This is a genomic window from Paraburkholderia sp. RL17-373-BIF-A, from assembly GCF_046030175.1.
Classification (GTDB): Bacteria; Pseudomonadota; Gammaproteobacteria; order Burkholderiales; family Burkholderiaceae; genus Paraburkholderia.
Window position 1 is genome coordinate 343,041 of the sequence record NZ_JARESO010000002.1, and the last position, 111,131, is coordinate 454,171.

Genomic DNA, 111,131 nt, shown 5'->3' on the forward strand with positions numbered 1-111,131 from the left:
CTCGGGCAGCACGTCGTACGGCCAGCGCAGCGACGTCCCGCAAGGTTTCTTGCCGGATGCAAAGCTATGCCCAAAAATCACCTGTCCATCGCTCGCACGGTTGCCGAGATCCATCACGTATGCGGCGGTCCTGCCGAGGATCGGCGCTAGCTTTGCTCGAGCAGCTGCGCTGTCGACACACACGACGGCGATGCCCGCGCCCACATTCACGAGTTCGGTCGGGCCCGCGTGAATCGGCCGGGCGTGCCAGTCGAGGCCGAAAAATGCGTTGAGCCGGTGAACCAGCACGACGCTCTTGTACATGCCAACGTCGGCGGGGCTGAACATCTGGCGACCGATGTTCGCCTCGCTGACCGTATCGCCGTCAAACGCGGTGACGTGCAAGCCCGGGTGCCCGAGCGCGGTCAGCGCATGGTTGAGTCGCGCGAGGCCCGTCAGCATCTGCGAGCCGTTGCCGCCGCAGCCGATCAGCGCGATATTCACGCGCCGATCGAGAAAATGTGCGGGCGTGATATGGGTCATGCTGGCTCCGGAACCTTGAACACAGCGGATGCCGGCACTTTCAACGGAATGGTCATGCCGAGCACGCAGAGACGGAACGCAACGCTCGGCGTTCCGCCATCACCGAGTCCACCGAGCACCGCCGAGATCTTCACTTCGCCGGCGTCGTCAGCATCATCCTGCGCGCTGAAGAATGCCGGCGCGGCGCCGTGGCTGTGCAGGTCGATCGCGAGCGATTCGTGCGGCTGCAGCTCCGGCCGCGCGAACGTGATCGCGCCGGGCGTGGCGGTCGAGACGTGCAGCGCCTTGTAGGCCAATTCCTTTTTGTCTTGGTCCCACACGATCCAAGCGGCGTGCTCGTTCGGCAGGGCGCTTTGCGCTTCTTCCGCGAACGCCTGCACAAACGGCAGGGCGACGCCGAGTCGGCCGAACGCGAGTTCGATCTTCGGCATGACCAGGCCATACGGCGGCTTCGGGCCCGCGTCGTTGTGCCTCGCCAGTTGCTGGATTACATGGAGCCACGGCCGGCGCACCTCGACAAAGACGCCTTCCGCAGTCATCAGAAAGCGGTGGCCCACCTCGAGCAGAGGGGCGAACTGTGCGTGCTTCGGTACCGCAACCGTCGGCGCACTATCGAACAGCGCGACGTCGAGCGGGAGCGCTTCGTCATCTTCGGCTGCCGCGATCGCGCGCGGCTTTGCGCGAGCAATCTCGTCGGCAACACCTTGCGAAAACTGGTCGAGTGCGGTTGCGATGTCGCGCAGGCCTGCCTGCGTAGCGTCTTGAAACAGGGCGAGTAGTTTTTCCATGGCGTCAGTCCAGAGTGGTGATGTTGCTGATCACGTCCGCGAGCGTTCGCTTCGTGTCGACCAGGCGGTCAAGGGGAAATTCGGCGCCGTCGAGCAGGTCGATCCACAGACGTTCAGCGCCGCCGCGTCTGTGGATAAGTCGTTCGTTATTGGTGTGGGTGAAGCGACTGCGAAAAAACGCATCCTCAAAAGGCTTGATGCTGTCCGTACCGATGCTGTCCGGCGTTTTGACGTTGCCTTCGCAGATCTCGCCGCTCTCCCAGACGTTGTAGTAAGGCGCGGTGTACAGCTTCGTCGCCGGGCCCGGCCGGTCGTTTTCGCGCAGGGCGAACACCGACCAGCTGTCGCGGTTGACGATGAACACCAGCGGCGGATGGTTGGCGTCGCCGGCACGCTCGCCGATCTTGTCGGCCGACTTGAACCAGACGCGGCGCGTACAGGCGGGAACCCACCATGCGAGCATGTTCGGAGCGAAATAGACGACTCGCTCATGCACGAAACCGCGATAGCTGGTTTTGCGGGCGGCGATCTCAGCGATCTCGGCCAGCTGGTCAAGCGTGATAGGCACGCCGGGCAGCAATGCCGGACGGCCGTCGACGACCCGCGCAGGGTGCTGCGTTGCGTAGACGTGTTGCGTGCCTTCCGAGCGATAGAACAGCAGCGCGCTATCGAGCTGCAGCTCAACGTCGTTGTCCTGGGCGATCGTGACAGTTTTCATGCGAACACCCGCACCAGTGTTTTGGCCTGGTATTCCTCGCGGCCAAGGATGGTGAGAAGGTGCTCGACAGCTTTTGCCAGAAGCGCTGTCGCTTCCATCTGCTTTAGCCATACCGCAATGTCGCCGCCTACAACGGAGAGTTGCGTGGCGGAAGCCGCACCAAGGAACTCGCCGTCGGCAATGTACTGCAGGAAGTCGTCGACTACCCGGCAGACAGCATCGTCTTCAGTCCAGCGCACAACCAGTGCGAGGTCAATGGCGTCGAGCCCGGCCCCGCCGGTACCGACATCCGCGAACGGCCCGTAGAAGCGTGCAATGTTCCAGATGGTGTCCATCGCCGCGATCACTTCAGTAGCGAACTCGTCACGAGCAGCGGCGCGTTTGATTTGGGCGCGCGAAAGAACGCGTTTCGGGGACGCGGCCCAAACCGGCATGTCGCGAAAGAATTTGTCTCGCGTAAAGAAATCGAACGTCTCAATCAGTTCTTCGCGAGACTGGCAGTCGTGCAGGCTCATCGCTTCCTCGATCGCGAAAGACTCGTCGGACTCGCCATACCAGTAGGTATATTCTGCGAGACCAAGGGCGTATGCGGGCGTGCAGATGGTCGGCAGCATGTTGCATGCGTCATAGAACGCAGCGAGCACTGTCTGGCCGAGTCCCTCGCGCACCTGTTCCAGCGCGTTGATCGCACCGCCGATGGAGACCTGCTGACATGAGACCGGGCCATGCGTGGTTCGCACCATTGCCCACACCTGATCTGTCCGCTTGAGCGAGTCGCACGAATAGCCGTCGAGCGACTGTTCGAGCCGCAGGTTCCAATCGAACAGGCGCATGCCGCCGGTGATGCGATTCCAGCGGCGGGTTAGCGCGGCCGTTGCGAGCGCGAGTTCCGAGCGCGGCCGCCGCGTGACATCTTCGGCCTCGATCACGCCGGCATCGAGCAGCGACCTCACCAGCGGATACGTGAACGATTCGCCGGAACTGATCGTATACACACCCGGAAGATCGGCTACCGACGGCAGGGCAATTGGCGCGAAACTCATGGCAACACCGGCACGCTGGAAACAGGCAGTTGCAGACGCGCGCCGGCGGCACGCCGCGACGCGAGCGAATGAAGGCGGCGTGCGAACTGCGCATCGGCGGCCTGCGCATCGATCCGGTGCTGTCCGGACGGAATGAGCGGCCCGCGGTCCAGCTCGGCACGGAGTTCGGCGAGCGTCACGATGCCGTCTCCATTACGCGGGCCTGGACAACATAGCGCGCGTAGAGCGCGTCGATGAACTGAATCTCTTCGTCGAGCAGCGGGCAAACATGCGCGCCCGCAAAACGTTCAACCTCGACGAGATAGGCGACGATCGACGGCGGCAGGCGGCGGCAGTTCTGCAAAACCCGGCCGATCTTCTGACGCACACTGATCAGTTCGGCTGTCGAACCCTTGGTGCCGACGGCGCGACGGAACGTGAAAACGTTCTTGTTTCCGATGACTTCCGGGCCTTCGATCTCGGCGTTGACGATCTCCGGATAGGTGTTGCCGTAGAAATCGCGGACCTGCTGAAGCGAGAATGTCGGCGACGGATCCGTGAGCTTGGCGCCGTTGTAGCGGAATTCGCGAGCGAGCGTTTCGGTTTTCATCGCGCGCCCCTTAAAGCAGGTCGACGCCGTCTTCCTCGACGGCGGGCTGTGCGTTGGTGGAATCCTGCTCGGCGACTACAGCAGGCGTTTCGGCGGTGGCGGGCTCGGCGTCGGGATCGATGCCGGGAATTTGCGTCTGACGTGGGTCGGTCGGCGGCGCATCGCCTGCATCATTGCCCGCGTTGTCGTTCGCGTCCGTCGGCGCCGGCAGTTCTGCGGCGCGCTTGCGACCGCCCTTGCCCTTCGTCGTGGGGGCGGGCAGTGCCGCTTTGGTTCCTGCGTCGACCGTGCCATTCGCGGCGCTCGCGGCGCGAGCCTGGTCGAGCACCGACAGCGTGCTTGGCTCGTAGATCGAGACCGCCTCGGCGAAGTCGCGGTCGAGTTCATCGGGCGTGGCGAGAATCGACAACGGGTAGAGCGGCTTTTCGCCCGTCGCGTCGTCGTTGGCGCGCGGCGTGACGTTCACGCGCAGCTGGTCACCTTCGGCGGTGATGAGCAGCGTGAGGGTCGTGCGTTGCGCAAGTGGGTGCAGCGATGCAAAGAGGGACATCTGCTTCTCCAGTAAGGGGGAGGTTAGTGCTGCTTTGCGCGCCACTCGGCGAACGGGCGGCGCAAGAAGTTGTGAAAGCGCTCCGCAGCTGCTTTGTCGGTTGCGAGCCGGCGGCGGCTGTCGATCTCGCACACGTGGCGGATAACTTCCGCGGCTTCGTCGGCGGTCAGCTGGTCGACCTGAGTCGCGGACGACAACCATTCGCGAAACTTCGGGTCACGGGGTAACATGCCGGCGAGTTGGGAAATGGTCGGCATCGCGCGTTCAGGCCGCGAGCCCGTCGTAGTTGCGATCGGCGAAATCCGCATCGCCGGGATAACGGCCGGTTCCGTCGGCGCGGTTCCAGCAAAAAAGCGAGCCGCGACGATGCGGGAACCAGTAGCCGGCGCAGTCGCATCGCGTTTTGCCGGTGTCGCGCCGGTTCATCCAGCGGTCGACGCGATAATTGCGCCGACCACAGACTGTGCAAGCCGGCAGGCGGGCGTAATGGCGCGGGTTGCGTCGCAGACAGCGGCGCGTCGCGCAGTGGCGGCATCGGACGTGACAGCGGGCCATGGTTAGTCGAGAAAGAAAGGATGTGTCGTAGTCGATTCGCTGTCGTCGAGTCGATGCTCGATCATCCCGATCGCGGCCCAAAAGGCTCCAGCGATGAATCCGCCAGCAAAACCGGCACTCGCCACCAGAAGGACTACTAAGAATGAGAACAGCAGATTCATCGGTGAGCCTTTACGGGATCAGGTGCAGCGAATTACGCTGCAGCGTTCGGTACGCGCCTCGTGGCCTTCAATCGCCGTTGTTATGGCGCAGTAGACGACGAGGACGAGAAGGGCGGTTGCCCATGCTTTCGCGTACTTGATCATTTCCAGAGCGCTCCGGACGGGATCGCCACGCAAAGGAACCAGCCGCAACCGATGCCGACGAACGTCAGGACGGCAATGAGCGCGGTTCTAGCGTGAACGCGGTCGCAAGCGGCGAGCAGATCGTTATCGCAAGCGGCTCGGTTCATCACATGCCCCGCGTGAAGTAGTCCACCTCGTCACGCGTACGCGACTTGGCGGTGTGCTGCTGTTGGTTATCCATCTCAAGGTCTCCCGGTAGGTCGGTGAGTGCGTGAGACGAATTAAACACTATGTTTATATTTCAGTCAAACAAAATGTTTAGTCTTGCGTGGAGGCAGTGGAATGCTAGGGAGGTGGGGCGGCCCGAAGTCTTTAATGCGATCGTTGTCGCGACGCAAAAAAGCCCTGCGTTGGCAGGGCTTTCGGAGGTCAGTGGAGTTCACTTTGACGTGGGACAGAGGGTTCGATTTTTTCAGCTCGCATCAGCCTTGGGCGCCCTGATTTGTCTGTTTCGTACACGCCGGTCACTTTGACCGTCTTACCAAGCCACAATCTGCCGTCATCCTGGCTGAAATCAGCGGCGCAACGAAGTGAACCGACGTGGTCAATGTTGCGAAGTTGAAACCGCCCCGCATCTAGATCGATCTCGCGCACTTCACCGACAAACGATCCGTCCAGTTTCTTGCCAAACAAGGGGGACCTTAGTGAGTCTTTAAGTATGATTCTTTCACGCTGCCCAAGGATGCCGTATTCGCCAGTCGAAGAAGTAACTTCCACTGTAACCAGGCCGGACGCATCTGTCGGAGAAAGGCGCATCGCGGCAAACATAGCCGCATCGCGAATCGCCGGATCTGTTAATGCTTCCGTCAGACCTTGATCAACGTAACCCTGGTCCATAAACTGAGGAACGATAGGTACGGATTGAGCAGCCCTCACAATCGAATCCAAGGCTGCCTGATCAGACTCCTCAAACCCGGCCCGAGAAGGCGGTCGATCTACCGCGAACCCCATGAAAATGCTGCCAGGAGCCACGCCGGTCACATTCCATTGCACCTTTTTTGCAATCGCATGCGCGTCACCGTTAGCTGGCAGTGCGGCTTCCGCAAGGAGAATAAGTTGTTGCTTTACTTTCGCGCTTAGCCAGTTCACTGCTCTCAGCTGCATGGTAGACCCAATGGCAGCTGGGCCTTCTGCATGGATGACGATGTCTGAGGCATCCTTCACTTGAGCGATTGGCAAATCCTCTGAATAGAGTTTGCTCAGCACGTCGTAAAACGGACGAAGAGCCGCGCGCATCTGTTCGGGCGTAATTCCGCTATTCTGCGAGGCTTGCATGGCCGCCATCCAAGCCGAGATCTGCCCGTGCACGATGCTGGCTCTGGCGTGAAGCTGGTCTACCCATGTGTCCATTGCGTAACCTCGATGATGCCGCGTTTGTCCTTCTCAGCAAGATGTTTCATTGTTGCTGTCTTTTCGCCAACATACTGAAAAAAAGCGGAAAAGTCTGGCGCTCCAGGCATGCCGAACGAGACATAGAAGTCTACCTCGTACTGTGCCTTGATGCTGTCATGTCTTACCTGCAGCCCCAAAGCATTGACTAGGCCGTTTTGCTGTTGCAGCTCGGGCAATGAGACGGTTATACATGCCTCGATGTCGCCGGGGTAAGGTTTATCGCTGAACGTACTACCTGCTAAATATAGCGGACATGTTGGGAACAACGGAGCCAATTCAGCAAGAGCGAACGCGCGAGCGTTAGCGATCAGGCCCATGCGTCTCAAGTCCCCGTCAAAATAGATAGCGGCGTCCGCCCACGTCGTTTGATGGATGCCGGGTGGCAGTAGGCCGCGGTCGTCGAAAGGTGGAATCACTTTCGGCGAACCGTTATTGAAGTGCCGACATGTCGTCGTACGCCTTAAGGGCGCGCCTCATTCTGGCCAAGCTTTTAGCGTCCAGATCTACATCGTCTCTTTTGTCGTCTCCCGAGAGCCTGACCGTCACGGACTTTGCCGCAGCAATCTTTCGGATGGCCGCTATGTCCTCGTCTGTTCCAGCGTAGTCGATGTTTTCGTAAACGCCGGCAGAGTTATTGTCGTGCTTCATGTTGAATGACGCAAAGTCCTTGTCATAAACGATCGCAGAATCCGCCATTACTTTCACGTGCTTGAAGAAAATCCAAGATTCACCATGGTAGTGGGGGCTAATCCGGAAAATCGGTTTGGATGAGTCAGGCACCGAAATATAGACGGTGATTCCAGTGTCAATCCATGGCTCGTCTGTCACGCTGTAGAAGGCGATCGACTCCATTTTGTCTCGTTCAACCGACATTCCCTGCGTCGCGGTGCTTACTATGCTCGCCCGCTGATCAGAGGTGAGAGTAGGTTTCGGTGGCGCGACGGCCGCTGAGTTGTCTGTCGTACTGGAATTTTGGCCGCACGCGGCCAAGAGCACGACGCAAAGCGCTGAAGCAACAACATATGCCCTCAATTTGGCCCCTCAGTAATCTAGATTTTTATCTTTATCGCGACGCCGGATTACGGCTGCCGGCGCGTTAGCCTGGTCGCCATGCTGATGGTTTTGCGATCCATCCCACGTAATGCATTTTCTCGATGTTGTCTTTGTCGATCGCAATGGGTGCATGAGTCTCATTGACCGATATGAGGTGCACCCGTCCAGCGCGCTCGTAAAGAAACTCTTTCACCATGACCCGACCGTCTTTCGATTTGACCAAGACTTCGTCGCCGGGCTCGACTACATGATTCGGCTCTACAACCACGAACTCCCTGTCCTTGATTCGCGGGCGCATTGAGTCACCGACGCATCGAAGCGCATATGCGTCTTTGTCCTCGGTCGGTGCGGCAACGAATCCCTCGCCGTAACCGACGGGGTAATCGATGTCAACAAAATGTCCGTTATCGCCCAATTGAGCAAACCCCACCACTGGCACGCCTCGCCATTTAAGATCCGTGATCGGGTTAAACGCATCCGCGTACTGTACGGCCACACCGGGCTCTCCCTTGCCCTTGAGTAGCCAAACCGAATTCACGCCATAGGTATTCTGTATCGCAACGGCCTGGACCATCGAAATATCGGGGCCAATACCGCCCAGCCACAACGCGGCAGTTTCCACACCGACGCCAGCGACGCTAGCCAGTTCAGTCGGCGAGACATTTTTGTCGCCTAAAGCTCGCCGCACCCGGTGCACGGATGTTTCCCCGGCAGGCAGTGTACTGCGGTCGGATTCGGTTGGCGTTTTGATTACTGCTTTCTTTCGGTCGCTCTTCGGCGAATCAGAGGCACCGCCGCCGTGGTTGGCCATCATTGGCGGCACGCCGGTTTCAAGCCAAGTAGCGCTGCATCCGATGTACTTTTGGGCGTCGAGCATTCCCCCCTTCGAGATACCGCGGCGCTGCCAGTTATTAACCAACTGCTCAGAGATATTCAAAAATTTGGCGAGCTGAGCCGGCCCCTCGATTTTGTGGAGGAGGCGGGCGGCTTCGTACAACCGTTCCATTGTCGCGTGCATGCGCGCAATGTTCGCTGAAGTAAACGTTTTGTTGTTCAACGGCGTGTTTAAATTGCTTGCAGCAAAACTAAACGTAGTGTTTAATGACGCCTCATGAACCCCGCCACCTTCACTGTCGATGCCGACCGCCGGCTGATTGAGAGCCTCGGCGGTCCCGCCAGCGTCGCCAAGCTGCTCGGATTTGACCCGGACGGCGGCACTCAACGCGTCCAAAACTGGAAGGCGCGGGGCATTCCCGCTGGTGTTCGGCTTGCTCGGCCCGACATCTTCCTGACCGACACGGTCGTCGCGAGGGCTGCTTAGCATGGCGCTCACAGCAACCGAACAGAAACAGATCCGCGATGCACTGTGCGATCGCAATGCGAGGCGCTCGCCATCCGGGCGAGTACGACGTTGCGCGGATGGAACTGGTAAAGCAGTTTGAGGCGCTGAAAGTGGCTGCAGCGCAACCGGCAGTAGCAGCGAAGTAACTGCCGCGCGTCCATCGGGCGCGGCGGCAGCGAAAGATTCCCGTAGCGTTTTCATTTTTTCTCTCCCTGTGTCACGTTCGGCGACTTAGTTGTCCTTATCGCACGTTGACACTGTAGCCACTAACGAGTGACAGATCATGCGAGACAGTTCGTACAAGTCCCGAATCCAAATCATCCGCGACCATGTCGCCGCTTGGCGCAAGGCGCGAGGCTGGAGCCGCGAGACGGCGGCGGCCGAGATCGTCGCGGCCCACGAGCGAATTGGCGGCCACCTGTCGGGTGTGATCGTGTTCGACAAGCACGGCGACGTCTACACCACGCAGAAGAACCACGCAGACCGCATCTGGCGCTGGCTCGACGACGAGTCGAAAGACAACAACCTGATGCCGGCGAACTTCGAAAATTCGATTCTCGCCGCGCTGCCAGTCGAGCGCCGCGTGGATCTGCTGAACGAGGTTCTTGCGGAAATCGACTGTGCGGCCCGCGCGCGCCATCACGACGTCGACGCACAGATCAACGCGCATGAGCTCGTTCAGACGATCATGCGCGCCAACCATCGCACCGAGGCCGACGCCGCCGACCTGCTCGACGGAGTCGACCCGGGCGAATTGCCGCGGCTTCACTGCAGCCTGGTCGACGACATCCGCGTCAAGCAACGCACCTTGCGCGTGGTCGAATCGGCGCTGTCCACGACCGGCGAAACCGTCCAACACGATCTCCGAAAGGTGTCCTGATGCGCGCTACGCACACGCAACTCGCCGGCTATGACTCAGTCACCGGTACGAAACGCTGCACGCAAAAGCAGATGATTACCAATCTGTTCTACAGCGAAAGCTTGACGCTGACACGACAGGAGATCGCGGACCGCACAAATCTGCGTTTGTCGAGCGTCTGCGGCCGTGTGCGCGAGCTGCTCGACGACGAAACGCTGCAGGTTCGCGGTGAGCAGAAATGCGCGGCGACCGGTGTGCTGAACGAAACCCTCGGCTTGCCTGAATCCAACTAGATATGAGAAAGCAATTCCCGTATTTGATGCAGAATCGGGCTTTCACAACGGGGAAAGCGAATGTTAACTCGAGAACAAATCGTCGAAGCAGTCAAGCTTTTGGAGCGCGTGGGGTGTTCGATCTCGTTCAACTGTCCGCATCCATGCGGGCAGGTGACTCTGCCGGTTTCGGCCGAGGACGCGGCGGCGTATGCAAAGGGGGAAATCAATCTTCCTGCGAAAATCAACGGCTTGACGCCAGAAGAATTCGCGGAATGGGTGGAGACGGGCGGGTACATGCAGTGTGCCGCCAAGACTCAGTCCGGTCGGCGCTGCAAGAACGTCATTCGCGGGCACCAAATCACAAACCCACAAGAATGGAGGCGGCTCAACGAGGAGCGGCCCTACTGCGCTGTGCACGGCGGCTAGCCATTGATGTACGGACGCCATTCGTATGCGAGGGCGTCCGATGAGCGGCTATGCACATCAATGGGCCAAGCGTCAGCGAGTCGGCGATTCTTCGGCCAAGACGCTGCTGAAAACATACGCGAACTGGGCCAGCGAGGACTATTCGACGTGGGTCACCAACGAAGAACTTGAACTCGACACTGAGCTGAACATCCAGACGATCCGTCGCGCGCGCAACAAGCTTATAGAACTCGGCTATCTGCTCGAAACCGATAGGCGCTTGGGCCGGACGCAGAGCATCGTCATCTATCAAATGCTGGCTCCTGCCGGCGCGACGATCGTCCAAAGCGTTGATCAGCGCACGGGCGAAACGATTTCACTGAGCCCGCCGACGCTCGAGGAGTTCCAGTCAAAGAGGGGTGGAAAACCAAGCCCCTCGAAATCTCGACCCTCTAAGGGGGGTGAAAATTCAAGCCCCTCCAAATCTCAAGCGGCTTCAAATTCCACTTCAAGCCCCTCCAAATCCCACGTTGAAGGGGGTGAAATTTCACCTGAAGCCCCTCCAAATTTCGACACCAAGATTGCCTTAGTAGAGCAGGAGAAAGCAATAGATCAGCAACCCGCGCGGCGTGCGCCGCGAATTGGGTTGCATGCCGAACTTCTGAACATCGATTTGCCAGACTGGTTGCCGTTTGAGTCGTGGGACATGTGGTGCGACCACCGCGAGGCGAAAGAGAAGAAGGCGGACGTTCCTTGGACGCGGTCCGCGTGCACCGTCACGCTCAAGAAGTTGGCCAAGCTGCACGAGCGCAGTCTCGACGTTGTCGCGGCAATCGAGGAATCGGTGCTGCGCGGCTGGACCGGCATCTGGGAGGCGGAGATCGCGGCAGCCGGCGCTGCTGCGCCAGTTGGTGCAGCAGAGGGCTGGTGGCTTGAAGAGAAGGGATGGCGCGAGCAGGGCAAGCGCCTTGGCATCGATCCGGCTCGCTTCCAGTTCTTCGAGCAATTTAAGGCGAAGGTCTGCCGGACGCTTGGCCCGGGCGCGTGGATGGAGCACCTGCTGGCCGCCGTCACCCGCGAGAGCGAAGAGCGGGGCGAGGCGCTGTACGCCTATTTCAACGACATTCCGCGCGAGAAGGTTGCGCAAGCGGAGGCGGCGTGACGAAGCGAGCACCTTGGCCAATGGTTGTGCCGACGGGAACGACAGTCGTCGGCACTGCGCGCGTGCGTGACGACTCGCGGCCGGTCATGACGGCTGCACAGCGCCGCATCTACGAACTGACGGGAAACCCGCCGCAGTCGAGCGCGCTCGACGATGTCGATGATCCATTCGCAGTGCCCGCGCTTTCGATGGCATCGCCGAAGAAGCTGCCGAAGTACCGCAACACCAAGTGCGAGCACAACGGCATCAAGTTCGACAGCGAGAAAGAGCGGTCGCGCTGGTTTCACCTGATCCAGTTGCAAGCCGCCGGTGTGATCCGCGATTTGCGGTTGCAGGTTTCATTCGTGTTGACGGAGCGCAGGCAGCGCGACGACGGTACGTGCGAGCGCGCTTCGAAATACGTTGCCGATTTCGTCTACGTGGTCGTCGCCACCGGGTTGCAGGTGGTCGAAGACGTCAAATCGACGGCAACCCGGAAGAATCGCACCTACATCCAGAAGCGCAAGCAGATGCTCGAAAAGCACGGCATCACGGTGAAGGAGATCTAGCACATGGCCAACCGGATCATGAGTGCCCAGCGGCGCGAGGTTTGTGAGTTCCTGATGCTGTATCCGGGCTCGACTATCGCGGACATCGTCGAGGGCACTAGCGCGCCTTACGACAGCATCAAGAAAAGGCTTCGCGCGCTGAAGGAGAGCGGGCATGTCAAGGCAAGCGATTCGAGTTACCGATCGTCTTACCAGCTCACGGGCAAGCCGTTTCCCCGCGTCGCCGATTACCGGCCAAACACACGCTATGCGGCGCGCAAGGCTCGGCGCGAGTCGCGCGGTGAGATTGTCGGCGGCCTCTACGCTGACATGCACGCGATGGTGACAGTCGGAAGGGCGGCTGCGTGAAGCGCTCGGCACCGATGCAGCGAAAGACTTCGCTTGCGCGCACCGGCTTTAAGCGTCCGGATCCGTCTTCGGCATTCAAGACATCGTTTCACACGAAAACGGTATTGCGCGCGAAAGCGCTCAAGACGCGCCGGAAGCGCGTGACGGTCGCCGAAGGCGCGAAGTATCTGGCAGCGTGCCGCGGCGAACCCTGCTACCTGCGAGTGCCGATGGTTTGTCCGCTAAACCCGAACGACGAAACGGTTGTCCCGTGCCACGAGAACAGTCTGGCGGCCGGCAAAGGAATGGGCATCAAGGCGGCTCACGACAGGACTGTGCCGGGATGCTTTTGGTGTCATCGGTGGCTTGACCAAGGGAACGCGTCGCGCGAATTGAAGGAGTGGACGTTTTTCAATGCGGCGTTTTACTGGTATCCGGTGCGAAACGCAAAAATGGGATTGGAAATGCAGGAGGCGGTTTGAGATTGTGGATTGAGATCCCCGACGGCGTTGGCTGGTTGAGGCATGGCCGTCGCGTGGGGCGGGCGCAGTTCGCGACCTACGGAAAGACCAGGCGTATCGAGACGACGGTCCACCGGCTCGAGCGCGTGATGTACGAGCATCGCGGCCCGCGCTTTGTCTATGTCGAGGCGTGGATACCGGAACACTATCGAAGCGGCTTTCTGCCGGGTGATCTGGATTGGGTCGGCGACGGCATTTATCGCACGAGAGCGCCGGTCGAATATAACCGCACCACATTGGAGGCGTTTCTCGCCAGTGGTGATCTGGAGTGGGACGTAAGGGAGATGACATGAGCAAGATCGAAATTCACACTGGTCGAACCAACACGCAAACGCACCGCGCCGTGCTTCGTGCGGACGAAATCAAGCTGATTCTCGCCAGGCAGGTGTGCGCGGCGGCAGACGTTTCTTTCGATGCGGACAGCACCAGCGTGAATGTCCAGCTGAACAGCCGCATGGGCAACTACGGCTCAGAGTACGAGGCGCTCATCACCGTGACCGTTGACTACGAAAAGATGCCGTCGGTGGGTGATGCATGAGCGCATACGCCTACATCCAATACGCCGACGTGCCCGATGAACTGATCTCGTCGAGCCGCCAGTGTGTCGATGGCGTCACCAAGGCACAGATGATTCAGTTCGACGGCTGCCCGTTAGTTGGACAACTTGACCCGGTTGATAACCGGTTGCAGGTCGAATACCCGTTTCCGCGCGACGCCGACCTGCGCAATCGACTCGTGCAATGGTTTATGCATTGGGGCATTCATTTTCAGGTGGTTATGTGATGACGATCGACGAAAGCAACCAGGTTGAGGAACTGCTGACTGGTTGGTATGGCTGGCAACGCGGTTATTCCGTGAATCTTGGCGCGGGCCGCGTTGACCCTTCATGCCGCGGATTCGACGAGAGCGACCGGTTCGCAACAATCGAAGAGCGAACCGACGCAGCCGAGCGTAAAGCACAGAGAAAGCAGGCAGAGCAGGTCGATCTGTGTGTTGACTCGCTCACGTGGCAGCAGCGCGCCGCGATCCAGACGCATATGAGGCAAAAGGATAGCGGGCAGATTATGGACGCACGAATTGCTGCGTTGAATGATGGTTGCGGCGTGGCAGCATGGTGCAATCCACGCAAGTTCGATCTCAGCTTTGCTCATGAGTTGTATCAAGAGGCAAAGTTCGCGTTGCTACCTGCATTGCGCCGACGCGGACTGATTAAAGGTGAGGTTGCGGCATAATCGCGCAATCACGCTGGGGCGTGCCATGGCTAGTCGGATTGAAGTCACTCGAGCCTAGCGGTCATTGAATCCATCGGAGTTTTGGAGAATGCACGGAGAGAAAAAACATCCGCTTGAGATTGCTCACTTCGTCGTAACGTGTCTGGCTCTTTTAGCCGCGGGCGCTGCGGCTTGGTTTACTCACGACCAAGTGAAGATCGCGCAGGATACTGAGCAAAGGCAACTTCGAGCCTATGTGGGAATCGAATCGGTCGCCTTTGATACCTCTGGAGGATTGGATGTAGTTAATGTTGTGCCGCAGCCTGACGGACGAAGTCCCTTGCCGGTCACCCGCAGTTTTTTTGTGGTTAAGCTAAAGAATTACGGGCTGACGCCGGCTCGAGACATTGCGGTTAACTTCGAGCCGGCACTGTTTCATGGTAGTGGCGGGATAGATCCAAACGAACCATTTAACGATCGTGCCAATTCCTTTGAAATGGGGAATCGAAGTCGAGACACTTTGAATGCCGGACAGGACACGACCTCAAAGATCCTCATTTCGGGCCGGAATTCGAAAATTATGCTTTTCGCGTCTACGCACATTGGGGAAGGCCTCATCGTCGCTGGTTCACTTGTCTATCAGGACGTGTTCGGAAAGCGGTGGCGAAACCGTTATTGCTACTATGTATCGTCCCCACTGACGCAAGAGCAGAAGTTTACTGCGTGCGATCAACACAACGATGAAGTTGAGTACGTCCCATAATAGGACGGGTGTCGCCCGATGACCGGTCGCCAAGCATTCAATGTATTGAAACAGCAGAATTCAGTTGTAAACCCACACACACTGAGATATATTGACGACGTCGGGCGCGCGGTGCGCCCAAAGAAAACCCGCCAGGCGAAAGCCTCGCGGGTTTTTTTTAACCCTTTCGGGCCGGAAGCGAAGGCTTTCTTCTCCGATCAATGTTCCACTGAGGTGTCCGGCGGACCGGGCTCTGTGAATCACTGGCTCGACCAGCGACCTTCCGCTTATGCGCCTTTCGGTGCACCGGTCTGCTCTGGTCAGCGTTCCGGCTGCGCCCTAACGGGGGAAAAGCATCTCCGTCGTTTCGGGTAGCAATTCAGCGTTTGCTTCCGTTTCTTCCCTACTGGTCAAGCGCTCACTGGGACCAGCCAGTGTCGGCGATAGGGAATGTCAAAAATTGGGACATAAGAACCCCCTTTTTTGATTGCTCTGGAATCGAGCAAAGCGATTCTCAGTCAAATTGAAAATTCTTTCAACCACCTACTGAGCCGTCAGTCGTTCGCATGGGATCGTAGAATGAGCCGCAAACTGTCGACGCTCAAACCGCGCATACCAGCGGCCAACACAAACCGCGTTGCAACGCTCGAAGCAAAGGCAGGCACGACTCCACGCATACGCGGTCGCAAATGGGTTGAGACACGCCAACGCGTCGCAGTCGATCAGCAGTTCAAGTGTCAAGGTTGTGGCTGTGTGTGGCTGCCGTGGCGTGATCAGGTCGATCACCACGTGCCGCTCGAGCAGGGCGGCAGCAACGACGACAGCAACCTCAACCTGTTGTGCGCCGATTGCCATGCTGCCAAGACGGCAAGCGAGGCGCGAGGCCGATCAGTAGCAGGTGCGCTGTAGCAGGCAGGCTTGCGATGAGTTCGAAGTGCACCGGCCGCAGCGCGGCAACCCGTCACAGCCACGCCTGGCGTGCCGCAGCGGCATCGAAGGGGTGGGGGGCATCGAATCTCTGTCGTTTCGCATGCTGGGAAACCGATCGTTCTCTCACGCGCAGAATTTTTCCCTTTTTGGAGCTTTTGTTAATGGCCTTTAACAGCAAGAAACGGCTCTTTGCCGATGCTGTTTTGGCCGGAAAGTCCAATAAGGACGCGGCTATAGCGGCAGGCTACAGTGCTGCGACCGCCTCGGCCGCCGGCTCGCGCCTTGTTAAAGACAAGGACGTCGCCCTCTACTTGGCTGCCCAGCGCATCCAGCAGGAATCGAAGCCGAAAGCCGAACCGCCGGCGCCGGATGAGAAACCGGCCCCGAAATTCGATGTCGAGTCGATGACGAACTTCACCGACCCGAAGGCGTTTCTGATCGCCGCCATGAACGACGGTCGCACGGAACCGAAATTGCGCGTCGACGCGGCGAAGGCGCTCATGCCGTTCGTGCATGCCAAGGTCGGCGAGGCTGGCAAGAAAGATGCGAAAGCTGATGCAGCGAAGAAGGTCGGCGCCGGCAAGTTCGCGGCGACGGCTCCCCCGAAGCTGGTGGTGAACAACCGGAAGTGATCGATGGAATGGAAGACAAGCTGCCTCGACTGGGCCGAACGGCTCAAGCGCGGCGAGTCCATCATTCCACCGCCGATCTTCCCGGACCAGGCTGAGCAGGCGCTCGCGATTTTTAAGCAGTTGAAGATTGTCGATGCGCCGGGCAGTCCGACGTTCGGCGAATCGTGCGCACACTGGGTGTTCGATCTGGTGGCGTCGATCTTCGGCGCCTACGATCCTGACAGTGGTCGTCGGCTGATCACAGAGTGGTTCATCTGCCTGCCGAAAAAGAACTCGAAATCGACGATCGCGGCCGGGATCATGATGACCGCGGTGATCCTCAACTGGCGACAATCTGCTGAGTTCGCGATTCTCGCGCCGACGATCGAGGTTGCGCAGAACAGTTTCAGTCCCAGCCGGGACATGGTGAAGCACGACGACGAGCTCGACGAGCTGCTGCAGGTTCAGACGCACATCAAGACGATCACGCACCGGAACAGCGGCGCGACGCTGAAGGTCGTCGCGGCAGATTCAAACACGGTCGGCGGCAAGAAGAGCGTTGGCACGCTGGTAGATGAACTCTGGCTGTTCGGCAAGCAGGCGAATGCCGAGAACATGCTGCGCGAGGCGATCGGTGGCCTGGCATCGCGGCCGGAAGGCTTCGTGATCTATCTGACGACCCAGTCCGATGATCCGCCGGCGGGCGTCTTTCGCCAGAAGCTCCAGTACGCGCGGGACGTGCGCGACGGCAAGATCGAAGACAGGCGTTTCGTCCCGGTGATTTTCGAGCACCCGCCGGAAATGGTGGCGAGCAAGCAGCACCTGAGGGTCGAGAACCTCGGGATGGTCAACCCGAACCTCGGCTACTCGGTTGATCAGGAGTTCCTCGAGCGCGAGTTCAGGAAGGCGCAGACCGAGGGGGAGGAATCGTTCCGCGGCTTTCTCGCAAAGCATGCGAACGTCGAAATTGGCCTGGCGCTGCGGTCCGATCGTTGGGCCGGCGCGGAATTCTGGGAAGACGCAGGCTCGGTGCCGAAGCTGACGCTTGATGACTTGATCGAGCGCTGCGAAGTGATCGACGTCGGCATCGATGGCGGAGGCCTCGACGACTTACTCGGCCTGGCGGTCGTCGGGCGCGAGAAATCGACACGCCGCTGGTTGCTCTGGACGCACGCCTGGGCGCATCCATCCGTGTTCGAACGTCGGAAAGAGGTTGCGCCAACGCTGCGCGACTTCGAGAAAGACGGTGATCTAACGGTGGTCGATCAGATCGGTGATGACGTGCGCGACGTCGCCGACATCGTAGCCATCATTCATGCGGCCGGCCTGCTAGACAAAGTCGGCGCTGACCCAGCCGGCATCGGCGGCGTGCTCGACGCGCTGGTCGAGGCCGATGTGCCGGAAGACAAGGTGATCGGCATTTCGCAGGGCTGGAAGTTGTCCGGCGCGATCAAGACGACCGAGCGAAAGCTCGCCGAGGGCGTGCTGGTTCATGGCGGTCAGCGAATGATGGCGTGGTGCGTAGGGAATGCGCGTATTGTCCCGGTCGGCAATGCCGTGAATATCACGAAGCAGGCCAGCGGCACTGCAAAAATTGACCCGCTTATGGCGGCGTTCGATGCCATCACGTTGATGAGCCTGAACCCGCAGGGCGGCCTGATCATCGGCGATGACTATGAACTCATGACGGTATGAACGCACACATTTTCAACATTTGCCTGCTGATCGGCTGGCTTCTGTCGCTTGCCGGCGGCGTGCTGCTCAACCTGGGTGGCGGGATGATCTTCGCGGGTCTGCTGTTGCTTGCGATTGTGCTCGTCGTCACGCGAATGGTCGGCATTTACGTGCCCAAGCGCGAAGAAAAGGATGCTGACTGATGTTCATTTCGCGCATCAAGGCAGACGGTGGCGACCGGTCCCCGTATGGGAATTTCTGGTTTGAGCCCGTCACGACACGCACCGCGTCCGGTATGCGCGTCTCGCCTGATCGTGCGTTGCAGTTGCCGGTCGTGTTTGCGTGTGTGCGTGTACTTGCCGAGTCGTTTAGCGTGTTGCCGATGCGTCTTTACGACGTCGGCGGCTACAAAAAAACGCCCATCCGCAAGCATTGGCTGCTCGACCTGCTGTGCCGTCGACCGAACCAGTACCAGACGCCGTTCGAATGGCGCGAGATGATGCAGGGGCACCTCGCGATGCGAGGAAACGCCTTCAATCAGATCGTCACGGACCGGCGCGGTAATATTACGGACCTGATCCCGCTGCATCCGGACCGCATCAAGATTGAGCTGCTAGACGGCGGCAGTGATTTCGATTACCGGTACCGCTACACCGACCGGTTCGGTTCGGTCCGAGTGTTCACCCGCGGCGAACTGTGGCACATCCGCGGACTCTCAAGCGATGGCATCGTTGGCTTGAACCCGATCGAGATCGCACGCGAGGCGGTGGGCCTCGGATTGTCGGCGCAGGACTACGGGGCCCGTTTCTTTCAGAATGACGCGAAGCCGGGCGGCGGCTGGATCGAATTCCCCGGCAATTTCAAGGACAAGTCGGCTCGCGACACGTTTCGCGAGTCGTTTCAGGCAGCACAAACCGGCCTGAATCGCGGGAAAATCGCCGTGCTTGAGTACGGCATGAAATTCCACGAGCTGGGCCTGACGAACAAGGACAGCCAGTTCCTCGAGGCACGGCAGTATCAAGTGGGCGACATCGCGCGCATGTTCCGCGTCCCGCCGCACCTGGTCGGCGACCTGAGCAAAGCGACGTTCTCCAACATCGAGCAGCAATCGCTCGATTTTGTCATCTACACGATGACACCGTGGGCCGAGCGCTGGGAATCATCGATTGAGTCGAATCTCCTGCTCGAGCAGGATCGAAACATCGAAGTTGAGTTCGATTTTGCTGGCCTGCTGCGCGGCGATCAATCTGCGCGGTCGATGTTCTATCACAACGGCATCCTCGACGGCTGGATGACGCGGAACCAAGCGCGTGAAAGCGAGAATATGGAGCCGATTGATGGCCTCGACGAACCGCTGATGCCCCTGAACATGGTTCCGGTCAGCGATGCAAAAGCGCTGCAGGCGCAACAGCAAAAACAGCCGCCGGCGCAGGGAGCGCAGGAGCCGAAAGACCTATCCAGTACGGGCGAACAATGAGAAACGAAAGATTCATCACGTGGTGTCTCGCCACCCCGTGGGCACTCATGCCCGAGCGTATGGCAGCTTACGCCGCGGTGCTCGCTCGGCGCGAAAGCGGAGTTCACGCCGACATCGAGGACGAATCGGCGCAGGGCGTGTCGGCCGGGCCGCGCAGTCGTGGCAATGCGCGCGCGGGAGCCATTGCTGTCATCCCGGTGCATGGCGCCATCGTCCAGCGCGCGAGTCAGATCAATATCTGCGACGGTGGAACCAGCACGCAGCAGATCAGCGCGGCTCTAGCCGATGCTTCGGCTGACGACACGGTTTCGCAGATCCTGCTCGACATCGACAGCCCCGGCGGTTCTGTCTACGGCGTGCAAGAGCTCGCGGCAGAGATTCAGCAGGCGAAGAAACCAGTCATTGCCGTGGCGAACAGCCTTGCCGCGAGCGCGGCTTACTGGATCGGCTGCGCGGCAAACGAGTTCTACGTCACTCCGGGCGGCGAGGTCGGGTCGATCGGCGTATGGCAGGCGCACCAGGACTGGTCGAAAGCCATGGAGGAAGAGGGTGTGTCTATCACCCTCATTTCCGCCGGCAAGTTCAAGGTCGAAGGGAACCCGTATCAGCCGCTGGATGCCGAGGCGCAGTCGTTCATGCAATCGCGCGTCGACGACTATTACGCAGCCTTCACGAAGGGCGTTGCAAAGGGCCGTAAGGTCGGTATCGATCAGGTTCGCAACGGTATGGGCCAAGGTCGCGTGCTTGGCGCAGATCAGGCGATGTCCGAGCGCATGGTCGACGGCATCGCCACCTTTGATGACGTGGTGGCGAAGATGCAGCGAAACATCAAGGCGGCGAAGCCGGCCGCGAGCCGCCTCGCTGCCGCGCAGCGTGAAATCGCAATTATGGGCTGAGCGCTAAGCCCGAGCACCGCGCCAACAAGCGCGTTGTGTGCAGTCCTCCGACTGAGCGCAAACCGTAAATTCAGCCGCCGCGAGGCGGTTTTTTCGTTTCAGGAGCCCTTAAATGTCCAAGCAACTCCGCGAGCTGCAAGCCCGCAAAGCAAAGCAAGTCGCCGCAATGCGTGCGATCACCGACAAGGCCGCGTCGGAAAACCGCGATCTGACCGACGATGAAGTCGCGGCGTTCGACGCCGAGCGCGCCGGTCTGGAGCGCACCGCCGCGGCAATTTCGCGCGAAGAAGCGCTGATCGAAGCAGAGCGCTCGGCCGGTGTCATGATTCCGGAAGGTGCACACATCAGCGTGTCGGAGAACATCGAAAACGACGCTCGACGCGGCTTCCAGTCGTTCGGCGAGTTCGCGATGGCCGTGCGCGCCGGCAGCCAGCGCAACGGCAGTATCGATCAGCGCCTCGTGATCGGCGCCGCGGCGCCCGGCGCGGGCACGTATGCCAACGAGGCGGCCGGCACCGATGGTGGCTTCCTCATTCCGCCGGCTTTCTCGACCGACATTTTCACGCTCTCGCTCGAGGACGACGCGCTGTTGCCGATGACCGACAACATCGAGGTCGGCGGCAACGGAATGACGTTCCCGAAGGACGAAACCACGCCGTGGGGAACGGATGGCGTGCGCGCCTACTGGCAAGCTGAAGCATCGCAAGCGAATGCCACCAAGCCGAAGCTCGGCGTTTCGACGCTGCGCCTGCACAAGCTGATGGCACTGACGCCGGTGACAGACGAACTGCTGTCGGATGCGAACGCGCTCGAATCGTATCTGCCAGGCCTGATGGCGCGCTCGATCCGGTGGAAAACGAACGAAGCCATTCTGTTCGGCACCGGTGCTGGTCAGCCCGAGGGCGCATTCAACGGCGCGGCGGCCGTGGTGCAGGCGAAGGACGCCGGCCAGGCGACCAAGACGGTGTCGCTCGGCAACGTGTCGAACATGATTGCGCGACTCACCCCGGGGAGCTTCCCGAAGTCCACGTGGCTCATCACGCCGGATGCGTTGCCGTCGTTGTTCAGCCTGCAACTGGGTAACTACCCGATCTACCTGCCGATCTCGCAAGGTGCGCAAGGTTCGCCGTACGGCACGCTGATGGGTCGGCCGATCAGCGTCAGCCAGCATGCTCCGGCGTTCAGCGCGCAGGGCGACATCAGCCTGATCGACCTGTCGTACTACCGCACGATCACGAAGGCGGGCGGCGTTCAGACCGCAACGTCAATGCATCTGTACTTCGATGCTGACGCAACGGCGTTCCGCGCAATCTTCCGCGTGGACGGTCAGCCGAAGATCGTCAATCCGATTCAGCAGGCGAAGGGCGCAAACACGCTCTCTCCGTTCATCCAGCTCGCCGCACGCTGACCCACCTTGCCGGGGTATGTCCCCGGCTCTCGCCTGAGTTCATCGAGGAAAGACCATGATCCCGAATATCAAAGCCTCCGAACAGGTGGCAGTGTTGGGCGCAATCACGCCCTCGTCGCAGGGCGCTGGCGCGCTCACGTCGGCCTGGGTATCGGCCGCCAACTTCAACAAATTGCTGGGCTTGATCCAGACCGGCGTGCTCGGCGCGGCGGCGACTGTCGACGCGAAGTTCCAGCAGGCCACGGATCCAGCTGGCACTGGCGCAAAGGATGTGCCGGGCGCGGCCGTCGCGCAGATCGTCAAGGCGACTGGCGACAACGTGCAGGCCGAAATCAATCTCGACCCGCAGCAGCTCGACGTGGCGAACGGGTTCTCGTTCGTGCAACTGTCGGTGACCGTCGGCACGGCTGCCAGCCTGACCGCAGCTCTGCTGCTCGGCTTCACGCCACGCTTTGCGCCTGTCTCGGATGCCAACGCGGCCTCCGTAAAGCAGATCGTCGGCTGATCGCAACCTTGAAGAGGATGGGGCAGCTTCGGCTGCCTTCTTTTTATGCCCCTGCAACTCATCACGGCACCATCGGCGGAACCGCTAGCGCTCGCTGAGGCGAAGCTGCATCTGCGCGTCGACATCGACGATGACGATACGCTGATCGGCGCGCTCATCGCGGCCGCGCGCGACTACGCGCAAGGCGAGACGCATAAGCAGATGGTGTCGGCTCGATGGAAGCAGGTGCTCGACAGTTTCCCCGGCCCGTCGTTGATCGGAATCCCATACGGGCGGCCGTACACGCTGCCGGGGCATGCGATCTATCTGCAGCGCGCGCCGGTGATTCGCGTGCTGTCGATCCAGTATCTGGACATGACCGGCGTCGTGCAGACGATGCCGGATACCGACTACACGGTCGATTATTCGTCGGAGCCGGTGCGCATCACGCCGGTGTTCGGTCAGATCTGGCCGATCCCGTTGCCGCAGATCGGCGCGGTATGGGTCAATTTCGACGCCGGCTATGCTGCGCCCATCACAGCCGATGCTGGTACTGGCACGATTAGCGCACCGGGCTGGAGTCGTCTCGCCGTCGGCGATGCTGTACGGCTATCAAATGGTGGCGGCGCTCTGCCGGCGCCGCTGAGTGCTATGACCGACTATTTCGTGCAGAACATAGTCTCGGACGGCATCTACAAACTATCAGCGACGGCGGGCGGCGCACCCATCGCGCTGACGGACGCGGGTAGCGGCCAGAGTTTCGTCGGCGCAGTGCCGGAAGGGCTGAAAGCCTGGCTGAAGATCAGGCTCTCGACCCTGTATGAAAACCGCGAAGAGGTGGCGATCATGAACCGCGGCACGATTCAGGCGCTGCCGTACGTCGATCGGCTGCTCGACGCGTACAAGACGTACGAGTTCTAAATGGCCGGACAGAACAGCTACCTGGTGCGCGGTGGAACGCTGCGACATCGACTTACGTTCCAGACGAAATCGACGGAAACCGACGAACTGGGGCAGCCGCTCAACGTGTGGTCCGATGCGTTCAAGTGTTGGGGCGAGGTATCGCCGGTGTCCGGTCGCGAGCTGCTCGCCGCGCAGGCCGTGCAGGCAGAGGTCACGCACACGATCAGCGTGCGGTACCGGCCCGAGCTTCAAAACCCAAAGGATGTCGCCGCGATGCGCGTGCTGTTCGGCACGCGCGTGTTCGACATCAACGCCTCAATGAATCAGGACGAGCGTAATCGGCTCGTCATGCTGCAGGCGAAGGAAGGGCTCAACAATGGCTAATTCCGCAGAGGCGATCGTCTCCGCCGCGCTCAAGGCGCTGGTGCCGAACGGGGATGGCACGTTTCGCGTATATCCGGACGTGGCGCCGGCCGGGGCGCTGCGCCCGTACATCACATATCAGGCAGTCGGCGGACAGTCACCTAACTACCTGAACAACACGGTTGATCTGGAAAACGCCCGCATGCAGGTCAACGTGTGGGCCGATTCGCGTTCCGCGGCGCGCGCGCTCATGCGGAGCGTTATTGCAGCGTTAAGCGCTGCGCCTATCTTGGCCACCACGATCGGCGCGCCGGTCAGCAACTACGAGGCCGACACAAAGCTGTACGGGTCGCGCGAAGACTTCAGCATCTGGTTTTACCCGTAACACCGAATACCGTTTTGTCTCCACCACCGACCCGCCCTGAGCGGGTTTCTTTATTTGTGAGGTCTGAAATGACAAGCACCGCGATTTCCGCTCAGGGATCGACTCTCTCCGTATCCGGCGCGACCGGCGCCGCGAAAGCGATCACTGGTCTGGCCCTCGGCTATCCGACGATCGTCACCTCGGCCGCGCACGGTTTCTCGAATGGCGACATCGTGACCTTCGCGGCACTGGCCGGCAACACCACGTTGAACGGCGTCACGGCGGTTATCAAAAATGTGACGGTGAACACTTATGCGGTGGACGTCGATACCACTGGCGGCGCCGCATACACGAACGGCGGCACAGCGACCCCTGTTACCTGGACGCCGATCGGCAACTTGAACAACTTCAAGGGCTTCGACGGCCAGGCCAACGAAATCGACAAGACGAACCTGTCGAGCACGGCCAAGGAATTCATGCTCGGCCTGCAGGACTTCGGGCACTTCACGTTCGACGTCGACAAGGACTTCACCGACCCCGGCCAGCTCGCTTGCGATGCCGCAAAGCGCGCGGGCACGCTGAAGCAATTCAAGCTCACGCTGCCGAACGCGAAGACCGCAACCTTCAGCGGCTACGTCAAGAATAGCCCGCTCGATGGCGGCGTCGATCAGATCCTCAAGACGACGGGCGTCTCGCTCCGCATCACCGGCGACGTGGTTTACGCGTAACCCGCAACACGCCTTAAAACCCATCACAACACACTGGACATAACGTGCCCATTCTCAGCAAAGAAACCAAGGCCGCCATTCTCGGCGCCATTCACCTTAAGACCGAGGCCGTCGACGTGCCCGAGTGGGGCGACGGCGTGACGGTGATCGTGTCGGAAATGTCGGGCCTCGCGCGCGACGCTTTTTATGCAAAAAAGGAAGCGGGGAAGGTTCCCATCAGCGAATCGCAGGCCGATCTGCTGCTGGCTACCGTCGTCGACGAATCCGGCGCGCTGGTTCTCGCCGAGTCCGACATCGCCAACTTGCGCGCTCAAGGCACGGCGGTGATGGATCGCATCGTGGCAGTCGCAGTTCGCTTGAACGGCATGCAGCCGGCCGCCGTGGAGGATGCAGTAAAAAACTCCGCAGCCGCCCCGAGCGGCGATTCTGGCTCCAGCTCAGCATCGACTTCGGTATCCCAGTAAGGGAATTGCAGCAGCGGATCACCAGCGCGGAGTTCGTCGAATACATGGCTTCCTATCAGATCGACCACCGCGGGAGCCATTACGACGATCTGCGCGCCGGCACGATCACGTCGATGCTGGCGAACATCAACCGAAATGCCAAGGTTAGAGCGGAGCCGTGGGGCCCGCTGGACTTCATGACGTGGAACGAATTGCACATGGCGAAGGCGGAGGAAGAAACGGCCGTGCTTCTGGATGATCCAGATGCACAGTCGAACCTCCTTTTGTCGATGCTGTTTCCCAGTAAAGCGTAGCCATGGCAAAGAGCTTCGTCATTGAGAATCCGGAGGCATTGACCGACGCGCTTCGGGCGCTCGACAGCGTCACGAGCGAGTCGGTTTTGCGGCAGGCAGCAGTTGCTGGCGCTCGGGTCTATTTCGACGAGATGAAGGTGCGCGTGCCTGTAGGCATTCGGGCGTACGAGCGGAAGGGCACCGAGATCTATCCTGGCTTCCTCCGCGACAACATCCTGATTGCCTATGACAAAGAGCAGTCCGTCGAAGGGCGGATTGCCTCTTACATCGTAACGTGGAGCAAGCAGGCGTTCTACGGGCGCTTCGTTGAAACTGGTACGTCCAAGATGGCAGCCAATCCGTTCCTTCGGCCGTCGTACGAAGCGAAAAAAACGGCCGCCGCCGATGCGGTAGATGCGGTGTTCCAGCAAAAGGTAACGGAGTTGACAGGTGGCTGACAAAGAAACACTCATCCGGGTTTCGCTAGATGCCACCGGCGTTGAGGCCGGCGTTCAGCGCGCGAAGCGCAGCATGGATGCGTTCGTGTCGTCGCAGGAGGCGGCGGCGCAACGCACGGAAATTGCACAGGCCGCGATTGCGGAGGCGAACGCAAACGGCAGCAAGGCGAGCGAGCGCGCCATCAACGCACTCGTACAGCAAGCGGCGAAGATGGCCGACACGTACGGGATGAATTCTCGGCAACTGCTGGCCTATAAGGCATCGCTGCTCGGTGTGTCCGACGCGATCGCGCCGTACATCGAAAAGATGAATGCGATCGACGCGGCCAATGGGCAGGTTGCCGGCTCGACTGCCGCGGTGGGCGAGAGCAGCGAGGCGGCAGCCGCCCGCATTTCGGCTATGGTCGCAGCGTCGCTCGAGGTGACGGCCGCCGTAACCGGTAGCACGGAGGCAGCCGACCGCTATGCCGCGAGCGTTGACGCACTGGCCGCCGCCGCGACGGCCGCGGAAAGAGCGAATGCCGGTATTGCGGCGTCAGCCGAAGCAGCAGCAACGGCGCAAACGAGCGTGGCCGTTCAATTCGAGGCCGCTTCGACCGTGATCAGTGAGGGTGCGGCCAAGGTTACGGAGGCGCTCGGCCGCCAGCTCACCGCCCTCACAGCGTCCGCGGCGGAAATGGCCGTATATGACGCGCAGATGGCGGGCTTTACCGAAGCCGAAACCGCGCAGGTCGCCGCGATCGCCAAAGAAATCGAGTTGCGCAAGCAGCAGATCGCTCTCGGCGAAGAGATGGCGGCTATGTATACAGTGCAGGCTACCGCTGCGCATGGTGTCGCCGGCGCAACGTCTGGCGTGACAAATGAGCTTGGCGTACTTGGCCGCGAGGCAGCCAGTGGCAACTTTACCCGCCTGGCCAGTTCGTTCACTCGCTTTCTGTCGCTCGCCGGTGCGCTCGATCTTCTGCTCAACCCGCTTTCGCTCTCCATCGCGGGTATCGGCGCTGCTATGTATATGGTGGCGAGCCAGAACGAGAAGCTGAATGAGGCATTGCTGCTGACCGGCGGCTATGCGGGGGTGACGACTGATCAACTCCGCAATATGGCGACAGCGGCGACAGCGGGCGGAGCAACGTTTAACACTGCGGCCGAGGCCGTCACCGAATTGGCGAAGACCGGCCGGCTAACCGGTGAAGAGATCGCGAATCTTGGTCGGTCTGCGGCGGATGCCGCGACCTACACCAGTGTGTCGGTCAAGCAGATGGTGGACGATTTCACGAAGCTCGCCGACGAGCCAGTGAAAGCTTCGGTGAAGCTGAACGACCAGTATCACTACCTGACTGCGGCGACTTACGACCAGATCGCCGCGCTGGAGAGGCAAGGTGATGCAACTGGCGCCGCGAAGGTGGCAGTGGAAGCGTTTTCCCAAGCGATGGATGATCGCACGAAGGAGATCGCCGCCAACGAGGGGATCATTCTTGCCGGCTGGCGCGACATCAAGGCGATGATCAACGGCGCCATCGAGGCGGTTGGCTCGTTCGGCGCGGCGGCCACGCCCGGGCAGGTCGTGGCTCGCCTGCAGGACAACAAGACGGCGCGACTCCCGATTGGGCAATGGTCGTCGGAAGATGAAGCCGAGCTTCAGAAAGCGATCGCCACACGTGACGCCGCGATCAAGGCCGCCGAAGACAAGGCCAGGACGGAGCGCCAGAACCAGCAGGTTATCGACGCGAAGCACGCATACGACACGTTCAACACGCAATTCGCGACACCGGCGGAGAAGCGCGCAAAAGAGATTCAGAAATACCTTGATACGATCGCGGGTCCGCTCAATCTGAGCCCGGAGCAGCAGCTCGTCGACGAAGCGAATATCGACGCGAAGTATAAGGATCCAAAGGCACCGAAGCCGAAGGCATACCGCGACGATTCCGGTGAGCGAATGCTGCAGCAGCTGCGCGACCAGCAGGCCGCGTTGGAAGCTCAGCTATTGACGACGGGCAAGCTGTCGACGGCCGAAAGCGAACTCGCGAAGTTCAATCAGCAGATTAGCGATTGGAAGACCAAAACTCTCACGCCTCAACAGGAGAGCCTAACCAAGGATCAGGACGCGATCCGCGCGCAATTGCAGAAGAACGTCGAGCTCGAGAAAGAGGTCCAGCATCGCCAGGACGTTCAGAAGCTGCAGGAGCGGTCAGCGCAAATTGATGCGTCCATCAGGAGCTACCAGTCGGGGCAGAACGACCAGTACGGCCGCCAGCTCGACGCGTTCGGCATGGGTTCGGATGCGCTCAAAAATGTGCAGGCAGTGAAGTCGATCTTCGCCGAGTACCAGCGTCTGCAGGAGCAGCTCGACAAGGCTACGCCGAAGAACCTGCTTGGCGACGCTGATTACGTCAAGGCGTCAGCTGACATCAAGGCGGGACTCGATCAGTCGCTTGCCGATTACGACGCCTATTACACGACGCTGAAGGTGAAGCAGACCGATTGGACGAACGGCGCTACCGCTGCGATTGCTAACTATAACGACGCGGCACAGAACATGGCGGCGCAAACCGAATCGTCGGTAACGAATGCGGCCAAGGGCATGGAAGATGCCTTGGTGAGCTTTGCAACGACTGGCAAGCTCAATTTCACGAGCCTCGCCAACAGCATCATTGCCGACATTGTCCGGATGCAGGCTCGCGCGGCGATTTCGGGATTATTCAATATGGCTGTTGGAGCCATTGGCGGGGCGTTCGGAAACACTGGTGCAACCTTCGCGGCGAATATGCAAGGCGGCAATACGCTCGACAACCTGATTAGTAACACCGGCGGCTGGGGAACGGTGGCCGGTGCGCGAGCGAGCGGCGGCCCGGTAGCTGGTGGTAACACATACCTCGTCGGTGAGAAAGGTCCCGAGCTTTTCACGCCCGGCTCATCTGGATCCATCGTACCGAATCACGCTCTCGGCAGCGGTGGCGGAGGTGTGTCGGTACAAATCGTCAACAACAGCGATTCGCAGGTGCAGCAGCCGCAGGTGTCACAGGATTCGAGTGGACAGAAGTTCATCCGACTCATCATTGACCAGGCGAAGAGTGAAATGGCCGGCGAGGTCGCAAGCGGGCAGGGCACCGTGAGCAAGGCGCTGTCACAACGATATGGGCTTACTCCGAGGTTTAGATAATGGCTCTTGTTACATGGCCGGATCGCTTGCCGGCACCCATGGCGTCAGGGTACTCGTATCAGCCTCAAGCGCCATTCATCCGCACTAACATGGATTCGGGGCTCGCCCGGCAGCGGCGCCGCTTCATCAGTATCCCGACGCAGGTTTCTGTAACGTGGACGCTCGATCAGGAGCAACTCGCGCTGTTCGAAGCATTCGTGCATTACGACCTAATTGATGGCTGCTCGTGGTATTCGGCGCAGATCATCAACGGGATGGACATGCAGAGCGTCAAGGCGCGGATGATTGGCGGATTCAAGGTCGACAACATCGAGCCGGGTGTATGGAAGGTATCGGCGACGCTTGAAACGGTGAACATGCCAGTGGCGACTCCGGACCAGTACATCGCGCTGCGGGACTTCGGCGAGGACGTTATGCACTCGGTATCGTCCGACCTGCATTCACTTATCCACGTCGATCTGCCGGGGCCGCTCGCATGGTGACGCTGTACCAGCAGGCGCTTAAGGAGGCGTACGCGGCCAATCCGGCCGATGACGTGGTACTCGACACGCTTGAGATCCGGCACCCGGCATTTGTCGACGACAACGGCAACGCTACGGCAATACGTATCGTGCGAGGGTATGACGATATTGTCGCGACGCTTGAGTCCGATGCGCCGCTCAATGCCGGTCAGGCAGTTACGTTCATCGGTGCGGCATTCAATTTCGTACTGCCCGGTTTCCAGGAGGGCCAGATACCGCAGTTACAGATCACGCTTGACAACGTGAGCCGTGAGATCACGGAACACCTAGAGCAGGCAATCGGACAACTAGCTCCAATCGAGGTCACGTATCGTCCTTATCTGTATTCGGATCTCAGCGGGCCGCAGATGGACCCGCCGATCAACATGCTGCTGACGAGCGTGACGGTCGATATTTTTCAGGTGACGGGCACGGCGACGCTGAACGACGTGCACAACTGGGGCTTCCCCACCACTGTTGGTGGCTATTACACAACCTCGAGGTTCCCGGGGCTCATGCGATGACGCCATCCGACATCAACCGATACATCGGCCTTCAGTGGGTATCGGGCGCACGCGGTCCAGATGCGTTCGATTGTTGGGGTCTACTTCGCCATGTGCAGGCCCAGCACTTTGGCAAGGCCATCCCGGACGTGGCGGAGTTTGGCGCGGTCGTGAGGGGCATGTACGAGGAGCGCATGAACTCGCGCGAATGGGAAATCGTTGGCCAGAGTTTCCATGGTGCAGGGGTGCTGATGCGCAGCGGAGATGACCCGCACGTCGGCGTGTGGCTCGATCTGGAGGGCGGCGGCGTCCTGCACTCCATGGAGCGAGTCGGCGTTATCTGGTCGCCGAAACGGGCGCTTCGCATGCTTGGGTTTTCAAAGCTAAAATTCTATCGATTTCATGTTTAACGCGACCCTCGTATATTGCCGAGATCCGTTCCGGCCGCAGCTTTCGCGCGAGATAGTTCCAATTCGACGCCGCATTCGTCTCGACACGTTACTTCGTCGTCAGGGCATGGTCTCTGGTCGCGGTCGGTCACTGAAGCGGCTGCACACTTTCGTGCCCGCGATCAACGGCAAGCCGGTTCTCGAGCGCGACTGGGGTTGTTCGATCCGTGATGGCGACGTTGTGACGATCGCGAGCATACCGAAAGGCGGTGGCGGCTCGAACCCGTTGCAAATCCTGCTGATGATCGTGGTGGTTGTCGTCTCGATTGTCGCGCCGTACGCTGCGCCAGCAGCTTGGGGAGTCGGCGCCGGAACAGTCGGCGGTGCGATGATCTCAGCCGGCGTCATGATGGCTGGGACGTTCCTCGTGAATGCGCTCGTGCCGCCGTCTCGCGCACCGAGTTCGCTGTCCAGTTCGCAAGCTAGTCCGACGTATACGATTGGCGCACAGGGCAACAATGCGCGGCTTCAAAACCCGATTCCCGTTCTGTACGGCCGCTATCGTGTGTATCCGGACTTCGCGAGCCAGCCATACATCGAGAACCACGGCAACGAGCAGTACCTGTATCAGTTGTTCTGCATCAGCCAGGGTGAAATCGACGTCGAAAAGGTGATGATCGGCGACACTGACATCTCATCTTACGGCGAAGCGCAGTACGAGATTATCCTGCCGGGCGGCGCAATGGCGCTATTTCCCGATAACGTGGTGACGAGCATCGATGTGACAGGGCTTGAGTTGCTCGGCGCGAACGAAAGACCGGCCGATGCTCCGGATACGTGGACAACATGGATGGGCCCGTACGTTTCGAACCCGGCGGCGACCGCCGCGAACTACCTCGGGATTGACGTCTCTTTGCCCAGCGGCCTGTTCCATGCGGATGACAACGGCAACCCCGCCAGCGCGTCGGTCCAGTATCAGGTGCAAGCCCAACTCATAAATGATGAAGGAACAGCGATCGGTGACTGGTTTGACCTGACGAAAACCACGATCACCATGGCAACGATTCAGCCGCAGTTAATCTCGAATCGCTATCTGGTGCCGACAGGCCGGTACCAGGTACGCGCTCAGCGCGTAGGCGACAAGAACCTTGACTCGCGCACCGCCAACACGATCCAGTGGTCGGGAATGCGGGCGTACCTGCCGAGCCAGCACTATTACGGCAACGTGACATTGCTTGCGATGATCATCAAGGCAACGAACAATCTGAACAGTTCGACTGCGAAGAAGATCAACGTCATTGCAACGCGCAAGTTGCCGATCTGGAATGGCTCGTCGTGGTCCGCACCGGCTGCGACGCGTAATCCAGCATGGGCTTTTGCCGACGTGATCCGCAACACGGAGTACGGGCGGGGGCTCGCGGATAGCCGGGTCAATCTGGATTCACTACTGACGCTCTCAAGGACGTGGGACTCGCGAGGTGACACGTTTGACGGTGTATTCGATACCGCGGCGACGCTTTGGGATGCGCTGACGCAAATAGCCAACGTCGGAAACTCGATGCCGGTGTACTACGCTGGCGTCATCGATCTGGTGCGCGATGAAGCGAAAAGCATTCGAACGGCGATGTTCTCGCCGAGCAATATCGCGGCTAACTCGTTGCAAATCCAATACGCGTTTCAGAGTTACGACACGCCTGACTATGTGATCGTCCAGTACACGGATGACGTGACATTTCAGCAGGCGGAGGTTTCGTGCGTGCTGACGGGCAGCACGCAAACGAAGCCTTCAACCATTCAATTGTTCGGCTGCACGAGTCGAGATCAGGCTTGGCGCTTTGGTATGCGGCTCGCGGCAGCAAATCGTGATCGCCGCCGCAATATCACACTGACTACTGAAATGGAGGGCTACATCCCGCGCTACGGCGATCTCGTGGCTGTCTCCCATGACGTGCCGGCGTGGGGGCTGTCCGGCGCAGTAGTGAGCTATGCAGGCGGCGTCGTAACGACATCTGAGCCGCTCGACTGGTCAGCTACCGGACAAACTTATTACATGGCCTTCCGCAAGCGCGACGGAGCCGCCGATGGCCCGTACATTGTGACGCAGGGTGCAGATGACTTTACGGCCGTCGTCGCGGGTGCGCCCGGGCTCTATATTTCGGACGGAAACAGCGAAGAACCGACGCAATACCAGTTCGGACCCGCCGAGCGCCACGGCCTCGACTGTCAGGTGATCAGCGTCAACCCGAAGGGAGACGGTCAGGTCGAACTGGTGATGGTGAACTACGCATCGTCGGTGCAGGAGGCCGAAACGACCGGCTCGGCACCGCCGCCACCGCCGGCATCGTTGCTTCCCGGCATTACTGATGCGCCAGTTGTGGCGTCGGTTGCGGTGATCGGCGCACCGACGAACGGGCTATCGGTCGTGTCTTGCGCACCGGCTGTCGGTGCTTCGTCGTACGAGTTCCAAGGTTCTCAGGACGGCGGGGCAACGTGGACGCCTCTTGGTGGAAGCTTGTCGCCATCGATCAACGCTAATCTAGGCGCTGGCGCCTGGCAGCTTCGTGCTCGGGGCATCGGCGCTTTGGCTGGATCATGGGCCTATTGGAGCGGCACTATTGCCGATGTCACCTATCCACCTGCAGCGCCTGCGCTGACGTTGCAAAATCCGCCGTTCACGGGCGGCACGATGCATATCAACATCTCGAACGCGAAGGGCGATTTTCGTCACGTGAAGGTTTTCACTGGTGGAACGTTGCGTGTTGAATATGACACTACCAATTATGTGATTGATTGGGATGCAGCGACTGCGCAAGCGAATAATGCTGTCTCGCCAACTGTCACGTTCAACGTAATGGAGAACAACGTCGTTGGGGAATCGACCGTAGCATCGCTGACCGTGACGAAGTCGGCGCCCCCGGCGCCAACCGGAACTTACTACTCCAGCGGCGACGGGACCGGCCTACTCCATATCAATGCCGTAACTACTCAAGACGTTGACCAGTATTTCATTCGCCAAGAAGCATCTGATGGGACGGCCATGTACCAGAACGCGTCACCCGGATCTGTCACGGTAACCGAGGGTGAAACGTACTACCTAAGTGTTACGGACCTGTGGGGTAACACTTCAGCATCGACACCGATAACACCAGAACCGTCCCCGCCCGATCCAGGCGATGGTCATTAACTAGGGCATCGATTATCTAGCCGCCTCCCGGGCAGTTTTTTTCATTTCTAGAGGTTCCGCATGAGTACATCCAGCAGTCAGTTATTGGCTGACGTTGCGCAACTGCATACCGACGCTGGGCTAATGCACCGGGTGGTACATGGCAGTGTTGCTGACACGGTGACGACCGAAGGGGGTGTTATCCCGACTGCAGCGAACGCGGTCAATACGCTGAAGGCATATAACATCCGTGGCGCGTGGGTGAGTGGCATGACATTAGAGATGAAGGATGTCTTCACCAATAACGGGATCGCGTATGTCGCCCTTTCGCCGGCACCCTATGTATCGACAGACGTTGCCGCCGACATTGCCGCCGGCCGCATTGGTGTGCATCAGGGCGCGACGGTCGAGGATCTGGCGAATCCAGACAAGGGCGTCAGGATGGTGGCGCACGCCGTCGACGATCGGGATCTGGCAAGTGCTGACGTCGGCAGGGGCGTAGCAATGGTCGCCCATGCCGTCGATGACCGGGTGCTCGCAGGAGACGGCGGGGCATCGCTCATCGGCTTCCTTGCGGCCGGTGATGGAGCGGTGCGGCAAATGCTTGCGGAGATTCTTAACGAGTCGGTAAGCGTCGCGAGCTACGAGGCCGACCCGGCCGGCGCCGCGGATTCCACCGCAGCGTTCAAGGCCGCAATCGCACGGGTTACCGCGCTGGTCACGGCACAGGGCAGTCCTTATCCTGCGCCGGTAATAGACGTGCCGCCTGGCGTCTACAAGCTTTCGGATACTTTGAACCTGCTGCCTTGGCACCGGGTCCGATCGAAAGGTGTCGTCCTGCTGGACTTCCGCACGATCGATGCGGCCAAGGACGGCATCGTCATGCGTAACGAACAGACGGCCATTGCGATGGGCGATGCGAAGTGGGCGTCGGTGGCCCCCTTCCTGGATGGCAGTGCCGGCTCAATTGTCGTGCTGGGACCGGGCAAGGCGACGTCAACCGGTTGGGGTCTCCGGATGGGTAACACGACGGCCGAATCCAGCGATATTCGCGACACCGGCGGCCGCAACGTGATTGTGACGGGCTGGCGTGGTGCATTGCGCTACGACCCGATCAATTTGTATCTGATCACGTGGGAACGCTGCCGTTTCGAGCAGAACGGCTCGGAAAACCTGTACGTAAGCAGCGCCACGCCAGTGGTCAATAGTGGCGAACGTATGATATTCAACGACTGCGTATTCGCTGCGGCTAACAATGCCGTTTATCACAACTGCGATGGCTACAGCTACGAATTCGGCGGCTGCTCGTTCGACTACCACGCGACGCCCTTCAAAATCGATGCGCTCGGGCGCTATTCGCGCTTTCTTTTCAAGGGTGGCCACTCCGAGGCATTCGACGGTCTGTGGTTCGATGCAATGGCGAGTGGCGAGCGCGTGGAATTGACGATGCAGGGTCACGAGATCCTGCCGACGCACTATGCCGACACCTCAGTGATTGCGTCGCCGCGCAGGCTCATCGACGGTAATGCGGCAAACCGTGTCCGACTGGCTGCATTTGGTACATCGCTCAGGTATCTATGGCGTCCGTATCTACCGGATACGCCCATCGTGGGCGATAACGTGCTGGTTCACGCACTGGACGGAACGATCCAGGAGGGCTGCTACGGGGTGCTCACGCGCTCACGCTCACTCATTCGTGACTACGACTTCCTGGCGAACGCGATAGGTACAAGCGCCGATGCACTGACGAACTGGACCCGTGATCCTGGTCTGACCGACGTCGATGTGCGCGACATACAGAGCACGCCATCACTCGGGCAGTCGCTGCATTTGCACGGCACGTCTGCCAATTCGACGATCACCCTTCATTCGAACGACAGCATTCCATGCAAACCGGGTGAAACGTATTGTCCGGGCTGCGATGTGTTCGCCAACGGTACGACGGGTGACCTGAACGTGCGGGTCTTCATGCGCTGTTACGACACCAGCGGAACCCAGGTTGGTGCCGACCTCGGTGCCACCTACAAGATGGCCGACGCCTACGCCGACCCGGTGTTGCCGAACCTTGCCGCAGGTCGGAACCGCGCGATGGGCATCGATCACCGGATCCAGACGATTCCGCCCTATGCCTCGAGCTTCAGGCTGTTCGTCACCGTCTCCAGCTTTGTCGGCGACGTCTATATCAGGAACGTCCGCGCATTTCGCGCTTAACCAAGGGAGAATCCCATGTTTCGATCCATCGAGGCCGCAATCATGCGTGCCATTCCGCAGGACAAGTGCCTGCACGTTATCGCAGGTGTGCTGGTGTTTGCCGTCGCACACCTCGCGACATGGCAGATCGGTATCGCCGTCGTGATCCTGGTCGGCATCGCCAAGGAAACGCTTGACCACTTTACTGGCGGTGATGTGTCGGGGTGGGACGTGGCCGCGACGGCCACGGGCGGACTGCTTGGGCTCGCCTGTTTCGCGATATAGCACGCTAACAAAGTAATTTTTCAGGCCGCCTTCGGGCGGTTTTTTATTGGGCTTTTGCCCTTGAACGGGGACTCACCATGCCGGTAGAAGGCCTGACGCAAGACGAAGTAAAGAACGCACTCAAGGAAGGCTTGACTGAGTGGCTCGACAAGCAGTTCGCGACGCTTGGCAAGTGGACGCTCGGCGGCGTCGCGTCGCTGGGGCTCGCTGCGCTGGCGTATGCATTTCTCCAAACAAGGGGGTTCAGCAAATGACCAGCTTTGACGACGCCTTCGATGCGCTGATCGGCAACGAGGGCGGCTATTCGAACAACGCTGCCGATCCTGGCGGCGAGACGATGTGGGGCGTAACGGCACGCGTCGCGCGCGCGAGTGGTTACGCTGGGGCGATGCGCGACCTGCCGCGCGACACCGCGAAGGCGATCGCAAAGAAGCTCTATTGGGATCCGCTGCGGCTCGACGAGTTCGACCCGCGCGTTGCGTTTCAGATCTTCGACGCAAATTACAACGGCGGCCACCCTGTGATCTGGATGCAGGGCGCCGCCGGCGCGAAGGTCGACGGACTGCTCGGGCCAGCCACGATCGCCGCGGTGCAGGCCGTCGACCCGCTCCGCTTCGTGCTTCGCTGGAACGCGCTGCGCCTAACCTATTTCACGTCGCTCAAGACCTGGCAGGATTTCGGCAAAGGCTGGGCGCGTCGCATCGCCAACAATCTCACAAAAGGAGCCGCATGATGCCGCTTATCCCTATCGCAATGGCGCTCGCCCAGTTCGCGCCGATGATCGCCGGTTGGCTCGGCGGGGTCAAGGCCGAAGACGTCGCCGGCAAGGTAGTCAGCATCGCGCAGGCCGTGACGGGCCAATCGGCACCCGACGCCGCGCTCGCCGCAGTCCAAGCCGACCCGGCCTTATCGCTTCAATTCCAGAAAGCGGTGCTCGATCAGCAGGCGCAGCTCGCGCAGATCGTCGCCGATGTTACGAAGGCGGAACTGGCCGCCGATACAGCCGATACCTTGGCGGTGAATCAGACGATGCAGGTCGAGGCAAAGGCTGACCACTGGCCGACTTATAGTTGGCGTCCGTTTGTCGGTTTCTGCTTTGGCGTACTGGGCGTGCAAGCTGGCCTGACGGTCGCGGTGTCGTATATCGGCGTGATGTTCTTCAGGGCCGACCCCGGAGTGTTGAGTTACCTGCCGGGGATGCTCGGAGCCGAGGCTGCAGTCATGGGCACGATGGCACCCGTGCTTGGGATCGCGAGCTACTTTCGCGGGAAGATGCAGGCCAATCCCGCTGTCGCCACAGACAACCGCGGATAGCGGCGAAATTGGCTCGTCCGTGTTGCACCTACGGCGTCAGGATCGCCTTGAAGGCGAGCCATCCGCCCGCAAAAAACGCGGTGAAAGAACCTATTCCAAGCAGCACTGCGACGATTGAGAACGCGTGGCCGCAAGTCCTCTCTCGTGACGGGACTGGCTTGTTGACGGCCTCGGCGTAACACCACTGAGATATATATCGGAAAGCCGTTGAAGTTCCGGCTAGGCCAGTGCCAACCATGAAGATCAAGAGCGCACCACCTATATGCGAAAGGATCGGGGAGCCGGGCCGCAAGTCGGATTTTGTAACCGCATTTCCGACGAACGCGAGCATCGCAACCGCCGCGCCACCGTTAATCAAGATCGCAGATTTCAATGCAGTCTGACCAGCCTCAGTCGTCGCCTTTAGCATCTCGGCAAACATACCGACTTGGGTCTTCCATACCTCCAGCCCGTGTGCACGTTGTTCTTCGGTGCTCGTATTAAGCCCGGCCTCACGCTGCGCGGCGTCCCGCAAAAGCAAATCCAAATAGTTCTTCAGGTTGACCGTTGGGATGGAGTTCTGGCCTGTTTTCTCAACGTCTTCGATTGCCGTTTTGAACTGCTGTAGAGCTTCAGATTCCTTCATTTTTTGTTCGCGACCTTTCTATAGACGATGTCTAATAGTAACCGTCGCAACTATGCCAGAAGCGGCTTGCAGCAGCTTGTTTTTTGAGCAGGCATTAGACAGTATTTTGCGCACCGCCAACAGTCTTGCAGGTTTGCGGTGAGTGAAACCCCGCATGGGGTGCATGTGGTCGGGGGTTCAAATCCTGAAGGATAATTATCGGGTCACCTGTCAATCGACCAATCATGTCGCAGAGGCTCAGTTTCGATGATGAAGCACGCACCGAGATGCTTTGCTACCTCGTGATAGGCGAGTTCGTGGCGATGGCGAGGACAGGTGAGTGGTTGAGGACCGATCACCTCGTCGAATCCGTGCGGATTTGGATGCAGGCAAACGGCGCGACGTGTGATTGGCAAGACCGCGTGGCGCTCGCACAAACTGCGGCTGAACTTGCACCGAATGTGCTCGCGTCACTTCAGCTCGCGACTGAGCAGTCACCGGCACAACTCTTTGTGGATGGCTGGATGCTCGACTATCGATCGCCGATCGTGTGCGAAGTCCATCGGATTTGTGCTGCCCGACTGAACTGCAGATAAGCCGTTTGGCCTGTTCAAAACCTCACGTAACTCTTTGATTTTATTGGGACGCTATAGGACGTTTTTGTACCTGAAAACCGATGCAAAAACCGATGCAAAAACCGATGCTATCTCATTGAATACGTTAAGACATCTCGCTTCACCGGGGATGTACCACTTCGACACGCACCGCCAACTCGTCATGCTGCGCGGCGAGCCGGTCCAGTTGTCCGGCACGCAGTACCGGCTGGCGTCGCTGTTCTTCTCCAACATCGGACGCGTGATGTCGCGCGATCACATCTTTGCGATGGTGTGGGGCCGCGAGTTCCGCGAATTCACCCGCACGATCGACAGTCACGTTTCGCGGCTGCGCCTTCTGCTCGAAATCGAGCCGCAAAACGAATTCCGGCTGCAGCCGGTTTATAAAAGCGGCTACCGGCTGCTGCATTTGCGTCAGGGCGCAGCCGCCGATATCGATGCGGATATCGATGTCGAGAAGAAAGCGGCCTGAAGTCAACCAGCCGCGTCAGATCAAATCTGCGGCAGCGCGGGGCGTGTTTCGAGCGCCTTGCGAATCAATGCTTCGACCGCCTTGCGTTCGTCGCCGGCCAGCGGCAGACGGGGCGGGCGCACCGGCTCCGTGCCCAGTCCGACGATCGCTTCGGCGAGCTTGATGTTCTGCACCAGCTTCGCCGATACGTCGAGCGCAAGCAGCGGCGCAAACCAGCGGTAGATCGCCCGCGCTTCCTCGAGGCGTCCCGCCTTCAGCAACTTGTAGATCACCACCGTCTCACGCGGAAACGCGCACACGAGACCGGCCACCCAGCCATGCGCGCCCATCAGGATCGCCTCCATCGCGAGATTGTCGACGCCGCAGAGAATCGCGAAACGGTCGCCGACCGCGTTGATCAGGTCGGTCACGCGCCGCACGTCGCCGCATGATTCCTTGATCGCGACAATCTTTTTCTCGTCGGCGATTTCCGCGAACATGTCGGGCGTCATGTCGACGCCGTAGGCGAGCGGATTGTTGTAGATCATCAGCGGCAGCGCGCTCGCGTCGGCGACGCTGCGGAAATGGTGCAGCGTCTCGCGGCGGTCCGACAGGTAACGCAGCCCCGGCAGCACCATGTAACCGGCCGCGCCATGACGGCTGCCCGCTTCGGCCTGACGGCAGGCGTCGAGCGTGCTGTTTTCGGCGATCGTCAACAGGACCGGAACGCGGCCGCGCGAGGCTTCGACGGCGACGTCGAGCACTTGCAGCTTTTCATCCAGCGAGAGCGTCGACGCTTCGCCCAGCGATCCGCACACGATGATGCCGTCCACACCCGCGTCGATCTGCGCCTCGATATTCTTGCCGGTCCACGCACGGTCTATGCTGAAATCCGCGTTGAATTTGGTGGTGATTGCGGGCAATACGCCTTCCCAGATATGCGCCACGACTGCTCTCCTGAGTGTGATGAGTTCAAGCGCAGTGTAAGCAGGGAAAATCCCGCCGTCTTGCGTGAATCACGCGTGGCGGATGACGATTTCAGCACAGTCGCTTTGCCCGTAGTATCGCCGGAACAAGGCGGATGGCCTATTTCAGGATAAAGGGCGAGGCGCGTCTAGAGCGCGTGACCGGCACGACGGCATGTGCTCGGGGTCATGCCCGTCGTGGGTCCAGCGCAGGTACACGGGCCGCGGTCTGGGCGGCGGCGTGAGGTCGCCCGGCATCGCGAAGCTATGCCGAAATCGTCACAATCCACGCGCAAGCACACCAAGACTCGACCGGCCGCGGTTTCTACCATGAGCATCATGAAAACCTTGGACATCATCGACTCGCACACCGGCGGTGAACCGACCCGCCTCGTGGTGTCGGGCGGCCCGGATCTCGGCGGCGGCACACTGGCGCAACGGCTCGACGTGTTCCGCACTCAGTTCGACGACTGGCGCGCGGGCATCGTCACCGAACCGCGCGGCTCGGACGTAGTGGTGGGCGCGCTGCTCTGCGAGCCGGACGACCCGACGTGCGCGGCCGGCGTGATCTTTTTCAACAACGTCGGCTATCTCGGCATGTGCGGGCACGGCACGATCGGCCTCGTCGTTTCGCTGGCGCACCTGGGACGGATCGGGCCGGGGCGTCATCGGATCGAGACGCCGGTCGGCATTGTCGAAGCGACGCTCAACGACGACGGCAGTGTCGCCGTGCGCAACGTGCCGGCGTATCGCTATCGCGAATCCGTGCGGGTGGACGTGCCGGGCCACGGCGTGTTGACTGGCGATATCGGCTGGGGTGGCAACTGGTTCTTTCTCGTCGCTGACCATGCGCGCGCCCTGGAGGCGTCGCGGATCGGCGAATTGACGGCGTTCAGCGGGGCGATTCGCGACGCGCTGATCGCGCAGCGCATCACCGGCGCGGATGGCGCGTTGATCGACCACATCGAGTTATTCGGACCCGGTTCGCGCGATGGCGTCGACAGCCGCAACTTCGTGCTCTGTCCCGGCAGTGCGTACGACCGCTCGCCGTGCGGCACCGGCACGAGCGCCAAGGTGGCCTGCCTCGCGGCCGACGGCAAACTGGCTGAAGGCGCGGTATGGCGGCAGGAGAGCATTATCGGCAGCGTGTTCGAGGCGAGCTATCGCCATGCCGGCGATGGCGTTCACGTGATTCCCACCATCAGCGGTCACGCGTACGTCACGGCAGAGGCGCGCCTGTGCTTCGACGAGCGCGATCCCTTCGCCTGGGGCATCCGCACGGCATGACGGCGGACGCGCTGATCGTCGGGGCGGGGATTGTCGGCGCGGCGTGCGCGGCGGAACTGGCGGCGCTCGGCATGCGCGTCGAGGTGCTCGACGCGCAGGGCATCGGCGGCGGCGCGACGGCGGCGGGCATGGGTCACATCGTCGTGATGAATGACTCGCCGGCGGAATTCGTGCTGAGCCGCTATTCACGAGACTTGTGGCTGGATCTCGCGCCGCAGCTGCGTCTACGCGACGCGTTCGCGCGCTGCGGCACGCTCTGGGTCGCCGCCGACGATGAGGAGTGGCAGGCCGCCCGTTCAATGCATGCCGCGTTCGAGGCTCAGGGCGTTGTCGCGCAATTGCTCGACGCGCCCGCGTTGCGGGCTTGCGAGCCGGCGCTGGCGGCGTCGATGGCGGGCGGTTTGCGGATCGAGCACGACAGCATCGTGTATGCGCCCACCGTCGCTGAATGGCTGCTGACGCGGTCGCCGGGCGCCGCGAATATCCGTGTGCGACTGGGCGCGACGGTGACGTCGGTTGAAGCGAGTGGTGTGACGCTTGCTGACGGCGAGCGTGTTGGCGCGGGGCAAGTCATCGTGGCCAATGGGTTGGGTGCGCAGCAATTGGTGCCGTCGCTGCCCTTGCAGCCGAAGAAAGGCCATCTGCTGATCACGGACCGCTATCCCGGACTGATCCGGCATCAACTGCTCGAGCTCGGGTACATCAAGAGCGCGCATCACGCGGTCGGCACCTCGGTGGCGTTCAACGCGCAACCGCGGCCCACGGGACAATTGCTGATCGGCTCGTCGCGCCAGTTCGACACCACAGATCCCACCGTCGAGATGCCTGTGCTCGCGCAGATGCTCCAACGTGCCGCGCATTATCTGCCGCTGCTGCCGACGCTCAACGGCATTCGCGCGTGGACCGGGTTTCGCGCGGCCTCGCCGGACGGCCTGCCGCTGATCGGTCCGGCCGGCGAATTTGCTCCCGGCGTATGGCTTGTCACCGGTCATGAGGGTTTGGGCGTGACGACATCGCTTGCCACCGCGAAGCTGCTTGCCGCGCAGATTGTAGGGACCCTCGCGCCGATTCCTGTCGAGCCTTATTTGCCGGTTCGTTTTGTTGAGAAGGTGATTGATGAGTAGCGCGAGCGCCACGACACGCGTCAGCTTGACGATCGACGGCCACCGTATCGATGTCGAAGCCGGCACAACCGTGGCCGCGGTGCTCGTCCTGGCTGGCGTTCACGGCACGCGCCTATCGGTGAGCGGCCAGCCTCGCGCCGCGCTGTGCGGCATGGGCGTGTGTCAGGAGTGTCGCGTGACGATCGACGGCCGGGCGCATGCGCTGGCGTGTCAGACTCTGTGCCGCGAAGGCCAGAACGTTCGTACCCAGGACGGGGCGGGCACGCGATGAGACAGCACTTCGACATTGTCATCGTCGGCGCCGGTCCCGCTGGTTTGAACGCCGCGTCCGCCGCCGCGCGCGCGGGCGCCTCGGTTGCGCTGCTCGACGACAATCCACGCGCGGGCGGCCAGATCTGGCGTCAAAGTCCGGGCCACGCGCCGCAGGCGCCGTTGCATAACCTCCTCACTGCGATCAGCGGGCACAGCACCATCACGCACTGGCCGTCGACTCGCGTGATCGCGCCGCTGGGTCCACGCGGCTTGCTGTTCGAATCGGCGGAGCACGGCGACGTCTGCGTCACCTATGAGCGCCTGATTCTTGCTACCGGCGCACGTGAGCGGCTTCTGCCGTTCGCCGGCTGGACCTTGCTCGGCGTGACCGGCGCAGGCGCGCTGCAGGCGCTCATCAAAGGCGGCATGCCGGTGGGTGGCGAGCGGATCGTGATTGCCGGCAGCGGGCCTTTGCTGATCGCGGCGCTCGCCACTGCGCGCGCGGCGGGGGCAAAGGTGGTGGCCGTGGTGGAGCAAGCTTCGGCGTTCGACGTCGCGCGTTTCGGCATCTCGCTACTGGCCGCGCCGGCCAAGTTGCGGCAAGCCGTCGGCATGACGCGCGGGTTCGCGGGCCTGCATTACTGGACCGGCAGCATCGTGGAAGAGGCGCAGGGCGACGGCCGAGTCGAGCGTGTCACCATCCGGCGCGGCCGCGACAGCAAACGCGTCACGCTCGATTGCGACCGCATCGCCTGCGGTTACGGACTCGTGCCGAACAGCACGCTGGCTCAGGCGCTCGGTTGCGCGATCAGTGAAGCGGGCGAGATCGTCGTCGACCACGAGCAGCGGACGTCTGTCGAGGGCGTATTCGCGGCGGGCGAGTGCACCGGCATCGGCGGCGCTGAACTGGCCGGCGTGGAAGGTGAGGTTGCCGGCCTCCTGGCAAGCGGTGGCGCCGCCGCGGACCATGCCGCCCTCGACGCGCAGCGCGCGCGCTGGCGCCGATTCGGCCGCCGCGTCGAAACCGCCTTCGCCCTGCGGGACGCCGCGCGCACACCGCCGCCCGATGCCACGCTGCTGTGCCGCTGCGAGGACGTGAGCATCGGCGAGGTGCGCGCCTTCGCCGACTGGCGCGAAGCCAAGCTCCACACCCGCTGCGGCATGGGCGCCTGCCAGGGACGAATCTGCGGGACGGCGGCGAACCTGTACTTCGGCTGGCAATCCGGCGCGCCGCGCCCGCCCTTCAGTCCAGCGCAAATCGGCACTTTGATGGCGGCGGTCGCGGAGCCGCCCCAGCTTGAATGACCCGTTCGCCGACAAGCCAGCGGATATTGTCGGCGGCGGCGCGGCCCTATAATCGACCGCACGGACCAGGCAACTGGCACGACGCTGCAAGCCCCGAGCGTCGGTCGTCAGGCGGCGACCGTCATCCGGCAACAGAGCAACCGTAACAACCCGACGCCGAAAAAACCGAACGCTCGCCCGACCACCCCCACCAACGCACGGACCAACGGAACCCGCACGATGAACACGCTGGCTCATCCGCTCGAACCGGACGACGCAACGCTGTCCGGCATGCTGTCGCACTTCAGGCTGCTCGAGCCGGTGTTCGACGCGATGCCGGACGTCGTGTTCTTCGTCAAGGACGCCGAGGCGCGTTACGCGCTGGTCAATCGCACGCTAGCGTCGCGTTGCGGCTTCAAAGAAAAGTCCGCGCTGCTCGGCCGGACCGCCGAGGACGTGTTCCCGCGCCGCTTCGGACGCATCTACACGGCGCAGGACAAGGCGATCATCAACGTCGGCAATCAGATGATCGATCAGTTGGAACTGCATCTGTATCCCGGCCGCCAGCCGGGCTGGTGTCTGACCTGCAAGCAGCCGCTGCGCGATCCCGCCGGCAAGGTGGTCGGCCTCGCCGGCATTTCCCGCGATCTGAAAGCGGACGAAAGCAGTCACCCGGCCTACAGCCGTCTCGCCGCGGTCGTTCAGTCCATCCAGGAAAATTACGTTCAGCCGTTGAATCTGAAGCAGCTTGCGGCCATGGCGGATATGTCCGTCGCGCAACTGGAGCGCTACTTTCACAAAGTGTTTCATCTGACGCCGCGTCAGGTGCTGCTGAAAACCCGGCTGGACGCCGCCACGGCGCTGCTGGTTTCGCACGACAAGGTCACCGACGTCGCCGCGCTGTGCGGCTACACCGACCACAGCGCGTTCACACGGCAATTCAAGGCGACAGTCGGCGTGACGCCGACCGAATACCGGATGCTGCTGCACGGTACTTCGCGGAGTTGAACCGCTGCACATGGCTCGTCGCAAGCATCATTACTACGTCTACGTCGTCGCGCTGGACGACAAGGTCTGGAACGAGGCGCGTTTTCGCCGCGCGAATCCGGACTACCGGTTCGACAAGCCTTGCGTGTATGTGGGAATGACGGGACTGGACCCGGATCTGCGCTTCGACCGGCATAAGGCCGGCATTCAGGCCAATCGCTATGTGCGCGATTACGGCTTGCGGCTCGTGCCCGAACTGTACGAGGTATTCAATCCCATGCCTTACCGCGGCGCACAGGACATGGAAGTGGAATTGGCGATTGGACTACGTGAAGCGGGGTACGGCGTGTGGCAGGCGTGAGCCGTGTGATGCGGCGTGGCGTTCGTCAAAGGATCCGGCCGGCGCTCGGCTGTTAAAAAAGGGCCCGAGACCTGTACGTGCGCGCCTTCGAACGCAATTGAACAGCGCGCGTTACTTCACGCCGAGGCCGCGCAGCACGGCGTTACCTTCAGGCGTCAAACGGATATGCGAAGCGCCGGCGTCGCCGGAAATCGTTTCGATCAGGCCGGCTTCGTGAAGCTGTGGAATCTCGGGTTTCGCGGACGCGTCGATCGGCGCGTGCAGCAACAGCAGCAACGTCGCCAGCTCGTGGTGGCTCAGCAGGCGGCGCAGGATGGTAGGCCGCTTGGCCGGCGCCGGTGCGTCGTTCGTGTTGTGATCGGGCTGGTTCATGGTCGCACCTTGTGCGGAATAGTGTCGGGTGGATGATGCGGACGAAGTCTTAAACGATTCTTAAGACACCATTGTCCTGTAACACCGTGACACGATGATTGCACCGGACCATGTTACCGATTGTCACACTTACGCCCGCAAACCCTTACGGGGCGCAGGTTTTGCCCGCCGATTCGATCCACAGGTTGCTCACGTGGCGCTTGCCCGCATAGAAACGGTAAGTCGTCGCGCCGTTGTCGCTACGCACCTTGACGATATTCGAGTCGCCGAAGTCGAGCATCTGGCCTTGCGGGATCGCCGTGGATTTGAACGCGGCGTCGTGGCTGGTGGCCAATTGCGTGAGGCACGCGACCACGTCGTTGACGGAGCGCTGCGTGTTGGTGTCCGTGACGGGCTCGCCGGCATCCGGATTCTTCTGGAAGTACGCGCAAGCGCTGAGGAGCAGGGGAACTGACAGGACTACGGCAAACTTCTTCATATCTCTCCTGGCGTTACATTCGGCTGACGATACGTGCGACGCCCGCACGTGCCACAGCCGCGCGGCATCGACCGCGAATCAGGCGACATTATATCGGCGCGGCGCGGCTACCCCGCCGATGACGCACACGCCGTGCCCGCCTAGCCGGAATCGCTGGACCCGAATTCGCCTGCGTGACGCGATGGTGCCTATTTGCGCCGCTGAGCCTGCGCGGCGAGCCGCACGGCAGCATTGGCCGCGCCATAGCCGTCGTAACCGCCGCGCCGCTCGACGATCTCCATGAAGAAGCGCTGGTCGAGCTGCTCCGTGTAAGCGTGGAAAAACTCGCCGCCGCGCTCATCGCGATCGTAGAGGATGTTATTGGCGCGCAATGCGTCGAGCGTGTCGTCCGGCAGCGCGTAGCGCGCGGCCAGATCCTCGTAGTAATTGCGCGGGATGCGCAGCACCGGCAAGCCGTCGGCGACGAACTCGGGAATCGCGCTGAAAATGTCGCTGGTGCTGAAGGCGACGTGGTTCAGACCTGAGCCGTGATAGGTATGCAGCGCCTCGGCCACCGCCGTGTGATGGTCCACGGAGGCATTCAGCACGATGCGCACCGAGCCGTCGTGGCTGCGCAGCGCGCGGCTGCGCACGAGGCCGTACGGATCGGGGACCAGCACGCCGGGCTCGGCCTGGAAGCCCAAAGCGGTCCGCAGAAACAGCACCCACGTATCCAGCGAATTCGCCGGCACCGACAGGCACACATGGTCGATGCGGCTGAGCGGCCCCACTTCGGTCGGGCCGTTGATGTCGGTGAGGACGAAATCGGCCTCGAACAAGGTGGGCTGATCCGGCCTTTCGTCGACGAAATAGTTCAGGCTGCTGTCCGGCGCCTGCACGGCGGGCAGCACACGCTCGTTCGGGCCGATTTGCCCGGAAAACGGCGCGTAGCCGAAGCCGGCGGCGCGCTCGAACGCCTGATTGGCGTCGTCCACGCGAAACGCCGACGCGCACAGCGACAAGCCATGCTGCTGGAAAAACGCGTTGGCGAACGAATCCGGCTCCGCGTTCAGCACGATCGAAGCCGCGCCGTGCTGATACAGCGTGACTTCTTTCGACCGATGCCGGCCAGCCTCGCGAAAGCGCAGTTTGCCGAGCCAGTCGACGAGTTGCGCGCGCGTGGTGTGGTCCACCGCGAACTCGAGAAACTGATAGCCGACGTGCGCGGGCGCCGCCGGCGAGCGGTAGAGGTCACCGACCGGCTGCTGCGTGCTTTCGAGCAGCGCGCGAGTCTGTTCCTCGAGGAACAGCAGCGAGCGATGACCGTCCGCGGCTGTGATGGTGGTGGGGGCGGCGCGAAAGCCGTCGTTGAAAATTTCCAGCGAAAGCGGCCCGCTGTAGCCCGTTTTCACGACCTGCGCCGTGAAATTGGCCAGATCGAAATCGCCTTGGCCCGGGAAGCAGCGATAGTGGCGGCTCCATTCGAGCACGTCCATGGCGAGCTTCGGCGCATCGGCAATCTGCACGAAGGCGATGCGGTCGCCCGGAATGTCGGCGATCGCGTCCACCGTGTCGTCGAGCGACAGCGTGTGAAAGCTGTCGAGCACGAGCCCGAGATTGGGATGATTCACGGCGTTCACGAGCTTCCACGCGTGCCGGTAGGTCTTCACGTGCTTGCCCCACGCGAGCGCTTCATAGCCCGCGAGCACGCCGGCCGCCTCAGCCGCGCGGGCCAGCGCGCCGAGCTGGTCGGTCATCAGCGCATCGTCGCCGATGGTGTCGGGCGAAACGTTGCTGCACACCAGAATGCGGTCTGTGCCCAGTTCATGCATGACGTCGAACTTACGCTTCGCGCGGTCGAGATTGCGCTCGAGGCGCTCCGGGCTGACACCGTCGAAATCGCGGAATGGCTGAAACAGCATGATTTTCAGCCCGAGATCTTCGGCGATGCGCCGCACGTCGGCGGGCGAGCCGTCGAAATACAGCAAATCGTTCTCGAAGATCTCGACGCCTTCGAAGCCCGCCGCCTGGATCGCGGTCAGCTTCTCGACGAGGGTTCCGCTGATCGACACGGTGGCAATCGAACGTTGCATGGACGGCTCCTGCTAAAACAATCAAACGGCTGTTGAATAGGGCGCGCAACGGCCGGGGCGCGCGACCGCTCGCAGATCCCGCTGGCTGGCATGCTGCAATGCGGAAAATGGACCAGTTCGTTACACGCATCGGCAAGAGGCAGGCCACAATCACCCACTGTAACCGAAGTTATCGACAGTTTATACAAACTAACTAGATGGTACAAATTCGTAGAAACCCCGAATGACGGCGGCGCTCAATGCGCGCACACTTCGCTCACGTTGCAAAACCACGGCGCTTGCCGTGGCTGGCTTCTTGCCTTACTTAGCAGGAGTGGTTGTCATGAGTTTTGCGTCAGTACTGGTCCTCAACGGACCGAACCTCAATCTGCTCGGCACGCGCGAGCCGACCATCTATGGCTCGGAAACGCTCGACGACGTCGCGAAGCTTTGCCGCGATGCGGGAGAGCGCCTGAATCTCGCGATCGACTTCTGCCAGTCGAATGCCGAACATCAACTGATCGACTGGCTGCACGCGGCGCGTACCAAGGTCGACGGCATCGTGATCAATCCGGCGGCCTACACGCATACGTCGGTGGCCATCGCCGACGCGCTTTCGGCAATCGAAAAGCCGGTCATCGAAGTGCATATTTCAAACGTGCATCGCCGCGAGGCGTTCCGGCATCACTCGTACGTGTCGGCCGTCGCGGACGCGATCATCATCGGTTGCGGCACGCAGGGCTATGTGTTGGCTTTGGAGCGGATGGCGACCATTCTTAAGGATAGGGCGGCGAAATGAACTCACAAGCGAACTCACAAGCGAACGTACAAACGAACTCACAGGCAACACCTCATTCCTATCTGGTCGGCCTGATCGGCGCGGGCATCAGCGGATCGCTGACGCCCGCGATGCACGAGGAAGAGGGCAGCAAGCTCGGTCTGCACTATGTGTACCGGCGTATCGATCTGGAAGCGCTGAAACTCGACGTCGCCTCGCTGCCCGATCTGCTGATGGCCGCCGAACGCATGGGCTACAACGGTCTGAACATCACGTACCCGTGCAAGCAGGCCGTCATTCCTCTGCTCGACGAACTGTCCGACGACGCGCGCGCACTCGGCGCGGTCAACACGGTGCTGTTCAAGGACGGCAAACGCATCGGTCACAACACGGATTGGTCAGGTTTCGCGCGTGCATTCCAGCGCGGTTTGCCGGACGTGTCGCTGGAGCGCGTCGTGCAGCTTGGCGCGGGCGGCGCCGGCGCGGCAGTCGCGCACGCGGCGCTGAACATGGGCGCGAAATCGCTCACGCTATTCGATGTGGACGCCACGCGCGCCGCGTCGCTCGCCGAGGAATTGCAGAAGCGCTTTCCAGGCGCCACCGTCAGCGCCGGAAGTTCGCTTGCCGAATCGCTCGCGGCCGCCAATGGCCTGATTCACGCGACGCCGACCGGCATGGCGAAATTGCCCGGCTTGCCGTTGCCGGTCGAATTGCTGCACCGCGATCTGTGGGTCTCGGACATCGTCTACTTCCCGATCCGCACCGCGCTTTTGCAGGCGGCGGAAGCGCTCGGCTGCCGCACGCTGAGCGGCGGCGGCATGGCGGTGTATCAGGCGGTCGACGCCATGCGCATTTTCACCGGTCTCGAACCGGACGCGGAACGGGTCTACACCCATTTTCAGTCGTTGTTGCAACGCTAACCGGTAGCGAGCCAACCGGTAACAACCCGATCGAGGAGACGCACACCCCATGCAGCAACCGATTCAATCCAGTCCCATCGACACCGCCGGGCCGCAAGGCGTCACGGTGAGCACCGGGCGCCGCTCGAAAGCCCGCTTTCAGATTCTGGCGCTGCTCGCGGTCGGGACGATGATCAATTATCTCGACCGTACGGTGCTCGGCATCGCGGCGCCACAGTTGACCAAGGAGCTCGGCATCAACGCCGCGCTGATGGGGCTGCTGTTTTCCGTGTTTTCCTGGAGCTATGTGGCCGCGCAAATTCCGGGCGGCCTGTTTCTCGACCGTTTCGGCAGCAAGGTCACGTATTTCCTGTCGATGACCTTCTGGTCCCTGTGCACGCTAGCGCAGGGGCTGGTGCACGGCATCGGCGCGCTGTTCGCATTCCGCCTCGGCCTCGGCGTCTCGGAAGCGCCGTGCTTCCCGACCAATAGCCGGGTGGTGGCCACCTGGTTCCCGCAGAGCGAACGCGCGATGGCGACCGGCACGTACACGGTCGGCGAATATATCGGCCTCGCTTTTTTCAGCCCATTCCTGTTCATGCTGATGGGCGCGTTCGGCTGGCGTTCGCTGTTCTACGTGGTGGGCGGCGTGGGCCTCGTGTTCGGCGTGATCTGGTGGATGTTCTATCGTGAGCCGCGCGATCATCCGTCGGCGAATCAGGAGGAGCTCGACTATATCGAAGCGGGCGGCGGTCTCACGCATCGGAAGAAGGACGCTGAGGCGGCAGCCAGCAAGCTCGTATCGGCGAAGAGCGGCTTCGAATGGCGCACCATCGGACGCCTGCTCAAGCATCGTCAACTGACGGGCATTTGCCTCGGCCAGTTCGCCGGCAACTCGACGCTAGTGTTCTTCCTCACCTGGTTCCCGACGTATCTCGCCACCGAACGCCATATGGCCTGGCTGAAGATCGGCTTCTTCACGATCATGCCGTTCATTGCCGCGTCGATCGGCGTGATGTTCGGCGGCTTCTTCTCAGACTGGTTATTGCGCCGCGGCAAGTCGCCGAACGTGGCGCGCAAGCTGCCGATCATTGCCGGCCTGCTGCTCGCGTCGACCATCATTCTCGCCAACTATGTCGAGAGCAACGTGCTGGTGATCGCGATTCTGTCGGTGGCGTTTTTTGCGCAGGGCATGGCCGCGCTGGGCTGGACGCTGGTGTCCGACATCGCGCCGGACGGCCTGCTCGGCGTGACCGGCGGCATCTTCAACTTCGCGGCGAACCTGGCCGGCATCGTGACGCCGCTGGTGGTGGGTTTCATCGTCGCGGCAACCGGCTCGTTTGTCGGGGCGCTGGTGTTCATCGGCGCGATCGCACTGGTCGGCGCGCTGTCGTACATCTTCATCGTCGGCGATATCAAGCGGATCGTGCTGGTGGATTGAGCGGCCTCGCGCCAGACGAAAAAAACGGGACGTGGCGCAGGCCACGTCCCGTTTTTTACTTGAGGCTTACAGGCGTCAATCGTCCTTGCGCACGAACCGCAGCACGGCATCGACGATCATGGCGCGATGCCGCGCACGCAAACGCGGATGCGACGGGTCGCGCCCGAACGCCGTGCCGAAGGTATGGCGATTGCCGACGCGGTGAAAGCACAGCGAACTGATCAGCAGATGCAGATCGATCGGATCGATGTCGCTGCGGAACTGCCCGGCCGCGATGCCGCGCGCCAGCAGATCCTCGATCGTATGAATCACGGTGACGTTGCGGCCTTTGAACGTCTTGACCTGCTCGACGTACTTCGCGCCGTGAATATTTTCGATCGTCACGAGCCGCACGAAATCGCGCTGCCTATCGTGATAGTCAAACGTAAACTCGACGAGCGCGCGCATCCCCTCGATCGGATCGAGTTCGCTGACGTGCAGATCCTGTTCGAGCGCGCGAATGTCTCCATACACCTTTTCCAGCACCGCCTGGTACAACCCTTCCTTGCTGCCGAAGTAGTAGTACAGCATGCGCTTGGTGGTGTTCGTGCGCTCCGCGATCGCGTCGACGCGTGCGCCCGTCAGTCCCATCGCGGAGAACTCCTGGGTCGCGACCTCGAGGATGTTGCGCTTCGTCTGTTCGGGATCGTACTTGCGCCGGGCGTCGGTACGCGGACTGTCGGACGGGATGCCGTTGGTATCAGGCTCGGCGGCCTTGCTTCCCTTTTTCATTGTGTATTCGAGCGGCAGTGACGGCGCATTCTAGCATGGCGAAATTGGCCTCTGGAGCGGGTCTCGGGCATGAGCGGCAACGTATTGGTCGACGTCAAACGGCAGGCCGCCGGCGTGCGGCGAGCGCGTCGCGTGTCTGCATGGCGGTGTAGGTCAGCTGCGCGGCCGCAAGGCCGAGCGCGCCGTAAGCGGGTGTCAGGCCGAACGACGCAAATGCCTCGGGCACCGGACGCTCGCCGCCAATCGCCGCCGCCAGCAGTTCGCCGGACACGGTGGTCGGCGCCATGCCGTGTCCCCCGAAGCCGACCGCGTACCAGACGCCATCCGCGCTGCGGCCGATCTGCGGCATCTTGTGCCGCGCGTAGCTCATCAGGCCACCCCACGCGTACTCGATACCCACGTCGTGCAACTGCGGATAGACCTTCAGCAGATCGCGCCGCAACAGGCGCGCGATCACCTCGGGCGCACGGTCGCGCACCGAGATGCGGCCACCCCACAGAATGCGCGTGTCGGGCAGCGGCCGGTAGTAGTCGAAGGCGAAACGGGTATCGTAGACGGCGGCACGCGTATCGATTGCGTCTTGCAGACGTGAGCCGAGCGGTTCGGTCGCCATCACGTAGGTGGCGATCGGCAGCACCGCGCGTTCGACCAGCGGGTAGACGCGGCGCGCGTAGCCGCCGCCCGCCATCACGACGTGTTGCGCGTCGAGCGCGCCGTGCTGCGTGTGCACCACGAAGCCGGCGCCGTCGCGCTGCAGACGCACGACCGGCGAGTCTTCGTGGATCTGCACGCCGGCATGCGCCGCGGCGTTAGCCACGCCGAGGACGTACTTCAACGGATGAAAGTGGAACGCGTTGCGCTCGAACAGACCACCGTGATAACGGCGCGTTTTCAGTTGCGCAGTGAGTTGCTCCGCCGCCACCGGTTCCCACTCGACGCCGAACGAATCGCGCATCAGGCGCCGCTGCGACTCGAGCCGCGCCGGTTCGTCGAACCAGTTGGCGAGGATCACGCCGGCGTCGGTCGCGTCGCAGTCGATGTGATAGCGCGCGATGCGCTTTCTCATCAGATCGACGGCGTCGGTAGTCAGCGTATAGAGTTCGCGGGCGTGCACGGCGCCGAGGGTTTTGAGCAGGTCGGCGCAATCGAGGCTGTAGCCGCCGAACACGAACCCGCCATTGCGCCCGGATGCGCCGAAACCCACTTGCCGGGCTTCGAGCACGGTGACATCGGCGACGCCCCGCTCGGCGAGTCCCAACGCCGTGGACAAGCCCGCCAGGCCCCCGCCGATGACGCAGACATTGGCGTTTCGCCGGCCAGCCAACGGCGCATAGGCGGACGAACGGGTGACAGTGGCTTCGTAAAAGCTTTGCATAAGGGCTAGGTTAGCGGCAATCGCGCGCTCACGTCCAGCCGTCGCGCGATTGCCGAGTCGAAGGGCGGATGAAACAGAGACCGGCACTCGCCTCGAGCGAATGCCGACCTTCTCCGGCTGATCATGAAACGCCTACGACACCGGCAACAGCTTGCCGGTGAACACCACCGGGCCGCTCGGTGCGTTGTGATCCGGCGAGCCGCCCGGCGCTTCGATCGACACGGCCAACGCCGCATAATTCTCCGGCTTCTGCTGACCGGCCGTGACCTTGCCGTTCGCGCTGTCCGGCAGCATGCCGAGCGAGACCGGATGGCCGCTCGCCGGAATGCCCCACAGTTCCATCGCCCGGCCCGCGGGCAGCTCGACCTTGCCGAGCGGATGCACCGTCATGGTCGAATGGGCTTCGTCCCACGCGACCAGCATGACCGGATGCGCGTCCTTGTTGTTCAGCACGGCGACATGCGACACCGCCGTTTCGGATTGCTGAGCCACGGTCGGCGCGGTGACAGGCGCCGTGGTGGACGGCAACAGCGAGCGCACGGCGACCACCACGGCAACCGCGGCGAGGCCCGTGACGCCGAGTGCCCAGCCGCGCCAGAACGCCAGGTTCTCGAACACGCTGCGCGACGGCCGTGCGGGTGTTGCCACCACGGTGCGGGGACGTGCGGCCTCGCGCGTGGCCGCGAGGCCGAGACGCCGTTCGATGGCGTCCCATACGGCGGCCGGCGGCATGCGCGGCTCGGCGAGTTCGGCCAGCGGCGAGATGCGCCGCTGCCATTCGTCGACGGCACGGCGAATCGTCGTGTCGTGGTCCGCGTAGCGTTCGAAGCGGCGCCGTGCGCCGCCGCGCAGCGTGCCGAGCACATATTCGGCGGCCAGCAGGTCGACGAGCTGAGGATAGCGATGGAGATTCATCACTCGCCTCCCAGACAGGTCTTCAGCTTGGCGAGGCCGCGCCGGATCCATGACTTGATGGTGCCGAGCGGCACCGCCAGCACGTCGGCGATCTCGCTATGGCTTTGATCGCGTAGGTACGCGAGGGCCACCGCCTGGCGCTGCGCCGGTTCCAGCTGTTGCATGCAACCGGCGAGCAGACGCGCCTGCAGGCTGACCGCGGTCAGCGCTTCGGGATTCGGATCGCCGGTTGCCACGAGATCGTCCAACGCATCGCTCCATTCCGTTTCCTGGGTGTTGACCCGCCGCAGGTGATCGAGAGCACGGTTGCGGACGATCGCCGACATCCACGTCATCGGGGCGGACAGCGCGCGGCGATAGTCGCCGGCAAAGCGCCAGATATTGACGAAGCTGTCCTGCAAGACCTCTTCGGCCCACTCGTGCTTGTTCAATATACGGAGGGCGAGGCCGAACAGTTTCGGGGCGGCGAGATCGTAGAGTTCGCGCAATGCCGCGGCGTCTTCCTTGGCGACACGTTCGAGCAGCTCGGCAAGCGTGTCCGGCGTCAGTTCTCGAGGATGGGCGGTCATGGAAGGAAATAGGGTGAGCTTGCGCGCCTATGGTACTCAATTTCTCCACTGCCTTATATGCGGGTTTTTTTCTTCGACGTGCATCCGTTGATGAGATGTCAACGTATGTGGAGCAGAGTCCGGCGTTGGGTGTGCTTGCCGGATGGTCCGGGACACGGGGTGGTGTGCAGCGAGGGCGGGGCCGTTGCGCTGGTCTGCTGAAAGTGAAAGACTGGCAACGGAGCCACGCGATGCAAGGGCGGTTAACGCGTTGCGGGCGGTATGACGAAGTACGAGGGGCACGGCTCATTCCTGATGAGGTCCGGGACGGTTGTCGACCGATCGGCAACCGCCCTGGACCGGAATGGGCGTTTAACGGCCCCAGCGCAGCACCAGCGGATCGAGCCGCCGCGCAACCTTCAACAGACCTTCACGCGTGGCCGGGTGCATTTGCGGCAACGGATGGCGCACCGCGTCCGAACGGATCACACCGCCTTCCTTCATCAGCGCCTTGCACGATGCGAGACCGCCCTGGCGGTTTTCGTAATTGATCAGCGGCAGCCACTGCTGATAGTGCGCGGCGGCCGCCTCGGTGTCGCCGGACGCATAGGCGTCGATGATCAGACGGATGCCGTCGGCGTAGCCGCCGCCCGTCATCGAACCGGTTGCGCCCGCATCCAGATCGGCCATCAGCGTGATCGCCTCTTCGCCGTCCCACGGACCGACGATCGTATCGCCGCCCAATTCGATAAGCTCGCGCAGCTTGTTCGCCGCCTGCGGCACTTCGATCTTGAAGTACGACACGTTGTCGATCTCGCGCGCCATGCGGGCGAGAAACGGCGCGGACAACGGCGTGCCGCTGACCGGCGCATCCTGAATCATGATCGGAATGCCGATCGCGTCGGACACAGTGCGGTAGAACTCGTAGATGCCGCGTTCGCCGATGCGGATCGTCGCGCCGTGATATGGCGGCATGACCATGACCATTGCGGCGCCCGCGGCCTGCGCACTGCGGCTGCGCTCGGCGCACTGGTACGAACTGAAATGCGTGGTCGTGACGATCACCGGCACGCGGCCCGCGACGTGGTCGAGCACCACGTGCATCAGCGTATTGCGCTCGTCGTCGGATAGCGCGAACTGTTCGGAGAAGTTCGCCAGAATGCACAGCCCGTTCGAGCCCGCGTCGATCATGAAGTCGATGCAGCGTTTCTGGCCTTCGAGGTCGAGACGGCCGGCGTCGTCGAAGATGGTCGGCGCGACGGGGAACACGCCGCGCAATGCAGCAGGATGGGATGACTGGGTCATGATGATAGGTGTTTTCGTAGTTTGGAATGTCTCCGTGTCGACCCGAGTTGGCACTTTGGCGCTGACTCAGGTCCCATGCAACGCAGTCGACTATACGGCGCTGAACACGGCGGGTATATTGAATTGTTTCCATCTTGTGATCGCTTTTACGACTCACCCCCGCTTTAGCCCCGATACGCCGCCATGAAAGACACCCTCAACGTCCTGCTGTCGAAACTGCGCATGAAACAACTGCAATTGCTGATCGCGCTCGACGACCTGAAGTCGCTGCACAAAGCCGCTGGTGCGATGTCAATGACACAGTCGGCCGCCAGCAAGGCCTTGCAGGAACTGGAGTCGATGCTCGAAGCGCCGCTCTTCGAGCGCTCGAAGAGCGGCATGATCCCGAACCAGCTCGGCCACTGCGTGATCCGCTACGCGCGCCTCGTGGCGACGGATCTCACCGCGCTCTGCCAGGACGTCGCCGAGATACGTTCCGGGCGCGGCGGGCGTCTCGCGATCGGCGCGATCATGGGGGCGATTCCGGAGTGCGTCGTGCCGGCACTGAATCAACTGCATGCGGGCCAGCCGAATCTTTCCGTCGAAGTGGTGGAAGACACGAGCGCGCGAATGCTCCAGCAACTCGACGACGGCCGGCTCGATCTGGTGATCGGCCGCGCTGCGGTAGCGGCCGATCCGTCGAAATATCACTATCGTCCGCTAGGCGACGAGCCGCTCTCGGTGGTGGTGGGCTACGGCCATCCGCCCTTGCCAAAGAAAGAGGTGAAACTGCGCGATCTGGCCGGGCACCGCTGGGTGATGTATCCGTCGCATATGCCGCTGCACGCGCTGCTCGAGCGTGAGATGGATCTGGCCGGTCTGGAGATGCCGGATAACCCGGTTTCGACGGCCTCGACGTTCGTGACGGTCGCGCTCCTGCAAAGCAGTCACAACCTGGTTTCGTTATTACCGACGGCGATCGCCGCGCTGTTCGTCAGGCAAAAGATGCTGCGTCTCGTGCCGGTGAAGCTCAAGTCGCCCTCGCAAACTTTCGGCGTCGTGACGCGCAAGGGCGGGGTGCTGTCGCCACCGGCGGAACAGTTCATCGAATTGCTGCGCACGCAGCCGGCGGAGCAGGCGCAAGCCCGCTTGCCGGCGCATGCGGCTCGAAAGCAAAAAACCGCCTGAAGCGGCGGTTTTCATCACGCGAAAGACGTTGAATATCTCATGGCAATTGGCGCCGCGCCATGTCTTGCGAAGAGGTGTTGTAGCCGCGACACTCTCGGGTAAATCCGAACCGATCCTGGGTTCGCGTTCCGCGCTACACTGCCTTGAAGGTGCGCCGGGCCAGAAGAAACCGGCGTCCGCTCGGGGAGAGCACCATGAATCGGCCGCTGGTTCGATTACCGTTTCGCGCGACGGGCACGACGTCTGTGCGCAAGTGGTTCAAATGGGCGCTGGTGGCGGCATTCTTGCTTGCGCTGGCATTGGCGGTACGCTTTTGCCAGAACGAGATCGAAACCTCGCGATTGCAGGCGCACTATCTCTCCGAATTGACTCGCGACGTGGGCTTTTCCGTCGCCGACGGTGCCAGTCATTCCATCCGTTTTCCCCAAGCCGACAACGGCCCATACGATAGCCGACTGGGCTACGCGCTGCTGCCGTCGATCCAGCAGCGCTTGCTGCAACGCGGGTTTGAAATCACCGCCCAAGCGCGCGATTCCGACCGGATGCTGTCGCTGGCGGATAACGGCCTCTTTCTGCCGTACGAAGAAAAAGATCGGGCGGGCTTGCAACTCTTCGACGGCACCGGCGCGCCGCTCTTCGCCGCGCAGTTTCCCGGCCGCGTGTACGACGACTTCGACGCGATTCCGCCGCTGGTCGTGAATTCGCTGCTGTTTATCGAAGACCGCTATCTGCTCGATCCGAACCAGCCGAACCGCAATCCGGCAATCGACTGGGGGCGCTTCAGCCGTGCATTGGCCGACCAGGGCGTGCGCGTGTTCAATCACCATCAGTCGCAGCCCGGCGGCAGCACGCTTGCCACGCAGATCGAAAAATTCCGCCACTCCGCGGGCGGCCGCACGGCGACGCCGCCGGAGAAATTGCGGCAAATCGCATCGGCTTCGGTGCGCGCCTATCTGAACGGCCCGCAAACCATGCCGGCGCGCCGGCAGATCGTCGTCCGCTATCTCAACTCGGTGCCGCTGGCCGCGCAGCCGGGCATCGGCGAAATCAACGGGATCGGCGACGGTCTCGCCGCCTGGTATGGCCGCGATTTCAACGATGTCAACCGCATCCTGGCAGCGCCGTCGACCGAACAGAATCTGCCGGAGCAGGGCGTGGCGTTCCGGCAGGTGCTCTCGTTGATGATCGCGCAACGCGCGCCGTCGTATTTCCTGCATCACGGCTACAAGGAACTCGAACGGCTGACCGACAGTTATCTGCGGCTGCTGGCGAACGGCGGCATCGTTTCGATTCCGTTGCGCGATGCCGCGCTGTCCGCGGTGGTCGATCTGCACCGCGCGCCCGTCAAAACGGCCAGCACGGATTCCTTCGTGTCGCGCAAGGCGGTGACGTCCATGCGTTCGCATCTGCTGGCCGCGCTCGGCATTCCGAGTTTTTACGAACTCGACCGCCTCGATCTGCAGGCGAAGGGCACTCTCAACAACGCCGTTCAGCAGGCCGTGAGCGAGCGGCTTGCCGCCGCCGCCACGCGCGACGGCGCGAAAGCGGCGGGTCTGGTCGGCTTCGAAATGCTGCGCGCGTCGGACGATCCGTCGAGAATCGCCTATAGCTTCACGCTGTTCGAGCGGCGCGACGGCGCCAACCTCGTGCGGGTGCAAACCGACAGCGTCAACCAGCCGTTCGACATCAACTCCGGCGCACGCCTGAACCTCGGTTCGACGGCGAAACTGCGTACTGTGGTGACGTATTTGCAGATCGTCTCGGATCTGCACAAGCGTTATGCAGCGCTGAGCACAGCGGAGCTGAAAGCCGTCAAGTACGATCCGAACGACCAGCTCACGCGCTGGGCGCTCGACTATCTCGCGCACACTTCGGACCGTTCGCTGCAAGCCATGCTCGACGCGGCCGTGGAGCGCAAATACTCGGCTAGTCCCGGTGAAACGTTCTACACGGGCGGCGGCGCGCAAACCTTCAACAATTTCGAATCCGACGACAACGGCCGCATCCTGACCGTGCACCGCGCGTTCCAGCATTCGGTGAATCTGGTGTTCGTGCGGCTGATGCGCGACATCGTCCATTACGAAATGGTGCAGACCACCGGGCCGTCGGCGCAATGGCTGGGTGATCCAGAGATGCGCAAGATGTATCTGACGCGCTTCGCGGATCAGGAAAGCCGCGTGTACATGAACCGTTTCTACACGAAGTATCACGGCAAGACACCCGATCAGGCCTTGGCGCTGCTTCTGCTCGGCGTGCGCAAATCGCCGCCAAAGGTGGCGACGGTGTTGCGCAGCGTCGCGCCTGACGAGTCGAATGCGTGGTTCAACGCCAGGATGCGCGCCGCGCTGAAAAACACACCCGCCGCCTCCGTGCTGGACGACGAAGACCTCGCTAACCTGTATGCCAAATACGCAATCGACCGCTTCAATCTGAACGATCGCGGCTATATCTCGAGCGTGCATCCGCTGGAACTGTGGACGCTCAACTATCTGCGCGCGCATCCCGACGCCACGCTCGAACAGATCCAGAGCGCGAGCCGCGACGTGCGTCTGTCGACGTATTCGTGGCTCTTCAAGACGCGCTATCACGCGACGCAGGACCGCCGCATCAAACGGATGGTCGAACTGCGTGCCTACGATGCCATCGGCAAGTCATGGCAGGCGCTTGGTTATCCGTTCGCGACGCTCACGCCTTCGTATGCGGCGGCAATCGGCGCATCGGGCGACCGGCCGGCCGCGCTCGCGCAACTGATCGGCGTGATCGCCAACAACGGCAACAAGGTGCCGACCGAAAGCCTCACGCAACTCGACTTCGCGAAAGACACGCCTTACGAAACACATTTCCAGCGCGCGGCGGTGGCGCCGCAGCAGCAGTTGTCGCCGGAAATCGCTGGCGTCGTAAAAGTGCTGTTGCGCGATGTGGTGACGGGCGGTACGGCGCGGCGTCTGGCGCAAGGCATGACGTTCCCCGACGGCCAGACGCTCCAGGTGTACGGCAAGACCGGAACCGGCGATCAGCGTTTCAATGTGTTCGCCAAAGGCGCGCGGCTGATCGAGTCGCGCAAGGTGAACCGCAGCGCGACCTTCGTGTTCGCGATGGGCGACCGGTTCTACGGCACCTTGACCGCCTGGGTGCATGAACCGTATGCCGCACATTACGAGTTCACCAGCGCGCTGTCGGTGCAATTGCTGAAGTCGCTGGCGCCGGTTTTGCAGCCGTTGCTCGACAATCCGCCTGCGAAGACGGCTTCCATCACGAAGGTCGCCGAGCAATGAGCATGAAGTGAAGCGTGCCGGTGTCGATGGCCACATCGGCAGCGCCTAATAAGCCGTCTCCGCCGCCGGCTTCAGGAAGAGTTCATGCACCGGCGCGAAATGCGCATAGAGCGGCAGAATCGCGCCGCCCATCGCACGCGCATCGGCGCCGATCGCGCCTTCCAGCAGTTGCGGACGCACCATCCCTTCCCATTCGAAACGGTCGAGCACGCGCTCGGTGCGTCGAATGATCTCGCGCACCAGTTGCCGGTCGAGTTCGCCGTCGATCACGATCGCGTCGAGATCGAGCAGGGCCGCCGCATTGGTTAGCGCGTTGGCGATCGCGGGGCACGCGCTATCGAGCCATTGCTCGGTATGCCGCCACAATTCCGGCGACAACGCGCGATGATCGTGCGCGGCCGCAGCCGGCGCGCCGGCATCGGTCAATAGTTTTTCGAGCACGAAACCCGAGGCCGCGTGCAACAGTTGCCGCGCGGGTTTGCGCGCGCCGCCTTCGCGCAGCGGAATCGAGCCGACCGCGCCCGCGTTGTCGTGCGGGCCGCTATGCAAACGGCCGTCGATGACGAGACCGCCGCCGATAAACGTGCCGACGAACAGATAGAGAAAGTTGTGGATGCCGCGGCCCTGGCCCATGACGAGTTCGGCGGCGCAGGCGGCCGTGGTGTCTTTGGCGAACTCCACGGGCAGGCCCGTCATGGTGGCGATGCGCGAGCGCAGATCGATCTCGTGCCACGCTTCGAGCGCATCGGGCGGCGCGCCGAGAAAATCGCGCCAGCCGCCGAGCCACAAGGGCGCCGCGACGCCCACGCCGACCACCTGGCTGGCCTTCGCGCCGAGCGTCTGATTCACGCGCGCCAGCTTGCTTTCGAGCGCGGGAAACAATGTGCGCGGATCGGGGTAGGCGTAGTCGAAGACATCGCGGTGCACCACGTGGCCGGCGAAATCCATCGCGAGCACGTCGAGACTGCGACGTCCCACCTTGACGCCGATGGTGTACGCGCCTTGCGCGCGCAACGCGATCGGCACCGATGGCTGGCCGATCCTGCCGCGCACGCGAGCCTGCTTTTCGAGCAGGCCGTCCTCGATGAGACGCTCGACGATCATCGACACCGTCTGCATCGAAAGACGCGTGAGACGGCCCACGTCGGCTTTCGGCAGCGGCCCATGCAAGCGGATCGCCTGCAACACGATGCGCTCGTTGAACTGCCGCATGCCGACCTGATTCGAGCCGACCGTGCGTTTGAGGGGCGAGCGGGTGCCGGTGGTTTCCATGGTGAGAGCCCGCTCAGCAGGATGCACGCATCATGCAATCGCCTTGACGTCCGCTTCCTTTGCGCCCGTCATGATCGCCACGGCTTCCGACATATGTATGTCTTTCCTGTTCACCAGCGCCGCGCGCCGGCCGAGCCGCTGGATATGGATGCGGTCCGCGATCTCGAACACGTGCGGCATGTTGTGGCTGATCAGGATCACCGGCAAGCCGCGATCGCGCACGCGCCGGATCAACTCCAGCACCATGTTGCCTTCCTTCACACCGAGCGCGGCGGTCGGTTCGTCGAGAATCACCACGTGCCGCGCGAACGCCGCGCTGCGCGCCACGGCCACGCCCTGGCGCTGGCCGCCCGAGAGCGTTTCGACGGCCTGGCGCATCGAGCGGATGCCGATCTGCAGGTCTTTCATATGCGCGGTCGCTTCGTCCAGCATGCGGCGCTTGTCGATCATCTTGAAGATCGAGCCGCGCCAGCCGGGTTTCAGCAGTTCGCGGGCGAGGAACAGGTTTTCGGCGATGCTCATGGCCGGCGCCACCGCGAGTTCCTGATACACCGTCTCGATGCCTTGCGCGCGGGCATCCAGCGGGCTGCGGAATTTGACGGGCTTGCCGTCGAGCAGAATCTCGCCTTCGTCCGGCACCGTGGCGCCGGAAAGGGCCTTGATCAACGACGATTTTCCCGCGCCGTTATCGCCGATCACGGCCATGATTTCGCCGGGCATCACTTCGAAATCGCAACCGTCGAGCGCGGTCACGTTGCCATAGCGTTTGATGAGTCCGCGCGCCTGCAGAACAGGCATCGCGGCGGAAGCGGAAATTGGTGTCGACATGACGGGCTCCTCTGTTGGCCGGAGTTGGCGCTTCAGCGCTTACTCCGGCCCCAATGCACGAAGTGCGATTGCGTTTTTAACCGCGACGATGGGAAAGTTTGTCCGCGGCCACCGCGAGAATCACCAGCATGCCGGTGATCAACACCTGGTAGACCGAAGAGACGCCGATCAGAGTCAAACCATTGCGGAACACGCCGACGATCAACGCGCCGAGCAACGTGCCGACAATCGAGCCGCGTCCGCCGAACAGACTCGTGCCGCCGAGCACGACCGCGGTGATACTGTCGAGATTTTCGGTTTGCCCCGCCTGCGGGTCGCCCACGCCGGTCCGTGACACGGACAACAGCGCAGCGATGCCGTAGATCGCGCCGGCCAGCGAATACACGGTCAGCAGGATCTTCTGCGACGACAAGCCCATCAGGCGCGCGGCCTCGGGATTGTTGCCGAGCGCGTACAGATGCCGGCCCGGCACGGTGTCGCGCAACACGAACCATGTGGCGAGATACATCAGCAAGGTGAGCACGGTGCCGTACGTGACATCCGCGGGGCCGAGCTTGAACGTGTTGCCGAAGAACATGATTGCGTCCGGCAGGTTCGACACGCTCTCGGCGTTCGAATAGATCTGCGTAAGCGCGAACGCGATATTCAACGTACCCAACGTGACGATGAAGGCCGGCAGTTTGATACGCGTGATCAGCACGCCGTTGAGCGCGCCGAACAGCGTGCTCGCGCCAACCCCGCAGAGAATCGCGAGCGCCGGTGGAACGCCGAGCGTGACCGCGAATTTGGTCATGATGATCGAGCCGAACGCCATCACCATGCCGCACGACAGATCGATGCCGCCGGTCAGCACGATCAGCGTCTGGCCGATGGCGATGACCGCGACCACCATGGTTTGCTGCAGGATAAGCGAGAGGTTCTGGAACGACAGGAAGCGGTCGCTCTGCGAAATGAAGAAGCCGCAAGCCAGTACCAGTGCGATGAGTGGCCCGACTTCGGCAAGCGATGGCATGCGCTCGGCGAACGAACGCGAGTGGCCGGCGGGCGCGGAAGGAGTCGACATGATGGATGACCTCGATACATGAGCGTGGCGGGCTGGCCACGCGGCAAATCCGATGGCGGCCCGGCGAAGCGGGCCGCTGTTCAGTGCGCGTTACTTGTTGCCCCAGCAGTTGTCGAGGCCGAACTTGGTGTCCTTGCTGTCGATGCCGGACATCGCCTTGTCGGTGATCAGCGTCACGCCGGTGTCCTGATAGCCGGAGACCTTCTTGCCGGTCTTCGCATACTCGACACCGGCTGTCACGCCGAGCGAGGCCATCTTCAGCGGATATTGCTGCGAGGTCGCGGCGATGGCGCCGGCCTTGACGTTGCGCACGCCTTCACAGCCGCCGTCGATCGAGACGATCATCACGCTCTTATCCTTGCCCGCCGCCTTGAGCGCGCGGTAAGCGCCCGCCGCCGCCGGTTCGTTGATCGTGTAGACCACGTTGATGTCGGGCGATTTCTGCAGGCAGTTTTCCATCGCCGTCTGGCCCTTGGCCTGATCGCCGCGCGTGTCCTGGCTACAGACCACCGAGGGATCGCCTTCCTTCACGCCGAAGCCTTCCAGAAAGCCGTTATGACGCAGCACGCCCACCGAGACGCCGGGCGCGAGATCGAGCGTGGCGATCTTCGCGGGCTTGCCGTTCAGCGCGGCTTTCGCGTATTGGCCGATCAGCACGCCGGCCTTGAAGTTGTCGGTGGCGAAGAGGGCGTCGGTGGCGTCTTGGGGATCGGTCGGCGTGTCGAGCGCGACCACCATTACGCCGGCGGCGCGCGCTTTCTTGATGCTCGGCACGATCGCCTTGGTGTCGCTCGGCGTGATCAGGATTGCTTTCGCGCCGGCCGTCATCATGTTTTCGATGGCGGTGACCTGGCTCGCGTTATCGCCGTCGAACTTGCCGGCGGCGGTGATCAGCTTCGCGCCGTCTTTCGAGGCGGCCGCTTCGGCGCCCTGTTTCATCTTCACGAAGAACGGGTTGGTGTCGGTCTTGGTGATGAGGCCGACGACAGGCTGGTCAGCCGCCTGGCTCGCGCTCGCACACCATACCGCCGATGCCGCGACGCACATCGACACGATTTTCCTGGTGACAGGAAGCCTGCGGGAATTCAGATTCATGGGACGCTCCTCCGGTTTTTGGCAACGACGTTGTGGACTGCTGGCGGCTGCCTGCGCGAACGCTGCGCGCTGACAACCTGGTTTATGGCCTGATGCAGGATGAAGGTGGTTCGAAACGACCTGGACTCGGGTTGATTCGCGCCGCCTAAATCACTTTGGTTGATTTAGTACAGCAGGCGCGTCGACGCTCGTCAAGGAAATGATCGGAATGGAAGATGACGTGCAGAAACTCGTCGGAAGGCCGCGCGCCTTATGTGGTGGGGCTTGGATGAAGTTGTGCGGTGCGAGATCGAGCGTTCGGAGTTGGGGAAAGTCCTGGCTCGATTGAAAGGTAATTGAAGGCTGATTGAGGTTTTATCGGCGTCTGAGGCGCGAGTGCTTGCCCGCAAGACAGCGTGCGCGAATGAAGGATTCGCCGCGTAACGTGCGCGACGCTGCTATGGCCGCATCACCGCGGACGCGGCACGCCGGTGGATGCGCGTACGACCAGTTCGGGCGGCGAGGCGACCCGCATCGGCACGCTTGCCACGCCGCGACCCGCCTGACCATACGATGTCTCGATCAACTCGCGCAACAGGGATACCGCGAGCCCGGCGACTTCGACCGTCGGGACGGCGACCGTCGTCAACGCGGGGCGCGATTCGCGCGCGAGCTGGATGTCGGTGATGCCGATCACAGACAGGTCCGCCGGCACGTTCAGGCCGAGGTCAGCGGCGGCGTGCATCGCGCCGAGCGCGGGCAGGTCGTTGGTCGCGAAGATCGCGGTGAGCTTCGGATTGGTTTCGAGCAGTGCGCGTGCCGCTTCGTAGCCGCCCTGAATCGTATCGGCGCCATGTTTCACGCGGCCTTTCGGCGCGCCCCCGGCGCGTAGCGCGTCGACGAAACCTTCGTAACGTGCCGCATGAATTCCCGAGGCTTTACTGCCGACAATCGCGCCAATCCGTCGATGGCCGAGCTCCAGCAAATGCGCGCCGGCCAGTTCGCCGGCGCGCCGGAAATCGACAGCGACGCACGGCAGACCCGGCGGCTCGTTAGGCCGTTCCCACATGCACAGCACCACCGGTGTGCCGCGCGATTCAGTCGTATGAAGGTCGGCGAAATCGAGGTTTGCATTCGTCACGAGCACGCCTTCGGAAAGTGTGCCGGCGATCTGGTCGAGATACGCGCGGCCGGTCAGCGGATCTTCGTTCGTATTGCAGATGATCACGAAGTGGCCACTCGTGCGCGCCGCGCGTTCGACGGCGAGCGCGAACTCCGGATAGAACGGATTGGCGATGCTCGACACCATCAGCGCGAGCGTCGGCGCGCGACCTTCGGCGAGGGCGCGAGCGGCCAGATGCGGCCGGTAGCCGAGTGCTTCGACGGCCTCGAGCACGCGCTGTCGCGTGTTCGCGCCGACCCGGCCGCGATTGCGCAGCACGTTGGACACCGTGGCCGGGGTGACGCCGGCATGACGCGCGACTTCGCTGAGTGTGGGCATGATGTTTTCAGTATTTGGGATGCCTGCCCGACATTTGCATCACGAGCGAAGGCGCGGCACCATCTGTCGCACAGACAAAACGATCTCGGAGACAGGCAAGGCCCCAACGATCCCAAGCGATCGATTTTTTCGGCCCTGCTGATTAAGCGCTTAATCTCCGACTTCGAGCCGATTAAATCACGGAGTCGATGCGATGGCGAGCATTTCGTTAAGAGGCGTGCAGAAGGCGTATGGCGACGGCGCGCTAGTGATCCGCGACGTGGATCTCGAGATCGGCGAAAACGAGTTCTGCGTGTTTCTCGGTCCGTCCGGCTGTGGCAAGTCGACCTTGCTGCGCATGATCGCCGGCCTGGAAGACCTCAGCGACGGCGACCTCTCGATCGGCGGCCAACTCATGAACGACGTGCCGGCCGCGCAACGCGGCGTGGCGATGGTGTTCCAGAGCTACGCGCTGTTTCCGCATATGAGCGTGTTCGAGAACATGGCGTTCGGCCTGAAGCTCGCTAAAACCCCGAAGGATGAAATCGACCGCAAGGTGCGTGAAGCCGCGCGCATTCTGCAACTCGAAGCGTTGCTCGATCGCAAGCCCAAGGCGTTGTCGGGCGGTCAGCGGCAGCGGGTGGCGATTGGCCGTGCCATCGTGCGCGAGCCCGGCGTGTTTCTATTCGACGAGCCGCTTTCCAACCTCGATGCCACGCTGCGTGGCCAGACGCGTATCGAAATCGCGCGGCTGCACAAGCAGTTCGCGAAGGCCAGCGTGGTCTACGTGACGCACGACCAGATCGAAGCGATGACGCTCGCCGACAAGATCGTGCTGCTGCATGCCGGTAAGGACACTGAGCGCTACGGCAGCATCGCGCAGATCGGCGCGCCGCTCGAGTTGTACCACCGTCCGAAGAGCCGTTTCGTCGCGGGTTTCATCGGCTCGCCGCGGATGAATTTTCTGCCGGGAAGAGTGGCCTTGGTCGATGCGCAAGGCGTAACCGTCACGCTCGATCACACGGAAGAAACCGTGCGCGTGCCGGTGAACGGCGCGGGGCTGCAAACCTCGCAAGCGGTCACGCTCGGCGTGCGTCCTGAACACCTGGAGTTTGTCGACGCATCGTCCGTCGCGCCTGACGACGCCGTGCTGACGCGCACCGTGTCGCTCGTCGAGCAACTCGGCGAACACAGTTATGTCCACCTCGATCAGCCTGGCGGCGCCGCGCTGATCGCCAAAGCGCCGGGCAATACACGCCTTGCGCCCGGCGAGCGCGCGAGCTTGCGCGTGCCCCGTCCCGCCTGTCATTTGTTTACCGAAGACGGCTTTGCCGCCGCTTCGCTCGAATCCGTCGAACACTACGCATAGAGGACATTCGGATGCGCCTTGGAGTCTGTTATTACCCGGAACACTGGCCGGAGTCGATGTGGGAAGACGACGCTCGCCGGATGAAAGCCCTCGGCATCGAACAGGTGCGAATCGCCGAATTTGCCTGGAGCCGGATCGAGCCGACGCCGGGCGAATTCGATTGGGGCTGGCTCGACCGCTCGATCGATGTGCTGGGCGCAGCCGGCCTGCAAGTGGTGATGTGCACGCCGACAGCGACGCCGCCCAAGTGGTTGATCGACCGCCATCCCGACATTCTGCCGGTCGGTGCGGACGGCCGTCCTCGTGCGTTCGGTTCGCGTCGTCATTACGACTTTTCTTCGCCGTCGTATTTCGCCGCGTCGCAGCGGATTTGCACGGCGGTGGCCGAGCGCTACGGCAAGCATCCGGCTGTCGCTTACTGGCAAACCGACAATGAGTTCGGCTGCCATCACACGGTGGTCAGTTATTCGCCGGCGGCGGTGGGGCGCTTTCGCGAGTGGCTCAAAGCGCGCTATCACACCATCGACGCATTGAACCGCGCATGGGGCACGGTGTTCTGGAGCATGGAGTACCGCAGCTTCGACGAGATCGACGCGCCGGTGGCGACCGTGACGGAAGCGCATCCTTCGCATCGCCTCGATTACCGGCGGTTCGCGTCCGACGAGGTGGCGCGCTATAACCGCATGCAGGTCGAGATCATCCGCGCGCATTCGCCGGGACGGCCGGTCGCGCACAACTTCATGCAACTCTTCACCGAGTTCGATCACTACAAGGTCGCCGCCGATCTCGACGTGGCGACGTGGGACAGCTATCCGCTCGGCGCGCTCGAAGAACAATGGTTCGCGCCGGAGGTAAAGGCGCGTTGGCTGCGCAGCGGGCATCCCGACTTCGCGTCGTTCAATCACGATGTCTATCGTGGCATGTCGAAGCTGCCGTTCTGGGTGATGGAGCAGCAGCCGGGTCCGGTGAACTGGGCGCAGTGGAATCCGGCGCCGCTGCCGGGCATGGTACGGCTGTGGAGTTGGGAAGCGTTCGCGCACGGCGCGGGCTGTGTGTCGTACTTCCGCTGGCGTCAGGCGCCGTTCGCGCAGGAACAGATGCATGCGGGACTGAACAGGCCCGATAACCGGCTCGACGTGGGTGGCAACGAGGCGGCGCAAGTTGTCGGCGAGATTCGCACAGTGCTCGCCGCGAATGCCGACGCCAATGCCGCGATTCGTTCGAAAGTCGCGCTCGTCTACGACTACGAGGCGAAGTGGCTGTTCGAGATTCATCCGCAGGGAGCGGACTTTCACTATCCGCGCTTTGCCTTCGAGTATTACTCGGCGCTGCGCGCGCTCGGCCTCGACGTGGATATCGTGCCGGTCGACGCGCCGCTGGATGGTTACTGTCTGATCGTCGTGCCGCCGCTGCCGGTCCTGCCGGCTGATTTTGCAGCGCGTCTGGCGAGTTCGGGCGCGCAGGTCGTACTCGGGCCGCGCACGGGTTCGAAGACTCAGGATTTGCAGATTCCCGCGAACCTGCCACCTGGCGCGCTGGGGTCGGTGCTGCCGTTGCGCGTATGGCGTGTCGAATCGATGCGGCCGAATGTGACCGAAGCAGTGCGGCTATTGGACAATCCGGCCTCGAGTGAAGCGGACGGTTTCGCGCGTCACTGGCGTGATTTTGTTGAGAGCGACGCGGCTGATTCGCTCGACGTGCGCGCCCGATTCGCGGACGGCCATCCCGCGTATGTTCGAAGCGGCGCGTTCCACTACCTCGCGAGTCTGTTCGATGATGCGCTTACCCTGCGCTTGTTCGAGCGGATCGCGCAGGAAGCGGGTGTGGCAACGATGCCGCTCGGCGACAGCGTGCGAGTGAGCCGCCGCGGCGCGCTGACCTACGTGTTCAACTACGGCGACGCGACGCACACGCTCGCCGATGTAGCCGACGATGCCTTCGTGATCGGTTCGCATGCAATCGAACCGCAAGGCGTGGCCGTCTATCGAACCCGATAGTGGTCTGATGCACCGACGCAGTGTCCAACGAAATTCCATGCAGTAACGACAACGACGCAAAATCAAGGAATAAAGGAGACAGGCAACATGAAACTGAAACCACGCAAAATTCTGTTGGCACTCGCGCTGGCTGCCGCGGCTGTGGGGACGTCGGCCGTCAGCACGGCCCAGGCGGGTACGCTCACGGCCAATATCGCGTTCAAAGGCGCGAGCCAGCGCGCGGTGTGGCAATCGGTCGTCGACGACTTCAAGAAGGCGCATCCCGGCATCGACGTGAAGGTGTCGTTCGTCGACGAAGAAGCGTACAAGGTGCAACTGCCCGGCTGGCTGACAACAGTCGCGCCCGACATCGTCAACTGGCATGACGGCGAACGCATGGCCTATTACGCGCAACGCGGCCTGTTCGAAGACCTGAGCGGCGACTGGGCGAAGAACGGCTGGAACGAGATGTATGCGTCGACCAAGGAAGCGTCGTCGTATAAGGGCAAGCAGTACGCCGCCCCGACCGTGTACTACTCGTGGGGCATGTTCTATCGCAAGGATCTGTTTCAGAAGGCGGGCATTAGCGGCGAGCCGAAAACGTGGGATCTGTTTCTCGAAGACTGCAAGAAGCTGAAGGCAGCCGGCATCACGCCGATCGCCGTGGCGGGCCGCGACGCATGGACGCTTGCGGGCTGGTTCGATTATCTCGACCTGCGCTTGAACGGCAATGCGTTCCATCAGAAGCTGATGGCGGGCGAGATCGCGTACACCGATCCACGCGTGAAGAAGGTTTACACGACGTGGAAGCAATTGATCGACGCGGGCTATTTCATCGACAACTCGCTCTCCTACGACCTCGATTCGGTGCAGCCGTTCCTGTTCCAGGGCAAGGCCGCGATGATGCTGATGGGCACGTTCATCACCGCTGGTTTCCCGCCGAACGTGAAGCCGGAAATGGGCTACTTCCAGTTCCCGATCATCGACGCGAAGGTGCCGACGGCCGAAGACGGTCCGGTGGAGTCGCTGCATATTCCGTCGAAGGCGAAGAACAAGGCGGATGCGCACACATTCCTGGCGTTCGTCGAGACGCCCGAAATCGGCGCAAAGCTGGCAACCGGGCTCGGCTCGTTGTCGGCGAACAGCAAGTCGCCGGAACCGGAAGATCCGATCTCCAAGATCGGCTTCCAGATTCTTGCGAACACCAAGGGCGGCATCGCGCAGTTCTATGATCGCGACATGACCAAGGAAATGGCCGACGAAGGCATGAAGGGGATGCAGCAGTTCATCTCCGATCCCACGAAGCTCGACGACGTGCTCGCGCAACTCGAGCAGACGCGCAAGCGGATCTACAAGAAGTGAGCGGCGGTGGCCGTGAGGCCGCCTTCCGTTGCATCTGATCTGGAGAGAACGATCGTGTCGCATTCCGTCACCCGCCACACTGTCGGCGGTCCCGCTGAACCCGGCGGTCCGGGTTTGCCCACGCCGGGCGGCGCCTTGCGTGGCGGCAAGCCGGCCACCGCACGGCGCCGCCGTCCGTCGCCCACCGCGCGCCGGCAGCGGCGCGCCGCTTTTCTGTTTCTGGCGCCGGCCTGCGTGATGGTGGCCATCTACGTGGTGTGGCCGATCCTGTCGACCATCCGCTTGAGCTTTTTCAACTGGGATGGGATGAGCGACCCGTCGTTCGTCGGCCTCGCGAACTACGTGGAGTTGTTCCATGCGCAGACGTTCTACACGGCGCTCAAGAACAACGTCATCTGGCTGCTGCTGTTCCTGCTCGCTCCGCCGATGGGCCTCGCCGTCGCGTTGTATCTGAATCAGGCGGTGGCCGGCATCCGTATCGTCAAATCGCTTTTCTTCGCGCCGTTCGTGTTGTCGGGCGTAGTAGTCGGTTTGATCTTCTCGTGGTTCTACGACCCGACCTTCGGCCTGCTCGCAATGATTCTCGGCCACGGCGTGCCGGTGCTCGGCGACCCGCGCTATGCGACGTTCGGCATCGTGTTCGCGGCGCTGTGGCCGCAAACCGCCTACTGCATGATTCTTTATCTGACCGGCCTGACGTCGCTGAACGCCGAACAGATCGAGGCCGCACGCATGGAAGGCGCGCGCGGCTGGTCGATGCTGTGGCACGTGATCCTGCCGCAACTGCGGCCGACCACCTTCATGGCGATCGTGGTGACTATCATCGGCGCGCTGCGCAGCTTCGATCTGATCTCGGTGATGACGAGCGGCGGTCCGTTCGAAAGCTCGACCGTGCTCGCGTATTACATGTACGACCAGGCGATCAAGTACTACCGCATCGGCTATTCGGCGGCGGTGGCGGTCGTGCTGTTTGCCATCATGCTGGTGTACATCGTTTATCACTTGCGGCGGATGCTGCGCGCCGAGCAATAAGGAGCCGACCATGTTTCCGATTCCCATCGACAAATGGAAGCCGGCCACTCGCCGCATGTACAAACTGACGTTGCCGGTCGCGCTGCTGATCTGGCTGCTGCCGATGATCGCGGTGCTCGTCACGTCCGTGCGTTCGACAGAAGAGTTGAGCGAGGGCAACTATTGGGGCTGGCCGAAGCACTTCGCGATGTTCGAAAACTATCGCGAGGCGCTGACCACGTCGCCGATGCTGCATTACTTCTGGAACAGTGTGTTGATCACGGTGCCTGCCGTGGTGGGCTCGATTGCATTGGCGGCGATGGCCGGTTTCGCGTTGGCGATCTACCGGTTCCGTGGCAATTCGACTTTGTTCGCGACGTTCGTGGCGGGCAATTTCGTGCCGGTGCAGGTGCTGATGATTCCGGTGCGGGATTTGTCGTTGCAACTTGGTCTCTTCAATACCGTCAGTGCGCTGATTCTGTTTCACGTGTCGTTTCAGACGGGATTTTGCGCGCTGTTTCTGCGTAACTTCATCAAACAGTTGCCGTTCGAACTGGTCGAGGCGGCACGCATCGAAGGCGCGAATGAGTGGACAGTGTTCTTCAAGATCGTGCTGCCGTTGATCCGGCCGGCACTCGCGGCATTGGCGATTCTCGTGTTCACGTTTGTCTGGAACGACTACTTCTGGGCGCTGTGTCTGACTCAAGGCGACGACGCCGCGCCGATTACCGTGGGCGTGGCCGCATTGAAAGGGCAGTGGACCACGGCGTGGAATCTTGTTTCGGCGGGATCGATTCTCGCGGCATTGCCGTCAGTGGCGATGTTCTTTGCGATGCAGAAACATTTTGTGGCCGGGTTGACGTTTGGGGCGACGAAGGGTTGAAGGGGTTGTGTGTCGTGTCGAGAAGGGTTGCCCGCGAAAGCGGGCTTTTTTTGTAGCTGAAACTCCTGCTAACCGCATTGCCTCGCAAGAGGTGCGGATAGCAGGAGCGTAGTCTTTTCAGTTCAGTTCACTAAAGCCTGAATGGCCTCAGTTGTTGTTCCAGTGAGTCGGAACCTTACGATAGCTGCTCCAGTTATTGCCGCCTTTGCAGATCAGATCCGAACCGTGGGTCTGACACCAGGCTTCATAACCCGGTGAGTAGAGCCACTCGCCGATCCAGTGCAGATCGACGTGCGGATCCGATGACGGCGTGGAGGCCACGAAGTTGGCAGCGTCGTCCGTGCTGCCCGAGCCCGTGTAGTGAGCTACGGCCGGATACGGGAACACCGGACGCGTCCGCGTCGTTTGACCGTTCGCGTCCACGATCGAGGCGACGATCTTGCCCGGCTTGGTGCCGGTCTCCGCCCACGCCATCACCGACGTCACGATGTCGAACGTGTTCGGGCCGTTGCCGCCACCGCAGTGCGCGACGCCGGGGAACAGATAGAGCCTCGTGAATTGATCGACCTTGTCGCTACCCATGTAGTACTTCATCTGCTCGTAGTACTCGATCGTGCCGCGCGGCGTGATGTGCTGATCTTCGAGGCCGTGCCACAGGATCAGCTTGCCGCCGCGGCGGGCGAACGGGCTCAGGTCCGGATCGGTTGCCGCGAGATAGCTCGACACCGGCGCGGTCTTCAGGAAGCCTTCGATCGTGAACTTGAGGTTGCTCAAGGTGGCGGAAGGATTCGAACCGTTGAAATAGTCGAGGTACTGCAGGAACGGCAGAACGAAGTTGATGCTCCCGCTCGGCCCGGCGTCGGTGGCCGGCACGAACAGACTCCAGTTCAACTCTCCGCCCCATTCACGCGAGACCGGTTGTTCGAGGTGGACGCCGTTCGCATCGGTGGCACCGTCATGAATCTCGCGTACGACATTCACTTCGGCTTGCGACAGACAGGTGGATGCCGCCTGGCCTTTTGCGCACAGCATGGACTGCGGATTGAAGTGGCACACTTGCGGATTGTCGATCACACCGTCAGTGACACCGTCGATGCTATCGCACGCTTGCAGCACGGCAGCGTGAATCAGCGGCAGCTTGCTGGCGAGCAGAACGTACTTGCCGGTCTTCGGATCGAGATTGATTACCGCGGGCCACGCGTGATGGAATGTGTTCTGAACGATGAGGTCGTTTGCTGGCGCGCCCGCCGCGATGCCGTCGAAGTCATCCGGGAAACGCTGTGCTTCCATCAACGCTTCACGTCCGCCATCGGAACAACCATCGAAGTACGAATACTTCGCTGGCCGCGCGTAGAACTTGTTGATGATCGCCTTGGAGACCTGTGCGGTGGCATGCTCCGCGCGATACGCGAAGTCGATCTTGGTTTGCGGATTGAGTGCCCACGAGCCGTCGTTACCACCTTCGTGGCCCATGTCGGTCGCGGCCATCGCGATCTGTCCGTTGGTCACCGGTACGCAGGTCGAGGCCATCGGCGCATTGACGGACAGGTTGCCGCACAGGCCGCCGCAACCGGCCTGCAAGTAGCGCTGCGTCCAGCCTTGCGTAGGCAATTGCAACTCGAATAGCGAGGCGCCCGGTCCGATCGTCCCCTTCACATCGCACACGGCTGCCGGTAGTGTGTTCTGCCCCACGACGGTGCCTGCAGGGAGCACCGTCGCGGACGTAATGGTGACCGTGCCATCGGTGACGCCGCTGAGGTCCATGCTCATCACGGCGGCGCAGTTCATGGCCGGCATGACGGCGGGGAGGTTGGCTAAACCAGTGGTGGCAGCGCTTGCGTTGATCGGCATGCCGAGCATCGCAATCAGCGCGGCGCCCATTAGCGCGGCAAATGATCTGCCGCCGACGGTCTGTTGAAGAAGCCAGGTCCGTACTGCTAGCGGCCAGCCTCGTGTTGCACATCCTGTTTTGAAAAGACCAGGCATCTTTGTCTCCTGTCGTTGTCGTCGATTGACGCGGGGCGGACATTGTCCGCGACCGTCGGAATGGGGACCGCTTGAATCACACCGCAATCGACCTCGGTGCGCGGGTTCAATATAGGCGGGCGTGATAGGGGAAAGAAGGCGTGGCGCGGCTGCCAGAAAGACGATCGAAATAAGCTATCCGAATCTTTCTGGTTGTTGCCGCTAATTGCGGGCGCGATCTGGAGCGCTTCATTAATTAGAAAGCGCCGCAAAAACAATGGGGTAGGGCAGGGTGTCGGGTGGTTCGACGAGGTGGCGCGTCGAGCGACTCCGTTGCGTGTGTCATTCCACCCGATAAGAAAAATAGATTGGATTGCATAACTTTCGCAATCGTTGCCTGATCGATACCGTCATCGATGCCGCCGGTGCTGCGTGGAAATATCGTGTAAGCACTTTTGAATCACGGCATGTTCTCCCGTCATCGGGCCACTTCATGAGCGCTATCCTGCTGTCACCGCTATCGCAGTCCTTGATTGCATGGCAGCAGGCCGCGACACAGTCTCGCCGCGCCTGAGCCTGGTTATTTCCCTGAACAGAGGCCCGGTATGTCCACCTTGAACACCGTTTTCTCCCGCACCCTTCAACGCCTCACGACGCCGTGCGCATTGCTGTCGATCGGCTTACTGGTCGCAGGCGCCACGCTTGCTATGGATGCGTCCGCGGCAAGCTTCAAGTGCACGAGCAAGTCGTCCGCGTCGGAAAAGATCGTCTGTAAGGATCCGGCACTGTCGGCACTCGACGACCGTCTCGCCGCGGCGTGGCAGCGCGCGAAAGACACCACGCTCGACACGGCCGCGCTTGAAGCCGCGCGCACGCATCAATGGCTGTGGCGCCAGCACAACTGTACCGATCAGGCTTGCGTGAAGAGGTGGTACGACCGCCGTATCGCTGAACTGGACGCCGACTACGAGCAAGCGAAGCAGGCGCGCCGCGAAGCGTTCGACGCGTCGCTGGCCGGGCAGAACCTTGCGCCTTCGGCGGCCGATGCGGTTCGGAAGATGAAGGGCGAGTCCGTTGCGAACGAGACGACTGCTAGTGCACAGTAGTTGCCGGCGGTGATGGCGCGCCGGTGGGCACGACGCCTCGGCGCGCTAGTTCACGTTGAAATGCACGCGGACGTCCTGCCGGCTTTCGACCGGACGGCCGCTCTGCAACGCCGGAAAGAAGCGCCATTCGCGAAGGGCTTCGAGGAGAAGTTGGTTGAGGCGTGGATTGGGAGTCGGCTTGAGCAGTTCGACATCGACCGAGCCATCGGCATGAATCACGAAGCGCGCGGTCGCGACGGTTTGATAGGCCTGCTCGCGTAGGTCGTCGGGCAACTCCGGTAACGGTTGCGCGATGGCGCGCGCGGTTGCATCACCGGCAGAGATGGCGGGTTGTGATGTGCTTTGTCTTTCCTCCGACGAGTTGGTTGAATGCACGGGGGACTCGGCGGGCGCGCTGGGTTCATTGGGAGCAGTGATCTGGGCTGGGTGCCTATCCGGCGTCGGAATCCGTGGAGCGGGTGCTTCAGTGTGTCTAGGCACGGCATGCGGGTGTGGCTCGACCGGCCGCGGTGGCTTGACCACAGGCGTTGGCTCGGTATGTATTGCCGGCGGTGGATCGAGTTCCACCACGCGCATCTCCAGCGGCTTGTCTGGTGCCGGTTCGGATGTCGTTGCGGCGAGCCAATGTCCGAGCGCGAACAGAAACACGAGCCAGAGCACGAGCGCGATAAAAATCGCCAGCCCGATCCGAAGCTTCGGCGAACCATCGACGGTGGTGGTCAGACGCGTCGCGCTATTCACGATGCACGGCGATCAGAAAATGCGCCGCGCCGGCGCGGCGTGCGGCGAGCATGGCTTGCACGACCGTGCCGTGGCCCGCTGCGTCGTCGGCGGCAATGACGACATTTGCGTCGGGCTGCAACAGGCGCTTTATCGTCGGCTCGATCTGATCGGGACGCACGGGCAGATGGTTCACGAAGATCTCATTGCGGCGATCGACCGAAATGGTCAACGGTTCGTGCGCGTCCATCTGCTGCGCGCGGCCCGCGGGCAAGGTCAGCTTAACGGCATCGAGCCGCTGCATGGCGAGCGAAGCGAGCATGAACGTCGCCAGCAGAAAGAACATCACGTCGATCATCGGAATGATTTCGATGCGACCGCGCCTGGCCGCGCGCGAGCGTTTGAACTTCACGAGTGCGCTCCGGCAGCGGCAGCGGCCGCGGCAAGGCGGATTTCACCGAGCCGCGCATTCGCGAACGATTCGAGTTCATCCATCAGACGTTCAAGCCGCCGTGAAAAGTAGTTGAACGCGAAGAGTGCGAACAGCGCGACGACGAGACCGATCGCAGTCGCCACCAATGACTGTGCCACCCCGCCGGTGACGCCGGCCGGATCGACGAGCCCCGTGCCGCCGAACAACTGAAACGAATGCATCATGCCGACGATGGTGCCGAGCAGGCCCAGCAGCGGCGCGGCCGTGACGATCGTCTCCAGCACCCAGAAACCCTTGCTCATATCGCGCTCGATTTGCGAAGCGACCGACTGCGCATTGGCTTCGCGCAACCACAGCGGGATGGACGGGTCGGGCAGCCACGGTGCATTCATCCGCCTGAATGCGTTCTGATTCGCGGCGTGATTCAATCCGTTATCCAGATGAACGGTTGATCCAACCTTGTGAATATCGTGCGCGGCGTGAATGCCTGGCGGCAAGCGGCCAAAACGCAAAAATACATAGGCGCGATCGAGGACGATCGCAACCGCCAGAACAGCGAGTACCGTGAGCGGATAGATAACCCATCCGCCCACACGCACCGCCGCCAGAACATTCGTCCAATCCTGCATAACCGACCTCGTTGCCGTGTGACAGATTTAAAAATGCTTGGTGATACCGGCATAGACGGCGAAATGCGGGCCGTATTGCGGCGCGCCCACCCCGATGCCCGAGCCGTCGCGCAACTCATAGACCCGATTGAACGCATTGACGACCAGCAAGCGTGCATCGAACTTGCCGACGAGAGGCTGGTTGAAGTGCTGGATCACGCCGAGATTGATCTGCGCATAGACGGGTAGGCGATCGGTATTGGCAAAACCGCTTCTCAAGCCGCTGCCCACAAGGCCGTCGAAGGTGAACGTCGTTCTGCCGAGGTCGTACGTTCCGCCGAATGACGCGGTCACGCGCTGGTCGTGATCCAGATACACCCAATGGTCGTTGATGAAGGCGAGTTCGTCCGCTTCGAAATTGAATTGGGCGGAGTCGATCTGTTTGCCCTGCGCGCGGCTGTAGGCTAGGTTCAGATAGGCGGACACGTTGTCCTGCTTGTAGTTCGCGGTGAACTCGAGTCCGTACACGCGTCCGTATTGATAGTTGAACGGCGTGAAGATGAGGGCGGAGCCGAACTGTCCTTCGTCGAGCAGGTTGGTGGATTTCTTATAGTAAGCGTCGACGCCGACTGTCACGTTCGAACCGAGGCGCTGCGTGACGCCGAGATCGAAATAGTGGCTGCGTTCGGGTTGTACCTGATCGTTCTGGCTCGACGGACTCTGGTTTGTCGTGCCGTTGAAGCGGCTAATGGTCGAGCCCGACACCAGTTCGAACGCAGGCGGTGTGAAGTAGCGCGCGTAGCCGGCGTGAAAGGTGGTGGTCGGCGTCAGTGCATAGACAAGCCCAATGCGAGGACTCAGTTGGCTCGCGCTGACGTACTCGTCCATCTTGTCGTAACGTAGCCCGTAGTTGAGTGTGAGCTTGTCGGTGATTTTCCATTCGTCCTGCACGTAAGCGCTGTACAGGTAGCCGGTTTTGCTGCTCGAGTCGTGGATATTGAAGGGCTGGTCGGATAGCTGATTGCCGTCTGCGTCCGTTGCGAAGACGTTGACGCTGTCGTCGAATACCGCGTGCTCCTGTTGGAAGAACAGGCCGGCGCGAATCGTATGCTTGGCGTTGAGTCGCCACGTGGTGTCAACTTGCGCGCCATTGGCCGAGTTGCTATGAAAGTCCTGCGACGCTACGCCGTTGAACAGCAGGTCGCCCACCGGATCGGGATTGAATTGCGTTCGCGTATAGCGGGTAAATAGCGCGACCTGGTAGTCCAGTGCGCCGCCATTGGTGCCCTGAAGCGCCACCACGGCAAAATTGTTTAACTCCGATTGCGTTTCGTTCAACTGACTCGAATTGAACGTGCTGTTGCCGTTGAGCGTGAAATTGGTCGGCAGACCGGGCGTGTTCGGGATTTCGAACTGGTTGCTCGTGGTGCCGAACATCAGGCTCACCCGCGTGAGTGGATTGATGATGTACGACATATAACCGAACGCGTCGCCCTGACGGGTGTGGTCGTGAATGGCGTTCGCGCTTGCAGTGGGATTCTCGATGCCGAGGTTGTTGACGCCGAGCGAGCCGCTGAAGTAGTAGCTGAACGGACCTTGCGTGCCGAACACGTCCGCGCTGGTCTTGAGGGTCTGGTGGCTGCCGCCGAATACGTCGATCGTGCCGCCATTGCCCGCATCGCCCGTCTTCGTGCGGATGTCCACGACACCGGCCGTGCGGTAGCCGTACTGTGCCGGCAACGCGCCGGTCAGCAGATTGACCTGGTCGATGATGCGCGTGTCGAGCGCCTGCCCAAAACCGCTGATCGGCTCGGGAATCATGATGCCGTTGATACGGTACTGCAGATTGGCGTGGTCTCCACGCACGTGCAATTGACCGTATGAATCGCTGGCCACGCCGGGCGCCTGAAGCAGCACCTGATTCAGTGGCGTGTCCTGGCCCGCGGGTAGCGCATCGATATCGGCCTGGCTGAAGCGGTACACGCTGCTACCGGTCTCCGGCAACAACCCATTGCGTGCTCTGTCCAGTCGCTTCGCGTTCACCTGAACGTCGAGTGTGCCGCTCTTCGCGAGACTGACACTGACGGTGCTTTCCGTGCCGGCGCTCGTGGTCGTGATGCTGTTGCCGCTCGCAAAGCCCGCTGCGGTGACGACGACCGCGTAGGTGCCCGGTGTCACGTGCGCGATGGCAAAGCGGCCTTCGGCGTTCGTTTTCGCCTCGCTGACAGCGGCGCCGCTTGCGTTCTGCACGATCACTGTGGCGTTGTCGACGGGTTGGCCGGTGGCATCTATGACTGCGCCGGTTACTGAACTTTCGTCGGTTGCGGCGTGGGCGCGGGCGGCCATTGCGAACAGCAGTAAGGCTGCAGAGGAGACGCGCGTGCGGTTTTTCATCGTTATGTATTCGAGTGTGTTGGCGACTGGGGGGATGCGTTTTTTCTGTCTTGGTCGACGGATTTCCTGGGGCTGAACGTGCGCGGCGCTGGATAGCGGTGCGGATCTCCTTTCAACTGCGGTAGTCTTTTGAAACGTCTCCGGAATGTTATATCATTACATTCATGGAAAACAATAACAAGTTGATGGCGCGTTGGTTTTGAGGCGCGGGATGAGATCGTGAGCGTAATTCGCAGGCACGCGGCTGCCCGGTTTCGGACAGTCGTCGTCGTTCGGCGCGTCTTATCGGTTGTGCGTGTCGCGCGCCGGCTGAGGCGGCGGGAGGGCGGTTTTGATCGCGTGTCGAGCGGTTTTGTCGAGCCGACCAGGCAATTGTTGCCGTCGCAGACGACGTGGCTCATCCGGCTGCGACGAAGTTGCAGCCGTGGGCGCTAAAGTTCAGAGGATGGCTTGTTGCAGATGCTCGAGCATCGCCACGCTGAGAGCAGCATGGCGGGCAGAGAGGGATTGCTTGGCGAAATGAGGCTCTTCGAATCGCTGTGGATTGTCGATACGCCAGTTCAAGACTGCGCATGCTTTGCCGCGTCCTCGATGACAGCGGTCACTTCCTTCGGCCGTGATTCGTAGACCGAGTGGCTTGCGCCCGGGATCACCGTCGTATGGCTATGTGCGCGTGCGTAATACCAGCGTTCGAGATCGGGGTTGATGATCTTGTCGTCGGCCGCTACGATGCCCCAGCTCGGCTTGGTCATCCACGCGGCGACTGTCATCGGCGCGGAGAAGACTTTTGCGGCCGTCAGGATTTGCGCGTGCGATTCGAACTGCGCTTGCTTGAGCGGCAAATCGGCAGCGAAATCCTTGGGGAAGTCCGCGGGATTCAGATAGGTGTATCCGTCGCTAGTCTTCATGATCGCGCCCGGCTGCTTCGACGTGTAGCTCGGCATGCCCTTGCCAAGGTCGCTTTCGTCTTCACCGACTGCCGGTGCGTGCGCGGCCACGTACACCAGGCCCACCACGTTCGGGTTCACGCCGGCTTCGGTAATGACCGAACCGCCGTAGCTGTGGGCCACGAGAATCGTCGGGCCGTTCTGCTGATCGAGCACGCGTTTGGTCGCGGCGACGTCGTCGTCGAGCGAGGTCAGCGGTTCCTGCACGATGGTGACGTGATAACCGTCTTTGGTCAGTCTGTCATAGACCGGTTTCCAGCCCGAGCCGTCCACCCATGCGCCGTGTACGAGAACGATGTTGTGGACCGGCGCATTCTGCGGTTTGGCATCTTGCGCCATCGCGGCAGTCGAGGCGAAAAGGGCGGCGGACAACGACAAGGCCGTCGCGACGAGAGACAAAACTTTCATGACAAACTCCGGTTTACAAGTGAGAGATTCTTCTTTGAGTATATTTAGAATTGCTTGTGAAAAGTAGGAATCCTGTTGATATCGAAGGCGGAACAGGATTCCCGATACGTGTCATTCAGCTGCCGAAAAAGACGTTGCAGAAGCTGACGGGGCCGACGCAGCTGGAATCCGTCGACGCGTGCTTGTGCATGCCGGACGAAGAGCTGCCGTCCTGCGCCACGCCGCCGTACGACGACTGCGTCGTTTGCGGAGCGTTCTGCGCGGCGACCTTCGCTTCGGCGGCTTGAATGGCGGCGGGGTAATTAGCATCGTCCCCAAGCGAAGGGTTGTAGCCCGCCTGTTCGAGGCGCACCAGATCGGCACGCACTTCGGCGCGTGTGACGGGGGCATTCGATTGTGCGAAGCTCAGAACAGGAGCGGCCAACGTGCCGACGGCGAGAGCGAAACAAACAAGAGCTTTTTTCATGATAAAAATTCCTTCGTAAATGCGATGAGTTGGATGGCAACGATTGCCTGGAAAGCGTGCTGAATTAGCTGCCGAAGTACGGGGTGCAGAAACCTGCGGGGCCGACACACTGCTGCGTGTTCGTGTGCATATGTTCCTTCGCCGAGGCTTGGGTAGCGAAACCTGCCGAAGCGAGAACGATCAGCGAGAGAATGATGGAAAGTTTGCTTTTCATTTGGATACCTAACTAGTAAAAGATTGAAGACGCCTTGCGAATTAAGTGAAGCTACGTCTTTACTCGTCCACTGACATGACCCGCTTGCAACGAGAGCAGCGCGTACATGCCTGTTTCGTCACTACCGTGCAGCGTTCGTCGCTGTCATGTAGGGGCAAACACCTCGGGTTTCCGCTTATTCCAAATTTTTTCGCGATTGTGACGAAAAAATTGAGTCTTACATTTTCATGAACGTCCGGTGCGTCGACGGCGGACCTTTCTGTCATCCATCGAAAAAAGCTGCATCGCGCCAATCCTTGTCCAGTAAGGCTCCCAAACGTTGGCACTGTTAAGTCTGAGGATTACGTTTATTAAAGCTTTGCGTTTTGCATGTCGTTATCCAGTCCAATAATGTGGACCATCGGACACGCGCGAGCCTTCAGCACGGCTGGCGCTGGACGAGGAAATAGCTCTTCGGGGGAATCATCTTGAATCACCAACGATCGCCATGGTCGCGTACAGCGGCTCCGGGCGAAGTCATCTATTCCGAAGGCTTCGCGGGCGACGCCGTCGTCTACGTCATTGCGGATGGCAAAGTCGAAATCTCCACCCAGTGCGACGAGAAGAAAGTGATTCTCGCGACACTAGGCAAAGGCGAGTTTTTCGGCGAGGCGGCTTTGTTGCCGCCCGAACCACGGGCACATACCGCGAAAGCGCTGAGCTTCTGCCAATTGACCGTCATCGCGGCCAACGTGGTGGAGGACGAACTCGAGCGCGTCTCGCCGTTGCTTCGCCATATCGTACGCACGCTGATCCGGCGAGTGAAAAAGAAGGACGACGTTCTCGCCACCAATACGCACGCTGATTTTCTGCCGGGCGTCGTGTCGTACGCGCATGTCCTTTCGTTGATGGCGGGCGGCGAGAACGCCGACAGACCGGACGGCCGCATGCGCCGAGCGCAAGGCGAGGAATTCTCGGTACCACTGCCCGACGTGATCAGGAAGTGCCATGCGATTGCCGGTCATTCGCGTCCGCATGTGATGGCTATGCTCAAACGGATGGAGAAACTCAATCTCGTTTCGCTCGAACCGGGCCGCTCCGATCGCTCGAGCAACACGTCGGCGCGCTATTCCGCGCAGGACGGCGCGACGAGCCGGCAACTGGTCACGTTCGATCCGCTTCGAATCACCGAGCGTGCGCAACAGGTGGCGGACCAGGATCTCGATCTCTCCATCAGCAGCGAGTTGGAACTGATCGAACTGGACGACCTGGAAGCCTTGATCGGCGTCGAGAAGAAGGTGATTCTCAACAAGCTGTCCCACGCTGAAATCGCGGAAGACATCTTCGCTTTTCGCAAGACCAAGGTGCTGAACTATGTCGAAGAAAAGGGCATCAGCTATTTCTCGCGCCGCAATACTCGTGGTCTGAGCGAACTGAAGTCGCTCGACGATCTGGAGTTTGTCGACCAACGAACCTTGTTCGAAGCGGTGAGCGCATTCGACACATACGACCTCGCGAAACTGCTTTCCGCCGTGACGGGCCAGCCGATCGCCGAGCGCCTGCTCTCGGTGATGACCGAGGCGAGAAAGAAAGAAGTCTCGTGGGTCATGCGTCGTGAGATCAAGATCGATCCGCTCGAAATTGCCGAGATCGAAGAACGCTTTCTCGAGACCGTGCGGGCGATCAAAGCTCCGGCTGCCGCGCCTGCGCCGCTGTCCAAGCTGGATGCCTGACGCGCAACACGCAAACGGCACGCACTGTCGACTTCGAGTTTCGAAGGCGCGGGCGGCCATTCGAGAGGACGTATGGATCTTTTGACGCTATTTGGCGCGGTGTTCGGCGTGACGGCGATCGTCGCGGGCTTTTCGCTCGAGGGCGGGCACTTCACTTCGCTGTTTCAGTTGGAGGCATTCGTCATCGTTCTGGGCGGCACCTTCGGTGCGGTGATGATTCAGAACACCTGGGCGAGGTTTTACGACGGTATCAAGCAACTGCGCCTGGCTTTTGTGAAGGCGCGGCAGGTCGATCGCGAGAGCCTGTCCGTCCTGCTCGAATGGGGCGATCAGGCGAAGCTGAACGGCATGCTGGTGTTCGAGTCGATCGAGGCGGGGGGCATCAATCCATTTGCCAAACGAGGTTTGGAACTGCTGGCAAACGGCGTATCGACGGCTGTGCTCGAAGACGCCTTGCAACGAGAACTGGATGCATACGAGCGCAATCACATGGCGGCCGCACGGATCTGGCAACAGGCGGGCGGTTACGCGCCGACGTTCGGCATTCTGGGCGCCGTGCTGGGTCTGATTCAGGTGACCGGCCATATGCTCGAGCCCGCGCAACTCGGGCAAGGTATCGCGGTGGCTTTCGTCGCGACGCTATATGGCCTCGCTCTCGCTAATCTGGTCTTTCTGCCGTTGTACGGAAAGATCAGGGCACAGGTGGATAGTGAATTGCGCTTCCGGCGTTTATATCTCGACGGCTTGCTCGCGATCTCGCGCAAGGAGTCGCCTCACACCATCGAGACGCGGCTCGCGGGTGACGTGCGGGAAAGATCGGCCGAGTTGCTGGGCTAGCCGGGTCCGGCTCGCGCATATGACGAGCGAGCCGGAACCCATCACACGTAATTTCGGACGCGGGCTTTTCGGGTATGAACACCTCCTCGGGTAACAAGCGCCTCACGGCGGATAAGACCGGCTATGACGCCGCCGAAGGCGAGGAGCAGTCCGGGCGCTGGCTGATCTCCTACGCCGATCTCATCACGACGCTGATGGTGTTGTTCCTCGCGCTCTATGTGCTGCAGTTGGCAAAGACGAGGGAACTCGAAATCAAGGCGCTGGAGCGCCATGCGGTGACAGAGGCGACGTCCGCTACGCCGGATGCCTCGAAGAAGCGGCTTCTTTCTCTGTTGGAGCCACTTCAGGACAATCGCCGGATTACGATTTCGAACGCGGCTCACGGCGTGGAAATCGCCATCAACGCAAAGGTTCTGTTCAATTCGGGCGACGCGCGTTTATTGCCGGAATCGTTCGGCGTGTTGAATCAGATTGCCGGCGTGCTGCGTGACAAGTCGAAGAACAACATTCTCGTGGAAGGACATACGGACAACGCGCCCATCTCGACGGCGAAATACGAATCCAATTGGGAGCTGTCTTCCGCACGAGCCGGTGCGGTGGTTCGCTTCTTCGCGGACAAAGGCATCGAAGCGCACAGAATGGCCGCGATCGGGCGGGCCGACAATTTCCCCTTGATCATCGGCGATGACGCGGTGGCGCGCGCCGCGAATCGTCGTGTGACTATTCTCGTCGAGTACTGAATTGCCGCGGGTGGAGAATAGGCTAACGCACGACCCGCAGCATCCAGGTGCCCATTCGCGCTAGAGTATCGACAACGGCCCCGCCGCGATTCCACGCATTCCGCCGAACCCGCGAATTGTCGAGATCCCCTATGCCCGTCAGCACTCTGCCTGATCCGCTCGGCGCCGCCTGCACTTCATTGGGCAGCTTCCTGCGCGATCGCCGCTCGCGTTTGCAACCGGGGCCGGACGCGCCGAGCCGGCGTCGTACGCCGGGTTTGCGGCGCGAAGAAGTGGCGGCGCGGGCGAACGTTAGCGTCGCGTGGTACACGTGGCTGGAGCAGGGGCGTGGCGGCCTACCGTCGAACGAGGTGCTGGAGCGGCTTGTCCGTGCACTGGAACTCGACGCTGCGGGCCGCGAGATGCTGTTCCTGCTGGCCCAGCAACGGCCGCCGCCGCTCAGCCCGTTTGCGCCGCCGCAAGTCACGCCTGCCTTGCAGCGCGTACTGGACGGCATGCCCGGCAGTCCCACCATCGTGAAGACGCCGACGTGGGATGTCGTGGCCTGGAACGCGGCCGCGGTCGCGGTGCTCGGCGACTACGCGGCTGTGCCGGCGCGCGAGCGCAATGTGCTAAGGCGTCTGTTCGGAGACCCGGCAGTGCGAGAAAGCCAGCCGGATTGGGAGGAAAGCGCGCGTGCCGCACTCGCCGTTTTTCGCATCGATATCGCGCGCATCGGCGGGTCGGCGCAAGCCGCGGCGCTTGCGGCCGAATTGCAGGCGAGCAGCGCGGACTTTCGCCGCCTGTGGGCGGAGAACGACGTGCGCAGTCATTGGATTGGAACAAAACGTCTGCGCCACTCGCAGGCCGGGCCGATCACGCTCGAGTATTCGGCCTTCGCGGTGGATGGTGGAGACGGCTTGAGCATGGTCGTGTTTTCGCCGGCCTCGGCGGCCGATCTGCGCGCCGTGCAAGCGCTCATCGCGCGAACCACTCAAGCCGCGTGACGAACGCGGTTCAGTTCAAAGCCGCTTCAAGACATCTTCGCAGGCATGAATTTGAACGAAGGCGTCGGCACGAAAGTACCTGATACGTCGCCGGAATAAAGTTGACCCGCGTCGATCGTCAGCTTCATCACGAGCGCCGGGCACCCGACATCACGCGGAGCGCCCGGAGCACTCCTCGCGACGTCAACGCCAAACCGCCACTCAGCTACCCATATAAAGCGAACGATTCAGGTTGGCGAGTTGACCATCCTTCTCCGCTTGCACGAGTTCCTGACGGACCTGTGCGCGCGTTTTCCCGGCAACGCTGGCCGTGCTCGCGGACCATTGCGGCTGCGCAGCCTGAGCGATCTGCGAAGAATCCACAGTGCCGGTCGAGGGCGTCGGTACCGCAGCGTGAGCAACACTTCCGATCACGCTGGCAGCAAGAGTCAAAGCAATCATGGAAACTTTCATATCGTTCTCCTTGAACGGTTGGATAAGAGACGTCCGCGGATCAGAAAGCACGAGCAGAGGTCGACCTGGACTTGCTGCGATGCGATTCTTCTCAGAGAAGCGGCGTTGATGTATTGAACCGCGCGGGTGTATCGGGCATGTGTCGAGAAAGCGGCGAATTGCAATGTTGTGTATCGCCGGAAACCGCGGATACATTCCGATACGAACCCGCGTTTATCCTTGCTGCGCGAGCAGGGCTTGAATCTTCGCTTCCGTCTTCGCATAGTCGCCTTCGCCGAAATGCGTGTAGACGATCCGGCCTTGCTTGTCGAGCAGGTAGAAAGCCGGCCAGTACTGATTGTTGTACGCGTTCCAGGTCGCATAGCGATTGTCCTGGGCGACCGGATAAGTGATGCCGAAGCGCTTGATGGCGGTCTTCACGTTGTCGGTGTCGCGCTCGAACGGATACTCGGGCGTGTGCACGCCGATAACCGTCAGCCCCTGGTCCTTGTATTTCTGATTCCAGCTTTTCACGTAGGGCAGCGTGTTGATGCAGTTGCCGCAGGTGTAGGTCCAGAAATCGACCAGCACCACCTTGCCGCGCAGTTGCTGCAACGTCAGCGGATCGCTGTTGAGCCATTGCGAAATGCCGGCGAATTCGGGGGCCGGGGCGTTGGCTGCGAGGGCGGGCGCGCTCGGTTCGGGCGACCCCGCGAAGGCGGCAATACCGCTCGCGGCTGCGGCGGCGATCACAGTTGCGACGGCGAATGTTTTGATCTTGGATGCGGAGAGCATGTCAGTGTCCTTTCAGGATGAGGCTAAAAACGGCAGTTCGCGTATCAGCCGCGAATGACTGTATTGAAGCGTCCGCAGGTATCTGGCATGTGTCGTTCAGACCTCCTGGGTGCAATGTTGTGTATCTGTACGGGGTCCAGATACACTGCGACACAATTCGCCGTGCGAGCCAGGCTATAAAGCAGGCATTGCCAATCACGGAGAGCACCATGAGCGCCGACTTGCTGCAAGGGGCCTGCCACTGCGGGGCCGTCAAATTCGAAGTGCGTACCCCGATCGTCCCGGCCGGGCGCTGCAACTGCAGCCTGTGCCGCCGCAAGGGCGCTTTGATGACGCCGCTGTTCCCGGCAAGCCAGTTGAAGATCCTGAGCGGCGAAGATTTACTGACGCTCTATCAGTTCAACACGCGGGTGGCCCGGCACTATTTTTGCAAACACTGCGGTGTCTATCCGTTTCATCAGACGCGTAAAGACCCGCAGCAGTGGCGAGTCAACATCGGTTGCCTGGAAGGCGTCGATCCGTATAGTCTGGAAGCGGGAGTCGCGGACGGCGCGAGCCTCTCCGTGCTGGAGGACGCATGAAACGCCTGCTGGCTATCGTCGTCTTCGTGACGGGCGGCCTTGCCGCCGAACTGGCGCATCCGGTGCAGTGTTCATTGATGTGTGCGAGCCGGGTGCAGTTGAAACGCCAAAAGAGATGATGCATTGATGGAAACCATCGATCACGTACTGATTGTCGACGACGACCGCGGCATCCGCGAATTGCTGGCCGGTTATCTCGAGAAGAACGGCATGCGCGTGTCGCTCGCGGCGAATGGGCGCCAGATGCGCGCGGCGCTGGAGCAGGGCGCGCCCGATCTGATCGTGCTGGATCTGATGATGCCCGGCGAGGACGGTCTGGTGCTGTGCCGCGAACTGCGTGCCGGCAAATTCCGTTCGGTGCCGGTATTGATGCTGACGGCGCGCAACGAGGAAGCCGATCGTATCGTCGGCCTGGAGATGGGCGCGGATGACTACCTGCCCAAGCCCTTCGCCGTGCGTGAATTGCTCGCGCGCATTCGCGCCGTGCTGCGCCGCGCCCGCATGCTGCCGCCCGGCATGCAGGTGACGGAATCGGCGCCCATGCTGGCCTTCGGCGACTGGCGCCTCGACACCACCGCGCGCCATCTGCTGGACGCCGAAGGCACCATGGTGGCACTGAGCGGCGCCGAGTACCGCTTGCTGCGCGTGTTTCTCGACAATCCACAGCGGGTACTGACGCGCGATCAACTCCTCAACCTCACGCAGGGCCGTCAGGCCGATCAGTTCGATCGTTCGATCGATCTGATGGTGAGCCGTCTGCGTCAACGGTTGCGCGACGTCGCGCGCGAGCCGCGCTACATCAAGACGCTGCGCAGCGAGGGGTATGTCTTTTCCGCGGCGGTGACTGCCATCGAGGATCCGCAATGAACCGCTGGTCCTGGCTGCACTGGCCGCGCACGCTGTTCGCGCGGCTTGCGCTGATTCTTTTCGTCGGCCTCGCGCTGGCGCAGACCTTGTCGTTCTGGCTCACGCTGACCGAGCGCGACCAGACCATGACCAACGTGATGATGGGTTACATCGAGCGCGAAGTGAGCAGCTCGGTGGCGCTGCTCGATCATCTGCCGCCGAACGAACGCGCGCAGTGGCTGCCGCGGCTCGCGCGGCGCAGCTACGAGTTCATTCTGGGGCCGGGCATTGCCGGCAGCCCGATCGATGCGCATCTGTCCGAGCGTGTGGCGCAATCCATCGCGGACGGCATCGGCAGGCACTATCCGCTGACGGTGAATGCCGTCCCCGGCGACAAGGAGCGCCTGCAGGTTCATCTGCAACTGAGCGACGGCACGCCGCTGACGATCGATATGCGCCCCATGTCGGGCGCGCCGCTGTCGCGCTGGCTGCCGCTCGTGCTCGCGTTGCAACTGGCGGTGCTGGTCGCGTGCTGCTGGCTGGCGGTGCGGCTCGCCACGCGCCCGTTGCATCAGCTGGCGCTCGCCGCGGATACGCTCGGCCCCGACCTGAAGGCGGCGCGCCTGCCGGAGGACGGGCCGTCGGAAGTGTCGCGCGCCGCGCGCGCCTTCAACGCGATGCAGGACCGCATTGCCACCTACATGACCGAACGCATGCAGATTCTGGCGGCGATTTCGCACGATCTGCAAACGCCGATCACGCGCATGCGCCTGCGCGTCGACGTGATGGACGACGACGCGCAGGGCGCGAAGCTGCGCCAGGATCTGCAGGAAATGGAAAGCCTGGTGAAGGAGGGCGTGACGTACGCGCGCACGCTGCACGGCGCGACGGAAGTGCCTTGCCGCGTCGATCCCGACGCGCTGCTCGACAGTCTCGTCTGCGACTATGTGGACGCCGGCCAGGCGGTCAGCCTGGAAGGGCGGCTCGGCGATTCGCTGGTGACGCGTCCGCAGGCATTGCGCCGCATACTCGGCAACCTGGTGGACAACGCGCTGAAGTTCAGCGGCGCGGCTGAGATCACGGCGGCCACTTTGCCCAGCGGAGAAACAGCGATCGCCGTGCTCGACCGCGGCCCCGGCATACCGGCTGAGTCGCTTGAAGCGGTGTTCGAGCCGTTCTACCGGCTCGAAGCATCACGCAATCGCGATACGGGTGGCACGGGGCTGGGCCTCGCCATCGCGCGGCAACTTGCGATGGCGATGGATGCGACACTCACGCTGCACAACCGTCCCGGCGGCGGCCTGGACGCGCGCTTGACGCTGAGGAATCTGCGCAAGGCGTAGTTGCGCTTGTCGCTGGCCGCCAGGCGCACGCAGCGCCCGGTCTCACCTGTTCAGCGCCAGATATTGATGCAGCGACTGGATCGCGGCCGCTCCCTCGCCGACGGCGGCCGCAACCCGCTTCACCGAGCCGCTGCGCACGTCGCCTACAGCAAAGATGCCGGGCCGGCTCGTCTCCAGATAATGAGGCGGGCGGTCCGACGACCACTGCGGAACCGCATCGGGACCCGTGAGGACGAAGCCGTGTTTGTCGAGCGCGACGCAATCGCCTAGCCAACCGGTACTCGGCTGTGCGCCGAGAAACAGGAACACATGGCGGATCGGTTTCTCCTCGATGCGGCCTTGACTGTCCCACTTGATCGATTCGAGTTGGGTCTCGCCGTTCAGTTCGACGATCTGCGTGCGCATATGAACGCTGATGTTCGCCGCCGCTTCGATCCGTCGGATCAGATAGTTCGACATGCTCGCGCTGAGTCCGTCGCCGCGAATCACGATATGCACGTGACGCGCGAATCCCGACAGGAACACCGCGGCCTGCCCAGCCGAATTCCCGCCACCGACTATGACCAGTTCCTGGTTGTTGCAGAACGCGGCTTCCATATAGGTCGCGCTGTAATAGATGCCGCTTCCCTCGAACTCTTCGAGGCGCGGCAGGAGCGGCTTTCGATAGCGCGCGCCGGTCGCGATGACGACCGCGCTGGCATACACGTGCTCGTTGTAATTGAGGCGCAAATGAAAGGGCGGCGCGTTCTCACATTCGATGCCGAGCACTTCGATGGGCACGCCGACTTCCGCACCGAATTTGCGGCATTGGGACAGGCCCCGGCCGGCAAGCGCTTGCCCCGAGATGCCGGTCGGGAATCCAAAGTAATTTTCAATCTTCGAGCTGGTGCCGGCCTGGCCACCGGGCGCCTTGGTGTCGAGCACCGCGACCCTCAGTCCTTCGGAGGCCGCGTACACCGCGGCCGCAAGACCTCCCGGTCCCGCGCCGACCACGACCACGTCGAACCGTTCGCCGTTCAGCCGGTCGGGGCTCAGGCCGATCGCATCGGCCACCGCCCGGTTGGTCGGCTGCTTGAGCACATTGCCTTGCAGGGTGACGATCACGGGAATATCGGCTTCGGTTGCGTCATAACGCTCGAGCAACCCCTTGGCTTCCTCGTGTTCGACGATATCGAAGTAGGCGAAAGGCTGCGCATTGCGGCTCAGGAAATGCCGCAGCACGAGCGTGCTCCACGAAGCCGAACTGCCGATCACCAGCAGACCGCCGTGCTGATCCTGAATGAACGCGACGCGCCGCAGGATGAACGCGCGCATGATCGTTTCGCTCAACTCCGCTTCCGCGACGACGAGCGCCCGCAGCGATTCCTCGTCGATCACGATCACTTCGCAATCGCTGATGGCGTGGGCCGTCGCGACCGCGCCGCGGCCCGCGAGCGTGCCCACCTCGCCGGTGAAGCAGCCGGGGCCGTGCGTGCCCAGAACGTGGCGCTTGTCGCCGGCGCCTCGGGTCGCCTCGATCGCGCCGGAGACGACGGTGAACATGGGAATGTGCCGGTCGCCTTCGGTGAACAGGATGTCGCCTGCCTTCAGCCGGCGCCGTTCGCCGTATCGTTCCAGCACCGCAAACTGACGTTCATCGAGCGTTGGAAAAATCTGATGGTGGCGGCTGCCGCCGGGCACCAGGTCTTCACGTCTGCTTGACGACTTATTGCTCATGGGGCGTTCCGAATGGAGGGCGCGTGCTGCGCGCCGTGGTGAGCTTGCTGCCGGATGCCGCATCGGCGCGAACGGTCTGCATGGACCGGAGACGACGGCGGACCGTCCTATCCGCAGAGATTGTGCGCCTGAGACCAGGCCTAGGTAAAGTGCGAAAAAGAGGGGTGTGCCGCTTGCTCGTGGGCGGCCCATTTCCATTTACATGCACGCTGCATGGTTTAATTGCTGGGCCTTGAACATATCTTCATACGAATCACCGACTTTTCATATCTGGCGAGTTACATTGTCGAGAAATGATTGTTCGGAGAGCATTACTCATGGTCAAGCACCATATCCGTGCCACGCTCCTGTGCGCGGCGATCTTGTTCGCGCAGACCTGTTACGCGCAATACACCACCGACTGGCTGGGCAATACGTTCGGCACACTCGCCGCGCACGTGGGCAACACCGCGCGCTCGCTATGGGTCGCGCCGGAAGGCGTGATCTACACGGCTTCGTTGTGGGACGAGAACGAGGGCGGCGTCGCGATCTATCAGAACGGCCAGAGCCTCGGCTCGATCGGCACGCACGCCGACTTTCAGGGCAGCGCCATTACCGGCAATGCCACGTCGATCTTCGCAGCGTTGCAATACAACAGGTCGTTCGGCAGCGGCTCGGTGGGGCGCTACAACCGCGCGACCCAGACGCGTGACCTGATCATCCCCGTCAGCGTGTGGACCGCGATACCGCATGCCGATGTCATCACCGGACTCGCGACTGCGGGCTCATTGCTGTATGCGAGCGACTTCTACGGCAATCGCGTGCGCGTCTTCACGACCGACGGCGTCTGGCAGCAGGACATCAAGGTATCGGGTCCCGGTGCGCTGGCGCTGGATAGCGCCGGCAATCTGTGGGTCGCGCAGCAGAGCGCGGCCACGATCGTCGAATTCAGTCCGGCCGGCGCGCTGCTGAACACCATCCAGATGCCGGCGACGTCGCGGCCCTCGGCGCTGTATTTCGATGCCGCGTCCGCGCAACTCATGGTCGGCGACCAGGGGCCGGACATGAATATCAAGCGCTACACGATCGCGGGCACGCCGACGCTCATCGGCACGTTCGGCATTCAGGGCGGCTATCTCGACACCACCAGCGGCATCAAAGGGCAGGTGGGCGACAAGCGCTTCACACGCGTGGTCGGCATCGGCAAGGACGCCGCCGGCAACCTGTACGTGCTCAACAACCCGTGGGGCGGCAGCTGGGACCTCGGGCGCAACGGCGCCACCGACCTTCACGCCTACGACAGCGCCGGCAACCTCGAATGGAAGCTGCAGTCGCTCAACTTCGAAGCGGTCGCGGCCCCGGACCCGTCGACGGACGGCACCTACTTCTACAGCGGCACGCACATTTACACCGGCACGGCGGGCGGCACCTTCGTCGCGAACACGGTCGACCCGTTCACGTATCCGTCCGATCCGCGCCTGAACATGAACGACACGCAGCGCGACGAGCACTTCGGCCAGCTCGTCACGGTCGGCGGTAACCGGATTCTGGTGGCGTCCGGACAGAACCCCGGCGTCTTCTATTTTTTCCATTTCAATCCGGCGAGCGGCTACATAGCGATACCGGACGCGTCGATTCCGGGAGCGGCGTTCAATACGAATCTGCAGGTCACGGGCGGCTTCAGCATCGATAGCAGGGGCGACGTGTGGGCCGGTCTGGACCGGACGAATCACATCTATCACTATCCGCTGAGCGGCTTCGACGGCAACGGAAAACCGACTTGGGGCCCGGCGGTCACGATCTCCATTCCGCAAAGCATCCGGCCGCTTACGCGCATCCTCTACCTCGCGGAGAGCGACACCATGATCCTCGCGCAGGGCATTGCGGGAAGCTGGGACTGGACGGCCATGCAGTCGCGCATCGAGGTCTATCACGGCTGGAGCGCGGGCAACACCACGCGGCCCGACCCCGTGATTACTCTCACCAGCGCCAATCCCAAGTCGATCACGGCGGCGGGCAATTATCTGTTCGTCGGCTATGTGCACACAGTGCCGAATATCGACGTCTTCAATCTCACTACGGGTCAGCTCGTCACCACGCTGATCAATTCGAGTCCGGCAACCGTGGATGTCGGCAACGACGTCGATTCGATGTACGGCCTGCGTGCGTATCTCAGAGCCGCGGGCGAGTATGTGATCACGAAAGACAACTACAACGGTTCGAGCATGGTGGTGTATCGCTGGACGCCATGACGACCGTGCGCTCGGCTATGACACTCCCTATCGGATAAGATACGGCCCGCGCCGCAATTTTCCGAACACAAGGAGTGGTTTCAATGATTCAACCGGGCAACGTATTCAAGAACAACGTCGCACAGATGCCGGCTATCGACGGTATCGCGCGTATCGATCTGCTGGACGGCAAGGGCGCCGTGGTGGCCAGCATCGAGAACAAGCCGGGCAAGCAGGGCTCGCTTGCGGTGTACAACTATCTGCGGCAAACGTTCGGCACGCTCGACGCCAAAGCGGCCGAGCACGGCCTCGTGGTGTTCGCCGAGCATACGGCCGATGCGCGCAATCGTCCGGGTGCGCACCCGAACGTCGACATCCTGCTCGCGATCGCGGCGGGTGGTGAAGCGTTGCGGATCGACGTGGTGGGTGCTGGATGAAATGAGTTGTTCATCATCAGCGTGGCGCGGGCGGGCGAGTCGATCCGCAAGGCCGCGCTGGTCGGATAAGACGACGCCGGCTGCATGCCGGCGTCGCCGATCAACACACGTTCAGTTCAACCAGCCCTTGATCGCCTCGGACATCGTGGCAGTCGAAATGCCATAGCGGTCGTGCAATGTCGGCAACGCGCCGGCATCGAGGAACGCATCGGGCAGACCCACTTGCCGGAAGTGACACGCCACGCCCGCGCGCATCAGTTCCGCGGCGACCGCTTCGCCCAGACCACCGATCACCGTATGATTTTCGGCGACCACCACGAGCCGCCCCGAGCGCTTCGCTTCGCGGACGATCGTTTCCGTGTCGAGAGGCTTGATTGTCGGCACATGCAGCACGGCTACGCCGATCCGGTCGTTCTCCAATGCCTTCGCCACTTCGAGTGCGCGCATCGTCATGATGCCGGACGAGATGACCAGCACTTCCGCGCCGTCGCGCAACAGCTTGGCTTTGCCGAGTTCGAACGTGTAGTCGTATTCGTCGAGCACTGCCGGCACGTTGCCGCGCAGCAGGCGCGCATAGACGGGGCCCTGATGCGCGGCGATCGCGGGCACCATCTGCTCGATGTCGAGCGCGTCGCAGGGATCGATCACGGTCATGTTCGGCATCGCGCGCATCAGGGCGAGATCTTCCGCGGCCTGGTGGCTTGGACCGTAGCCGGTCGTCAGGCCCGGCAGCGCGCAGATGATCTTCACGTCGAGATTGTCTTCGGCGATCGTTTGATGCATGAAGTCGTACGCGCGGCGCGTGGCGAAAACCGCGTAGGTCGTGACGAACGGTTGCGCGCCTTCATGCGCGAATCCCGATGCCGCGCCCATCAGTAATTGCTCGGCCATGCCCATCTGGTAGAAGCGCTCCGGAAATTCCTTGGCGAAGATATGCAGGTCCGTATATTTGCCGAGGTCGGCGGTCATGCCGATCACGTTCTGCTTTTGCCGCGCCAGTTCCACCAGCGCGTGGCCGAAGGGCGCGGAACGTGTGACCTGTCCTTCGCTCGCGATCGACGCGATCATCGCGGAGGTCTTCAGGCGCGGTTTGCTCGCGGTTGCGTTGCTCATGCTTGTCTCCCTACTTCGAGTGCCTGGAGCGCCAATTGCCATTCATGGGCATCGACGCGGATAAAGTGGTTTTTCTCGCGTTGTTCGAGGAACGGCACGCCGCAACCCATGCGCGTATCGGCGATGATGATGCGTGGTTGCGCAACCGGATGCTGGCGGGCCGCATCGAACGCGGTGGCCACGGCGGCGATATCGTTACCGTCCACGCGCTGCGTGAACCAGCCGAACGACTCCAGTTTTTCGACGAGCGGTTCGAACGCCATGATCTGCGTCGACGGACCGTCGGCCTGCTGGTTGTTCACATCGACCACGGCGATCAGGTTGTCGAGCTTCCAATGACTCGCGGACATCAGGCCTTCCCAGATCGCGCCTTCGTCCAGTTCGCCGTCGGAGAACAGCGTGTACACGAATGACTTCGAACCTTTGCGCTTCAGGCCGAGGCAGCGGCCCACCGCGATGGTCAAGCCCTGGCCGAGCGAGCCGCCGGACATCTCCATGCCGGGCGTGTAGCTCGCCATGCCCGACATGGGCAAGCGGCTGTCGTCGCTGCCGTAGGTTTCGAGTTCTTCCGCGGGCAGAATGCCGGCTTCGAAAAGCGCCGCATACAGTGCGATCGCGTAGTGTCCGTTCGACAGCAGGAAGCGGTCGCGCTCCTCCCATTCGGGATCTTCCGGCCGGTAGCGCATGGCGCCGAAGTAAGCGACAGCGAGAACATCGGCGATGTCGAGCGCCTGGCCGATATAACCCTGGCCCTGCACTTCACCCATCAACAGCGCGTTTCTACGGATACGGTATGCGTGTTCGGCAAGGCTTGCCGTCGGCACGCGTTCTGGACTGTTCATGTTGTCTCCTGTGATCAGTCATAAAGAGTAAGAAAAGTTCAGCGGTTCACGGACTTCGCGGGCACCAGAAACACGAGGCAAGCGCCGAGCGTGACGGCCACCGAGATAAAGATCAGTCCAGCTGTCGACTTGCCAGTCAGATCGTTGAGCCAGCCCACGATCGCCGGCGAGAAGAAGCCCGCGAGATTGGCGATGCAGTTCACCGCGGCGATCCCGGCTGCGGCCGACATGCCGCCGAGCAACGCGGTCGGCAGCGACCAGAACTGCGACGAGGACGCGAGAATGCCGGCGGCAGCGACGCTCAGACAGACGATAGAGGCCGGCACACTGCCGATTGCGGGCAGCAGGATGAAGCCCGCCGCGGCGATCAGCATCGGAATCGCCAGATGCAGCCGGCGTTCGCGATGACGGTCCGCGCTCATGCCGACCAGCGGCAGTGCGATGATGGCGCACAGATAAGGAATCGCGGTGAACACGCCGATCCACAGCGGATCCGCGACGCCGGATTTGCGGATGATGGTCGGCAGCCAGAACGTCAGGCCGTACTGGCCGAGCACCACGCAGAAGTAGATCGCAGCCATCAGCCACAAGCGGCGGTCGCCGATGAACGACTTGACCGAGACGTGGGCGATCTTATGCGCGTTGTCGCCGGCCACATTGCGGGCGAGCAGCGTCTTTTCGGAATCCGTCAGCCACTTCGCTTTCGCGATGCCATCGTCGAGATAGAGCAGGATCGCGACGCCGAGCACGAGCGAGGGCAGTGCTTCCAGTAGGAACAGCCACTTCCAGCCGGCCATGTCCATCGCGCCTTGCAGCGAGTGCATGATCCAGCCCGACAGCGGGCCGCCGATAATGCCGGCCAGCGGTATCGCCATGAAGAACAGCGACAACGCTTTGGCGCGGCGCGCGGCCGGAAACCAGTAGGTCAGATAGAGAATCACACCGGGCGCGAAGCCGGCCTCGGCGACGCCGAGCATAAAACGCAGCACGTAGAAGGCTGTAGGCGATTTCACGAAGATGAAGCACGCGGAGATCACCGCCCACGTCAACATGATCCGCGCGAGCCACTTGCGTGCGCCGACACGATGCAGCACCAGGTTGCTCGGCACCTCGAAGAGAAAATAGCCGAGAAAGAAAATCCCTGCGCCCATGCCGTACACGGTTTCGCTGAAGCGCAGGTCGTTGAGCATCTGCAGCTTCGCGAAGCCGACGTTGACACGATCGAGATAGGCGCCGAGATAGCACAGCATCAGGAACGGGATCAGGCGGCGGCTGACTTTCGCGTAAGTTTTCGACTCGAAGCTCGTCGAGTCCGCCTGGTTCGGTAGGTCGGCGGCAAGGGATGCCGCGGGGTATTTCGTTTTCATATGTGTCTCCTTCCATGGCCCCGGGATGGCCCGGGTGCCGGGCACGTTGCCGCTCTCTGCAAGCGGCAACGCGTCAATGAATGAGCATGCCGCCGTTCACGTCGAGCGTGATGCCCGTGAGATAGGTCGACAGGTCGCTGACGAGGAACAGGCACGCGTTCGCCACGTCGCTCGCGTCGCCGAGACGGCCGAGTGGAATGCCCTTGATGATGTCGGCGCGCATGTCCGTAGTGAGCTTGTCGCCGGTGATGTCGGTCTGGATCAGACCGGGCGTGATCGAGTTCACGCGAATGCTGTCGCCGCCGAACTCGCGGGCCATTGCACGCGAAAGACCGAGCACGCCGGCTTTCGCCGCGCTGTAGTGCGGGCCGCCGAAAATGCCGCCGCCGCGTTGCGCGGAGACCGACGACATGCAGACTATGCTGCCGCTCTTCTGCTCTTTCATCGCCGGCAGCACGGCTTGCGACATGTAGAGCGTGCCGCGCAGATTGACGTCGACGATCGCGTTGAAGTTTTCGGACGTGATGTCCAGCGTGCGCGCCGGTTGCGTGATGCCGGCATTGTTGATGAGGCCGTCGATGCGGCCGTAGCGCTCGAGCGTCGCTTTGGCGGCCGAGACGCACGCGTGTTTGTCGGTAACGTCGCAGGCGAGGCCCAGATGCGCGTCACCGAGATCGGCGGCGGCGCGCTGCGCGTCTTCTTCGCGCAGATCGAGAATGACGATGCGTGCGCCCTGAGCGGCGAGTGCTTTAGCGGTTGCCTTGCCGATTCCGCGCGGTGAGGCGGCGCCGGTCACGATGACGACTTTGTTCTCCAACAGCATGATTGTCTCCTGAGTGTTGATGTGATGGCCGAAGTGTCTACTGCGCGGCCGGTCGCATCAACGACGTACTGCTCAACTATGTTTGAGAAATTTTCAGGTGACGTGCTGCTTCGAAGCAGGCGTTGTATGGTGCGACGCCGCATTCACACTCTCAGCGCATGTGATGCTGGAAAACCCTGGCAAAGATCGACGCGGACTCAGGCTTTGCGCTCCATGCGCCCGACCTCGCGCTCGATCCACGCGATAAAGCGCGTGACACGTGGAAGCTCGGCGTTTTGCGGCGGATAGACCAGATGATGCGCGCCGACCTCCACGGCGTGCGTCTCGTCGAATACCGGCACGAGCTTGCCTTCCCTGATCCGAACCGAGGCGAGCATCACGCTTTCCAGCGCGATGCCGAGGCCGAGCGCTGCTGCCTCCAACGACATGTACGAGCGGTCGAAGGAGAAGTCGAAGGTCTTATGGGCGGCCGATACGCCGGTGCGCCCGAACCACTGCTTCCACTGTACGTGCGGCGTCTCCGAATAGATCAGGCGATGTTGCAGCAGATCTTCAGGCGTTGTTACCGGATGGCTCTCCAGATATTTCGGCGACGCGAGCGGTGCGATGAATTCGCCGCGCAGCGTTCTGACTTCGAGGTCGCGCCAATTCGCGTAACCGTGGCGCAGGTCGATGTCGTAGTAACCGCTGGTAAACGAGACGTCCTCATATGAGCAGGCGAGATTCAACTGGATATCGCCATTGGCTTCCTGAAACGACGCGAGCCGCGGCAGCAGCCACATGAGCCCGAAGCTGGGGCTCGAATGCACCCGCAGGATATCGACGTCGGTGCGGCTCGACGCGCGTTCGGTCGCGCGGCTCAGATCCGCCAGCGATCCCGTCACATCGGACAGATAACGCTCGCCGGTCGGCGTGAGGACGAGCCCACGGCCCGAGCGATAGAAGAGCGGCTGGCCGATCACCGACTCGAGATTGCTGATCTGATGACTGACGGCCGACGCGGTCAAGCCGAGCTCTTCGGAGGCCCGGTTGACGCTTTTCGTTCTGGCCACGCTCTCGAACGCGACGATGGCTTTGACAGGTGGAATGCGCATAGTGAAATTTTTTTCAGATGCAGTTGAATGAAACCGCCTTGTTCGCACGCCATTCGCACTGCCATTCTGTCGACAAGCCGCGCAGCCAGGGATGCATGAAGTCCTCTCGATACTGATCCGGCAGTTTCACTGCCGCAGAGCGGCTAATCATAAACACAGGTTGCGCAGTGCAACAACTGTGCAGGAGACAGTAATGGATTATCCGACTTTCCCGGTGAGCGCGCGATTAGCCGACGCTCATACGCAGCCATTTCATCCCGTTCGTTCCCCTATCCAGTGAAAGCACTCGCCGGTCTACGCCGATGCGGTGTACCGGTGGGCTTCATACCACGCGCTCGCAGAACATACGCAGCGTGCGGAAAAACGCGGAAGGAGACAGGACATGACTGAACAACGCTTCTTGCTGACGGCGCGTTCGATCGTCAAGAGCTTTGGACCGACGAGCGTGCTGAAGGGATTCGATCTTTCGATCGCACCCGGTGAAGTGCACGCTTTTCTGGGTGGCAACGGCGCGGGCAAATCGACGCTGATCAAGATCATCTCCGGTCAGTTCGAACGCGACGGCGGCACGCTCGAATTCGACGGGCAAGCGATCGGCGCATCCGTAGGCGGGCACGTTGCCGCCGGCACTATCGCGGTCGTCAATCAGGAACTGGCACTGCTGCCGCATCTGTCCGTGGCCGAGAACATCGCGATGCCGCGGCTGCGGCGCGGTACGGCGAAATATAGCGAACGCGCGTCGATGGAGCTCGCCGTCGAAGCGCTGTCGCTGATCGATCCGCAGTTCGCGCGTGAATCGTCGGGACGGCTGGTCGGCGATTTGACCTTGCACGAGCGTCAACTCGTGGAGATCGCCCGCGCGCTCGGCTCGGGCGCCAAGCTGTTGTTGCTCGACGAACCGACCGCCAATCTGACCGCCGCGGAAACGATTCGGCTCTTTGCGGTGTTACGGCGACTGATCGCCGATACGGGGCTCGCGGTGCTGTTCGTCTCGCACCGCATGCGTGAGATTCGCCAGATCGCCGACGTCTGCACGATCATTCGCGACGGTAAGACGGCCGTCGATCGCGTCGCGCTCGATGCGATCACGGACCGCGAGATCATCGAATGCATGGGGCAGAGCATCGTGGTCGACGAGGCGGCGGCAAGCGTCGCGGAGTCGGCGGAGTTGGCGGAGCAGGACACCGGCGGTAACGGTGCGCGCATTCATGCCGGCGCATTGCGGATTGAACGCGACGGCGTGGCGATCGAGGTGCCGGCGGGCGCGATCATCGGTCTAGCGGGTGCGCCGGTCGGTCCGTCTTCGCTGATCGATGCGCTGACCGGCATCGCGCCCGCCGGTTCGTGGGCCATCACACGCGACGGCGCTCGCGTCAGCTATGGGCATCCTTCGGCCGGTGCGCGCGATGGCGTCGGCTTCGTCTCGGGCGATCGCTCGAACAAGGGTGTGCTCGCCACGCTGCCTATCGTCGACAACCTCGTCGCGGCGGCGCGTGTCGTCAACCGGCGCAGTGTCGTGAAGCGCGAGGAGATCGAACAGAGCACACGGCTGCTCGACGCACTGAAGATTCGCGCGGGCTCGCTGTGGGACCTGCCGGCCACACTGAGCGGCGGCACGCAGCAGAAATTGCTGATCGCCCGCTGGCTATTACTCCGCCCAAGACTGCTGGTGCTCGAAGAGCCGACCCGCGGCGTGGACATTCGCACGAAGCGCGAAATCTACGCGTTGATTCGCAAGATGGCGCGGCAGGGCACGACGATCGTCTGGTGGTCGACCGAATACATCGAGCTGGTCGAACTGTGCGACACCGTGCTCGCGTTCGATCTGGACGGCAAGCCCACCGAAGTCTTGCGCCACGCCGACGTCAACGAAACGCAACTCGCCGCCGCAACGGGCATGGCCGCCTAGCGAAGGCTAACGCCGCTTCGCACAAAACATCATCATTCTGGAGACAGTCATGAAATCAGCCACTCATCCGATCGTGGAGGGGCAGCCCAAACGCAGTGGCGCGGGGCGCCGCCTGCTATCCGCCTACCGCACCGAAATCGCGATTGCCATTGCGATCATCGTGATCGAACTCGCGGTCGGCATGATCGTGCCGGCCGCGCTGTCGGGCGGCAATATTTCCAACGTGACGCAGGCGGCTGCGCCGCTCGTCATCATGGCGTTCGGCGTGTTACTCGTGATCATCACCGGCGGCATCGATCTGTCCGTCGGTTCGGTGTTCTCGCTGACCGGCATGGTCACCGGCCTTGCGATGGCGCACGGCTACGGCGCGGTCGCGAGCAGTGTCGCGGGACTCTCGGTCGGCATCGTGATCGGCGCGCTAAACGGTGCACTCGTGACGTTCGTCGGACTCGCGCCGTTCGTCGTGACGCTGAGCACGTATGCGATTGCGGGCAGCCTCTCGTTCATCGTGACCGACGGCCATTCGCTGCCGATCTCCAACCCCGACTACTGGCTGCTCGATTCGGGGACGCTGATTCCCGGCCTGCCGAACTATGCGCTGTGGTGCGTGCTGCTGCTCGTCGCAATCGAATTCTGCTTGCGCAAGGTGGTGGCGGGCCGCTGGCTGTATGCGATCGGCAGCAGCAGTTCGTCGGCGCGTGTGATCGGGATTCCTGTCAATCGCGTGCGGCTCGGCGCGTATCTGCTTTCGGGCTTGCTGGCTTCGTTTGCAAGCATCGTCAGCGTCTCGTACATCAGCAATGCGGAAGCCACCGCAGGATCGAGCCTGATGCTGCAGGCCATCGCGGCCGTGGTGATCGGCGGCGCGAGCCTGTTCGGCGGGACCGGTTCGGCGATCGGCGCGCTGCTCGGTGCGCTGATGATCACGATCATTCAGAACGGCGCCAATCTGATCGGCGTGAACAGTTTCTGGCAAGGCACCGTGACCGGTGTCGTCATTCTCATCGCGGTTCTCGTGGACCGCATTACCAAAGCCCGGCGTTGAGCACGGGTTCGCTAAAACTATCAGGAAGGAGACACATCATGAACAAGCGCACGTTCAAATCAGCCGGCGGATTCTCGGGCCGGCCGGTCGCACGGGTCGCGGCGGCATCGGTGGCGGCATCTGTAGTCGCGCTCGCCGCGGCGTTCGCCTCGCAGATGGCGGTGGCGGCGGACAAGCAGACGGTCGCGTATATCGCGCCGTCGCTGGATATTTCGTACTGGCAGTGGGTCGCGTATGGCGTCAAGCAACGGGCGCAGGAACTCGGCATGGACTATGTCGAGTTTACCTCGGAGAACTCGCCGGCCAAGCAGATGGACAACGTGCGCACGGCCATGACGCGCGGCGTCAACGCGATCGTGATCGGGCCGGTCAGTTCGACCAGCACGCCGCCCGTATTGCGTCTTCTGAAGTCGAAGTCCGTGCCGGTGGCTTTTACGGGTATCGGGCCGCAAGCGGGACAGACGGACTATACGTCGGCCGTGACCGCGAATAACTACGATACGGGCAAGGCTCAGGGCACGTACGTCTGCAAGCTCGCAAAAGAGCGCGGCAGCAACAAGGTGGCGATGCTGTCGCTGCCGCAGGATCGCGAGAATGCGCAGAAGTATATGAAGGGCGCGCAGGAGTCGTTCAAGGCCGATGGCTGCGATCTGGTGCAGGTGCTCGAAACGCACGGGCTCACGGTCAATGAAGCGGTGCAGCAGGCCAACGACGTGCTGACCGCTCATCCGGACGTCAAGGCGATCTACGGCATGTACGACGAAGCCGCGACCGGCGCCGCCAAGGCGCTGCAAACGCGTGGTGCTGTCGGCAAGGTGGCGGTCGTCACCGCCGATGGCAGCCCGACGACGATCAAGCTGCTGCGCGACGGCACGATCCAGGGCATCTTCCTGCAAGAGGCGGTGGGGCAAGGGATCGACGCGACGACGCAGGTGTTCAATGCGCTGAACCACAAGCCGACCACCCAGGAACTCGCGCTCAAGGAGCCGCTCGTGACGAAGGAGACGATCGATCAGCCGGACGCGCAGGCCACCGTCAAGCGTGTCTATCCGCCTTCAGCGGGCAAGTACTGAGGAGTCGATGTTGAGTTGATTGCGCGGCCGCTCGTTGCATTGCGTTTTGTCGCGAGCCGAGCGGCGCGTCGTATAACCCTATAAGGAGGCACTGTGGACAATCTGCCTATCATCGACCCGCATCATCACCTGTACGATCTGAAGACCGGCAGCTATCCGTGGTTGCAAGGGCCGATGCTCAAACGCGTGTTCGGAGACTATTCGGCCATTCGCAAGGACTATCTGATCGACGATTTTCTTGCCGACATCAAGAATCAGAACGTGGTGAAGACGGTTCATCTTCAGGTCGAATACGACCACAACGATCCGGTGGCCGAAACACGATGGCTTCAGAGTGTCGCGGACAAACACGGCTATCCACATGGCATTGTCGGTTTTGCCGATCTGTCATCGCCGAACGCACAGGCCGTGATCGAAGAGCACTGTCAGTACAAGAACGTGCGAGGCATTCGCCAATGCCTGAATTTTCACCGCGATCCGGTGAAGACGTTTATCGACAGCCCGCATCTGATGAGCGATCCGCAATGGCGGCGCGGTTATGCGCTGCTCAAGGAGTACGGTTTGTCGTTCGATCTACAACTCTATTACACGCAGATGGAAGAGGCGCTCGCACTAGCGCGCGACTTCCCCGATACGCCCATGGTGCTCAACCACACCGGCATGCCAGTCGATCGCGCTCCCGAAGAGATCGAGGCGTGGAAAAAGAGCATGACCTTGCTTGCTTCAGCGGACAACGTTTTCTGCAAGATCTCCGGTCTGGGCATGGGCGACTGGAAGTGGACAGTGGACAGCATCCGTCCGTTCGTCCTGCATGCGATCGAAGCATTCGGCGTGGAACGCTGCATGTTCGCGAGCAACTTCCCGGTCGACAAACTGTTCAGCAGTTACGACGACGTGTTCAATGCGTTCAAGGAGATCACCCGGGACTTCTCTGCGCAGGAAAGGGCTGCGCTGTTTCATGACAACGCGGAGCGGGTGTACAGGCTGTGATGCCGGCGAGACGGTTGGCGTGGGCGGATGGAATGGCGGACGGCGAGCGCGCAATCGCCCGCCCGATCACACGCCCGAACCCGCCGGATAGCCTTTCGACCGGCCGAACGCGGGTTGTTCGCGAGCGGTGCGGTTGAGCAGCATGGGTATCTCGTCCAGACGCAGTAGCGTCAGCGCTCCGCCATACACCAGTCCCGTATCGACGTTGATGACGTTGCCGCGAACCCTCGGCTCGCGCACCGGCGTGTGTCCGACGATGACCGCGGCCACGCCGTCGATGCGGCCGCCCGGGTCGCGCCATCCCGAAGCAAACCGTTGGCACAGTTGCGCGAAGGCCCGCCGCATCGAAACAAAACCTGCCGGCTTGCCCGGAATCCAGCGCGAGCGATCCCAGATCGCCTTTCGGCGCACCGGTCCGTTGCGGTCCTCCTGTTCGAGCGCCTGAACCATCTTCGGCCACGATTGCATGGGCACGTTGGCGTGCACGATTCCCACAAGGCCGTCGTCCGTTTCGATTTCGATCGCGTAGGGAAGGGCCGCCATATACGTCACGATGTCGTCCAGCGCCGCTTTGTCGTAAGCCATGTCGAACAGCCACTCTCCGCCGTTGGAGCGAATCGACGCGTTCTTGCCGCCGTGATGGTGCCACCGCACGATCGTGTCCTCATGATTGCCGCGCACCGATTGAATCCGATATCGATTCACGAATTCGAGCACGGCCGGCGATTCGATGCCCCGATCGACCAGGTCGCCGACGGCGAAAAGCCTGTCGCGAGACGGGTCGTACCGGCGCAGTTCCAGTTCTCTTCGAAGCCGGCTAAAACAGCCATGCAGATCGCCTACGACGAAGTCGCGACCGGCCGTGTTCTTTTTGAAGCGTCGCACGGGTATGAAAGTCTGCTGCATGTTTTCACCGCAATGAGGTTGACGTGAAACGACGAAAGACTTCTGAACGGTTGCTGCGCGAAGCCCCTATGGTTTCGACCTCGAACGTGTCCTCGCTGGCCGGATTTCGCGCGCAGTCGAACGCGTCACTCAGTGTTGTCCGCCGATTGGGCGCTTTCAGTGTCGATTTGTAACGAGGTGTTGGGACGAGCATGCCGTTTCCATCGTCCGGATCGAGCTTCAGGACGAACGGGGCCTTGGTGGGGTGCGGGCGGAGCGGCGACATCGTCGCATTAGTCGGGTGGCGCGGGCAGTGTCTTTTACGCTCGGTTACAAGTGGCGCATGACGGCGCTCACAGTTCATAGCCGATGTCCTCGACGACCAACCGTTGTGGGCGCACCCATTGACTGGGCCGGCTCGCAGGGCTGAACGAAGCCGGACGTGTCGGCCTTCGTCGCTGTCCAGGTCGCCATGGCGCGCGCCATGAACGATGGTTTTATCGTTGCGCTTGCCAAACCGCGATGCCGAATGGGACCCCAAATCGCGCTGATAAGCGCCACTAGCAAGGCGCCGCGCATCATCCGGGGGCAAGGGATGCTTTCCTCGCGGAAACCAAAAATTTTTCGCCGCGGCGTCGATCCCAAGCGTTTCATCGCACGCGAGAACAATGGGGCGATCGACCGTCAATCGCGCAATGCGCGCTACCCCACATAGGAAAGTGTGCGGACATCGCTTTTCGCTGCCGTGCCAGCGCGCCGCTCTCGGGCCGTCCGTCTCACGCTTGCAACATTCCGGACGCGCCCAGTAAAACGTACTTTTGTCCGCTCAATGGCAGCATATTTGACCGAAGCATTTGTCGAACCATTGCCAGCCAACGGTCCTACGGGTTTTCCACACGCCGGAAATAATGCGCGGAGCATGGCCGGCGGGCTCCGCCCCGGCCCTTTCCCGTGTCTCAAATTCGAGTCATCGCGTGTTGCGAACTTGCTGGAGCCCTCCCCGCCGAATCGCCGATCCTTGTCCAGCAAGGCTTTGAGGCCTGCTGGCATACCCGTTGCAAATAGAGAGTCACAAAACGAAAAAACACGTTGCAGCCGGGACGCAGCAAAAAGATTCGGCAGCAACAACAGTCTTCGTGAACCGCGTTCGGGGAAGTCCACGCGTTTTACGGGGTGCGGCGGGGTCAACGAAAACAGATGTCGATAAACAACGACACGGTGATCGATACGGGGTATCGGCCACTTGTGATCGTGACGAAGCAAAGCGTTGGCCTCGCCCCTTTTTTCCGTCCTCGTGACGGGCTTGAACGCCGCTTCGGCGCGCCTGTTTTGCAGGCGGCTGCAAACGGCACTAAACCGAAGTCAACTTTCACTCTACGGGGGTTAGCATGAAGAACATGATCCAGAAATTTCTGCGCGAAGAAGACGGCGTTGCAGCGATCGAATACGGCCTGCTGGCCGGCCTGATCGCAGTGGCGATCGTTGTGACTGTCACTGCACTTGGCACGCGGCTGAGCGCCATTTTCAACATCATCACAGGCTCGTTGGCCGGCGTGGTCGCCCCGGCCTGACGCGACAAAGAGGCGTAAAGCCGATCGCCCCCCTGCCTCGACGGTCCTTCGGGACAGGGTAGCGACGGCCCCGCGCCGAACGAATCGACTCCAGTAAAGAAGGGCAATTCGATCCTTGAAACGGAGCAGGCAATGAACGGGGTTCCCTTTCCGGTTGGACCGTGCGTGATGACACTGGTACTCGTCGGCGCACTGTGGGACATGCAAACGCGCCGGATTCCTAACTGGTTGGTGGCGACAGGATTGATCGTGGCGATACCGGTGCAGTGGTTCACGCACGGCGGTGTCGACGGAATGACGATGTGGTTGGGCGGCCTGCTGGCCGGCGGCGCGATTTTCCTGCCGGGCTACGCAATGCGGCTGCTGGGCGCGGGCGACGTGAAGCTGATGGCGGCGATCGGCGCCTTCTGCGGCGCTTATGGCGCACTCGAAATAGGGTTGGCGACCTGCGTGATCGGTGGGATCGGGTCACTCGCAATATGGATTCGGCGTCGCCAGATGCGCGTCGGACTGGACGGGGTGGCGGCATTGCTGATCAGCTGCGCAACACCGGGAAACGGGGCGCTGCGAAGGTCGGGCAGTGTGGCTGAAAGCAGTGCGACGGGGACCATGCCTTACGGCGTCGCGATAGCAATAGGCAGCGCATGCGTGTTGTTCGCCAGCGTGTGACGGGTGCCGGGGCAGGACAAAATCGGGGGTTGAAAATGAAAAACGCGCGCGCTGTAACGATGCTGCTGATCGCGACGCTGGCGGGCCTCACCGCGGTGGTGTTCGCCTCGCGCTGGATGGTCTCGCAGTCGTCGAATGCCACGACCAAGGTCGTGGTGGCTGCATCCGATATCAATCTCGGTCAGCGGATCGGCCCGGACTTCCTCAAGCTCACCGACTGGCCGTCCAATAGCGTGCCGCCCGGATCCTTCACCGACATCCAGAAACTCGACGGCCGCGTGCTGAAGGAAAGCCTGCTGCACGGCGAACCGATTCTCGAGGCGAAGCTCACGCCGGTCGGCACGCTCGGGGGCCTCTCGGCGGTGATCGGTGAAGGCAAGCGCGCCATCACGGTGCGCGTAAACGACGTGATCGGCGTCGCGGGCTTCGCGCTGCCGGGCAATTACGTCGACATCATCGTCAACACGCAGAAGGATGGCCGCGATCCTGGTGCAACGCGAGATCAGAACATTTCGAAGATCGTGCTCGAAAAGATTCTCGTGCTAGCCGTCGCGCAGGAAGTGGGTCGCGACGAAACCAAGCCGAAGGTGGTCGACGCGGTGACGCTCGAAGTGTCGCCGGAACAGGCCGAGAAGATCGACCTTGCACGCAGCATCGGCACGCTGTCGCTGGTGTTACGCAATCAGATCGATCCGAAAGCGATCGACACCGCCGGCGCCACCAAGGCCAGCCTGCTGCAAACGCCGGTCGCCGTGGTGCCCGCACCCGAGCCCAAGCCGGTGCGCATCGTGCGCAAGGTGGCGGCGCATGCGCCGGCCAACTGCGTGCGAGTGCTCGACGGCGCCGACGCAAGACAAGAATGCTTTTGACAGGCTCGAGCCTGCAAGCCGTGACCGATGCGTGACTGACATCCAGACCGGCACGCAAAAAAAAGCGGCATATAACGGGGGTAGGACATGAACGCCATAACGACTCAGCGCGCTAGCGCGCCGCAGCACCCGCTCGGCCCGCGCGAAGCGAATCCGCGCTCGCCGCGCGGCCGCACGCGGATCGCCGAAGCCTGCACCTGTGTGCTGCTGGGCATGTATCTGACGATGCTGCCGGTGGCGCAAGCGGCCGGCCAGAATGTCGCTGCGGCGGGCGTGCCGGGCCTGCCGGACGTGCCGCTCACGTTGGCGTCGAATGGTTCGGTGCGTCTGACCATCGCCGCGAGCGGCATGGGCGCGGGCGCTTCGTCAGGCGGCGCGCAGCAAGGCAGCCGCGGACCGAATTGCAGCGGTCCGGTCGCCGAACATAGCTCTGTGACGATCCCGGTCGGCAAATCCGCGATGGTCGATGTGCGCGAACCGGTGAAGAGCCGCACCGTCGGCAATCCGTCGGTCGTGCAGGCCATGCTCGTTTCCCCGCAAACACTTTATCTGCTCGGCTCCGACGTCGGCACCACCAACATGATCGTGCAAGGCCGCAGCGGCTCCTGCACGATCATCGACGTGAGCGTCGGCGCGGACCCGGGCGGGCTGCAACAAACTCTCGCCGCGCTGATGCCCGAGGAAACCGGCATTCAGGTGAAGGCCGCCGCCGATACGCTGGTGCTGACCGGCACGGTCACCGATGCGGTCAAGGCCGAACGCGTGCTCGAACTGGCGCGCGCCTTCGTGTCCCGTCCCACCACCGCCTTGCAAGGCGCCGCGCCGATGGGCAACGGCCCCTTGCCGGTCGGCGCCGCGCCGCGCGCGATGGGCATGCCGGCGCCGTCGCTCGGCAGCGCGGGCGGCGAACGCATCATCAACATGATGCATGTGGCTGCGCCGCAGCAGGTCATGCTCGAAGTGAAGGTCGCCGAAGTCTCGAAGACGCTGATCGACCAGCTCGGTATGGCGGCCAACATCAACGGCGGCATCGGCAGCTGGAGCTTCGGCTTGCTGGCCAATTACCTGTCGGGCGGACTCAGCGCGCTGACCGCATCGAAAGCGAACAACTCGCCGCTCAAGATGGCCATCGACGCGCAGAAAACCGATCAGCTCGTGAAGATCCTCGCCGAGCCGAACCTGATCGCGATCAGCGGCCAGGAAGCGAGTTTCCTCGCGGGCGGCAAAGTCTATATTCCGGTGCCGCAAAGCAACGGCGCGGGCGGCACGACCATCGTGCTGCAGGAAGAACAGTACGGCGTCGGCCTGACCTTCACGCCGACCGTGCTCGAAGGCGGCCGCATCAACCTGAAAGTGGCGCCGGAAGTGTCCGAACTGTCGTCCACCGGCGTGGTGGTCAGCGCCGGCAACTCGAACACGACCTCGATCCTGCCGCTGATCACGACGCGGCGCGCCTCCACCACGCTGCAGGTGTTCGACGGCCAGAGCTTCGCGATCGGCGGCCTGCTGAAGAGCAACGTGACCGGCACGATCAAGGGCTTGCCCGGCGCCGCGGAATTGCCCGTGCTCGGCGCGCTGTTCCGCAGCACCAGCTACGAGCAGGACAAGACCGAACTGGTGTTCGTCGTGACGCCGCGTCTCGCCAAACCGCTGCCGGAGCACTATCCGCTGCCGACCGATCACTTCGGCGACGCCAGCGAAGCGAACGTGTACCTGACCGGCCACATGGAAGGCGAGAAGCGCGCCGCGCCGGCTGCGGGGGCTTCGGCACCCGCAGCGGCACCGGCGCCGGCGCCCGGGCCCGGGGCCGGGCCCCGGGGCGGGGGCCCCCCCCCCCCCCGAGCCGACCCACGACGAAAACGCCAGTGACAATTGCCCCGG

General features: G+C 61.8%; 123 protein-coding genes and 1 pseudogene (1 of these 124 only partly in view). 76 read left to right on the forward strand and 48 right to left on the reverse strand.

What is annotated here, in order from left to right; genetic code table 11:
• The 14 genes from P0D80_RS03530 to P0D80_RS03595 form a co-directional block, all read right to left on the reverse strand.
• A protein-coding gene (locus P0D80_RS03530) for a PRTRC system ThiF family protein (protein ID WP_408281211.1) crosses the window boundary here: on the reverse strand, nt 1–522 show its 5' portion. It extends 243 nt beyond the left edge of the window; the window shows 522 of its 765 coding nt (coding positions 1–522); the start codon lies at nt 520–522; the stop codon falls past the left edge of the window.
• Nucleotides 519–1,310 (reverse strand): PRTRC system protein A, encoded by a 792-nt coding sequence (locus P0D80_RS03535; protein WP_408281213.1) that lies wholly within the window; start codon nt 1,308–1,310, stop codon nt 519–521. Before P0D80_RS03535 ends, P0D80_RS03530 begins: the two co-directional genes overlap by 4 nt.
• Nucleotides 1,311–1,314: 4 nt before the next feature.
• On the reverse strand, nt 1,315–2,028 hold the full coding sequence (locus P0D80_RS03540; protein ID WP_408281215.1) for a PRTRC system protein B: 714 nt from the start codon (nt 2,026–2,028) through the stop codon (nt 1,315–1,317).
• Nucleotides 2,025–3,071 (reverse strand): PRTRC system protein F, encoded by a 1,047-nt coding sequence (locus tag P0D80_RS03545; RefSeq protein WP_408281218.1) that lies wholly within the window; start codon nt 3,069–3,071, stop codon nt 2,025–2,027. Before P0D80_RS03545 ends, P0D80_RS03540 begins: the two co-directional genes overlap by 4 nt.
• On the reverse strand, nt 3,068–3,250 hold the full coding sequence (locus P0D80_RS03550; RefSeq protein WP_408281219.1) for a hypothetical protein: 183 nt from the start codon (nt 3,248–3,250) through the stop codon (nt 3,068–3,070). The genes P0D80_RS03545 and P0D80_RS03550 overlap by 4 nt, the downstream gene beginning before the upstream one ends.
• On the reverse strand, nt 3,247–3,660 hold the full coding sequence (locus P0D80_RS03555; protein ID WP_408281221.1) for a PRTRC system protein C: 414 nt from the start codon (nt 3,658–3,660) through the stop codon (nt 3,247–3,249). The genes P0D80_RS03550 and P0D80_RS03555 overlap by 4 nt, the downstream gene beginning before the upstream one ends.
• Nucleotides 3,661–3,670: 10 nt before the next feature.
• Nucleotides 3,671–4,210 (reverse strand): PRTRC system protein E, encoded by a 540-nt coding sequence (locus P0D80_RS03560; protein ID WP_408281223.1) that lies wholly within the window; start codon nt 4,208–4,210, stop codon nt 3,671–3,673.
• A 23-nt stretch (nt 4,211–4,233) separates the two neighbouring features.
• Entirely contained in the window at nt 4,234–4,467 is a 234-nt protein-coding gene (locus P0D80_RS03565; RefSeq protein ID WP_408281226.1) for a hypothetical protein, read from the reverse strand.
• A 7-nt stretch (nt 4,468–4,474) separates the two neighbouring features.
• Complete coding sequence (locus tag P0D80_RS03570; RefSeq protein WP_253947514.1) at nt 4,475–4,636, reverse strand: hypothetical protein; 162 nt, start codon at nt 4,634–4,636, stop codon at nt 4,475–4,477.
• 131 nt (nt 4,637–4,767) lie between these two features.
• Nucleotides 4,768–4,926: a hypothetical protein gene (locus P0D80_RS03575; RefSeq protein WP_408281230.1), complete on the reverse strand. Its 159-nt coding sequence runs from the start codon at nt 4,924–4,926 to the stop codon at nt 4,768–4,770.
• Nucleotides 4,927–5,478: 552 nt separating this feature from the next.
• Nucleotides 5,479–6,459 carry a hypothetical protein gene (locus P0D80_RS03580; RefSeq protein ID WP_408281232.1) on the reverse strand — a complete coding sequence of 327 codons (981 nt, stop codon included), beginning with the start codon at nt 6,457–6,459 and terminating at the stop codon, nt 5,479–5,481.
• The gene (locus P0D80_RS03585) at nt 6,444–6,917 is read right to left on the reverse strand and encodes a DUF6932 family protein (RefSeq protein ID WP_408281235.1); all 474 of its coding nucleotides are present in this window, start codon (nt 6,915–6,917) and stop codon (nt 6,444–6,446) included. The genes P0D80_RS03580 and P0D80_RS03585 overlap by 16 nt, the downstream gene beginning before the upstream one ends.
• Before the next feature lie 13 nt (nt 6,918–6,930).
• Nucleotides 6,931–7,353: a hypothetical protein gene (locus P0D80_RS03590; RefSeq protein WP_408281238.1), complete on the reverse strand. Its 423-nt coding sequence runs from the start codon at nt 7,351–7,353 to the stop codon at nt 6,931–6,933.
• A 244-nt stretch (nt 7,354–7,597) separates the two neighbouring features.
• Nucleotides 7,598–9,097 (reverse strand): S24 family peptidase, encoded by a 1,500-nt coding sequence (locus P0D80_RS03595; protein WP_408281240.1) that lies wholly within the window; start codon nt 9,095–9,097, stop codon nt 7,598–7,600.
• An 82-nt stretch (nt 9,098–9,179) separates the two neighbouring features.
• Here P0D80_RS03595 and P0D80_RS03600 point away from each other — a divergent pair, with 82 nt between their 5' ends.
• The 27 genes from P0D80_RS03600 (at nt 9,180) to P0D80_RS03730 (ending at nt 25,978) form a co-directional block, all read left to right on the forward strand.
• Entirely contained in the window at nt 9,180–9,776 is a 597-nt protein-coding gene (locus P0D80_RS03600) for a toxin YdaT family protein (RefSeq protein WP_408281242.1), read from the forward strand.
• Entirely contained in the window at nt 9,776–10,048 is a 273-nt protein-coding gene (locus P0D80_RS03605) for a hypothetical protein (RefSeq protein ID WP_408281244.1), read from the forward strand. Before P0D80_RS03600 ends, P0D80_RS03605 begins: the two co-directional genes overlap by 1 nt.
• Before the next feature lie 60 nt (nt 10,049–10,108).
• The gene (locus tag P0D80_RS03610) at nt 10,109–10,456 is read left to right on the forward strand and encodes a hypothetical protein (RefSeq protein WP_408281247.1); all 348 of its coding nucleotides are present in this window, start codon (nt 10,109–10,111) and stop codon (nt 10,454–10,456) included.
• A gap of 40 nt (nt 10,457–10,496) precedes the next feature.
• Nucleotides 10,497–11,597, forward strand: a complete 1,101-nt coding sequence (locus tag P0D80_RS03615; protein ID WP_408281249.1) for a phage replication initiator YdaU family protein — start codon at nt 10,497–10,499, stop codon at nt 11,595–11,597.
• Nucleotides 11,594–12,145, forward strand: coding sequence for a DUF1064 domain-containing protein (locus P0D80_RS03620; RefSeq protein ID WP_408281252.1), 552 nt, complete (start codon nt 11,594–11,596; stop codon nt 12,143–12,145). The genes P0D80_RS03615 and P0D80_RS03620 overlap by 4 nt, the downstream gene beginning before the upstream one ends.
• Before the next feature lie 3 nt (nt 12,146–12,148).
• Nucleotides 12,149–12,493: a hypothetical protein gene (locus P0D80_RS03625; protein ID WP_408281253.1), complete on the forward strand. Its 345-nt coding sequence runs from the start codon at nt 12,149–12,151 to the stop codon at nt 12,491–12,493.
• Entirely contained in the window at nt 12,490–12,954 is a 465-nt protein-coding gene (locus P0D80_RS03630) for a hypothetical protein (RefSeq protein ID WP_408281255.1), read from the forward strand. Before P0D80_RS03625 ends, P0D80_RS03630 begins: the two co-directional genes overlap by 4 nt.
• Complete coding sequence (locus tag P0D80_RS03635) at nt 12,951–13,286, forward strand: hypothetical protein (protein WP_408281258.1); 336 nt, start codon at nt 12,951–12,953, stop codon at nt 13,284–13,286. The genes P0D80_RS03630 and P0D80_RS03635 overlap by 4 nt, the downstream gene beginning before the upstream one ends.
• Complete coding sequence (locus P0D80_RS03640) at nt 13,283–13,531, forward strand: hypothetical protein (RefSeq protein WP_408281261.1); 249 nt, start codon at nt 13,283–13,285, stop codon at nt 13,529–13,531. Before P0D80_RS03635 ends, P0D80_RS03640 begins: the two co-directional genes overlap by 4 nt.
• Complete coding sequence (locus P0D80_RS03645; protein WP_408281264.1) at nt 13,528–13,776, forward strand: phage portal protein; 249 nt, start codon at nt 13,528–13,530, stop codon at nt 13,774–13,776. Before P0D80_RS03640 ends, P0D80_RS03645 begins: the two co-directional genes overlap by 4 nt.
• On the forward strand, nt 13,776–14,225 hold the full coding sequence (locus P0D80_RS03650) for a hypothetical protein (protein WP_408281266.1): 450 nt from the start codon (nt 13,776–13,778) through the stop codon (nt 14,223–14,225). The genes P0D80_RS03645 and P0D80_RS03650 overlap by 1 nt, the downstream gene beginning before the upstream one ends.
• A gap of 88 nt (nt 14,226–14,313) precedes the next feature.
• On the forward strand, nt 14,314–14,967 hold the full coding sequence (locus tag P0D80_RS03655) for a hypothetical protein (protein WP_408281268.1): 654 nt from the start codon (nt 14,314–14,316) through the stop codon (nt 14,965–14,967).
• 462 nt (nt 14,968–15,429) lie between these two features.
• The gene (locus P0D80_RS03660; protein ID WP_408281271.1) at nt 15,430–15,855 is read left to right on the forward strand and encodes an HNH endonuclease; all 426 of its coding nucleotides are present in this window, start codon (nt 15,430–15,432) and stop codon (nt 15,853–15,855) included.
• Between the two features lie 182 nt (nt 15,856–16,037).
• Nucleotides 16,038–16,508: a terminase small subunit gene (locus P0D80_RS03665; RefSeq protein WP_408281273.1), complete on the forward strand. Its 471-nt coding sequence runs from the start codon at nt 16,038–16,040 to the stop codon at nt 16,506–16,508.
• Between the two features lie 3 nt (nt 16,509–16,511).
• Nucleotides 16,512–18,182 (forward strand): terminase large subunit, encoded by a 1,671-nt coding sequence (locus P0D80_RS03670; RefSeq protein ID WP_408281276.1) that lies wholly within the window; start codon nt 16,512–16,514, stop codon nt 18,180–18,182.
• Nucleotides 18,179–18,364 (forward strand): hypothetical protein, encoded by a 186-nt coding sequence (locus tag P0D80_RS03675; protein ID WP_408281278.1) that lies wholly within the window; start codon nt 18,179–18,181, stop codon nt 18,362–18,364. Before P0D80_RS03670 ends, P0D80_RS03675 begins: the two co-directional genes overlap by 4 nt.
• Nucleotides 18,364–19,638, forward strand: a complete 1,275-nt coding sequence (locus tag P0D80_RS03680; RefSeq protein WP_408281279.1) for a phage portal protein — start codon at nt 18,364–18,366, stop codon at nt 19,636–19,638. Before P0D80_RS03675 ends, P0D80_RS03680 begins: the two co-directional genes overlap by 1 nt.
• On the forward strand, nt 19,635–20,534 hold the full coding sequence (gene sppA, locus P0D80_RS03685) for a signal peptide peptidase SppA (protein ID WP_408281282.1): 900 nt from the start codon (nt 19,635–19,637) through the stop codon (nt 20,532–20,534). The genes P0D80_RS03680 and sppA overlap by 4 nt, the downstream gene beginning before the upstream one ends.
• Before the next feature lie 112 nt (nt 20,535–20,646).
• Entirely contained in the window at nt 20,647–21,942 is a 1,296-nt protein-coding gene (locus tag P0D80_RS03690; RefSeq protein WP_408281285.1) for a phage major capsid protein, read from the forward strand.
• Nucleotides 21,943–21,997: 55 nt separating this feature from the next.
• Nucleotides 21,998–22,447, forward strand: a complete 450-nt coding sequence (locus P0D80_RS03695) for a hypothetical protein (protein ID WP_408281288.1) — start codon at nt 21,998–22,000, stop codon at nt 22,445–22,447.
• Nucleotides 22,448–22,492: 45 nt separating this feature from the next.
• On the forward strand, nt 22,493–23,347 hold the full coding sequence (locus tag P0D80_RS03700; protein ID WP_408281290.1) for a head-tail connector protein: 855 nt from the start codon (nt 22,493–22,495) through the stop codon (nt 23,345–23,347).
• Nucleotides 23,348–23,713 carry a phage head closure protein gene (locus tag P0D80_RS03705; protein ID WP_408281293.1) on the forward strand — a complete coding sequence of 122 codons (366 nt, stop codon included), beginning with the start codon at nt 23,348–23,350 and terminating at the stop codon, nt 23,711–23,713. It abuts the gene before it with no gap.
• Entirely contained in the window at nt 23,706–24,077 is a 372-nt protein-coding gene (locus tag P0D80_RS03710; protein WP_408281296.1) for a DUF3168 domain-containing protein, read from the forward strand. The genes P0D80_RS03705 and P0D80_RS03710 overlap by 8 nt, the downstream gene beginning before the upstream one ends.
• A 68-nt stretch (nt 24,078–24,145) precedes the next feature.
• Nucleotides 24,146–24,784, forward strand: coding sequence for a phage tail tube protein (locus P0D80_RS03715; RefSeq protein ID WP_408281299.1), 639 nt, complete (start codon nt 24,146–24,148; stop codon nt 24,782–24,784).
• 44 nt (nt 24,785–24,828) lie between these two features.
• A complete protein-coding gene (locus tag P0D80_RS03720) occupies nt 24,829–25,248 on the forward strand; it encodes a phage tail assembly chaperone (protein ID WP_408281301.1) in 420 nt (139 codons plus the stop codon).
• A gap of 5 nt (nt 25,249–25,253) precedes the next feature.
• The gene (locus tag P0D80_RS03725) at nt 25,254–25,541 is read left to right on the forward strand and encodes a phage tail assembly protein T (protein ID WP_408281303.1); all 288 of its coding nucleotides are present in this window, start codon (nt 25,254–25,256) and stop codon (nt 25,539–25,541) included.
• A 2-nt stretch (nt 25,542–25,543) separates the two neighbouring features.
• On the forward strand, nt 25,544–25,978 hold the full coding sequence (locus P0D80_RS03730) for an HK97-gp10 family putative phage morphogenesis protein (RefSeq protein WP_408281306.1): 435 nt from the start codon (nt 25,544–25,546) through the stop codon (nt 25,976–25,978).
• Between the two features lie 54 nt (nt 25,979–26,032).
• On the opposite strand, the gene P0D80_RS03735 is transcribed toward P0D80_RS03730, so the two are convergent.
• A complete protein-coding gene (locus P0D80_RS03735) occupies nt 26,033–26,161 on the reverse strand; it encodes a hypothetical protein (protein ID WP_408281309.1) in 129 nt (42 codons plus the stop codon).
• 574 nt (nt 26,162–26,735) lie between these two features.
• Between P0D80_RS03735 and P0D80_RS03740 the strand changes: the two genes are divergently transcribed.
• From P0D80_RS03740 to P0D80_RS03785, 10 genes are all read left to right on the forward strand, one after another.
• Nucleotides 26,736–29,138 carry a phage tail tape measure protein gene (locus P0D80_RS03740; protein WP_408281312.1) on the forward strand — a complete coding sequence of 801 codons (2,403 nt, stop codon included), beginning with the start codon at nt 26,736–26,738 and terminating at the stop codon, nt 29,136–29,138.
• Nucleotides 29,139–29,227: 89 nt separating this feature from the next.
• The gene (locus P0D80_RS03745) at nt 29,228–29,620 is read left to right on the forward strand and encodes a hypothetical protein (protein ID WP_408281314.1); all 393 of its coding nucleotides are present in this window, start codon (nt 29,228–29,230) and stop codon (nt 29,618–29,620) included.
• Nucleotides 29,614–30,162, forward strand: a complete 549-nt coding sequence (locus tag P0D80_RS03750) for a DUF1833 family protein (protein WP_408281317.1) — start codon at nt 29,614–29,616, stop codon at nt 30,160–30,162. Before P0D80_RS03745 ends, P0D80_RS03750 begins: the two co-directional genes overlap by 7 nt.
• Nucleotides 30,159–30,551 carry a peptidoglycan endopeptidase gene (locus P0D80_RS03755; protein ID WP_408281320.1) on the forward strand — a complete coding sequence of 131 codons (393 nt, stop codon included), beginning with the start codon at nt 30,159–30,161 and terminating at the stop codon, nt 30,549–30,551. The genes P0D80_RS03750 and P0D80_RS03755 overlap by 4 nt, the downstream gene beginning before the upstream one ends.
• Before the next feature lie 151 nt (nt 30,552–30,702).
• Nucleotides 30,703–33,714 (forward strand): host specificity factor TipJ family phage tail protein, encoded by a 3,012-nt coding sequence (locus P0D80_RS03760; protein ID WP_408281322.1) that lies wholly within the window; start codon nt 30,703–30,705, stop codon nt 33,712–33,714.
• Nucleotides 33,715–33,774: 60 nt separating this feature from the next.
• Entirely contained in the window at nt 33,775–35,904 is a 2,130-nt protein-coding gene (locus tag P0D80_RS03765) for a hypothetical protein (RefSeq protein WP_408281324.1), read from the forward strand.
• A 15-nt stretch (nt 35,905–35,919) separates the two neighbouring features.
• Nucleotides 35,920–36,168, forward strand: a complete 249-nt coding sequence (locus P0D80_RS03770) for a hypothetical protein (RefSeq protein ID WP_408281326.1) — start codon at nt 35,920–35,922, stop codon at nt 36,166–36,168.
• 77 nt (nt 36,169–36,245) lie between these two features.
• A complete protein-coding gene (locus P0D80_RS03775) occupies nt 36,246–36,422 on the forward strand; it encodes a hypothetical protein (RefSeq protein ID WP_181156895.1) in 177 nt (58 codons plus the stop codon).
• On the forward strand, nt 36,419–36,901 hold the full coding sequence (locus P0D80_RS03780) for a glycoside hydrolase family 108 protein (protein WP_408281329.1): 483 nt from the start codon (nt 36,419–36,421) through the stop codon (nt 36,899–36,901). Before P0D80_RS03775 ends, P0D80_RS03780 begins: the two co-directional genes overlap by 4 nt.
• On the forward strand, nt 36,898–37,482 hold the full coding sequence (locus tag P0D80_RS03785) for a hypothetical protein (protein ID WP_408281331.1): 585 nt from the start codon (nt 36,898–36,900) through the stop codon (nt 37,480–37,482). The genes P0D80_RS03780 and P0D80_RS03785 overlap by 4 nt, the downstream gene beginning before the upstream one ends.
• Nucleotides 37,483–37,510: 28 nt before the next feature.
• On the opposite strand, the gene P0D80_RS03790 is transcribed toward P0D80_RS03785, so the two are convergent.
• Nucleotides 37,511–38,107, reverse strand: coding sequence for a hypothetical protein (locus P0D80_RS03790; protein ID WP_408281333.1), 597 nt, complete (start codon nt 38,105–38,107; stop codon nt 37,511–37,513).
• Nucleotides 38,108–38,331: 224 nt separating this feature from the next.
• Between P0D80_RS03790 and P0D80_RS03795 the strand changes: the two genes are divergently transcribed.
• On the forward strand, nt 38,332–38,682 hold the full coding sequence (locus P0D80_RS03795; RefSeq protein WP_408281335.1) for a hypothetical protein: 351 nt from the start codon (nt 38,332–38,334) through the stop codon (nt 38,680–38,682).
• Nucleotides 38,683–38,827: 145 nt separating this feature from the next.
• Nucleotides 38,828–39,172, forward strand: a pseudogene (locus P0D80_RS03800) (winged helix-turn-helix domain-containing protein); the annotation flags it as partial.
• A 20-nt stretch (nt 39,173–39,192) separates the two neighbouring features.
• On the opposite strand, the gene P0D80_RS03805 reads toward P0D80_RS03800, so the two are convergent.
• The gene (locus P0D80_RS03805) at nt 39,193–40,098 is read right to left on the reverse strand and encodes a dihydrodipicolinate synthase family protein (protein WP_408281338.1); all 906 of its coding nucleotides are present in this window, start codon (nt 40,096–40,098) and stop codon (nt 39,193–39,195) included.
• A gap of 348 nt (nt 40,099–40,446) precedes the next feature.
• Here P0D80_RS03805 and P0D80_RS03810 point away from each other — a divergent pair, with 348 nt between their 5' ends.
• From P0D80_RS03810 to P0D80_RS03835, 6 genes are all read left to right on the forward strand, one after another.
• Nucleotides 40,447–41,403 carry a 4-hydroxyproline epimerase gene (locus P0D80_RS03810; protein WP_408281340.1) on the forward strand — a complete coding sequence of 319 codons (957 nt, stop codon included), beginning with the start codon at nt 40,447–40,449 and terminating at the stop codon, nt 41,401–41,403.
• Complete coding sequence (locus P0D80_RS03815) at nt 41,400–42,527, forward strand: NAD(P)/FAD-dependent oxidoreductase (RefSeq protein ID WP_408281343.1); 1,128 nt, start codon at nt 41,400–41,402, stop codon at nt 42,525–42,527. Before P0D80_RS03810 ends, P0D80_RS03815 begins: the two co-directional genes overlap by 4 nt.
• The gene (locus tag P0D80_RS03820; protein ID WP_408281346.1) at nt 42,520–42,798 is read left to right on the forward strand and encodes a (2Fe-2S)-binding protein; all 279 of its coding nucleotides are present in this window, start codon (nt 42,520–42,522) and stop codon (nt 42,796–42,798) included. Before P0D80_RS03815 ends, P0D80_RS03820 begins: the two co-directional genes overlap by 8 nt.
• On the forward strand, nt 42,795–44,084 hold the full coding sequence (locus tag P0D80_RS03825) for an FAD-dependent oxidoreductase (protein ID WP_408281348.1): 1,290 nt from the start codon (nt 42,795–42,797) through the stop codon (nt 44,082–44,084). Before P0D80_RS03820 ends, P0D80_RS03825 begins: the two co-directional genes overlap by 4 nt.
• 219 nt (nt 44,085–44,303) lie before the next feature.
• Entirely contained in the window at nt 44,304–45,071 is a 768-nt protein-coding gene (locus P0D80_RS03830; protein WP_132377679.1) for an AraC family transcriptional regulator, read from the forward strand.
• Between the two features lie 10 nt (nt 45,072–45,081).
• Nucleotides 45,082–45,411, forward strand: a complete 330-nt coding sequence (locus tag P0D80_RS03835; protein WP_007177862.1) for a hypothetical protein — start codon at nt 45,082–45,084, stop codon at nt 45,409–45,411.
• Nucleotides 45,412–45,522: 111 nt separating this feature from the next.
• Here the strand turns inward: P0D80_RS03835 and P0D80_RS03840 are convergent, their stop codons facing one another.
• The 3 genes from P0D80_RS03840 to P0D80_RS03850 all read right to left on the reverse strand — a co-directional run bounded on the left by P0D80_RS03840 (nt 45,523) and on the right by P0D80_RS03850 (nt 48,333).
• Nucleotides 45,523–45,783 (reverse strand): hypothetical protein, encoded by a 261-nt coding sequence (locus P0D80_RS03840; protein ID WP_132377678.1) that lies wholly within the window; start codon nt 45,781–45,783, stop codon nt 45,523–45,525.
• 145 nt (nt 45,784–45,928) lie between these two features.
• Entirely contained in the window at nt 45,929–46,261 is a 333-nt protein-coding gene (locus tag P0D80_RS03845; protein WP_408281351.1) for a hypothetical protein, read from the reverse strand.
• A gap of 188 nt (nt 46,262–46,449) precedes the next feature.
• Nucleotides 46,450–48,333, reverse strand: coding sequence for a bifunctional sugar phosphate isomerase/epimerase/4-hydroxyphenylpyruvate dioxygenase family protein (locus P0D80_RS03850; RefSeq protein ID WP_408281352.1), 1,884 nt, complete (start codon nt 48,331–48,333; stop codon nt 46,450–46,452).
• Between the two features lie 322 nt (nt 48,334–48,655).
• On the opposite strand from P0D80_RS03850, the gene aroQ reads away from it, so the two are divergent.
• From aroQ to P0D80_RS03865, 3 genes are read left to right on the forward strand one after another with little or no spacing between them, the layout of a single operon-like run.
• Nucleotides 48,656–49,111 carry a type II 3-dehydroquinate dehydratase gene (gene aroQ, locus P0D80_RS03855; RefSeq protein WP_342960393.1) on the forward strand — a complete coding sequence of 152 codons (456 nt, stop codon included), beginning with the start codon at nt 48,656–48,658 and terminating at the stop codon, nt 49,109–49,111.
• A complete protein-coding gene (locus P0D80_RS03860; RefSeq protein ID WP_408281354.1) occupies nt 49,108–50,010 on the forward strand; it encodes a shikimate dehydrogenase in 903 nt (300 codons plus the stop codon). Before aroQ ends, P0D80_RS03860 begins: the two co-directional genes overlap by 4 nt.
• A gap of 49 nt (nt 50,011–50,059) precedes the next feature.
• Entirely contained in the window at nt 50,060–51,430 is a 1,371-nt protein-coding gene (locus tag P0D80_RS03865) for an MFS transporter (RefSeq protein WP_408281357.1), read from the forward strand.
• A 75-nt stretch (nt 51,431–51,505) separates the two neighbouring features.
• Here the strand turns inward: P0D80_RS03865 and P0D80_RS03870 are convergent, their stop codons facing one another.
• From P0D80_RS03870 to P0D80_RS03890, 5 genes are all read right to left on the reverse strand, one after another.
• The gene (locus P0D80_RS03870) at nt 51,506–52,201 is read right to left on the reverse strand and encodes a TetR/AcrR family transcriptional regulator (protein ID WP_310818013.1); all 696 of its coding nucleotides are present in this window, start codon (nt 52,199–52,201) and stop codon (nt 51,506–51,508) included.
• Between the two features lie 94 nt (nt 52,202–52,295).
• Nucleotides 52,296–53,576, reverse strand: a complete 1,281-nt coding sequence (locus tag P0D80_RS03875; protein WP_408281361.1) for an NAD(P)/FAD-dependent oxidoreductase — start codon at nt 53,574–53,576, stop codon at nt 52,296–52,298.
• A gap of 132 nt (nt 53,577–53,708) precedes the next feature.
• Nucleotides 53,709–54,491, reverse strand: a complete 783-nt coding sequence (locus P0D80_RS03880) for an anti-sigma factor (protein WP_408174903.1) — start codon at nt 54,489–54,491, stop codon at nt 53,709–53,711.
• Complete coding sequence (locus P0D80_RS03885) at nt 54,491–55,060, reverse strand: RNA polymerase sigma factor (protein ID WP_408174901.1); 570 nt, start codon at nt 55,058–55,060, stop codon at nt 54,491–54,493. The genes P0D80_RS03880 and P0D80_RS03885 overlap by 1 nt, the downstream gene beginning before the upstream one ends.
• Nucleotides 55,061–55,411: 351 nt before the next feature.
• A complete protein-coding gene (locus P0D80_RS03890; RefSeq protein WP_408281364.1) occupies nt 55,412–56,344 on the reverse strand; it encodes a dihydrodipicolinate synthase family protein in 933 nt (310 codons plus the stop codon).
• A 183-nt stretch (nt 56,345–56,527) separates the two neighbouring features.
• Here P0D80_RS03890 and P0D80_RS03895 point away from each other — a divergent pair, with 183 nt between their 5' ends.
• Together P0D80_RS03895 and P0D80_RS03900 are read left to right on the forward strand one after the other, a co-directional pair.
• Nucleotides 56,528–57,511: a LysR family transcriptional regulator gene (locus P0D80_RS03895; protein ID WP_132377668.1), complete on the forward strand. Its 984-nt coding sequence runs from the start codon at nt 56,528–56,530 to the stop codon at nt 57,509–57,511.
• Between the two features lie 194 nt (nt 57,512–57,705).
• Nucleotides 57,706–60,786, forward strand: coding sequence for a transglycosylase domain-containing protein (locus tag P0D80_RS03900; RefSeq protein ID WP_408281367.1), 3,081 nt, complete (start codon nt 57,706–57,708; stop codon nt 60,784–60,786).
• Nucleotides 60,787–60,831: 45 nt separating this feature from the next.
• On the opposite strand, the gene P0D80_RS03905 is transcribed toward P0D80_RS03900, so the two are convergent.
• From P0D80_RS03905 to P0D80_RS03925, 5 genes are all read right to left on the reverse strand, one after another.
• Nucleotides 60,832–62,058 carry an ROK family transcriptional regulator gene (locus tag P0D80_RS03905; protein WP_132377666.1) on the reverse strand — a complete coding sequence of 409 codons (1,227 nt, stop codon included), beginning with the start codon at nt 62,056–62,058 and terminating at the stop codon, nt 60,832–60,834.
• A gap of 30 nt (nt 62,059–62,088) precedes the next feature.
• The gene (locus P0D80_RS03910; protein ID WP_132377665.1) at nt 62,089–62,886 is read right to left on the reverse strand and encodes an ATP-binding cassette domain-containing protein; all 798 of its coding nucleotides are present in this window, start codon (nt 62,884–62,886) and stop codon (nt 62,089–62,091) included.
• A 76-nt stretch (nt 62,887–62,962) separates the two neighbouring features.
• A complete protein-coding gene (locus P0D80_RS03915; RefSeq protein ID WP_132377664.1) occupies nt 62,963–63,949 on the reverse strand; it encodes an ABC transporter permease in 987 nt (328 codons plus the stop codon).
• Nucleotides 63,950–64,039: 90 nt separating this feature from the next.
• Nucleotides 64,040–65,044 (reverse strand): sugar ABC transporter substrate-binding protein, encoded by a 1,005-nt coding sequence (locus tag P0D80_RS03920; protein ID WP_408281371.1) that lies wholly within the window; start codon nt 65,042–65,044, stop codon nt 64,040–64,042.
• Between the two features lie 448 nt (nt 65,045–65,492).
• Nucleotides 65,493–66,524, reverse strand: a complete 1,032-nt coding sequence (locus P0D80_RS03925; protein ID WP_408281374.1) for a LacI family DNA-binding transcriptional regulator — start codon at nt 66,522–66,524, stop codon at nt 65,493–65,495.
• Between the two features lie 193 nt (nt 66,525–66,717).
• Here P0D80_RS03925 and P0D80_RS03930 point away from each other — a divergent pair, with 193 nt between their 5' ends.
• From P0D80_RS03930 to P0D80_RS03950, 5 genes are all read left to right on the forward strand, one after another.
• Entirely contained in the window at nt 66,718–67,872 is a 1,155-nt protein-coding gene (locus P0D80_RS03930) for an ABC transporter ATP-binding protein (protein WP_408174893.1), read from the forward strand.
• An 11-nt stretch (nt 67,873–67,883) separates the two neighbouring features.
• Nucleotides 67,884–69,869 carry a beta-galactosidase gene (locus P0D80_RS03935; RefSeq protein WP_408281377.1) on the forward strand — a complete coding sequence of 662 codons (1,986 nt, stop codon included), beginning with the start codon at nt 67,884–67,886 and terminating at the stop codon, nt 69,867–69,869.
• An 87-nt stretch (nt 69,870–69,956) separates the two neighbouring features.
• The gene (locus P0D80_RS03940) at nt 69,957–71,210 is read left to right on the forward strand and encodes an ABC transporter substrate-binding protein (protein ID WP_408281380.1); all 1,254 of its coding nucleotides are present in this window, start codon (nt 69,957–69,959) and stop codon (nt 71,208–71,210) included.
• Nucleotides 71,211–71,264: 54 nt separating this feature from the next.
• On the forward strand, nt 71,265–72,242 hold the full coding sequence (locus tag P0D80_RS03945) for a carbohydrate ABC transporter permease (protein ID WP_408281382.1): 978 nt from the start codon (nt 71,265–71,267) through the stop codon (nt 72,240–72,242).
• Between the two features lie 10 nt (nt 72,243–72,252).
• On the forward strand, nt 72,253–73,104 hold the full coding sequence (locus P0D80_RS03950; RefSeq protein ID WP_132377659.1) for a carbohydrate ABC transporter permease: 852 nt from the start codon (nt 72,253–72,255) through the stop codon (nt 73,102–73,104).
• 147 nt (nt 73,105–73,251) lie between these two features.
• On the opposite strand, the gene P0D80_RS03955 is transcribed toward P0D80_RS03950, so the two are convergent.
• Nucleotides 73,252–75,090 (reverse strand): tannase/feruloyl esterase family alpha/beta hydrolase, encoded by a 1,839-nt coding sequence (locus tag P0D80_RS03955; protein WP_408281385.1) that lies wholly within the window; start codon nt 75,088–75,090, stop codon nt 73,252–73,254.
• Between the two features lie 584 nt (nt 75,091–75,674).
• On the opposite strand from P0D80_RS03955, the gene P0D80_RS03960 reads away from it, so the two are divergent.
• The gene (locus P0D80_RS03960) at nt 75,675–76,175 is read left to right on the forward strand and encodes a lysozyme inhibitor LprI family protein (RefSeq protein ID WP_408281388.1); all 501 of its coding nucleotides are present in this window, start codon (nt 75,675–75,677) and stop codon (nt 76,173–76,175) included.
• A gap of 45 nt (nt 76,176–76,220) precedes the next feature.
• On the opposite strand, the gene P0D80_RS03965 is transcribed toward P0D80_RS03960, so the two are convergent.
• From P0D80_RS03965 to P0D80_RS04000, 8 genes are all read right to left on the reverse strand, one after another.
• Nucleotides 76,221–76,916 (reverse strand): energy transducer TonB, encoded by a 696-nt coding sequence (locus tag P0D80_RS03965; protein ID WP_408281391.1) that lies wholly within the window; start codon nt 76,914–76,916, stop codon nt 76,221–76,223.
• The gene (locus tag P0D80_RS03970) at nt 76,909–77,307 is read right to left on the reverse strand and encodes an ExbD/TolR family protein (protein WP_408174883.1); all 399 of its coding nucleotides are present in this window, start codon (nt 77,305–77,307) and stop codon (nt 76,909–76,911) included. Before P0D80_RS03970 ends, P0D80_RS03965 begins: the two co-directional genes overlap by 8 nt.
• Nucleotides 77,304–77,957 carry a MotA/TolQ/ExbB proton channel family protein gene (locus P0D80_RS03975; protein WP_408174882.1) on the reverse strand — a complete coding sequence of 218 codons (654 nt, stop codon included), beginning with the start codon at nt 77,955–77,957 and terminating at the stop codon, nt 77,304–77,306. Before P0D80_RS03975 ends, P0D80_RS03970 begins: the two co-directional genes overlap by 4 nt.
• Before the next feature lie 27 nt (nt 77,958–77,984).
• Nucleotides 77,985–80,330: a TonB-dependent receptor gene (locus tag P0D80_RS03980; protein WP_408281395.1), complete on the reverse strand. Its 2,346-nt coding sequence runs from the start codon at nt 80,328–80,330 to the stop codon at nt 77,985–77,987.
• Between the two features lie 438 nt (nt 80,331–80,768).
• Complete coding sequence (locus tag P0D80_RS03985) at nt 80,769–80,894, reverse strand: hypothetical protein (protein ID WP_408174879.1); 126 nt, start codon at nt 80,892–80,894, stop codon at nt 80,769–80,771.
• Complete coding sequence (locus P0D80_RS03990; RefSeq protein ID WP_408281399.1) at nt 80,891–81,685, reverse strand: alpha/beta hydrolase; 795 nt, start codon at nt 81,683–81,685, stop codon at nt 80,891–80,893. Before P0D80_RS03990 ends, P0D80_RS03985 begins: the two co-directional genes overlap by 4 nt.
• A gap of 115 nt (nt 81,686–81,800) precedes the next feature.
• The gene (locus P0D80_RS03995; RefSeq protein ID WP_132377651.1) at nt 81,801–82,151 is read right to left on the reverse strand and encodes a DUF4148 domain-containing protein; all 351 of its coding nucleotides are present in this window, start codon (nt 82,149–82,151) and stop codon (nt 81,801–81,803) included.
• 64 nt (nt 82,152–82,215) lie between these two features.
• Nucleotides 82,216–82,365, reverse strand: a complete 150-nt coding sequence (locus P0D80_RS04000) for a hypothetical protein (protein ID WP_165923924.1) — start codon at nt 82,363–82,365, stop codon at nt 82,216–82,218.
• 467 nt (nt 82,366–82,832) lie between these two features.
• On the opposite strand from P0D80_RS04000, the gene P0D80_RS04005 reads away from it, so the two are divergent.
• From P0D80_RS04005 to P0D80_RS04020, 4 genes are all read left to right on the forward strand, one after another.
• Nucleotides 82,833–84,077 (forward strand): Crp/Fnr family transcriptional regulator, encoded by a 1,245-nt coding sequence (locus P0D80_RS04005; RefSeq protein ID WP_408281402.1) that lies wholly within the window; start codon nt 82,833–82,835, stop codon nt 84,075–84,077.
• 72 nt (nt 84,078–84,149) lie between these two features.
• Entirely contained in the window at nt 84,150–84,914 is a 765-nt protein-coding gene (locus tag P0D80_RS04010; RefSeq protein WP_408249522.1) for a flagellar motor protein, read from the forward strand.
• 74 nt (nt 84,915–84,988) lie between these two features.
• Complete coding sequence (locus tag P0D80_RS04015) at nt 84,989–85,654, forward strand: OmpA family protein (protein ID WP_408281404.1); 666 nt, start codon at nt 84,989–84,991, stop codon at nt 85,652–85,654.
• Between the two features lie 131 nt (nt 85,655–85,785).
• Entirely contained in the window at nt 85,786–86,640 is an 855-nt protein-coding gene (locus P0D80_RS04020) for a helix-turn-helix transcriptional regulator (RefSeq protein WP_408281407.1), read from the forward strand.
• Between the two features lie 201 nt (nt 86,641–86,841).
• On the opposite strand, the gene P0D80_RS04025 is transcribed toward P0D80_RS04020, so the two are convergent.
• A complete protein-coding gene (locus tag P0D80_RS04025; RefSeq protein ID WP_132377646.1) occupies nt 86,842–87,093 on the reverse strand; it encodes a DUF4148 domain-containing protein in 252 nt (83 codons plus the stop codon).
• Nucleotides 87,094–87,306: 213 nt separating this feature from the next.
• Entirely contained in the window at nt 87,307–87,867 is a 561-nt protein-coding gene (locus P0D80_RS04030) for a thioredoxin family protein (protein WP_408281409.1), read from the reverse strand.
• A 209-nt stretch (nt 87,868–88,076) separates the two neighbouring features.
• Between P0D80_RS04030 and P0D80_RS04035 the strand changes: the two genes are divergently transcribed.
• From P0D80_RS04035 to P0D80_RS04050, 4 genes are read left to right on the forward strand one after another with little or no spacing between them, the layout of a single operon-like run.
• Entirely contained in the window at nt 88,077–88,448 is a 372-nt protein-coding gene (locus P0D80_RS04035; RefSeq protein WP_408281412.1) for a GFA family protein, read from the forward strand.
• Nucleotides 88,445–88,567 (forward strand): hypothetical protein, encoded by a 123-nt coding sequence (locus P0D80_RS04040; protein WP_408281413.1) that lies wholly within the window; start codon nt 88,445–88,447, stop codon nt 88,565–88,567. Before P0D80_RS04035 ends, P0D80_RS04040 begins: the two co-directional genes overlap by 4 nt.
• 7 nt (nt 88,568–88,574) lie before the next feature.
• The gene (locus tag P0D80_RS04045) at nt 88,575–89,315 is read left to right on the forward strand and encodes a response regulator (protein WP_132377643.1); all 741 of its coding nucleotides are present in this window, start codon (nt 88,575–88,577) and stop codon (nt 89,313–89,315) included.
• Complete coding sequence (locus P0D80_RS04050) at nt 89,312–90,637, forward strand: sensor histidine kinase (protein WP_408174868.1); 1,326 nt, start codon at nt 89,312–89,314, stop codon at nt 90,635–90,637. Before P0D80_RS04045 ends, P0D80_RS04050 begins: the two co-directional genes overlap by 4 nt.
• 42 nt (nt 90,638–90,679) lie before the next feature.
• Here the strand turns inward: P0D80_RS04050 and P0D80_RS04055 are convergent, their stop codons facing one another.
• Nucleotides 90,680–92,353, reverse strand: coding sequence for an FAD-dependent oxidoreductase (locus P0D80_RS04055; protein ID WP_408281416.1), 1,674 nt, complete (start codon nt 92,351–92,353; stop codon nt 90,680–90,682).
• 317 nt (nt 92,354–92,670) lie between these two features.
• On the opposite strand from P0D80_RS04055, the gene P0D80_RS04060 reads away from it, so the two are divergent.
• Nucleotides 92,671–94,584 (forward strand): SMP-30/gluconolactonase/LRE family protein, encoded by a 1,914-nt coding sequence (locus P0D80_RS04060; protein WP_408281419.1) that lies wholly within the window; start codon nt 92,671–92,673, stop codon nt 94,582–94,584.
• An 83-nt stretch (nt 94,585–94,667) separates the two neighbouring features.
• Nucleotides 94,668–95,000, forward strand: a complete 333-nt coding sequence (locus tag P0D80_RS04065; protein WP_408281421.1) for a DUF2322 family protein — start codon at nt 94,668–94,670, stop codon at nt 94,998–95,000.
• Between the two features lie 111 nt (nt 95,001–95,111).
• Here the strand turns inward: P0D80_RS04065 and P0D80_RS04070 are convergent, their stop codons facing one another.
• From P0D80_RS04070 to P0D80_RS04090, 5 genes are all read right to left on the reverse strand, one after another.
• Nucleotides 95,112–96,113 carry a transketolase family protein gene (locus P0D80_RS04070; protein WP_132377638.1) on the reverse strand — a complete coding sequence of 334 codons (1,002 nt, stop codon included), beginning with the start codon at nt 96,111–96,113 and terminating at the stop codon, nt 95,112–95,114.
• Entirely contained in the window at nt 96,110–96,955 is an 846-nt protein-coding gene (locus tag P0D80_RS04075; protein ID WP_408281424.1) for a transketolase, read from the reverse strand. Before P0D80_RS04075 ends, P0D80_RS04070 begins: the two co-directional genes overlap by 4 nt.
• A 38-nt stretch (nt 96,956–96,993) precedes the next feature.
• Nucleotides 96,994–98,322, reverse strand: coding sequence for an MFS transporter (locus tag P0D80_RS04080; protein ID WP_132377636.1), 1,329 nt, complete (start codon nt 98,320–98,322; stop codon nt 96,994–96,996).
• A 73-nt stretch (nt 98,323–98,395) separates the two neighbouring features.
• Complete coding sequence (locus P0D80_RS04085; RefSeq protein WP_408281426.1) at nt 98,396–99,145, reverse strand: SDR family NAD(P)-dependent oxidoreductase; 750 nt, start codon at nt 99,143–99,145, stop codon at nt 98,396–98,398.
• A 197-nt stretch (nt 99,146–99,342) separates the two neighbouring features.
• Nucleotides 99,343–100,239, reverse strand: a complete 897-nt coding sequence (locus P0D80_RS04090) for a LysR substrate-binding domain-containing protein (protein WP_408281428.1) — start codon at nt 100,237–100,239, stop codon at nt 99,343–99,345.
• A 382-nt stretch (nt 100,240–100,621) separates the two neighbouring features.
• Here P0D80_RS04090 and P0D80_RS04095 point away from each other — a divergent pair, with 382 nt between their 5' ends.
• The 4 genes from P0D80_RS04095 (at nt 100,622) to P0D80_RS04110 (ending at nt 105,256) form a co-directional block, all read left to right on the forward strand.
• On the forward strand, nt 100,622–102,148 hold the full coding sequence (locus tag P0D80_RS04095) for an ATP-binding cassette domain-containing protein (RefSeq protein ID WP_408281430.1): 1,527 nt from the start codon (nt 100,622–100,624) through the stop codon (nt 102,146–102,148).
• A 49-nt stretch (nt 102,149–102,197) separates the two neighbouring features.
• Nucleotides 102,198–103,193 carry an ABC transporter permease gene (locus tag P0D80_RS04100; protein ID WP_132377632.1) on the forward strand — a complete coding sequence of 332 codons (996 nt, stop codon included), beginning with the start codon at nt 102,198–102,200 and terminating at the stop codon, nt 103,191–103,193.
• 38 nt (nt 103,194–103,231) lie between these two features.
• Nucleotides 103,232–104,266 (forward strand): substrate-binding domain-containing protein, encoded by a 1,035-nt coding sequence (locus P0D80_RS04105; protein WP_408281433.1) that lies wholly within the window; start codon nt 103,232–103,234, stop codon nt 104,264–104,266.
• A gap of 102 nt (nt 104,267–104,368) precedes the next feature.
• Entirely contained in the window at nt 104,369–105,256 is an 888-nt protein-coding gene (locus P0D80_RS04110) for an amidohydrolase family protein (protein ID WP_408281476.1), read from the forward strand.
• A gap of 66 nt (nt 105,257–105,322) precedes the next feature.
• Here P0D80_RS04110 and P0D80_RS04115 read toward each other — a convergent pair whose 3' ends face one another.
• The gene (locus P0D80_RS04115) at nt 105,323–106,162 is read right to left on the reverse strand and encodes a metallophosphoesterase (RefSeq protein WP_408281436.1); all 840 of its coding nucleotides are present in this window, start codon (nt 106,160–106,162) and stop codon (nt 105,323–105,325) included.
• A gap of 421 nt (nt 106,163–106,583) precedes the next feature.
• Here P0D80_RS04115 and P0D80_RS04120 point away from each other — a divergent pair, with 421 nt between their 5' ends.
• The 6 genes from P0D80_RS04120 (at nt 106,584) to P0D80_RS04145 (ending at nt 111,119) form a co-directional block, all read left to right on the forward strand.
• Complete coding sequence (locus tag P0D80_RS04120; RefSeq protein ID WP_408281438.1) at nt 106,584–106,856, forward strand: hypothetical protein; 273 nt, start codon at nt 106,584–106,586, stop codon at nt 106,854–106,856.
• A 482-nt stretch (nt 106,857–107,338) separates the two neighbouring features.
• Nucleotides 107,339–107,533 carry a hypothetical protein gene (locus P0D80_RS04125; RefSeq protein WP_408174851.1) on the forward strand — a complete coding sequence of 65 codons (195 nt, stop codon included), beginning with the start codon at nt 107,339–107,341 and terminating at the stop codon, nt 107,531–107,533.
• Nucleotides 107,530–107,712 carry a Flp family type IVb pilin gene (locus P0D80_RS04130; protein WP_408174849.1) on the forward strand — a complete coding sequence of 61 codons (183 nt, stop codon included), beginning with the start codon at nt 107,530–107,532 and terminating at the stop codon, nt 107,710–107,712. The genes P0D80_RS04125 and P0D80_RS04130 overlap by 4 nt, the downstream gene beginning before the upstream one ends.
• Before the next feature lie 132 nt (nt 107,713–107,844).
• Nucleotides 107,845–108,381 carry an A24 family peptidase gene (locus tag P0D80_RS04135; RefSeq protein WP_408281442.1) on the forward strand — a complete coding sequence of 179 codons (537 nt, stop codon included), beginning with the start codon at nt 107,845–107,847 and terminating at the stop codon, nt 108,379–108,381.
• Between the two features lie 35 nt (nt 108,382–108,416).
• Complete coding sequence (gene cpaB / locus P0D80_RS04140) at nt 108,417–109,250, forward strand: Flp pilus assembly protein CpaB (RefSeq protein WP_132377625.1); 834 nt, start codon at nt 108,417–108,419, stop codon at nt 109,248–109,250.
• 87 nt (nt 109,251–109,337) lie between these two features.
• Nucleotides 109,338–111,119 (forward strand): type II and III secretion system protein family protein, encoded by a 1,782-nt coding sequence (locus tag P0D80_RS04145; RefSeq protein WP_408281445.1) that lies wholly within the window; start codon nt 109,338–109,340, stop codon nt 111,117–111,119.
• Nucleotides 111,120–111,131: the final 12 nt, after the last annotated feature.

Excerpts from the sequence above, each read along its gene's own strand:
- aroQ (WP_342960393.1), top strand. The coding sequence starts at position 48,656 with ATGAGTTTTGCGTCAGTACTGGTCCTCAACGGACCGAACCTCAATCTG.
- P0D80_RS03625 (WP_408281253.1), top strand. The coding sequence starts at position 12,149 with ATGGCCAACCGGATCATGAGTGCCCAGCGGCGCGAGGTTTGTGAGTTC.
- P0D80_RS03590 (WP_408281238.1), bottom strand. The coding sequence starts at position 7,353 with ATGGAGTCGATCGCCTTCTACAGCGTGACAGACGAGCCATGGATTGAC.
- P0D80_RS03990 (WP_408281399.1), bottom strand. The coding sequence starts at position 81,685 with ATGAAAGTTTTGTCTCTCGTCGCGACGGCCTTGTCGTTGTCCGCCGCC.
- P0D80_RS03665 (WP_408281273.1), top strand. The coding sequence starts at position 16,038 with ATGGCCTTTAACAGCAAGAAACGGCTCTTTGCCGATGCTGTTTTGGCC.
- P0D80_RS03745 (WP_408281314.1), top strand. The coding sequence starts at position 29,228 with ATGGATTCGGGGCTCGCCCGGCAGCGGCGCCGCTTCATCAGTATCCCG.
- P0D80_RS04020 (WP_408281407.1), top strand. The coding sequence starts at position 85,786 with ATGCCCGTCAGCACTCTGCCTGATCCGCTCGGCGCCGCCTGCACTTCA.
- P0D80_RS03780 (WP_408281329.1), top strand. The coding sequence starts at position 36,419 with ATGACCAGCTTTGACGACGCCTTCGATGCGCTGATCGGCAACGAGGGC.
- P0D80_RS03610 (WP_408281247.1), top strand. The coding sequence starts at position 10,109 with ATGTTAACTCGAGAACAAATCGTCGAAGCAGTCAAGCTTTTGGAGCGC.
- P0D80_RS03705 (WP_408281293.1), top strand. The coding sequence starts at position 23,348 with ATGGCCGGACAGAACAGCTACCTGGTGCGCGGTGGAACGCTGCGACAT.
- P0D80_RS04040 (WP_408281413.1), top strand. The coding sequence starts at position 88,445 with ATGAAACGCCTGCTGGCTATCGTCGTCTTCGTGACGGGCGGCCTTGCC.
- P0D80_RS03975 (WP_408174882.1), bottom strand. The coding sequence starts at position 77,957 with ATGCAGGATTGGACGAATGTTCTGGCGGCGGTGCGTGTGGGCGGATGG.
- P0D80_RS04075 (WP_408281424.1), bottom strand. The coding sequence starts at position 96,955 with ATGAACAGTCCAGAACGCGTGCCGACGGCAAGCCTTGCCGAACACGCA.
- P0D80_RS03540 (WP_408281215.1), bottom strand. The coding sequence starts at position 2,028 with ATGAAAACTGTCACGATCGCCCAGGACAACGACGTTGAGCTGCAGCTC.
- P0D80_RS04065 (WP_408281421.1), top strand. The coding sequence starts at position 94,668 with ATGATTCAACCGGGCAACGTATTCAAGAACAACGTCGCACAGATGCCG.
- P0D80_RS03710 (WP_408281296.1), top strand. The coding sequence starts at position 23,706 with ATGGCTAATTCCGCAGAGGCGATCGTCTCCGCCGCGCTCAAGGCGCTG.
- P0D80_RS03570 (WP_253947514.1), bottom strand. The coding sequence starts at position 4,636 with ATGAACCGGCGCGACACCGGCAAAACGCGATGCGACTGCGCCGGCTAC.
- P0D80_RS04080 (WP_132377636.1), bottom strand. The coding sequence starts at position 98,322 with ATGAAAACGAAATACCCCGCGGCATCCCTTGCCGCCGACCTACCGAAC.
- P0D80_RS03835 (WP_007177862.1), top strand. The coding sequence starts at position 45,082 with ATGGCTCGTCGCAAGCATCATTACTACGTCTACGTCGTCGCGCTGGAC.
- P0D80_RS04000 (WP_165923924.1), bottom strand. The coding sequence starts at position 82,365 with ATGAAAAGCAAACTTTCCATCATTCTCTCGCTGATCGTTCTCGCTTCG.
- P0D80_RS03865 (WP_408281357.1), top strand. The coding sequence starts at position 50,060 with ATGCAGCAACCGATTCAATCCAGTCCCATCGACACCGCCGGGCCGCAA.
- P0D80_RS03810 (WP_408281340.1), top strand. The coding sequence starts at position 40,447 with ATGAGCATCATGAAAACCTTGGACATCATCGACTCGCACACCGGCGGT.
- P0D80_RS04060 (WP_408281419.1), top strand. The coding sequence starts at position 92,671 with ATGGTCAAGCACCATATCCGTGCCACGCTCCTGTGCGCGGCGATCTTG.
- P0D80_RS03825 (WP_408281348.1), top strand. The coding sequence starts at position 42,795 with ATGAGACAGCACTTCGACATTGTCATCGTCGGCGCCGGTCCCGCTGGT.
- P0D80_RS03715 (WP_408281299.1), top strand. The coding sequence starts at position 24,146 with ATGACAAGCACCGCGATTTCCGCTCAGGGATCGACTCTCTCCGTATCC.
- P0D80_RS04090 (WP_408281428.1), bottom strand. The coding sequence starts at position 100,239 with ATGCGCATTCCACCTGTCAAAGCCATCGTCGCGTTCGAGAGCGTGGCC.
- P0D80_RS04030 (WP_408281409.1), bottom strand. The coding sequence starts at position 87,867 with ATGCTCTCCGCATCCAAGATCAAAACATTCGCCGTCGCAACTGTGATC.
- P0D80_RS03680 (WP_408281279.1), top strand. The coding sequence starts at position 18,364 with ATGTTCATTTCGCGCATCAAGGCAGACGGTGGCGACCGGTCCCCGTAT.
- P0D80_RS03555 (WP_408281221.1), bottom strand. The coding sequence starts at position 3,660 with ATGAAAACCGAAACGCTCGCTCGCGAATTCCGCTACAACGGCGCCAAG.
- P0D80_RS03870 (WP_310818013.1), bottom strand. The coding sequence starts at position 52,201 with ATGAAAAAGGGAAGCAAGGCCGCCGAGCCTGATACCAACGGCATCCCG.
- P0D80_RS04055 (WP_408281416.1), bottom strand. The coding sequence starts at position 92,353 with ATGAGCAATAAGTCGTCAAGCAGACGTGAAGACCTGGTGCCCGGCGGC.
- P0D80_RS03815 (WP_408281343.1), top strand. The coding sequence starts at position 41,400 with ATGACGGCGGACGCGCTGATCGTCGGGGCGGGGATTGTCGGCGCGGCG.
- P0D80_RS03575 (WP_408281230.1), bottom strand. The coding sequence starts at position 4,926 with ATGAATCTGCTGTTCTCATTCTTAGTAGTCCTTCTGGTGGCGAGTGCC.
- cpaB (WP_132377625.1), top strand. The coding sequence starts at position 108,417 with ATGAAAAACGCGCGCGCTGTAACGATGCTGCTGATCGCGACGCTGGCG.
- P0D80_RS03830 (WP_132377679.1), top strand. The coding sequence starts at position 44,304 with ATGAACACGCTGGCTCATCCGCTCGAACCGGACGACGCAACGCTGTCC.
- P0D80_RS03900 (WP_408281367.1), top strand. The coding sequence starts at position 57,706 with ATGAATCGGCCGCTGGTTCGATTACCGTTTCGCGCGACGGGCACGACG.
- P0D80_RS03955 (WP_408281385.1), bottom strand. The coding sequence starts at position 75,090 with ATGCCTGGTCTTTTCAAAACAGGATGTGCAACACGAGGCTGGCCGCTA.
- P0D80_RS04135 (WP_408281442.1), top strand. The coding sequence starts at position 107,845 with ATGAACGGGGTTCCCTTTCCGGTTGGACCGTGCGTGATGACACTGGTA.
- P0D80_RS04070 (WP_132377638.1), bottom strand. The coding sequence starts at position 96,113 with ATGAGCAACGCAACCGCGAGCAAACCGCGCCTGAAGACCTCCGCGATG.
- P0D80_RS03930 (WP_408174893.1), top strand. The coding sequence starts at position 66,718 with ATGGCGAGCATTTCGTTAAGAGGCGTGCAGAAGGCGTATGGCGACGGC.
- P0D80_RS04100 (WP_132377632.1), top strand. The coding sequence starts at position 102,198 with ATGAAATCAGCCACTCATCCGATCGTGGAGGGGCAGCCCAAACGCAGT.
- P0D80_RS03995 (WP_132377651.1), bottom strand. The coding sequence starts at position 82,151 with ATGAAAAAAGCTCTTGTTTGTTTCGCTCTCGCCGTCGGCACGTTGGCC.
- P0D80_RS03595 (WP_408281240.1), bottom strand. The coding sequence starts at position 9,097 with ATGAAAACGCTACGGGAATCTTTCGCTGCCGCCGCGCCCGATGGACGC.
- P0D80_RS03545 (WP_408281218.1), bottom strand. The coding sequence starts at position 3,071 with ATGAGTTTCGCGCCAATTGCCCTGCCGTCGGTAGCCGATCTTCCGGGT.
- P0D80_RS03670 (WP_408281276.1), top strand. The coding sequence starts at position 16,512 with ATGGAATGGAAGACAAGCTGCCTCGACTGGGCCGAACGGCTCAAGCGC.
- P0D80_RS03895 (WP_132377668.1), top strand. The coding sequence starts at position 56,528 with ATGAAAGACACCCTCAACGTCCTGCTGTCGAAACTGCGCATGAAACAA.
- P0D80_RS03915 (WP_132377664.1), bottom strand. The coding sequence starts at position 63,949 with ATGTCGACTCCTTCCGCGCCCGCCGGCCACTCGCGTTCGTTCGCCGAG.
- P0D80_RS03860 (WP_408281354.1), top strand. The coding sequence starts at position 49,108 with ATGAACTCACAAGCGAACTCACAAGCGAACGTACAAACGAACTCACAG.
- P0D80_RS03765 (WP_408281324.1), top strand. The coding sequence starts at position 33,775 with ATGAGTACATCCAGCAGTCAGTTATTGGCTGACGTTGCGCAACTGCAT.
- P0D80_RS03850 (WP_408281352.1), bottom strand. The coding sequence starts at position 48,333 with ATGCAACGTTCGATTGCCACCGTGTCGATCAGCGGAACCCTCGTCGAG.
- P0D80_RS04095 (WP_408281430.1), top strand. The coding sequence starts at position 100,622 with ATGACTGAACAACGCTTCTTGCTGACGGCGCGTTCGATCGTCAAGAGC.
- P0D80_RS03770 (WP_408281326.1), top strand. The coding sequence starts at position 35,920 with ATGTTTCGATCCATCGAGGCCGCAATCATGCGTGCCATTCCGCAGGAC.
- P0D80_RS03840 (WP_132377678.1), bottom strand. The coding sequence starts at position 45,783 with ATGAACCAGCCCGATCACAACACGAACGACGCACCGGCGCCGGCCAAG.
- P0D80_RS03605 (WP_408281244.1), top strand. The coding sequence starts at position 9,776 with ATGCGCGCTACGCACACGCAACTCGCCGGCTATGACTCAGTCACCGGT.
- P0D80_RS03735 (WP_408281309.1), bottom strand. The coding sequence starts at position 26,161 with ATGGCGCGCTCGCTCGCCTTGCTGCCGTTTGCGTTCGCCTCCGCAATC.
- P0D80_RS03940 (WP_408281380.1), top strand. The coding sequence starts at position 69,957 with ATGAAACTGAAACCACGCAAAATTCTGTTGGCACTCGCGCTGGCTGCC.
- P0D80_RS04050 (WP_408174868.1), top strand. The coding sequence starts at position 89,312 with ATGAACCGCTGGTCCTGGCTGCACTGGCCGCGCACGCTGTTCGCGCGG.
- P0D80_RS03875 (WP_408281361.1), bottom strand. The coding sequence starts at position 53,576 with ATGCAAAGCTTTTACGAAGCCACTGTCACCCGTTCGTCCGCCTATGCG.
- P0D80_RS04125 (WP_408174851.1), top strand. The coding sequence starts at position 107,339 with ATGTCGATAAACAACGACACGGTGATCGATACGGGGTATCGGCCACTT.
- P0D80_RS03820 (WP_408281346.1), top strand. The coding sequence starts at position 42,520 with ATGAGTAGCGCGAGCGCCACGACACGCGTCAGCTTGACGATCGACGGC.
- P0D80_RS03565 (WP_408281226.1), bottom strand. The coding sequence starts at position 4,467 with ATGCCGACCATTTCCCAACTCGCCGGCATGTTACCCCGTGACCCGAAG.
- P0D80_RS03655 (WP_408281268.1), top strand. The coding sequence starts at position 14,314 with ATGCACGGAGAGAAAAAACATCCGCTTGAGATTGCTCACTTCGTCGTA.
- P0D80_RS03615 (WP_408281249.1), top strand. The coding sequence starts at position 10,497 with ATGAGCGGCTATGCACATCAATGGGCCAAGCGTCAGCGAGTCGGCGAT.
- P0D80_RS03645 (WP_408281264.1), top strand. The coding sequence starts at position 13,528 with ATGAGCGCATACGCCTACATCCAATACGCCGACGTGCCCGATGAACTG.
- P0D80_RS04115 (WP_408281436.1), bottom strand. The coding sequence starts at position 106,162 with ATGCAGCAGACTTTCATACCCGTGCGACGCTTCAAAAAGAACACGGCC.
- P0D80_RS04145 (WP_408281445.1), top strand. The coding sequence starts at position 109,338 with ATGAACGCCATAACGACTCAGCGCGCTAGCGCGCCGCAGCACCCGCTC.
- P0D80_RS03750 (WP_408281317.1), top strand. The coding sequence starts at position 29,614 with ATGGTGACGCTGTACCAGCAGGCGCTTAAGGAGGCGTACGCGGCCAAT.
- P0D80_RS03960 (WP_408281388.1), top strand. The coding sequence starts at position 75,675 with ATGTCCACCTTGAACACCGTTTTCTCCCGCACCCTTCAACGCCTCACG.
- P0D80_RS03730 (WP_408281306.1), top strand. The coding sequence starts at position 25,544 with ATGGCAAAGAGCTTCGTCATTGAGAATCCGGAGGCATTGACCGACGCG.
- P0D80_RS03790 (WP_408281333.1), bottom strand. The coding sequence starts at position 38,107 with ATGAAGGAATCTGAAGCTCTACAGCAGTTCAAAACGGCAATCGAAGAC.
- P0D80_RS03690 (WP_408281285.1), top strand. The coding sequence starts at position 20,647 with ATGTCCAAGCAACTCCGCGAGCTGCAAGCCCGCAAAGCAAAGCAAGTC.
- P0D80_RS03795 (WP_408281335.1), top strand. The coding sequence starts at position 38,332 with ATGTCGCAGAGGCTCAGTTTCGATGATGAAGCACGCACCGAGATGCTT.
- P0D80_RS03890 (WP_408281364.1), bottom strand. The coding sequence starts at position 56,344 with ATGACCCAGTCATCCCATCCTGCTGCATTGCGCGGCGTGTTCCCCGTC.
- P0D80_RS03560 (WP_408281223.1), bottom strand. The coding sequence starts at position 4,210 with ATGTCCCTCTTTGCATCGCTGCACCCACTTGCGCAACGCACGACCCTC.
- P0D80_RS03650 (WP_408281266.1), top strand. The coding sequence starts at position 13,776 with ATGACGATCGACGAAAGCAACCAGGTTGAGGAACTGCTGACTGGTTGG.
- P0D80_RS03905 (WP_132377666.1), bottom strand. The coding sequence starts at position 62,058 with ATGGAAACCACCGGCACCCGCTCGCCCCTCAAACGCACGGTCGGCTCG.
- P0D80_RS03980 (WP_408281395.1), bottom strand. The coding sequence starts at position 80,330 with ATGAAAAACCGCACGCGCGTCTCCTCTGCAGCCTTACTGCTGTTCGCA.
- P0D80_RS03920 (WP_408281371.1), bottom strand. The coding sequence starts at position 65,044 with ATGAATCTGAATTCCCGCAGGCTTCCTGTCACCAGGAAAATCGTGTCG.
- P0D80_RS03755 (WP_408281320.1), top strand. The coding sequence starts at position 30,159 with ATGACGCCATCCGACATCAACCGATACATCGGCCTTCAGTGGGTATCG.
- P0D80_RS03675 (WP_408281278.1), top strand. The coding sequence starts at position 18,179 with ATGAACGCACACATTTTCAACATTTGCCTGCTGATCGGCTGGCTTCTG.
- P0D80_RS03640 (WP_408281261.1), top strand. The coding sequence starts at position 13,283 with ATGAGCAAGATCGAAATTCACACTGGTCGAACCAACACGCAAACGCAC.
- P0D80_RS03580 (WP_408281232.1), bottom strand. The coding sequence starts at position 6,459 with ATGGACACATGGGTAGACCAGCTTCACGCCAGAGCCAGCATCGTGCAC.
- P0D80_RS03775 (WP_181156895.1), top strand. The coding sequence starts at position 36,246 with ATGCCGGTAGAAGGCCTGACGCAAGACGAAGTAAAGAACGCACTCAAG.
- P0D80_RS03950 (WP_132377659.1), top strand. The coding sequence starts at position 72,253 with ATGTTTCCGATTCCCATCGACAAATGGAAGCCGGCCACTCGCCGCATG.
- P0D80_RS04105 (WP_408281433.1), top strand. The coding sequence starts at position 103,232 with ATGAACAAGCGCACGTTCAAATCAGCCGGCGGATTCTCGGGCCGGCCG.
- P0D80_RS03845 (WP_408281351.1), bottom strand. The coding sequence starts at position 46,261 with ATGAAGAAGTTTGCCGTAGTCCTGTCAGTTCCCCTGCTCCTCAGCGCT.
- P0D80_RS03925 (WP_408281374.1), bottom strand. The coding sequence starts at position 66,524 with ATGCCCACACTCAGCGAAGTCGCGCGTCATGCCGGCGTCACCCCGGCC.
- sppA (WP_408281282.1), top strand. The coding sequence starts at position 19,635 with ATGAGAAACGAAAGATTCATCACGTGGTGTCTCGCCACCCCGTGGGCA.
- P0D80_RS03910 (WP_132377665.1), bottom strand. The coding sequence starts at position 62,886 with ATGTCGACACCAATTTCCGCTTCCGCCGCGATGCCTGTTCTGCAGGCG.
- P0D80_RS03700 (WP_408281290.1), top strand. The coding sequence starts at position 22,493 with ATGCCCCTGCAACTCATCACGGCACCATCGGCGGAACCGCTAGCGCTC.
- P0D80_RS04085 (WP_408281426.1), bottom strand. The coding sequence starts at position 99,145 with ATGCTGTTGGAGAACAAAGTCGTCATCGTGACCGGCGCCGCCTCACCG.
- P0D80_RS04010 (WP_408249522.1), top strand. The coding sequence starts at position 84,150 with ATGGATCTTTTGACGCTATTTGGCGCGGTGTTCGGCGTGACGGCGATC.
- P0D80_RS03885 (WP_408174901.1), bottom strand. The coding sequence starts at position 55,060 with ATGACCGCCCATCCTCGAGAACTGACGCCGGACACGCTTGCCGAGCTG.
- P0D80_RS03880 (WP_408174903.1), bottom strand. The coding sequence starts at position 54,491 with ATGAATCTCCATCGCTATCCTCAGCTCGTCGACCTGCTGGCCGCCGAA.
- P0D80_RS03695 (WP_408281288.1), top strand. The coding sequence starts at position 21,998 with ATGATCCCGAATATCAAAGCCTCCGAACAGGTGGCAGTGTTGGGCGCA.
- P0D80_RS04035 (WP_408281412.1), top strand. The coding sequence starts at position 88,077 with ATGAGCGCCGACTTGCTGCAAGGGGCCTGCCACTGCGGGGCCGTCAAA.
- P0D80_RS04045 (WP_132377643.1), top strand. The coding sequence starts at position 88,575 with ATGGAAACCATCGATCACGTACTGATTGTCGACGACGACCGCGGCATC.
- P0D80_RS04130 (WP_408174849.1), top strand. The coding sequence starts at position 107,530 with ATGAAGAACATGATCCAGAAATTTCTGCGCGAAGAAGACGGCGTTGCA.
- P0D80_RS03600 (WP_408281242.1), top strand. The coding sequence starts at position 9,180 with ATGCGAGACAGTTCGTACAAGTCCCGAATCCAAATCATCCGCGACCAT.
- P0D80_RS03785 (WP_408281331.1), top strand. The coding sequence starts at position 36,898 with ATGATGCCGCTTATCCCTATCGCAATGGCGCTCGCCCAGTTCGCGCCG.
- P0D80_RS03535 (WP_408281213.1), bottom strand. The coding sequence starts at position 1,310 with ATGGAAAAACTACTCGCCCTGTTTCAAGACGCTACGCAGGCAGGCCTG.
- P0D80_RS04015 (WP_408281404.1), top strand. The coding sequence starts at position 84,989 with ATGAACACCTCCTCGGGTAACAAGCGCCTCACGGCGGATAAGACCGGC.
- P0D80_RS04025 (WP_132377646.1), bottom strand. The coding sequence starts at position 87,093 with ATGAAAGTTTCCATGATTGCTTTGACTCTTGCTGCCAGCGTGATCGGA.
- P0D80_RS03935 (WP_408281377.1), top strand. The coding sequence starts at position 67,884 with ATGCGCCTTGGAGTCTGTTATTACCCGGAACACTGGCCGGAGTCGATG.